At 42.3% G+C, this 115343-nt stretch carries 104 protein-coding genes (2 of these 104 running past the window's edge); 57 read left to right on the top strand and 47 right to left on the bottom strand.

Going from position 1 to position 115343, the window contains the following annotated elements; all coding sequences use genetic code 11:
- On the top strand, positions 1-988 hold the end of the coding sequence (locus tag P2G54_RS01550; RefSeq protein ID WP_275867514.1) for a M14 family metallopeptidase. The gene continues 1568 nt to the left of window position 1, outside the view; 988 of the gene's 2556 nt are visible here — the last part of the coding sequence; the start codon falls outside the window, past its left edge; it ends in the stop codon at positions 986-988.
- A gap of 101 nt (positions 989-1089) precedes the next feature.
- Positions 1090-2211, top strand: coding sequence for an amidohydrolase family protein (locus P2G54_RS01555; protein WP_275867516.1), 1122 nt, complete (start codon positions 1090-1092; stop codon positions 2209-2211).
- 36 nt (positions 2212-2247) lie between these two features.
- Here the strand turns inward: P2G54_RS01555 and P2G54_RS01560 are convergent, their stop codons facing one another.
- From P2G54_RS01560 to P2G54_RS01570, 3 genes are all read right to left on the bottom strand, one after another.
- Positions 2248-3819 carry an Rne/Rng family ribonuclease gene (locus P2G54_RS01560; RefSeq protein ID WP_275867518.1) on the bottom strand — a complete coding sequence of 524 codons (1572 nt, stop codon included), beginning with the start codon at positions 3817-3819 and terminating at the stop codon, positions 2248-2250.
- Between the two features lie 179 nt (positions 3820-3998).
- Complete coding sequence (locus P2G54_RS01565) at positions 3999-4814, bottom strand: tetratricopeptide repeat protein (protein WP_275867520.1); 816 nt, start codon at positions 4812-4814, stop codon at positions 3999-4001.
- Between the two features lie 19 nt (positions 4815-4833).
- A complete protein-coding gene (locus P2G54_RS01570) occupies positions 4834-5142 on the bottom strand; it encodes an HU family DNA-binding protein (protein WP_275867522.1) in 309 nt (102 codons plus the stop codon).
- 145 nt (positions 5143-5287) lie between these two features.
- Between P2G54_RS01570 and mutY the strand changes: the two genes are divergently transcribed.
- From mutY to P2G54_RS01595, 5 genes are all read left to right on the top strand, one after another.
- The gene (gene mutY, locus P2G54_RS01575) at positions 5288-6352 is read left to right on the top strand and encodes an A/G-specific adenine glycosylase (protein ID WP_275867524.1); all 1065 of its coding nucleotides are present in this window, start codon (positions 5288-5290) and stop codon (positions 6350-6352) included.
- 53 nt (positions 6353-6405) lie between these two features.
- Entirely contained in the window at positions 6406-6861 is a 456-nt protein-coding gene (ssb, locus tag P2G54_RS01580; protein ID WP_275867526.1) for a single-stranded DNA-binding protein, read from the top strand.
- A gap of 68 nt (positions 6862-6929) precedes the next feature.
- Positions 6930-8279, top strand: a complete 1350-nt coding sequence (gene gldE, locus P2G54_RS01585; protein WP_275867528.1) for a gliding motility-associated protein GldE — start codon at positions 6930-6932, stop codon at positions 8277-8279.
- Between the two features lie 384 nt (positions 8280-8663).
- Positions 8664-13154, top strand: a complete 4491-nt coding sequence (gltB, locus tag P2G54_RS01590) for a glutamate synthase large subunit (protein WP_275867530.1) — start codon at positions 8664-8666, stop codon at positions 13152-13154.
- A 1-nt stretch (position 13155) separates the two neighbouring features.
- On the top strand, positions 13156-14634 hold the full coding sequence (locus P2G54_RS01595; RefSeq protein WP_275867532.1) for a glutamate synthase subunit beta: 1479 nt from the start codon (positions 13156-13158) through the stop codon (positions 14632-14634).
- A 101-nt stretch (positions 14635-14735) separates the two neighbouring features.
- Here P2G54_RS01595 and P2G54_RS01600 read toward each other — a convergent pair whose 3' ends face one another.
- Positions 14736-15143, bottom strand: coding sequence for a DUF4890 domain-containing protein (locus P2G54_RS01600; RefSeq protein ID WP_275867534.1), 408 nt, complete (start codon positions 15141-15143; stop codon positions 14736-14738).
- A gap of 480 nt (positions 15144-15623) precedes the next feature.
- Here P2G54_RS01600 and P2G54_RS01605 point away from each other — a divergent pair, with 480 nt between their 5' ends.
- The gene (locus tag P2G54_RS01605; protein WP_275867537.1) at positions 15624-16331 is read left to right on the top strand and encodes a YebC/PmpR family DNA-binding transcriptional regulator; all 708 of its coding nucleotides are present in this window, start codon (positions 15624-15626) and stop codon (positions 16329-16331) included.
- Positions 16332-16354: 23 nt separating this feature from the next.
- Positions 16355-16921 carry an inosine/xanthosine triphosphatase gene (yjjX, locus tag P2G54_RS01610; protein WP_275867539.1) on the top strand — a complete coding sequence of 189 codons (567 nt, stop codon included), beginning with the start codon at positions 16355-16357 and terminating at the stop codon, positions 16919-16921.
- Positions 16922-17128: 207 nt separating this feature from the next.
- On the opposite strand, the gene P2G54_RS01615 is transcribed toward yjjX, so the two are convergent.
- Positions 17129-18118, bottom strand: coding sequence for an NTPase (locus tag P2G54_RS01615; protein ID WP_275867540.1), 990 nt, complete (start codon positions 18116-18118; stop codon positions 17129-17131).
- A 69-nt stretch (positions 18119-18187) separates the two neighbouring features.
- On the opposite strand from P2G54_RS01615, the gene P2G54_RS01620 reads away from it, so the two are divergent.
- The gene (locus P2G54_RS01620) at positions 18188-19114 is read left to right on the top strand and encodes a M28 family peptidase (RefSeq protein WP_275867542.1); all 927 of its coding nucleotides are present in this window, start codon (positions 18188-18190) and stop codon (positions 19112-19114) included.
- Positions 19115-19227: 113 nt separating this feature from the next.
- A complete protein-coding gene (locus P2G54_RS01625) occupies positions 19228-20955 on the top strand; it encodes a chloride channel protein (protein ID WP_275867544.1) in 1728 nt (575 codons plus the stop codon).
- A 443-nt stretch (positions 20956-21398) separates the two neighbouring features.
- Here P2G54_RS01625 and mtgA read toward each other — a convergent pair whose 3' ends face one another.
- From mtgA to P2G54_RS01650, 5 genes are read right to left on the bottom strand one after another with little or no spacing between them, the layout of a single operon-like run.
- Positions 21399-22097, bottom strand: a complete 699-nt coding sequence (mtgA, locus tag P2G54_RS01630) for a monofunctional biosynthetic peptidoglycan transglycosylase (RefSeq protein ID WP_275867546.1) — start codon at positions 22095-22097, stop codon at positions 21399-21401.
- Between the two features lie 7 nt (positions 22098-22104).
- The gene (locus P2G54_RS01635) at positions 22105-22902 is read right to left on the bottom strand and encodes a class I SAM-dependent methyltransferase (protein WP_275867548.1); all 798 of its coding nucleotides are present in this window, start codon (positions 22900-22902) and stop codon (positions 22105-22107) included.
- Between the two features lie 48 nt (positions 22903-22950).
- Positions 22951-24882 carry a DUF3857 domain-containing protein gene (locus tag P2G54_RS01640; RefSeq protein WP_275867550.1) on the bottom strand — a complete coding sequence of 644 codons (1932 nt, stop codon included), beginning with the start codon at positions 24880-24882 and terminating at the stop codon, positions 22951-22953.
- Between the two features lies 1 nt (position 24883).
- Positions 24884-26815: a DUF3857 domain-containing protein gene (locus P2G54_RS01645; protein ID WP_275867552.1), complete on the bottom strand. Its 1932-nt coding sequence runs from the start codon at positions 26813-26815 to the stop codon at positions 24884-24886.
- Entirely contained in the window at positions 26808-28649 is a 1842-nt protein-coding gene (locus P2G54_RS01650) for a DUF3857 domain-containing protein (protein ID WP_275867554.1), read from the bottom strand. Before P2G54_RS01650 ends, P2G54_RS01645 begins: the two co-directional genes overlap by 8 nt.
- A 185-nt stretch (positions 28650-28834) precedes the next feature.
- Here P2G54_RS01650 and P2G54_RS01655 point away from each other — a divergent pair, with 185 nt between their 5' ends.
- Positions 28835-29299 carry a MaoC family dehydratase gene (locus tag P2G54_RS01655; RefSeq protein ID WP_275867556.1) on the top strand — a complete coding sequence of 155 codons (465 nt, stop codon included), beginning with the start codon at positions 28835-28837 and terminating at the stop codon, positions 29297-29299.
- Here P2G54_RS01655 and P2G54_RS01660 read toward each other — a convergent pair whose 3' ends face one another.
- From P2G54_RS01660 to P2G54_RS01685, 6 genes are all read right to left on the bottom strand, one after another.
- A complete protein-coding gene (locus P2G54_RS01660) occupies positions 29300-30025 on the bottom strand; it encodes a tRNA threonylcarbamoyladenosine dehydratase (RefSeq protein ID WP_275867558.1) in 726 nt (241 codons plus the stop codon).
- On the bottom strand, positions 30018-30668 hold the full coding sequence (locus P2G54_RS01665) for a TatD family hydrolase (RefSeq protein ID WP_275867560.1): 651 nt from the start codon (positions 30666-30668) through the stop codon (positions 30018-30020). Before P2G54_RS01665 ends, P2G54_RS01660 begins: the two co-directional genes overlap by 8 nt.
- Positions 30669-30790: 122 nt before the next feature.
- Positions 30791-33223, bottom strand: a complete 2433-nt coding sequence (locus P2G54_RS01670; RefSeq protein ID WP_275867562.1) for a TonB-dependent receptor — start codon at positions 33221-33223, stop codon at positions 30791-30793.
- 204 nt (positions 33224-33427) lie between these two features.
- A complete protein-coding gene (locus P2G54_RS01675) occupies positions 33428-34030 on the bottom strand; it encodes a superoxide dismutase (protein WP_275867565.1) in 603 nt (200 codons plus the stop codon).
- A 102-nt stretch (positions 34031-34132) separates the two neighbouring features.
- Positions 34133-34576, bottom strand: coding sequence for a nucleoside deaminase (locus tag P2G54_RS01680; RefSeq protein ID WP_275867567.1), 444 nt, complete (start codon positions 34574-34576; stop codon positions 34133-34135).
- Positions 34577-35710 (bottom strand): hypothetical protein, encoded by a 1134-nt coding sequence (locus tag P2G54_RS01685; protein ID WP_275867570.1) that lies wholly within the window; start codon positions 35708-35710, stop codon positions 34577-34579. It lies immediately after the preceding gene.
- Positions 35711-35951: 241 nt separating this feature from the next.
- Between P2G54_RS01685 and P2G54_RS01690 the strand changes: the two genes are divergently transcribed.
- The gene (locus tag P2G54_RS01690; RefSeq protein WP_275867572.1) at positions 35952-37070 is read left to right on the top strand and encodes a Na/Pi symporter; all 1119 of its coding nucleotides are present in this window, start codon (positions 35952-35954) and stop codon (positions 37068-37070) included.
- Here the strand turns inward: P2G54_RS01690 and deoC are convergent.
- A complete protein-coding gene (gene deoC, locus P2G54_RS01695; protein ID WP_275867574.1) occupies positions 37067-37732 on the bottom strand; it encodes a deoxyribose-phosphate aldolase in 666 nt (221 codons plus the stop codon). The two genes, P2G54_RS01690 and deoC, sit on opposite strands and share 4 nt — an antisense overlap.
- A complete protein-coding gene (locus tag P2G54_RS01700; RefSeq protein WP_275867577.1) occupies positions 37725-38933 on the bottom strand; it encodes an NAD(P)-dependent oxidoreductase in 1209 nt (402 codons plus the stop codon). The genes deoC and P2G54_RS01700 overlap by 8 nt, the downstream gene beginning before the upstream one ends.
- A 33-nt stretch (positions 38934-38966) precedes the next feature.
- Between P2G54_RS01700 and P2G54_RS01705 the strand changes: the two genes are divergently transcribed.
- Entirely contained in the window at positions 38967-39566 is a 600-nt protein-coding gene (locus P2G54_RS01705; RefSeq protein ID WP_275867579.1) for an NnrU family protein, read from the top strand.
- Positions 39567-39575: 9 nt separating this feature from the next.
- Here the strand turns inward: P2G54_RS01705 and P2G54_RS01710 are convergent, their stop codons facing one another.
- From P2G54_RS01710 to P2G54_RS01725, 4 genes are read right to left on the bottom strand one after another with little or no spacing between them, the layout of a single operon-like run.
- A complete protein-coding gene (locus tag P2G54_RS01710) occupies positions 39576-40127 on the bottom strand; it encodes an FKBP-type peptidyl-prolyl cis-trans isomerase (RefSeq protein WP_275867582.1) in 552 nt (183 codons plus the stop codon).
- Positions 40128-40132: 5 nt separating this feature from the next.
- Positions 40133-40687, bottom strand: a complete 555-nt coding sequence (locus P2G54_RS01715; RefSeq protein ID WP_275867584.1) for an FKBP-type peptidyl-prolyl cis-trans isomerase — start codon at positions 40685-40687, stop codon at positions 40133-40135.
- Positions 40688-40731: 44 nt separating this feature from the next.
- Positions 40732-41658, bottom strand: a complete 927-nt coding sequence (locus tag P2G54_RS01720) for an FKBP-type peptidyl-prolyl cis-trans isomerase (protein WP_275867587.1) — start codon at positions 41656-41658, stop codon at positions 40732-40734.
- Between the two features lie 37 nt (positions 41659-41695).
- Positions 41696-42730: a bifunctional oligoribonuclease/PAP phosphatase NrnA gene (locus tag P2G54_RS01725; RefSeq protein ID WP_275867590.1), complete on the bottom strand. Its 1035-nt coding sequence runs from the start codon at positions 42728-42730 to the stop codon at positions 41696-41698.
- A gap of 186 nt (positions 42731-42916) precedes the next feature.
- On the opposite strand from P2G54_RS01725, the gene P2G54_RS01730 reads away from it, so the two are divergent.
- Positions 42917-43339 (top strand): nucleoside-diphosphate kinase, encoded by a 423-nt coding sequence (locus tag P2G54_RS01730; protein ID WP_275867592.1) that lies wholly within the window; start codon positions 42917-42919, stop codon positions 43337-43339.
- A gap of 99 nt (positions 43340-43438) precedes the next feature.
- Here the strand turns inward: P2G54_RS01730 and P2G54_RS01735 are convergent, their stop codons facing one another.
- The 4 genes from P2G54_RS01735 to P2G54_RS01750 form a co-directional block, all read right to left on the bottom strand.
- Positions 43439-44260, bottom strand: a complete 822-nt coding sequence (locus P2G54_RS01735) for a TPM domain-containing protein (RefSeq protein WP_275867594.1) — start codon at positions 44258-44260, stop codon at positions 43439-43441.
- Positions 44238-44675, bottom strand: coding sequence for a TPM domain-containing protein (locus P2G54_RS01740; protein WP_275867596.1), 438 nt, complete (start codon positions 44673-44675; stop codon positions 44238-44240). Before P2G54_RS01740 ends, P2G54_RS01735 begins: the two co-directional genes overlap by 23 nt.
- A gap of 10 nt (positions 44676-44685) precedes the next feature.
- On the bottom strand, positions 44686-45276 hold the full coding sequence (locus P2G54_RS01745) for a LemA family protein (RefSeq protein WP_275867598.1): 591 nt from the start codon (positions 45274-45276) through the stop codon (positions 44686-44688).
- A 116-nt stretch (positions 45277-45392) separates the two neighbouring features.
- Entirely contained in the window at positions 45393-46646 is a 1254-nt protein-coding gene (locus P2G54_RS01750) for an aspartyl protease family protein (RefSeq protein WP_275867600.1), read from the bottom strand.
- Positions 46647-46847: 201 nt separating this feature from the next.
- On the opposite strand from P2G54_RS01750, the gene P2G54_RS01755 reads away from it, so the two are divergent.
- Positions 46848-47321, top strand: coding sequence for a transcriptional repressor (locus P2G54_RS01755; protein ID WP_275867602.1), 474 nt, complete (start codon positions 46848-46850; stop codon positions 47319-47321).
- Here the strand turns inward: P2G54_RS01755 and P2G54_RS01760 are convergent.
- Complete coding sequence (locus P2G54_RS01760) at positions 47309-47758, bottom strand: hypothetical protein (protein ID WP_275867604.1); 450 nt, start codon at positions 47756-47758, stop codon at positions 47309-47311. The two genes, P2G54_RS01755 and P2G54_RS01760, sit on opposite strands and share 13 nt — an antisense overlap.
- Before the next feature lie 4 nt (positions 47759-47762).
- Positions 47763-48377: a cytochrome c oxidase subunit 3 gene (locus P2G54_RS01765; protein WP_275867606.1), complete on the bottom strand. Its 615-nt coding sequence runs from the start codon at positions 48375-48377 to the stop codon at positions 47763-47765.
- A 118-nt stretch (positions 48378-48495) separates the two neighbouring features.
- Here P2G54_RS01765 and mfd point away from each other — a divergent pair, with 118 nt between their 5' ends.
- The 3 genes from mfd to P2G54_RS01780 all read left to right on the top strand — a co-directional run bounded on the left by mfd (position 48496) and on the right by P2G54_RS01780 (position 55958).
- On the top strand, positions 48496-51849 hold the full coding sequence (gene mfd, locus P2G54_RS01770; protein ID WP_275867608.1) for a transcription-repair coupling factor: 3354 nt from the start codon (positions 48496-48498) through the stop codon (positions 51847-51849).
- A 179-nt stretch (positions 51850-52028) separates the two neighbouring features.
- Positions 52029-53252: a gliding motility lipoprotein GldJ gene (gene gldJ / locus P2G54_RS01775; RefSeq protein WP_275867609.1), complete on the top strand. Its 1224-nt coding sequence runs from the start codon at positions 52029-52031 to the stop codon at positions 53250-53252.
- Between the two features lie 270 nt (positions 53253-53522).
- Positions 53523-55958, top strand: coding sequence for a prolyl oligopeptidase family serine peptidase (locus P2G54_RS01780; protein ID WP_275867611.1), 2436 nt, complete (start codon positions 53523-53525; stop codon positions 55956-55958).
- A gap of 62 nt (positions 55959-56020) precedes the next feature.
- Here the strand turns inward: P2G54_RS01780 and P2G54_RS01785 are convergent, their stop codons facing one another.
- Positions 56021-56803, bottom strand: coding sequence for an undecaprenyl-diphosphate phosphatase (locus P2G54_RS01785; protein ID WP_275867612.1), 783 nt, complete (start codon positions 56801-56803; stop codon positions 56021-56023).
- A gap of 138 nt (positions 56804-56941) precedes the next feature.
- On the opposite strand from P2G54_RS01785, the gene P2G54_RS01790 reads away from it, so the two are divergent.
- The 5 genes from P2G54_RS01790 (at position 56942) to P2G54_RS01810 (ending at position 61200) form a co-directional block, all read left to right on the top strand.
- On the top strand, positions 56942-58831 hold the full coding sequence (locus tag P2G54_RS01790; protein ID WP_275867614.1) for a mucoidy inhibitor MuiA family protein: 1890 nt from the start codon (positions 56942-56944) through the stop codon (positions 58829-58831).
- 12 nt (positions 58832-58843) lie between these two features.
- Complete coding sequence (locus P2G54_RS01795) at positions 58844-59296, top strand: hypothetical protein (protein WP_275867616.1); 453 nt, start codon at positions 58844-58846, stop codon at positions 59294-59296.
- A 64-nt stretch (positions 59297-59360) separates the two neighbouring features.
- Positions 59361-60023 (top strand): hypothetical protein, encoded by a 663-nt coding sequence (locus P2G54_RS01800; RefSeq protein WP_275867618.1) that lies wholly within the window; start codon positions 59361-59363, stop codon positions 60021-60023.
- A gap of 93 nt (positions 60024-60116) precedes the next feature.
- The gene (locus P2G54_RS01805) at positions 60117-60719 is read left to right on the top strand and encodes an energy transducer TonB (protein WP_275867619.1); all 603 of its coding nucleotides are present in this window, start codon (positions 60117-60119) and stop codon (positions 60717-60719) included.
- Positions 60720-60729: 10 nt separating this feature from the next.
- On the top strand, positions 60730-61200 hold the full coding sequence (locus P2G54_RS01810; protein ID WP_275867621.1) for a copper resistance protein NlpE: 471 nt from the start codon (positions 60730-60732) through the stop codon (positions 61198-61200).
- A gap of 2 nt (positions 61201-61202) precedes the next feature.
- Here P2G54_RS01810 and P2G54_RS01815 read toward each other — a convergent pair whose 3' ends face one another.
- Complete coding sequence (locus P2G54_RS01815) at positions 61203-62135, bottom strand: hydrogen peroxide-inducible genes activator (protein WP_275867623.1); 933 nt, start codon at positions 62133-62135, stop codon at positions 61203-61205.
- Between the two features lie 209 nt (positions 62136-62344).
- Here P2G54_RS01815 and P2G54_RS01820 point away from each other — a divergent pair, with 209 nt between their 5' ends.
- The 4 genes from P2G54_RS01820 (at position 62345) to P2G54_RS01835 (ending at position 65847) form a co-directional block, all read left to right on the top strand.
- Positions 62345-63649, top strand: a complete 1305-nt coding sequence (locus P2G54_RS01820; RefSeq protein ID WP_275867626.1) for a Gfo/Idh/MocA family oxidoreductase — start codon at positions 62345-62347, stop codon at positions 63647-63649.
- 13 nt (positions 63650-63662) lie between these two features.
- Positions 63663-64868 carry a redoxin domain-containing protein gene (locus P2G54_RS01825; RefSeq protein ID WP_275867628.1) on the top strand — a complete coding sequence of 402 codons (1206 nt, stop codon included), beginning with the start codon at positions 63663-63665 and terminating at the stop codon, positions 64866-64868.
- Between the two features lie 111 nt (positions 64869-64979).
- Positions 64980-65420 (top strand): MarR family transcriptional regulator, encoded by a 441-nt coding sequence (locus P2G54_RS01830; protein WP_275867630.1) that lies wholly within the window; start codon positions 64980-64982, stop codon positions 65418-65420.
- Between the two features lie 4 nt (positions 65421-65424).
- Positions 65425-65847 carry an Ohr family peroxiredoxin gene (locus P2G54_RS01835; protein WP_275867632.1) on the top strand — a complete coding sequence of 141 codons (423 nt, stop codon included), beginning with the start codon at positions 65425-65427 and terminating at the stop codon, positions 65845-65847.
- 18 nt (positions 65848-65865) lie between these two features.
- On the opposite strand, the gene P2G54_RS01840 is transcribed toward P2G54_RS01835, so the two are convergent.
- Complete coding sequence (locus tag P2G54_RS01840) at positions 65866-66840, bottom strand: NADPH:quinone oxidoreductase family protein (RefSeq protein WP_275867633.1); 975 nt, start codon at positions 66838-66840, stop codon at positions 65866-65868.
- A gap of 98 nt (positions 66841-66938) precedes the next feature.
- Here P2G54_RS01840 and P2G54_RS01845 point away from each other — a divergent pair, with 98 nt between their 5' ends.
- Together P2G54_RS01845 and P2G54_RS01850 are read left to right on the top strand one after the other, a co-directional pair.
- Positions 66939-68327, top strand: coding sequence for a dipeptidase (locus P2G54_RS01845; protein ID WP_275867635.1), 1389 nt, complete (start codon positions 66939-66941; stop codon positions 68325-68327).
- A gap of 60 nt (positions 68328-68387) precedes the next feature.
- Positions 68388-70457, top strand: coding sequence for a cytochrome c biogenesis protein CcdA (locus tag P2G54_RS01850; RefSeq protein WP_275867637.1), 2070 nt, complete (start codon positions 68388-68390; stop codon positions 70455-70457).
- 37 nt (positions 70458-70494) lie between these two features.
- Here the strand turns inward: P2G54_RS01850 and P2G54_RS01855 are convergent, their stop codons facing one another.
- Positions 70495-71739, bottom strand: a complete 1245-nt coding sequence (locus P2G54_RS01855) for a M28 family peptidase (protein ID WP_275867638.1) — start codon at positions 71737-71739, stop codon at positions 70495-70497.
- Between the two features lie 71 nt (positions 71740-71810).
- On the opposite strand from P2G54_RS01855, the gene P2G54_RS01860 reads away from it, so the two are divergent.
- The 3 genes from P2G54_RS01860 to P2G54_RS01870 all read left to right on the top strand — a co-directional run bounded on the left by P2G54_RS01860 (position 71811) and on the right by P2G54_RS01870 (position 75021).
- Positions 71811-72923 (top strand): hypothetical protein, encoded by a 1113-nt coding sequence (locus P2G54_RS01860; RefSeq protein WP_275867640.1) that lies wholly within the window; start codon positions 71811-71813, stop codon positions 72921-72923.
- Positions 72924-73027: 104 nt separating this feature from the next.
- Complete coding sequence (locus P2G54_RS01865; RefSeq protein ID WP_275867641.1) at positions 73028-73951, top strand: mechanosensitive ion channel domain-containing protein; 924 nt, start codon at positions 73028-73030, stop codon at positions 73949-73951.
- Positions 73948-75021, top strand: a complete 1074-nt coding sequence (locus P2G54_RS01870; protein WP_275867643.1) for a porin — start codon at positions 73948-73950, stop codon at positions 75019-75021. The genes P2G54_RS01865 and P2G54_RS01870 overlap by 4 nt, the downstream gene beginning before the upstream one ends.
- Here the strand turns inward: P2G54_RS01870 and P2G54_RS01875 are convergent.
- From P2G54_RS01875 to lysA, 5 genes are all read right to left on the bottom strand, one after another.
- Complete coding sequence (locus P2G54_RS01875) at positions 75018-76547, bottom strand: cryptochrome/photolyase family protein (RefSeq protein WP_275867644.1); 1530 nt, start codon at positions 76545-76547, stop codon at positions 75018-75020. The genes P2G54_RS01870 and P2G54_RS01875 overlap by 4 nt on opposite strands.
- A gap of 55 nt (positions 76548-76602) precedes the next feature.
- Complete coding sequence (locus P2G54_RS01880; RefSeq protein ID WP_275867646.1) at positions 76603-77631, bottom strand: type IX secretion system membrane protein PorP/SprF; 1029 nt, start codon at positions 77629-77631, stop codon at positions 76603-76605.
- An 11-nt stretch (positions 77632-77642) separates the two neighbouring features.
- Complete coding sequence (locus P2G54_RS01885) at positions 77643-77870, bottom strand: hypothetical protein (RefSeq protein ID WP_275867647.1); 228 nt, start codon at positions 77868-77870, stop codon at positions 77643-77645.
- 728 nt (positions 77871-78598) lie between these two features.
- On the bottom strand, positions 78599-80662 hold the full coding sequence (locus tag P2G54_RS01890) for a gliding motility-associated C-terminal domain-containing protein (RefSeq protein ID WP_275867649.1): 2064 nt from the start codon (positions 80660-80662) through the stop codon (positions 78599-78601).
- A 627-nt stretch (positions 80663-81289) separates the two neighbouring features.
- Entirely contained in the window at positions 81290-82522 is a 1233-nt protein-coding gene (lysA, locus tag P2G54_RS01895; RefSeq protein WP_275867650.1) for a diaminopimelate decarboxylase, read from the bottom strand.
- A gap of 210 nt (positions 82523-82732) precedes the next feature.
- Here lysA and P2G54_RS01900 point away from each other — a divergent pair, with 210 nt between their 5' ends.
- A complete protein-coding gene (locus tag P2G54_RS01900; protein ID WP_275867651.1) occupies positions 82733-84448 on the top strand; it encodes a HAMP domain-containing sensor histidine kinase in 1716 nt (571 codons plus the stop codon).
- The gene (locus P2G54_RS01905; protein ID WP_275867652.1) at positions 84445-85140 is read left to right on the top strand and encodes a response regulator transcription factor; all 696 of its coding nucleotides are present in this window, start codon (positions 84445-84447) and stop codon (positions 85138-85140) included. The genes P2G54_RS01900 and P2G54_RS01905 overlap by 4 nt, the downstream gene beginning before the upstream one ends.
- A gap of 47 nt (positions 85141-85187) precedes the next feature.
- Here the strand turns inward: P2G54_RS01905 and P2G54_RS01910 are convergent, their stop codons facing one another.
- Positions 85188-86198, bottom strand: coding sequence for a dipeptide epimerase (locus P2G54_RS01910; protein ID WP_275867653.1), 1011 nt, complete (start codon positions 86196-86198; stop codon positions 85188-85190).
- Between the two features lie 94 nt (positions 86199-86292).
- Here P2G54_RS01910 and P2G54_RS01915 point away from each other — a divergent pair, with 94 nt between their 5' ends.
- The 3 genes from P2G54_RS01915 to rlmF all read left to right on the top strand — a co-directional run bounded on the left by P2G54_RS01915 (position 86293) and on the right by rlmF (position 89608).
- Positions 86293-87774, top strand: a complete 1482-nt coding sequence (locus tag P2G54_RS01915) for a M14 family zinc carboxypeptidase (RefSeq protein WP_275867654.1) — start codon at positions 86293-86295, stop codon at positions 87772-87774.
- Positions 87775-87896: 122 nt separating this feature from the next.
- Positions 87897-88628 carry an SIMPL domain-containing protein gene (locus tag P2G54_RS01920; RefSeq protein ID WP_275867655.1) on the top strand — a complete coding sequence of 244 codons (732 nt, stop codon included), beginning with the start codon at positions 87897-87899 and terminating at the stop codon, positions 88626-88628.
- 23 nt (positions 88629-88651) lie between these two features.
- Positions 88652-89608, top strand: coding sequence for a 23S rRNA (adenine(1618)-N(6))-methyltransferase RlmF (gene rlmF, locus P2G54_RS01925; protein ID WP_275867656.1), 957 nt, complete (start codon positions 88652-88654; stop codon positions 89606-89608).
- On the opposite strand, the gene P2G54_RS01930 is transcribed toward rlmF, so the two are convergent.
- From P2G54_RS01930 to pdhA (P2G54_RS01960), 7 genes are all read right to left on the bottom strand, one after another.
- A complete protein-coding gene (locus P2G54_RS01930) occupies positions 89605-89925 on the bottom strand; it encodes a hypothetical protein (RefSeq protein WP_275867657.1) in 321 nt (106 codons plus the stop codon). The genes rlmF and P2G54_RS01930 overlap by 4 nt on opposite strands.
- A gap of 107 nt (positions 89926-90032) precedes the next feature.
- Positions 90033-90443: an OsmC family protein gene (locus tag P2G54_RS01935; RefSeq protein ID WP_275867658.1), complete on the bottom strand. Its 411-nt coding sequence runs from the start codon at positions 90441-90443 to the stop codon at positions 90033-90035.
- A 72-nt stretch (positions 90444-90515) separates the two neighbouring features.
- Positions 90516-90854: a DUF6787 family protein gene (locus tag P2G54_RS01940; RefSeq protein WP_275867659.1), complete on the bottom strand. Its 339-nt coding sequence runs from the start codon at positions 90852-90854 to the stop codon at positions 90516-90518.
- Between the two features lie 60 nt (positions 90855-90914).
- A complete protein-coding gene (locus P2G54_RS01945; RefSeq protein ID WP_275867660.1) occupies positions 90915-92234 on the bottom strand; it encodes an aspartate kinase in 1320 nt (439 codons plus the stop codon).
- 29 nt (positions 92235-92263) lie between these two features.
- A complete protein-coding gene (ribH, locus tag P2G54_RS01950) occupies positions 92264-92740 on the bottom strand; it encodes a 6,7-dimethyl-8-ribityllumazine synthase (protein ID WP_275867661.1) in 477 nt (158 codons plus the stop codon).
- 93 nt (positions 92741-92833) lie between these two features.
- A complete protein-coding gene (locus tag P2G54_RS01955) occupies positions 92834-93547 on the bottom strand; it encodes a tetratricopeptide repeat protein (RefSeq protein WP_275867662.1) in 714 nt (237 codons plus the stop codon).
- Between the two features lie 114 nt (positions 93548-93661).
- A complete protein-coding gene (pdhA, locus tag P2G54_RS01960; protein ID WP_275867663.1) occupies positions 93662-94681 on the bottom strand; it encodes a pyruvate dehydrogenase (acetyl-transferring) E1 component subunit alpha in 1020 nt (339 codons plus the stop codon).
- A 91-nt stretch (positions 94682-94772) separates the two neighbouring features.
- Between pdhA (P2G54_RS01960) and P2G54_RS01965 the strand changes: the two genes are divergently transcribed.
- Entirely contained in the window at positions 94773-95879 is a 1107-nt protein-coding gene (locus P2G54_RS01965) for a DNA replication/repair protein RecF (RefSeq protein ID WP_275867664.1), read from the top strand.
- Between the two features lie 24 nt (positions 95880-95903).
- On the opposite strand, the gene P2G54_RS01970 is transcribed toward P2G54_RS01965, so the two are convergent.
- Positions 95904-96809 (bottom strand): nucleotidyltransferase, encoded by a 906-nt coding sequence (locus P2G54_RS01970; RefSeq protein WP_275867665.1) that lies wholly within the window; start codon positions 96807-96809, stop codon positions 95904-95906.
- 278 nt (positions 96810-97087) lie between these two features.
- On the opposite strand from P2G54_RS01970, the gene P2G54_RS01975 reads away from it, so the two are divergent.
- Together P2G54_RS01975 and amt are read left to right on the top strand one after the other, a co-directional pair.
- On the top strand, positions 97088-97426 hold the full coding sequence (locus tag P2G54_RS01975; protein ID WP_275867666.1) for a P-II family nitrogen regulator: 339 nt from the start codon (positions 97088-97090) through the stop codon (positions 97424-97426).
- A gap of 35 nt (positions 97427-97461) precedes the next feature.
- Positions 97462-98691, top strand: coding sequence for an ammonium transporter (gene amt, locus P2G54_RS01980; RefSeq protein WP_275867667.1), 1230 nt, complete (start codon positions 97462-97464; stop codon positions 98689-98691).
- Positions 98692-98755: 64 nt separating this feature from the next.
- Here the strand turns inward: amt and P2G54_RS01985 are convergent, their stop codons facing one another.
- Entirely contained in the window at positions 98756-98944 is a 189-nt protein-coding gene (locus tag P2G54_RS01985) for a hypothetical protein (protein ID WP_275867668.1), read from the bottom strand.
- Between the two features lie 115 nt (positions 98945-99059).
- Between P2G54_RS01985 and P2G54_RS01990 the strand changes: the two genes are divergently transcribed.
- The 16 genes from P2G54_RS01990 to P2G54_RS02065 all read left to right on the top strand — a co-directional run.
- Positions 99060-100505, top strand: a complete 1446-nt coding sequence (locus P2G54_RS01990) for a BatD family protein (protein ID WP_275867669.1) — start codon at positions 99060-99062, stop codon at positions 100503-100505.
- The gene (gene aroC / locus P2G54_RS01995) at positions 100505-101590 is read left to right on the top strand and encodes a chorismate synthase (protein ID WP_275867670.1); all 1086 of its coding nucleotides are present in this window, start codon (positions 100505-100507) and stop codon (positions 101588-101590) included. The genes P2G54_RS01990 and aroC overlap by 1 nt, the downstream gene beginning before the upstream one ends.
- 15 nt (positions 101591-101605) lie before the next feature.
- Positions 101606-102934, top strand: a complete 1329-nt coding sequence (locus P2G54_RS02000) for a dicarboxylate/amino acid:cation symporter (RefSeq protein ID WP_275867671.1) — start codon at positions 101606-101608, stop codon at positions 102932-102934.
- Positions 102935-103060: 126 nt separating this feature from the next.
- Positions 103061-103735, top strand: a complete 675-nt coding sequence (ccsA, locus tag P2G54_RS02005) for a cytochrome c biogenesis protein CcsA (RefSeq protein WP_275867673.1) — start codon at positions 103061-103063, stop codon at positions 103733-103735.
- A 3-nt stretch (positions 103736-103738) separates the two neighbouring features.
- Positions 103739-103981 (top strand): CcmD family protein, encoded by a 243-nt coding sequence (locus tag P2G54_RS02010; protein ID WP_275867675.1) that lies wholly within the window; start codon positions 103739-103741, stop codon positions 103979-103981.
- 12 nt (positions 103982-103993) lie between these two features.
- Positions 103994-104410 carry a cytochrome c maturation protein CcmE gene (locus tag P2G54_RS02015; RefSeq protein WP_275867676.1) on the top strand — a complete coding sequence of 139 codons (417 nt, stop codon included), beginning with the start codon at positions 103994-103996 and terminating at the stop codon, positions 104408-104410.
- Positions 104411-104435: 25 nt separating this feature from the next.
- Positions 104436-106955, top strand: a complete 2520-nt coding sequence (gene ccsA, locus P2G54_RS02020) for a cytochrome c biogenesis protein CcsA (protein ID WP_275867678.1) — start codon at positions 104436-104438, stop codon at positions 106953-106955.
- Positions 106956-107105: 150 nt separating this feature from the next.
- Positions 107106-107474, top strand: a complete 369-nt coding sequence (locus P2G54_RS02025) for a molecular chaperone DnaK (RefSeq protein ID WP_275867680.1) — start codon at positions 107106-107108, stop codon at positions 107472-107474.
- Between the two features lie 385 nt (positions 107475-107859).
- Positions 107860-108243, top strand: coding sequence for a hypothetical protein (locus P2G54_RS02030; RefSeq protein ID WP_275867682.1), 384 nt, complete (start codon positions 107860-107862; stop codon positions 108241-108243).
- Positions 108236-108991, top strand: a complete 756-nt coding sequence (locus P2G54_RS02035; RefSeq protein WP_275867683.1) for an ATP-binding protein — start codon at positions 108236-108238, stop codon at positions 108989-108991. The genes P2G54_RS02030 and P2G54_RS02035 overlap by 8 nt, the downstream gene beginning before the upstream one ends.
- Positions 108992-109027: 36 nt before the next feature.
- On the top strand, positions 109028-109654 hold the full coding sequence (locus P2G54_RS02040) for a response regulator transcription factor (RefSeq protein ID WP_275867685.1): 627 nt from the start codon (positions 109028-109030) through the stop codon (positions 109652-109654).
- Positions 109654-110706: an oxidoreductase gene (locus tag P2G54_RS02045; RefSeq protein WP_275867687.1), complete on the top strand. Its 1053-nt coding sequence runs from the start codon at positions 109654-109656 to the stop codon at positions 110704-110706. The genes P2G54_RS02040 and P2G54_RS02045 overlap by 1 nt, the downstream gene beginning before the upstream one ends.
- Before the next feature lie 228 nt (positions 110707-110934).
- Positions 110935-112650: an acetate--CoA ligase gene (gene acsA, locus P2G54_RS02050; RefSeq protein WP_275867689.1), complete on the top strand. Its 1716-nt coding sequence runs from the start codon at positions 110935-110937 to the stop codon at positions 112648-112650.
- A gap of 6 nt (positions 112651-112656) precedes the next feature.
- Positions 112657-113655 carry a pyruvate dehydrogenase (acetyl-transferring) E1 component subunit alpha gene (gene pdhA / locus P2G54_RS02055; protein WP_275867691.1) on the top strand — a complete coding sequence of 333 codons (999 nt, stop codon included), beginning with the start codon at positions 112657-112659 and terminating at the stop codon, positions 113653-113655.
- 5 nt (positions 113656-113660) lie between these two features.
- Positions 113661-114638 carry an alpha-ketoacid dehydrogenase subunit beta gene (locus P2G54_RS02060; RefSeq protein ID WP_275867693.1) on the top strand — a complete coding sequence of 326 codons (978 nt, stop codon included), beginning with the start codon at positions 113661-113663 and terminating at the stop codon, positions 114636-114638.
- Positions 114635-115343, top strand: partial view of a dihydrolipoamide acetyltransferase family protein gene (locus P2G54_RS02065; protein WP_275867695.1) — the 5' portion only. The gene runs 464 nt beyond the window's last position; only the first 709 of its 1173 coding nucleotides appear in the window; its start codon is at positions 114635-114637; the stop codon falls past the right edge of the window. Before P2G54_RS02060 ends, P2G54_RS02065 begins: the two co-directional genes overlap by 4 nt.

Here is a 115343-nt window from a genome sequence, read left to right on the forward strand (position 1 = left end):
TGCTCCAAAGGCCGCCTATCAGCTCCTAAAGGCTGGATTCCTTGTGAGGGTTGCCAATGAAGAGTTTAGCACTCCGGAAGGGAAGAAATTTACAAGAGGGACTATTTTGATAGATGAAGGAGAATCTGGTTTGGACCCTCAGGCATTTTATCAGAAACTTCAGGAAATCGCCCGTTTTGCCCATGTGGATATCCATGCCATCAGCACCGGATACACTTCCGGGATCAATATGGGATCTACTTTTATCTCTCCATTGAAAAAGCCAGAAATCGCCCTATTGGTAGATGGTGGAATGGACAGTTATGAAGCCGGTGAAATCTGGCATTTGCTGGATCAACGCTACCAGATGCCTGTGACCCTATTGCCTGTAGATCGGGTGAGCAGTTCGGTAATTGACCGGTACAATGTGATATTAATGCCTGATGGCTATTACAATTCCTTGGGGAAACCGGCTGCAGATGCTTTGAAGACCTGGATTTCCGAGGGGAATACTTTAGTGGCTAAAGGGGGTGCGCTGAGATGGTTGAGACAGAATGAGATAGGAAATATCCAGTTCAGAACTTTGGAAAACCAAGACAGCAAACTTCAGAGAAACTATGCGGATTATGAAAATGCAACAGGGGCAAAAGTGACCGGAGGAGCGATTTTCAATGCCCGTTTGGACATCACTCATCCAATTGGCTATGGGTATATGAATCCGGATATCCACACCTTCCGAAATGACAATCTCTTCTTGGAGCCTTCCAAAAATCCATATGCCAATCCTTTGGTGTATACGGAAAGTCCTCTTGCTTCCGGTTATCTCCACCCAAGCAACCTTCCGGGTATTCAAAACGGATCCGTTATTCAGGTTTCCGGGGTAGGAAGAGGAAGAATTGTTGGTTTTGCAGATAATATGAATTTTAGGGCATTCTGGTTTGGAACTAACAAGCTCTACATGAATGCGATTTTCTTTGGTCAGGTGATCAACAGCGGTACCAGCCGCTAAGTACTTTTCAAAATCCCGGGCAATAGTGTCCGGGATTTTGATTTATATGCCGTTCATAAAATTTTATAACCCTTTTTTCTCGCAAATCAGTTTAACTGAGCATGAAAACATTGACAAGAACCCTGTTTTGTTCTGCATTTGCAGTTTTTTTGATTTCTGGGCTTTCTGCCCAGGAGATGAGTTTTGAAAATTATAACCCGCCTTCTACTCTCAAGGTAGAAGAGAATCCTGTCACCCGGGCAAAATTCCCATTTGTTGACATCCACAGTCATCAGGGAGGAATCAATAAGGAAAAGATTGGTCAATTAGTTTCCGAAATGGACGAGCTCAATATGGGTGTTTTGGTCAATCTAAGTGGTAGAGGTTTTGGTAGGGGAGACAGCAATTCCCAGCAGGAGTATATCAAATCCATGATCTCTGAGTTTAATACTCATGCTCCGGGAAGGTTTATGGTTTTCACCAATTTGAATTTTGCAGGATTTGGTGATGAAAACTGGACAAGAATAGCTGTCAAGGAGTTAGAAGAAGATGTGGCAGCAGGTGCCAGTGGCTTGAAGATTTACAAGAGTCTGGGTCTGAATGTGAAAGATATCCATGGCAACCGGGTTCCGGTAGACCATCCTGATTTGGATCCGGTTTGGGCAAAGGCCGGGGAACTGGGAATCCCTGTAATTATCCATTCAGCCGATCCTGCCCAGTTTTGGCAGCCTATGGACGAGCACAATGAGCGTTGGTTGGAATTAAAAACACATCCTAGCCGACAGCGGTCTGCCACTGATCCGGCACCATTTGAGCAGATCATTGCAGAGCAGCACCATGTTTTTGAAAAACATCCCAACACTACCTTCATCAATGCCCATATGGGTTGGATGGCCAATGATTTGGACAAAGCTTCCGCTCATTTGGACAGGTACCCAAATGTCTATTTTGGAATTGGCGCGGTCATCGCGGAGTTTGGAAGACAGCCACGTCGGGCCCGGGAATTCTTTATGAAATATCAGGACCGGGTGCTGTTTGGAAAGGATGCCTACAATAAAGAGGAGTTTTACACTTATTTCCGCGTATTGGAAACCGAAGACGAGTATTTCCCTTATTACAAAAAATACCATGCTTTTTGGAGCATGTATGGATTGGGTTTACCGGATGAGGTATTGAAAAAGCTGTATTACAAAAATGCCTTGAGCATAGTGCCGGGTATGGACGCGTCAATTTTTCCGGAGTAGGCTTTTCTGAAAATCAGACCATAAAAAAAGCGAGACTTACTCAGTCTCGCTTTTTATTTTAAGTTCTATTTCCTCTCCAGATTCATCTAAGAATCTGTATTCCGTCACCGGCAGGGAAGAATCTTTGATCAGTTTAATCCACTTGTAATACTTGAAAAACCACTTTAACCTTCGGCTGATAAAGCCTGTGGTAAAGTAGGCATGCAGATAGGGATGCAGCCCGATTTGGATTTTGTTCACGTTTTGGATAGTGACAATGTGCTCCAGATCTTTTTCTAATTTGTCTGCTACCAGGATAGAAGCCTGGATTTTACCTGTACCGTTGCAGGCTGGGCAGGTCTCTTTGGTTACGATATTTACCTCCGGTCTTACCCTTTGTCTTGTGATTTGCATGAGTCCAAATTTACTCAGAGGCAAAACGGTGTGTTTCGATCTGTCAGACTTGAGTTCTTCTTTCATCGCTTCGTAAATGAACTTTTTGTTTTCGGCCCGTTTCATGTCGATAAAATCGACTACGATGATTCCTCCCATATCCCGGAGGCGAAGTTGTCTGGCGATTTCTTTGGCAGCGACCAGGTTGGTTTTTAATGCTGTAGATTCTTGGTCACTCTCCTGATTGGACTTGTTGCCGCTGTTCACGTCAATGACATGAAGGGCTTCGGTATGCTCGATGATCACATAGCCACCCTGAGGGAGGCTGACCGTCTGTCCAAACAGGCTTTTGATCTGTTTTTCTATTCCAAAACTTTCAAAGAGCTTGGCTTTACCGTTGTAAAGCTTTACAATTTTTTCTTTTTCAGGGGCTATTGACCTGATGTAGGATCTGATCTGATCGTAGGTGGATTCTTCTTCTACGGTGATTGCGTCGAAGGATTCATTGAGTAGGTCTCTTACCAGTGAAGAAGCCATACTCATCTCTCCAATAATTTTGTCGCGGCTTTTGGCCTTCAGCAATTTTTTCATGCCTTCTTCCCAGGTAGTGAGAAGATTTCTAAGGTCTTTGTCCAAATCACTTACGGACTGACCTTCGGCTACTGTTCGGATGATTACACCGAAGTTGGCTGGCTTGATAGAATTGATGAGTCTCAAAAGTCTTTTTCGCTCGTCACTGCTGCGGATTTTTTTGGATACGTTGACCGAATCCGAAAAAGGCACCAGTACGAGGTAGCGACCGGGAAGAGAGAGCTCACAGGATAATCGTGGGCCTTTGGTTGATATTGGCTCTTTGACAACCTGAACCAGCACTTGCTGGTTTTTCGACAGGATATTGGAGATTTTTCCAATTTTGTCGATTTCAGGTTCGTTGTCAAAGCCTTTCAGGTTGTAATTGCTGTAGTTGTTGTTGCGAACCAGTTTGGTAAACTTAGTAAGGCTGGTGAAATTTGGTCCTAGGTCTTGGTAATGCAAAAAGGCATCCTTTTCGTAGCCTACATCAATAAAGGCTGCATTCAGCCCATTGACTATTTTGCGTACCGTTCCCAGGTAAATATCCCCAACCTTAAACTGGTTATCCATTCCTTCGGAATGCAACTCCACCAAGCTTTTGTCCTGAAGCAGGGCTATACGACTCCCGTTTTGAGCAGAATCAATTAACAATTCCGTACTCAAAATCTCGTCTTAATATGTAAATGAACGTGTGGGTATAAAACGGGAATAAGAAGAAGTATATTACTTCTTCTTATGTCTGTTTTTTCTAAGTCTTTTCTTACGCTTGTGCGTAGAGATCTTATGTCTTTTTCTTTTCTTACCGCAAGGCATAGTCTTTTAATTTATAGTGATACAATTATTTATAGCCTGTCGAGATAGCTTTGCACACTTTCCAGAATCATGGGATCCTGGGTTAGTGTCTTGACAATCTCAAACTGAGCTTTCGCTTTGTTTTTTTCCTTGGCTTCAAAATAGCTTACCCCCAGATAAAACTGCCCTTGTAGATTTTCAGGATGATACTTGATCAACTCCTCAAATCTCTCGGAAGCCCTTTTATACTGGCCGGATTGCATAGATAGGATTCCCATGTTGAACAGCGCATCTTCGTTTTGGGGATCCTGCTCCAGAATTTCTCTGAGCATGGTGATACCCTGCATAGGATTTGCCGAGGACACATAGGTCATCGCTACTTTTGATTTCAAGTCCAGACGTGCCGGATCGTTTTCCAGCACTTGGGTTAAATAGGAACGGGTTTGTTCTGCCAAATAAGCCATTTTTTCCTGATCCAATGCGAAGGTGAATGCCTCGTAATATGCATTACCGGCTTTTTCCATCAGTTGCAAGTCTTGGCTTTGGTCAGCTGCTAGGCCCATATAATAGGCCGCGCTGTCAAATTTACCCTTTTCCTGGTAGAGAACAGCCAACTCATCGCTGAGTTCCGGTAATTCTTCCGGATTTTCACTGATTCTCTGTTTTAATTCTCCAAGAGTTTCCTCTTTTTCAGGAGAAAGCTCATTCTCATGCATGGCTACAGGATCAGAAGAGGTAGTTCCGGTTGTGGCTTGTGCCGCCGTTTCTGCCTGTCCTTCATTATCTACCACCACTTTTGGAAGAGCATACAGTCCCAGAATGGCAAGAACCCCTACAATGATGAGAATGAGCTGTGATTTTTTCATGTCAAAGAGCGCTCAAGACTTAGTCTTGGGGAGCCAATTCCTTGATTTTTTTACTGTTTTTAATTTTCTCGACAAACACTTTGGATGGTTTGAAGGCCGGGATGAAGTGCTCGTCGATTACAATTGCTGTATTTTTGGAAATATTTCTGGCAATTTTCTTAGCTCTCTTCTTGTTGATAAAGCTGCCAAAACCTCTCACGTAGATGTTTTCTCCTTCAGCCATGGAGTCTTTTACTACCTTGAAGAACGCTTCGATAGTTTGTGTAACATCATCCTTCTGGATTCCGGTTTTGTCCGAAATCTTGGTGATTACTTCTGCTTTTGTCACTGTGAATTTAATTTAGAAATTACGAAATAAGCTTAACAACCTATTAACCAAGTGTTTTTGGGACTGCAAATGTACGAGAAGCAACGCAATTACAAAACAATTACGAAAAATTTCCCCAGATTTAGCATAAAGAAATTTATCCCCAATGCATTTAAAAAATACTGATAATCAGACATTTTCACACTATATTTTAGGCTGGTATAAGGCAAATCCGAGAGAATTACCTTGGAGAGGAATCAGTGATCCCTATAAAATTTGGCTCTCGGAAATCATATTGCAGCAAACCAGAGTAGCCCAAGGTTTACCTTATTATTATGCCTTTTCGGAGGCCTACCCCAGCGTCAGGGATCTGGCTGAAGCCCCGGAAGAAGAAGTTCTCCGTCTTTGGCAAGGACTCGGCTACTACAGTCGGGCTCGAAATCTCCATTCCTGTGCCAAAACAATTTGGTTTGACTTGGGAGGAGAATTCCCGAAAACCTATGAAAAGCTGCTTACTTTAAAAGGGGTGGGATCCTATACGGCAGCGGCCATTGCCAGTTTTGCCTTTGGAGAAAAAAGGGCCGTTGTCGACGGAAATGTGTTTCGTGTTTTGGCCCGTTACTTTGGAATTGAAACCGATATCGGCAGCGGAAAGGGAAAGAGAGAATTTGAGGAATTAGCAAATACTTTGATTCCAGAGGAGGAACCCGGGGAATACAATCAGGCAATCATGGATTTTGGGGCTCGACTGTGTGTTCCCGTCAACCCGGACTGCAGTTCCTGTCCTCTTCAAGGTACCTGCTTTGCCTATAATAAAGACCTGGTCAAGGCCCTTCCCGTCAAAATCAACAAGGTAAAAGTAAAGGAGCGTAGCTTTCACTATTATGTCATCCGTTGTGGACAGAAGTGGGTGTGGAGAAAAAGAAGTGGAGGAGACATCTGGGAGGGCTTGTTTGATTTTCCGCACACCGAAACTTCGGGAGGAAATTCTGAGATGGAGCTGCCATTTGAAAAGACTGCTCTTAAAACTTTTCCCAAAAATTACCGACATCTGTTGTCGCATCAGCGATTGAATGCGGTTTTTTCGGAAATGGAAATTCCGGAGGAGAATCTTGGAAAACTTGAAAACTGGTGCGAAAACAAGGGATATATGTTACTAGAGGAGGAAAAAATTGAGTACCTGGCCAAGCCAAAGTTGATTGTTAATTTTTTGAACGATCAGGGCTTTTAACTACCTTCATCAAGTGAAAGCTTTTCACCTTATATTTAGTGAACCGATAAATTATGGCTGGAGTAAATAAAGTAATCTTACTTGGAAATCTGGGGGCAGACCCGGAAGTTAAATATCTCGAAGGAGACAATGTGGTGGCTAACCTCCGTTTGGCAACTACAGAATCCTACAAGGACAGAAATGGAAACCGGGTGGATCAAACCGAATGGCATGATTTGGAGCTTTGGGGTCCTCAGGCCAAAATAGCTGAGCAATACCTAAAAAAAGGGATGCAGATCTATGTGGAGGGGAAAATCAAGTCTGATACCTGGCAGGATGATCAGGGTCAAAACCGAAAAAGAACCAGGATTCGGGTGTTGAATTTTACGATGCTTGGTGGAAGACCGGAAGGAAGCGGCCAGCCTAGCCAAAGTATGGGGGCAAGCGCCCCAAGACCGGCTGCCAGCCCTGCAGCAATGAAGGAACCGGACTTCAGTCCAGATGATTCTGATGATGATTTACCATTCTGATTCAGTTCCCCTGAGTCTGATTTTCAGGGGAATTGTTTAATTTTGTATCAACCATCGCGTTTTAATACATGGACGACCCATACCCGAGTTTACACTTGCTCGTGCAGATAAGTGAGCCTTCATTTGGCTACCTGATTGTCAACGGTCTCTTTTTTATTGCCCTTCTGATCTGTTCGGCATTAGTTTCAGGTTCAGAGGTTGCTTTTTTTTCCCTTTCCAATGAGGACTTGGAGCTTCTCAAAGAGGAAAATGATCCCAAAGGAAATCTGGTTGTTAAACTTTTGGATTCGCCCAAGAAGCTACTGAGTACCATTTTGATTCTTAACAATCTGATCAACATTGCCATAGTAACCCTGACCACTTTTGTGTCCTGGAGTATTTTTGGTCATGATGCCACGGGCATTATCGTAATTTTGGTCCAGACTATTGGTGTTACTTTTGCGATTGTGTTTTTTGGTGAAATCGTCCCAAAGGTTTATGCCAATAAGGCCAAGAGTGAGTTTAGTTTGATTATGGCCCCTGTTATCAATTTTTTCTCTACCCTCTTAAGTCCGGTTTCAATTTTCTTAATGGCCATCAGTAATGTGATCGAAAGAAATATTGAGAAAAGGGGCTTTTCTCTCTCCGTAGGTGAGTTGAACCAAGCACTTGATATTACTACTGAAGACGCCCCAGAAGAGGAAAAAGATATTCTTCGAGGGATTGTAAACTTTGGAACACTTTCCGTAAAGCAGGTCATGAAAAGCCGGATGGAAATCACAGCTGTGGACACAGACATGGATTTTCATGAATTAATGGATAAAATCAATAAAAGTGGTTATTCCAGGATTCCGGTATTTAACGAAACCATTGACAATATTGAAGGTATTCTCTACATCAAGGATCTTCTTCCATTCCTTGACCGGGATGAGAACTTCAATTGGAAGGAATTGATCCGAAAGAGTTATTTCGTTCCGGAAAATAAAAAAGTGGATACCCTGCTAAAGGATTTTCAACAGAAGCGGGTCCACATGGCGATTGTCGTGGATGAGTATGGAGGGACTTCCGGCCTTGTCACTTTGGAGGACTTGATTGAGGAAATCATCGGTGAGATCAATGATGAATTCGACGATACCGAGGATGTGTTTTTTCAGGAAATTGATCCCAATACCTTCATTTTTGAAGGAAAGGTTTCTTTGAATGACTTTTGTAAGAAACTAGAGTTGGACTCTCAAATTTTTGACGAAGTAAAAGGAGAGAGTGAGTCCTTGGGAGGATTGTTATTGGAGCTTAATAGTAAGTTGCCTAAAAACGGCACCAAAATCAGATTTGAGGATTTTGAGTTTACCATCTTGGCTGTGGATACAAAAAAGATCAAAAAGGTAAAGGTTCATCTGATTTCGGGTGAAACGGAGGGGGCAATTGGCTATACGGATTGATTTAGTTTTTAGGTACATCTTTTTTATAAAATAATATTTTGTTTTTAAAATAATTTCAGATGTGCAAGTCTGAGAGCTGCTCTTAGACACTCGAAAAATTTTTTAAAATTGGTAAATTATTTTCTCAAAAACCGGTTTTTTGATTTTTGCTGTTTTTTATAAAAAAGTAGGGTATAAATGATGCCTTTTTTTCGATTTATAATGAAAATAATCTGAAAATCACATTTGTTTTAAACCTATTTTTATTTTGATAAAAAATCAAAAAACAGACTTTTCATAAAAAATAAAGCATCAAATATCCCATTTTGTTGCCTTAATTTTAATGAAAGAAATATTTTCTGTAATTTTTGCAAAATTTTCGAACCTATTAAATACTATAAAGATATGCAAGAAGGGTTATATCGCTCAGAGTTTGAGCATGACTCCTGCGGCATTGGGGCAGTGGTGGACCTTAGCGCTTCACCTTCGCATGAGACAATCAGCGACGCCTTATATATGCTTAGCAATATGGAGCACCGTGGGGGAAGGGGTTCAGATCCAAAGACAGGAGATGGAGCCGGCATTCTCATTCAGGTTCCGCATCAATTTTTAAAAGACATAACTGCCCGCACAGAGATCTGCTTGCCAGATGCCGGGCAGTATGGAGTAGGGATGACTTTTTTCCCTAAGAATAAACAGCTCTACAAAAAATCAAAGAAACTCCTCAACCAATTGATCGAGGAACTGGATTTTGAATTGATTGGGTACCGCCCCGTACCAGTGGATGAGACGGTTCCTGGATCCGGAGCTTTGGAAGTAATGCCCAATATTGAGCAGCTTTTTGTCAAGCACAAGAAAGGCCTAACCGGAATCGAGCTGGAGAGAAAGTTGTATGTGCTGAGAAATTATGCCACTTCAGAGATCAATTTCAAAATCCCAGGGGTTAATCATTCCTTCTATTTTGCTTCTCTGAGCAGCCTTACACTTATTTATAAGGGGCAGTTGCGTACCGATCAGGTTTTGTCCTTTTACAAGGATCTGCAGAACAGCAAAATTGAATCTGCCTTTGCAATTGTCCATTCCAGATTTTCTACGAATACCTTTCCAAACTGGAGATTGGCTCAGCCCTTTAGATTTCTTTCACACAACGGAGAGATCAATACCATCCGAGGTAACCTTAACAAGATGAAGTCAAAGGAAACTTTGATGAAATCCAAATATTTCTCGGATGATGAATTGGGAAAGTTGCTGCCTATTACCAACAAGCTGAACTCCGATTCCGCTAACCTGGATGCCATGGTCGAGTTGCTCACTTTGAGTGGAAGATCCTTGCCGCATGCTATGATGATGCTCGTTCCGGAAGCTTGGCAGGACAATGAGGTGATGGATAGAGAACGAAAAGCATTCTACAAATTCCACGCATCTCTTGTGGAGCCTTGGGACGGACCAGCGGCTCTGTTGTTTACGGATGGAAAATCTGTGGGTGCGACCTTGGATAGAAACGGACTACGTCCGCTTAGATACTTTATAACCAAAGACCAGAGGCTGGTTCTTTCTTCCGAAGCCGGGGCATTGCCCATCCGAGAGGCCACCATTGTAGAGAAAGGGCGGATCAGTCCCGGAAGAATGCTATGGGCTGACCTTGAAAAAGGAAGGGTTCTTTTTGACGAGGAAGTCAAAGGGGAAATATGCAAAAAGCAGCCTTATGAGCAGTGGGTGAATGATCAAAGGATCAAATTGAGAGTGGAGCCGGATCCGGAAAAACTTTCTCATCCCTATTCCACTGAAAATATCAAGAATGCCCAGACGGTGTTCGGCTATACTTCAGAAGAGCTGAAAGTAATATTGGCTCCTATGGGGGACACTGCCTATGAGGCGATTGGTTCGATGGGTGCTGACACTCCATTGGCTGTTTTGTCCAAGCAGAGCCAGCATATTTCCAATTATTTCAAGCAGCTCTTTGCACAGGTAAGTAACCCTCCTATCGATCCTATTCGGGAAAGATTGGTAATGTCCCTGTTTACCCGACTTGGAGAAGGTCACAATATTTTGGAGGAAAGTCCTCAGCATACAAGACAGATCCATATTTCCCAGCCAGTACTGCTCAATGAGGACTTGGATAAGATTCAGAATATGGAAGGGCAAGGCTATCGAAGCAAGAAACTCTTTGCCCATTTTGTAGCGGATCACAAGCCTGGAAGGTTACTGGAGGCTTTGGATAAGCTTTGTCAGGAGGCCGAAGATGCTATTGCCGAAAAGAAAAATATTTTGATCATATCCGATCGAAACAGCAATAATGAATTGGCTCCGATTCCTTCACTTCTGGCGATAGGAGCGGTTCATCACCACTTGGTAAAGAAAAAACTCCGTACCAAAGCCGGTTTGGTTTTGGAATCAGGAGATATCCGTGAGACGCATCATTTTGCTACAGCAATAGGGTATGGTGTGTCCGCAATAAACCCGTATTTGGCATTGGAATCTCTTTTGGATATGTTCCAAAAGGGGATGCTTTCCAAAGTGAAAGATCAGAAAGCCCTGTTTGCCAACTACCAGGCTGCTATTGGTAAAGGGCTATTGAAGGTTCTTTCCAAGATGGGTATTTCCACACTTCAGTCCTATCAGGGAGCACAGATTTTTGAAGCCTTGGGTCTAGGCCCTGAAGTAATTGACCGATGCTTCAAAGGAACCATTTCAAGAATTAGTGGGGTGTCTTTCGATGAACTTGCAGAAGAGGTATTGATTCGCCATAGAGCGGCATATGAAACCAACTCTGCAACCTTGGAGACTGGGGGAGTTTATCAATGGAAGCGAAGAGGAGAGAAACACATGTTCAATCCCGAGACCATCCATCTTCTTCAAAAGTCAACTAGTCTCAATGATTATGGTCTATACAAGAAGTTTGCAGCCAAAATCAACGAACAGACCAAGGATGCATTGACTTTGAGAGGCTTATTTGAGTTCAAAAAGCGGATCAGCGTTCCTATAGATGAAGTTGAGCCAGCTGAAAAGATCATCAAGAGATTTGCAACCGGCGCCATGTCATTTGGTTCCATTTCGCATGAGGCCCACACCACTCTGGCAATTGCGATGAACCGAATCGGGGCAAAGAGTAATTCCGGAGAAGGGGGAGAAGATGAGATCCGATTTGCCCGCAAGGAAAATGGAGACTGGGAAAGATCAGCAATCAAGCAGGTAGCTTCCGGACGTTTTGGTGTCACCAGTAATTACCTTACCAATGCGGACGAACTTCAAATCAAAATGGCTCAGGGTGCAAAACCCGGAGAAGGAGGCCAGCTTCCTGGACATAAAGTGGATGATTGGATCGGACGTGTAAGACATTCTACTCCGGGAGTAGGTTTGATATCCCCTCCTCCACACCACGATATTTATTCTATCGAGGATTTGGCTCAGTTGATTTATGACCTGAAGAATGCAAACAGAAAAGCCAGAATCAATGTGAAGCTGGTTTCTCAAGCCGGTGTTGGAACGGTCGCGGCGGGTGTAGCCAAAGCAATGTCCGATGTGATATTGATTTCCGGAGCCGATGGAGGTACAGGAGCTTCTCCTTTGAGCTCTATTCGACATGCTGGTTTGCCATGGGAGCTTGGTCTTTCTGAAGCCCATCAGACCTTGGTAAAAAACAACCTGAGAAGCAGAGTAGTCCTTCAGACAGATGGACAGTTGAGAACAGGCCGTGACTTGGCTATAGCCACCTTGTTGGGAGCAGAAGAGTGGGGAATTTCCACCGGTGCCTTAGTAGTGGAAGGCTGTATCATGATGAGAAAATGTCACCTGAACACCTGTCCAGTAGGAATTGCAACCCAGAATCCTGAATTGAGAAAACTCTTTACCGGAAATCCGGATCATGTTGTAAACTATTTCCAGTTTTTGGTTCAGGACTTGAGAGAAATCATGGCTTCCCTAGGTTTCAGAACCATTGATGAGATGGTAGGACAAAGCCATGTCCTTCAATCCACTGGTCATTTGAATCACTGGAAATGGGATAAAGTCGATCTTTCCCCAATTTTCCATAAAGTTGAAGTTCCTGACCATGTTGGGATTCACAAGCAGATCAACCAGGAATTTGAGTTGGAAGATGTCTTGGACCGCAAGTTGATCCATGCCGCCTTGCCTGCTTTGGAACAGGCGATATCCGTGACTGGTAATTTCCAGATCAAAAACATTGACCGCTCTGTGGGAGCGATGCTTTCCAACGAGGTTTCAAAAATCTACGGTAGCGTGGGTCTTCCAGAGGATACGGTACAGTTTAAGTTTACAGGATCAGCAGGCCAGACATTTGGGGGCTTCCTTACTAAAGGAATCAGTTTTGAATTGGAAGGTGAAGCAAATGACTACTTCGGAAAAGGTCTTTCCGGTGGTAAGTTGATCATCTACCCAAGTAGAAATGCCCGCTTTGTGCCTGAAGAGAATATCATTATTGGTAACGTTGCTTTCTATGGTGCCACTTCCGGGGAGGCTTATATCAACGGAAAAGGTGGGGAACGTTTCTGTGTGAGAAATTCCGGGGTCAAGACCGTAGTTGAGGGAATCGGTGATCACGGTTGTGAGTACATGACAGGTGGCATGGTGATCAATTTGGGAGAAATCGGGCGAAACTTTGCTGCCGGTATGAGCGGTGGAGTTGCCTATATCCTAAAGGATTATGTCACTGAAATAAACCCTGAACTAGTGGATATTGATTTGCTTGAAGAAGAAGATTTCAATACCATAAAGCTTTACCTGAAGCGACATGTGAAGCTTACCGAAAGTGCTTTGGCTCAGAGATTCCTGGATGATTGGGAAAAAACCAAGGAAAAATTCATCAAGGTAATGCCTAGGGATTACAAGGCCGTTTTGCAGAAAAGAGCGTTAGAACAATCAAAAACAATGGTGTAAGATGGGAGCGATAGAAGGATTTATTCAGTTTAAAAGAGAGACCCCTTTGAGCCGTGATCCAAAGGAACGGATTGGGGATTATAAAGAAATATATCAGCCGTTTTCTGACGAAAAACTCAATCATCAGGCAGCACGCTGCATGGATTGTGGAGTTCCTTTTTGCCACAATGGATGTCCATTGGGCAATGTGATTCCTGAATTCAACGATGCGGTTTATCGAAAGGAATGGGGTCAGGCGATAGACATATTGAGAAGCACCAACAATTTCCCTGAATTTACAGGGAGAATTTGCCCAGCTCCCTGTGAGGCCAGTTGTGTGTTGGGAATCAATAAGGATCCTGTTGCTATTGAATTGATCGAAAAAAACATAGCCGAAAAAGCCTATGAACTGGGCTTGATCAAGGCGAATCCTCCTCAAAAGAGAACCAATAAGCATGTGGCTATAATTGGCTCTGGGCCATCAGGACTAGCAGCGGCTGATCAGCTTAATCAGGCAGGTCATGAAGTGACCGTCTTTGAAAAAGATGCTAAGCCCGGAGGTTTGTTGCGTTATGGAATTCCCGACTTCAAGCTTGAAAAGTGGGTCATCGACCGCAGGGTTGATTTCATGAAACAAGAGGGGGTAATTTTCTCCACGGGAACTGAAGTGGGATTCAACATCAAAGCCGAGAATATTCTTAGAAACTTCGATGCGGTGGTTTTGGCCACAGGAGCCGGACAGCCAAGAGGTCTGAATATCAAGGGGGATCAGCTTAAAGGCGTGCATTTTGCCATGGAGTTTTTGGGCCAGCAAAACCAGGTTATTGGAGGTGAGATCGAAGAGAATCAAATCTCTGCCAAAGGCAAAAATATAATTGTAATTGGGGGAGGAGATACGGGTAGTGACTGTATTGGTACTTCCAATAGACATGGGGCGGCTTCCATTACCCAATTGGAGCTTTTGCCCAAGCCACCGAAACAAAGAACCGTCCTCAATCCATGGCCAGAGTGGCCAATGACTTTAAAAACTTCCAGTTCCCACGAAGAAGGAGCAGACCGGTTTTTCTCAGTCCTTACAAAGGAATTTACAGGAAATGAAGCCGGTGAGGTTACGGGACTGAAACTGGTAGATATTGAATGGTTTGAGAAGGATGGCCGAATGACCTTCAAGGAAGTGGAGGGTACAGAAAGGGTACTTCCATGTGACTTGGCTTTTATTGCTATCGGTTATACAGGGCCTGCCCAAAATGGCTTGTTGGAAGCATTTGGTGTGGACACGATGGAAAATACGCTTCCAAAGTCTAAAAATTATCAAAGCTCCAATCCAAAAGTTTTCTTGGCGGGAGATATGAGAAGAGGACAGTCTTTGGTTGTATGGGCAATTTCTGAAGGAAGAGAGGCTGCGGTGAAGGTGGATGAATATCTAATGGGTTCCTCTGCCCTTCCTAAAAAGGATGAATCATTCTACAAAGTAGAAGAAGAAATCGCGGGTGTTGATTGAGTAAAAAATCGGCAAATCCAATAGAATCCCTGTTTAGTTGAAAGCCTGCGGTAATAGAAAGCCACCCTAAAGGTGGCTTTCGCTTTTTTCTATGAAGGAGTTTAATTGCCTCCTCTTTTTCTCATCGGAAAATCGCCTCGCCGATGAACTTCCCCTCCTGGTCTTCTTCTGTCCATTCGGTGGTCCCTGATTTCCTGCCACTTTTGCCTTTGCTCTTCAGTTAGGACTGAGGAGATCTTGTTTTGATGGTCTTCGCCTTCTTTTTTTCGAGTTTCCATCTCTGCTTTTCGGGCCTCTCTTTCAGCTTCCTGCTTTTTGGCAAACTCCCTATTGATATCCAAAATCTTTGCTTTTTGCTCCTCCGTTAGCTGTAGCTGTTCGGCCATCCGATCTGTCATTTGTTTGGCCCTGGTTTCGGGATCAGGTTTTTCCTGCGCTCTATTTTGTTGAGCAAACGCGCCAAGATTGACCAAGACTAACAAGGCAGCAGCAATCATCCATTTTTTCATAGTTTATTGGTTTTGTTACGCCTTTTAGACCATGTCGGAATGAAAGCGTTTAAAGCGGACCTGTTAACAAAGCTTAAAAATCCTTATTCTTCAAGTAACTCTTTCCTTTCAGAATCTTTGACATATTTGGGATTGATTAACAGGCTCAGCTCAAAACTCAGGTAATTCCAAGACCAGTCCAAAAAGATGAACAGCTTGTTTTTATCCAACAAGATCACCTGAAATTTTTGTTTAGGCTACGGGCCAATCGGAGACCGGCAAAACCTTCGCCAAAGATGAGGATTCTTGGAAATTCGGAGCGAGGGAGCTTGGATAATGGAAGCTGAGAAAGATTGTCCATGAAAAAAGTGTTTTTCCACTGTACGGAAATTACCAAATAGAAGGTGGAGATTTTCCGAAAAAGTACTGGTTTAAGAAGTCCATATCCACCACTCAAAATGAAAAGATTTGCTATTTTTACCTCCCAAATCAAGCAAATCCATGGGAAGAGCATTTGAATTCAGAAAAGAGCGAAAGTTCAAGCGTTGGGACAAAATGTCCAAGGTGTTTACCCGATTGGGTAAGGAAATTGTAATGGCAGTGAAATCCGGCGGGCCGGACCCCTCTTCCAACCCTCGCCTGAGAACCATCATCCAAAATGCCAAGGGTGCCCAAATGCCCAAGGATAGGATTGAGGCGGCTATTAAAAGAGCTTCAAACAAGGATGAGAAGGATTATGAAGAAGTGGTATACGAAGGATATGGTCCATTTGGTATCGCTGTAATCGTAGAGACTTCCACTGATAACATCAACCGTACGGTTGCAAACGTTAGATCTTATTTTACCAAAGCAGGAGGTTCTTTGGGTACTTCTGGTTCGGTTAGTTTTATGTTTGACCGGAAGGCAGTTTTTCGTTTTGCCAAAGCGGATTATGATCTAGAAGAGCTTGAGCTCGAACTGATTGACTTTGGACTTACCGATATTGACGAGAATGAAGGGGAAATCTTTGTGTATACCGAATTTGAGGATTTCGGAACCATGCAAAAAGCCTTGGAGGAAAAAGGAATCGAGATTATTTCTGCTGATTTCCAGCGTTTCCCAACCACTTTGACTGAGCTCACGGAAGAGCAGGAAGAAGTGATCAACAAAATGATTGAGCGGATGGAAGAGGACGATGACGTAAACCAGATTTTCACCAATATGGCCTAAGCAACAGCTTAGGCTCTTTTTTTATGATATTTCCAAAACGAGAGAATTTTAAAGCATCCCAAACAGAGTTGATTATTGTTGGGAGTAAAAATCCAGTAAAAATAGGTAGTGTGGAAGATGCCTTTACCTTGGCTTTTTCACAGAGTTTTATTGCAAATGGAGTATCTGCCGCTTCCATGGTATCGGATCAGCCAATTGGAGATGAGGAAACCTTGCAAGGTGCCAAAAACCGAGCGCTAAATGCTAAAATTGCTTTTCCTGAGGCATCTTATTGGGTGGGTGTAGAAGGAGGGATTGCCGAGGATGCATTGGGAATGAGCGCTTTTGCCTGGGTTTATATCCTTGACAAAGAAGGCAAAAGTGGATATGCAAAAACCGGAAGCTTTTACCTTCCTGAAGCAATTCGAAAACTGATCAATTCAGGTATGGAACTCGGAGAGGCGGACGATCATTTTTTTGACAGGGAAAATTCAAAACAAAAGGGCGGTGCAGTTGGAATTTTGACTGATGGGAAGTTAGATCGAAGAGTTTATTATTCTCAGGCTGTTCTCCTAGCATTGATCCCATTTTTAAACAAAAATCTATTTTAAATAGAACTTTTTAAATAAAAATTTTAACGATGATTGGTTTGATTGAAAAAATCTTCGATTTTTTTGTATAAGTACTAAATTATTGTTTCATTTAAACACTATTAGTTTTGAACACAACAATCTGAAGTTTGTACTAGATATAAAGTAAAAGTTGCAACAATCACCCCTAAAGTTTATCAGCAACAAAACCTCCCTGAAAAGGGAGGTTTATTTTTTTAAGTTCCTCAGAAAATTTCTCAAGGCTATCCTCCAATCGGAATCTGCATCCCATTCCGGCCCGATGTAGAGTTCATCTCTTACCAATAGCTTGATGTAATATTTCACTACGGTCTGAGTTTCATTTGCTGGGTCAGTTTCCAGTCCCATACTTCTTTTCAGATCACTTTCCCTTCCTTCGACTTTGACTAATAAAAATTGCACCCGGTCTCTGATTAATTCTTGGTTGCTTTTGGCCTCAGTAAGCCAAGCCACTTCATTGGGATATTCGGTTTCAAGGATTCGCTGGATCTGGCTTTTTTGCGCCTCTTGTTCTGCCAGTATGGTTTCCTGTGACTTTCCATACATGTTGTACCGGAAGTAACTCAGTGCCCCAGTTTGGGCAGAGGTTCCTTCCAAAGGAATTCCTAGTTTGAAGACCTCAAGGTTCAGGGGATTCCGGGCAAAAAATCTCTGCGAGGCTTGGCTTGCTGTTGGATTTGCCTGTGTAGTCTGTGTCGGAAATTCGGGCACATCTATGACTAATAGATTTTTGGTTCGGACATTGGCGCCCAAATTGGAAAACTGTTCTGAGGCTTCTTTCCAGGTGCCTCCACTGACTCCAAAAAGGGCAGTAGTCGAAAGGATTTTGCCATCCCTACTGAATGAACCAACGTGAATGGAGGTTGCACTCTTCTGCCGGGTTACCAAAACAATGTTTTTGACTCCCCTTTGCTCAAAGGATGTTGCAAAATCAGCTTGCACTTCCTCGGAAAGACTGATTTGCTCCAGTTCGAAATAAGCAATTGGGTCCCCCCCGGCTTGGACTAGAGATTGGTGAACACTATCCGCTAGGACCTTCCAGTCCATAACAGGTCTAGCTCCGGGATCTGTAGAAATCATTACCACCGATTTTCCATCGAAAAATGACTCCGGTATAGTTCCTTGAGCTTGAGCAGAGATTCCGGTTGAGACTAGGAGGAGAAAAAAGATATATTTCATTGAAGGAAATCTGTGAAGACGCGTAGTTTAGTACTTTACGAATATAAATAACGAAAAATTTTACACCTGATGCATCCTTCAAAGAAAGTTCTATTGATTGGTTTGTTGATTATTTACTTCTTTTCCAGCCATGCCCAGTCCATAAGAACCTCAAATCTCATCAAACACTTGAATTACCTAGCATCTGATGAGCTGGGAGGGAGGAAAACCGGGACTGAGGGTAATGCCATGGCTAGGACTTATATTTTGGAGGAGTTTGAAAAGATAGGACTGGAGACGCATTACCTGGACATGCAGCAGGCTTTTACTTTTCAAAACAGGAGAGAGCAAAAAGAATATACAGGCATTAATGTGGTGGCTTTTGTTCCCGGAACTGAGACCAAAAAACTTATTGTATTAACTGCACACTACGATCATGTGGGCATTAGAGCAAAAAATACAGAAGGAGATTCAATCTACAATGGTGCGGATGACAATGCCTCAGGAACTGCGGCCTTGTTGGAACTTGCCAAGTATTTCAGCGAAAATCCTCCCCGGCATAGTATGATCTTTGCGGCCTTGGACGCAGAGGAAATGGGACTTCAGGGTGCCAGAGCTCTTTTACGCGATTTCCCTTTTGACTTGGAGCAGATCGAAGTTAATGTCAATATGGATATGATTTCGCGAAGTGATAAGGGAGAACTCTATGCATCCGGTACCTACCATCATCCGCAATTAAAATCTATCTTGGAGAATGCTTCTTCCGGTCAAAAGCCTACTTTATTATTTGGGCATGATCTCCCAGATACAGGAGCGGATGATTGGAGCTATTCATCCGACCATGGGGCCTTTTTGGAGAAGGGGATTCCATTTGTCTATTTTGGTGTGGAAGATCATGAAGATTATCATCAGCCAAGTGATGAATACCATGCTATTGACTCTGAATTTTTCGTTGATGCCATGAATTTGATCCTAAAGTGTGTGTTGGAATTGGATGAGCAATTGATAAATCCCTAAAAATCCTTTTTCATTGAGGTATAGCTTTTTTACTTTGTAAAGAATATCTAAAGGATGCTGATTTGGCAAAAAATGATCTGATTACCAAGATTCTGATCTGGAGACTCCGGCATATGAGCAACCAGAGTTTCATTCTGATTTTGAGTGGAATAATTGGAGTGCTTTCCGGGGTTGCAGCAGTGATCCTTAAGCATGGAGTTCATGCAATTCAGAATTTTCTCACCCAGGATTTTTATGTGGAGTACGCCAACTTCATGTATATAGTCTATCCCATAGTTGGGATTTCAGCTGCCTATTTATTGGGGAAGTACATTTTCAAGGATATTGGAGGCCATGGGATCCCTGATGTTCTTTTCAATATTTCCAAAAAGCAAAGCTTGATGCCCAGGGTGAAAACCTACAGCCGTGTTTTCACTTCTGCCTTGACTGTTGGTTTTGGTGGATCGGTTGGACTTGAGGCTCCTATGTTGGTGACCGGTTCTGCTATAGGTTCCAATATTGGCTTGCTGGTCCATTTGAATGCGAAAAAAAGAGCCTTGTTGATAGGTTGCGGTGCAGCAGGAGCGATTTCAGCAATATTCGGAGCCCCAATCGGCGCTGTTATTTTTGCGATCGAGGTTATCTTAATGGAGATCAGTACCGCGAGTTTCATTCCCTTGCTGATCGCTTCGGTGACAGGCTCCCTTACCTCCATGATTTTGGTCGGAGAGGAATCTGTTTTCAACTTTGATCTGCAGGATAAATTCCTTGCCGCCCATATGCCGTACTATTTGGTTTTGGGGATATTTTGTGGTGTAGTCTCCCTCTATTTCAGTTCAGCGGTGATGAAGACTGAAAAGCTCATGGAGGGCTTGGAAAATCAAGCCATGAAAATTCTTTATGGGGGTGCATTTCTGGGATTCATGCTCTTCTTTTTTCCCCCCATATATGGGGAAGGATATGATACGCTGAACCTGTTGATTGAAGGTGATTCCGGCCAATTGCTTGACAAGAGTCCGTTTTTTTCAGCGATAGAAAACCCCTATTTGATTCTGATATTTCTTTCTCTGATCATTTTGCTCAAGCCAATTGGTTCTGCCTTGACCTTGGCGAGTGGCGGCTCAGGAGGGATTTTCGCTCCCTCTCTTTATGTTGGAGGGATTGTCGGCTTTGTATTTGCCTATGCAAAAAACCTCATGGGTTTTCATATTCCTCTGCCTTTGGCTCATTTTACCTTGGTTGCAATGTGTGGAGTGATGGCTGGTGTTCAGCATTCCCCGCTTTCTGCGATATTCCTGATTGCAGAGATCACGGGAGGATATGAACTTTTTGTGCCCTTGATGTTTGTGTCCGCAATTTCTTATATCACGACTACTTACTTTCAAAAAGACAGTCTTTATATTCTTCAGTTGAAGGAAAAGGGGAATCAGCTTCCGGAATCCAAGGATCAGGAATTGCTGGAGATGATCAATATTTCCCATGTAATCGAACGGGATCTTTTACCCATTCATCCCGATTCAAAATTGAAGGACCTGATTGACCTGGTGAAAATCTCCAAGCGCAATATTTTTCCTGTTGTGGATGAAGCCAAAACTCTGAGAGGAATCATCACGCTGGATGATATTCGGGACATCATGTTTGATGCAGAAAAGCAGGATACTGTATTAATCCGGGATTTGATGCACAGTCCTCCTGAAATCCTATTTGCGGATGAAAATATGCAAAAGGCAATGGAAAAATTTGAGAAATCTGGAGCTTGGAATCTCCCGGTAATAGAAAATGGGAAGTATTTGGGCTTTGTATCCAAGTCCAGAATTTTTAATTCCTATCGAAAGAGGCTAATTCGTCAAAGACAAGACTAAACTATTCTTAAAAGAAAATTTGGATTTGGAATTTATCCACTTTTTTGAGGTGATTTTTGGTAGAGTTTATTCAAGTTAGCTGTGATTATCCACAAAATTGAGCTTTTTGAATTACACTTAAGAATCAGATAATCAAATAGATATAGATGATTTGTTGAAAAGTGTGGATAAATTATTGAAAATGTGGATAAAAATTTCTTGCTTTTTTTGATGCTTGAAAAATGAGCAAATAAGAGGGATTTTTAACTTTGACTTAATCTTGAGGATTACGTTTTTAACATTGATTTAATGATAAAAATCAGTTTAAAAAGAGAATAAAATTTTGTTATCCAAAATTTGTGCAGCTATTTCAAGCTGTTGAGATAGAAAGCTTCTTTCAATTTTAAAATCAACTCCCGACTTTCTGGAAAAATGAAAATTCATCTTGGTAAAATTTAATTTTTTTATTCCTTCTCAAATTCAATTTTACCCAAGTTGTTCATCTGTTTCAGTATCCAGGCCTGTCTTCCAATGATGTATGGAGTAGGCCGTGTTGGATTCCATCTTTTTGGATTGGGGAGCACTGCTGCTATCATTGCCGCCTCTCTTTGATTCAGTTTGCTGGCCGGTTTTTTATAGAATTCCTGTGCAGCAGCCTCTATTCCGTAGATTCCATCCCCCATTTCTATGACATTGAGATATACCTCCAGGATTCGTTCTTTTGACCAAATCAATTCAACCAAAACTGTGAAATAGGCTTCTAGGCCTTTTCTCAAATAACTTCTTTCTGGCCAAAGAAAGACATTTTTGACAGTCTGTTGGGTAATGGTACTGGCTCCTTTGATTCTTTTGCCTTTTTTGTTTCCCTCCCAGGCTTTTTCCATTGCCTCAAAATCAAATCCATGATGGTCTAAAAATTTCTGATCTTCTGCTGCAACAACAGCCAATGGAGCCGATTTGGATATTTCCTCCATTGAGACCCAGTCTTTTTTTAATCTGACTTCTTTGCTTTCATCACGCAATTGTTCGAAAAACCGGATTCCCATCAAAGGAGTAAAGGGGACCGGAAGGAAGCGGTAGAGTATTACCGAGCCTACAGAAATTAGGAAAAACCAAAGCAGAAACTTCTTGATTAGTCTCCAAATCCAATGGATTACTTTCATATTATGGTTAAATCGTTGCGGATGCCTGAATAAACTGGTAAGAGAAAACTGCATCCCGATGCAGGGTGAGTTCGTCTAGATCCCTTTCCATGGCCAGGACATCCTCCTCAAATATACTTCCTGAATTTTTCATTTCCGCTGTGGCACTTTTCATTAGCGTCTTCCAATACTGTGTGAGCTTTAAAAGTTGTTCAGGATTTCTTTGGTCCACATGAAATCCGCCTGGATGCAATTGGATTTTGCTAAATCCTGCTTCCAGAAGGAGGTTTCCAAGTTTGGCTCCAATATCTGGATCTCCTCCGAGATTTATCTGAAATTCATTGTACGCTTTGTAGTATTTGGTTAGCCCTGCCATCTCCGGATAGGCATAAAAACTGCTGTTAAATACCTCTGTAATCCAAACCTTGGCGCCCGGGACAAGATGCTTTTTCATGGATTCCAGTACCTTCTTGGGCTCAGCGATATGCTCTAAGGCCCAACAGATAAATGCAGAATCAAAATTTCGTTCTAGTTTAAGATTTCGTGCATCTTGAAGGATAAAATCAATCTGACGATCTGAAAATGCCTCCAAATTTTTACGGGCAGTTTCCAGTTGGTTTTCAGAATAATCCACGCAGGTGATGTCGATATCCGGGTACAGCTGAAGGAGTACGGCTGTCTGAGCACCTACACCGCTTCCAATTTCAAGTAGGTGTTTGCATCCTGCGAAATCAATCTTTGGGTAGATCAAAGGGGAAAGAACTCCCGCTTGGGCAAGAAGGCGTTGCTGTTCATCCGGTAGATATCCGTGGATATATGTTCCCATCTCCGATAATTTTTTGGCAAATTATCAATAAAAAACGCGCCTTTGTATCTAGGGATTACTTGTTTTAGTAAATATCAGAGGTGTGCTCAATAGGGCAGCGACATTTTCCATCAAATATTTCATGTCGGGATATTCCTTTACAGAGTAATAATCTTCCAGGAATTCAATTTTGCAATTGAGCTTTATCTCATTTTCACGAATATCAGTCAGATAAGAAAACCTAACCTTTTTGGAAGGAATGGTAAGGGATTGACTTTCGGGATAATCATCCAATTGGTAGCCTTCCGGAAAAGGGATGCTTACATTCATGTTTTCGTAAAAGGGAAAGTCAAATTCAATGGGTAATATTCTGCTTTCCTGGGTGAAAGGGTTTTGTCTGAAGCTGGAAAATTCGAAGGGATTCAGCACCAATTGTTCCGGATTTTCAGTATTTACCTCAGAATTGAATGAAATAGTCAAAGTCCGGTTTGAGCTAAGTTGATCATTGACAGAAACGTTGGAAATACTTTCCTTTTCAATATTTTTTTCCGTTACCAAGTATTCTTCCACTTCTTTCAATGCCCTCAATAAAGTTGCTGCCTGAAGTGCATTATAATCAGTTAGCCTTACTTGATGTTTGAAAAAGGGCTTATTCAAGGAATCTTTCTCCAGAGATGTAAAAAATATCGATCCTGAGCGGTGCTTATGGTTTAGGTCTTCAAGTCTTCCATTATCTTTTTCAATAAAAAATGCACGTTTGACGAGTTTGGAAACAGGAAGTAAACCAAAGGGAGTAATGGAATCAGTGGCGTCTAGGTAAATTTCTTTACCGTCTATGGTAGCAGAAAGTATGGAGCTGTGAAACTGGTTGATAAAAGGGACCTCGATTAATTTCGTCCTCCCAATCTTTCGCTCATTGACCATTACAATTTTTGAGTCTATTCCTTGCTCTTTGAGTAGGTTTAGCATCAATAGGTTTTTGTCGAAGCTATTTCCTTTTTTTTCTTCCAAGAATTCATCTAAAGGGTAAATAGGTTCCAAATATCTGGAACTGTAGGATGCTCGGTAATTTTTTGCGACGTAATCATAGATTTTCTTCGCCTTTGCCAGTTGGGTGTTTTCCTCAAACTCAAGTTTGGGATAGTTTCTGACTTCTGGTGAAGGGCCCAAGTAATAGGGTTTTACATCGTCAAATTTCATCCAGGAATTAGCGACGTGATTCCAAGAGGCATAAAAGGCTTCTGACTCTTCTATTTTTTCCGGGTTTATATATTCATTGGTAAAAAGGTATCCGTCAACCCGGTCTTGGTAATCCAATAAATTCCCAACGAAGGGTTCATTCGGTAAGGAAGGGACATCTTTTAAGGTCCAGGAATAAAGTCTTTTCTTTTCATGAATGTCTGATACCTCCGGTAAGCGATCACCCTGCATGATCATTTGGTAAATAAAATAACTGGGGGACTTAAAAGTATACTTGCTATAAAGTGCAGGGATTTCCTTTTGGAAGGCCCAGCCTTCCAGTATTCCATATTGATGATCTATTTTTTTATAGCTGTATTCCAGGATAGATCCTTTTTTCACATGGGGAAAAATCAATCGGTACTCAAATTCTCCTCCTCCAAGATTAATTTCTTTGATGTTGTTTTTGGAAAGCTTTTCCACTTTTCTCTCTCCATTTTCGAGATAGGAGACTTGTGCGTTTATTTTTACGATATCCTCTACCAGAGTTTTTCCTCTATAAAAATTGATCACGATATCCCCAAATTCCAATAGATTGTCATCCAAGATTTTCAATCTATGGTGAAAGTCCGTATGGAGTCCGGTCACCATGAAATAGCTGTTGCCTTCCTCCCAAAGAGTTACCACTTTGGCATCAGGTTCAAATGGGACTACTTCCAAGGCCAATTCCTCTTCAGAGTATTTACCAAACTCCACCTGAGCCTGAACATACATGGGAAAGCCCAGCAGTAATAGGCTGATTAAAATTCTGGGAAAGAGCATATTAAGGCTTTGCGGTTTTTTTCAAAACTACAGGGGCATTAAGCTTGGCTGCTACGGATTCCATGAACAGCTTGAGATCTTGGTATCGGTTTACAGGGATCATAGGGTTTTTTACATCCAGTCTAGCCGTGATATTCAAAGCTCCGTCAATTATGGAAGGGTTGAAGGAAAAACTTAAATAGCCGCCTTTTACAGTAATTGCTTCCTGAAGTGGATAATCGTCGATTTCATAGCCTTCTGGGATTACTATTCTGGCGTTATAGGTCTCGGTAAATACGTAGCCAAAATCAACCGGAAAAATTCGGTATTCAGCCGTAAATGGGTTTTTGGCAAAGTAGGAATACTTCAATGGATTGAACATCAGCATGTCATAGTTTCCCGATTCGGGAAAGCTCATTTCATAGTTTATAGTCAGGGAATTGTTTTCCTCCAATTGATCTTGCACTTGTATGTTTTGGATATTTGCGATGTCACCTGTGGATAATAATTCCTCCAGAAACCCTTCTTTGGATTTACCGTTCTCAATTGTACGTGCCATTCCTAGGCCTCGGTATTGATAATTGCGAAGGGAGTTTTTCATCAAAAAATTGTTTTTTTCATCCAGTTCTATTTGGGAGAAAAACACAGTATTTGATTTATGCTGAATATCAATCGGGACGAGCATGCTTTGTTCTTTTCGCAGCAATAATCCGGCTTTGACATGCTTATCCAAGTCTACATATCCGAAAGGTGCTAAGGGATCATTCAAGTCAATGAACTGAAGTTGACCATCAAGTTTTGCAAGAAGCAAGATTTCGTCAAACTGGTTAAGGAATGGAAAATCAACCAATTCACTCCTGCCGTATCCTTTGCTACCTACTAAAACAGGGTCACATTCGACTCCGGATGATTTGAGGATTCCCATCAGGGCTAGAATCAATTCTACCGAGGTTCCTGATTTACTTTTAAGCAATTGGCTCAATGTCTGTTCAGGCTGGATATAATCAGGACCTTGGTTGATGAATTTGTCCCGAATATAATAATAGGCCTTGCTGGCAATTTCTTTCTGGGTAGTTCCACCTAGGTCTATTCCCAATAGTTCCTTTTCAATTGGATTGGAGCGGTAGTAGCCCATTTCTTCATAAGCATTGATTATGCCGTCTCCCAATTTTTCCCAGGTGTCTAGGAAATCAACGGTCTGAACTCCGCCAATTGGATCATATTTCTTGTATTTGGAAAGCTGGAACTCTATTCGCTCGGTGTAGTCCCTGTAGTTTTTCATAAAAGGTTCCTCTTTGAGGGAATATAAATTGCGAAGAACCCAGGAATAGGTGCCGTTTGAGGAAGCAGATTCAGCCTTATTGAAAAAGTTGTACCCTTGACCTATCATTTTATATTCCAATTCGGCAATCATTCTGATTTGATATTTTGAATAGAGTGTAGGAATGGGGTTTTGAAAGGCCCAGCCATCTAAAAAGCCCAAGCTTTTGTCTGTTTTTTTATAGGAATACTCTAAGATGGATCCTACCTGTACATTGGGAAAAGTGATTCGGTATTCCTTGTACCCACCGTCCAAATCCACCAGAAAGATGTTGTTCTTTTCCACTTTAATGGTTTCTGGTTTTCCGTTGGAAAAGTTGGTGGTTTGTGCCTTGATCCCGCTGATTTCTTCCGTTGCGTCATCTCCTACATAAAAGCGAATGCTAATATCTCCATATCCCTTTCCTGTCTCAGAAAGGATTTTTAGGCGAACAAAATAAGTGGTTTCGAATATATCACCGAAAAACTTGGAGTCTCCAAGTTCAGCAAGAATCACTGCCCCAGCTTCAGGTTCGTAGCTTACTTCTTTGTAATCAATTTCATTTTGATTGAATTGACCCATTTTTAGGGTCTGTGCATTTGCGCTCAAGTTTGTAAGCAAACAAAACGCAATCAGCTGAAGGGTTTTATTCATGGTTGGCAGTAAGGTTAGGTCTTGTAAAATTGACAGGGTGGTTTCCTTTGTTATTGATCAGCTTGAATAAGTCGGCCTTTTCCTGTTCCTCTAATTCCTCAGGGATTTTTAGCCTTATTTCCCGGGTAACTGTAAAATTTTTCCCCTCTAGCTTGCTGTCAAATTTCACAGAGACTCCTTTATCCTCCAATTCCAGATTTTCGAATCGGGTTTCAAGAACCAAATTTTCAGGCAATACTATTTCATATTGGTCTTTTTGAAAGATAATTCCATTGGCCAGATTTTTCTCTTGGATTTCGCCCATGAAGGGCCTGAGAATAAATCTTTTGGCGGTTTTCTGAACATATCTCTGGATTTGGCCATCGTATTCCAATTTGGCCATTGGTAGAGAGTCTTGTTTACTGATGTCCAGATTGAAATTTTCAATGATCAGCCCCGGAATCGGAGAGTGCTTGTTGAAAAAATCTTTTTTGGCTCTAAGGTCCAATACCTGATCCATTCCTAGGATACTTTCTGCATAATTCCCGGTATATACTGTTTCTTTCTGAATTGTAGCATTCCCGAGACCATCTATTTCGAGTATGTTCTTGGATTCTATTTGGTTCCAGATTTCATCTTGATAGTTGGGGGTTTTGGTAAGATATCCCCCTTCTGAAGTGGTGACCAATACATGCCTGTTTTTGGTAAAATCCCCCAAAAAACCAGCAGGATTTATGTTGGAAGTACACTCAAGCCAAATGGGACTAGACTCAGTAGGAACTTGCAGGATGACATGGTTGAATTGGTTGGAAGGGAGATCGGTTTCTATATCCTCCTCATCCGCACCAGCCCTTACCAGGGTATAATTCGATGGAATCCCCGCGACATTCAACATGGCTTTCATCAGGTTGGTTAGGGCCTTGCAGTCTCCATAGGCATATTTGACTGCATCTTCTGCGGTCATGGTTTGCCAACCGCCGATCCCCAGTTGAATACTGACATAGCGGAAATTCTTTTGTAGGTAATCATAGAGGATGGAAATTTTTTCGTAAACATCCTCCTTGCCTTCAATGAGCTTCAATGTCTGTAATCGAAAGGCTTCCGGCAATTGGTCTCGATCTTTATTCAATTCATATTGCCAAGAGGCAAGTCCGGACCAATCATCCATTTTCCCTATATAATCCTCCAGAGCAAAGTGGATTGGAGCCAGGAGTAAATATTTTAAATCTTCTTTTTTGTAGTCTGGGCCCAGAGTGGGCAAGGATTTCTCTGTCCAAGTCAATTTTATTAACCCCTCTTCCAAGGTTTCTTCCTGCCGATTAGTTGAAAGGTTTAATTCCTTATACCGGATACCTAGTTTCTCCGGATAAATTACCTCTAAGGTTGATTCATCAACTTTCTGAAAAAAGCGCCTAGTAGGAAGCCAGGTGGGCAGGAAAAAATTGGTTTTTGACTTAGTTTCCGTTACTATCTTGACTTTGAGGGGAAATTTTCCGGTGCGGATTCCATAATATTTTCTCCTGTTGTCATCATATACCGAAGTGTTGGAGTAGAGTGCGGCATCCACCATATCCCGGATTTTTGCCTTTTCAATGGTTTTTCCGGTAAGAAGATCAATTGCCTCAAGCTGAAAATCCGTGATTTGAGTCAATTTGTCATAGGACAGGGAGGTATAGGCATGAGCCAGTCCATCCGCGGTCAGAATGGTCAACTCCAACTCTTGTCTATGTGTATATTCATAGGAGTCATCAATTATGATCTGCTGCTTTTCGGAAAGTTTAGAATGTACGGGTAAAGAATCTTTTGCTGAAAGGAGAATGGTCGAAAAAAGAAGTGCTAAACTAGAAAGGAACATAAATAAAGAATGAGTTCAACGAAAAGTATGAAATTAGTTAAACAAATTCCAAAAATTATCCTGAAAAATTTCTGGTAAAGATAATGTGTTTGGAAATCAGTTTGATGTCCCTTCAGAAGGGTTCAAAATATTGGATTTCACAAATAAACTTGCCTATTTGGCTTTTCAAATCAATCTGAATTTCCATGAACCCAATCACAATAGGCAGCTTTGAGGAGTTTGAAAAATTCAATGGTCAGGAGCTTGGTGCTTCGAGCTATTTTAGAATTACACAGCAACAAATCAATCTTTTTGCAGATGCCACTCATGACCATCAATGGATTCATACCGATCCCGAAAGGGCAAAAGTGGAGGGTGCATTTGGCAATACCATTGCCCATGGATACTTGACGCTGAGTATTGTTCCCCATTTGTGGGATCAGATTGTTCAGGTTAAAAACCTGAAAATGATGATCAATTATGGAATTGAATCGTTGAGATTTGCCAATCCGGTTTTGGTGGACAGCGAAGTAAGGCTGGTGGCAAAGTTGAAAAATGTGGCCAACCTCCGTGGTACTGTAAAGGCTGAAGTGGAGGTTAAGTTGGAAATCAAGGATCAAAAAAAGCCGGCATTCACCGGCGTTCTGGTATTTTTATATCATTTCAACTGATTAGGAAGCCAATAGGTCATTTACTACTGTCGCAGCACAAGAGCACCCAAAGGCTGCTGGCAAAAAGGACATGGTTCCATAAGCTGACTTCTTGAAATTGCTTCCATCGGTCATCATCAGACTTTCTTTGATTACGCGCTCTGTGGAAAAAACCGCCTTGAATCCACTGTGAATATTTCGCTTTTTGAGGCGTTTTCTGACAAATCTCGCCAGTTTGCATTCGTAGGTCTCGGCAATGTCCACTACCCTGATTTGGGTTGGGTCTACTTTTCCTCCAGCGCCCATTGAACTTACCAGCGGAAAACCTTTTTTGTAGGCCCCTTCGATCAGATGGAGTTTTGGAGTGAAGCTGTCGATGCAGTCAACCACGTAGTCGAACTCATTTTCCTCCAGCAATTGGGTCATTTTCTCTGGATTTAGAAACTCCCGAATAGCCCGCACCTTTAATTTGGGATTGATGGAAATCAAGCGCTCTTCCATCCAATCGGCTTTGTGCTGTCCCACGTTTTTTTGGGTGGCAGGTAGCTGTCTGTTGACGTTAGAAATATCCACAATGTCTCCGTCAATAATGGTCATTTGACCAACACCGGATCGGGCGATAAATTCCGCGGCAAATGACCCTACTCCCCCCAGGCCTACAACCAAGACATGCTTTTGAGCCAATTTTTCCAATCCGGATCTTCCGGTAATCAATTCTGTCCGGCTCAACCAGGCAAAGTCACTCATGAATTTTACGGTTTGAAATTTTATTCCAGTTGTAAACCACCTGATGCTGAAGCTGGTTCACAGAAAGCCCCAAAATTAATGAGGCGGCATTAAAAATCGAATGGATATTCAGTGAAGAATCATCGGTTTCAAAAAAAATCCGGTGCAAGGGGCAGGCTTTCAGCCATTGGGAGGCATTGGATTCGGGCTGTAACAAGGCCTTTCCAAAAGAGAAGTAAACTGGAAATTCCAGGAGCTGTTCTGCCAAATGGATTTTTTGATTGAAGCCATGCCAGATGATATTCGGGATTTTAGAGGAGCTTTTAAGAAATTCTAAGAGCAAATCATGTCCTTTGACACAGTGTAAAATCAGGGGAATTCCCAACCTGTAGGAAAGCTCAGCTTGGGCGGCAAAAGCTTCTTTTTGGAGGACAATTTCAGGCCCACGGAGTCTGTCAAAGCCTGCTTCACCTATAGCCAAAAACCTTTGATCGTCAGCTAGTTTAATGATTTCCTCCAGCTTGTTTTTCCAGTTAGCATCCAAAAACCAAGGGTGCAAACCTGCAGAATAATTGCCTGAATCTGGAGGAATGAGATTTGGTTTCAGGTTGTATATGGTATTTGTGAGGTTTCCCTGATGCGTATGAACGTCAAATAATTCCATACTTAAATATGAAAAAAAGCCGGGACTAGGCCGGCTTTTTTCTTCTTAAGAAAGGGTATCGGGAATGTTTAGTCCCCGATTCCTTCACTGGGTTTTAATTTTAAAGCTTTAAGCTCGTCCAATTAATCCAAACGGTTTCTTTCCTCGGAGCTACCTGAACTACTCTTTACGCGGAAGCTTTCACCTTTGGCAAATCGGTAGCGAAGCGTAAATCGAACACCTTGGTTGCTTCTGTATTGACGGAAGTTGGTGTCAATATTGGCGAAATCAATGTCTGCTTTTACAATCTGGCTTCGGAGTATGTCGGTACCATTTACGGAAATGCTGAGTTTGTCTTTCATGATACTTTTGGTCACCCCACCATCAACCCAAGCCAGTTTTTCGATTTTGCCCTGTCCCCAAATCTGTGGGCCTAGGTACATTCCAACCAACTCTATTTTAAAACCTTTTGGAAGGCTGATATTATGCTGGGAGCGGAACATATAGGATACTTGCTTATTGTCAAGGTAGTCATCCCCAATCATGGATTTGAACTGATTGTAGTTCACCTGTACCATATTGGATGCATTCCACCACTTGGTGATATCTACTGGGACAATTCCTCTGAAATTCACATTACGGGTTTTATCGACGTTATCAGTGAAAGTCGTAGTGGTTTTAGCCTCCTCATCCTGGACAAAGATCTGCATAAAAGCATCCTCAGTTTCGCTATAACCCAATGAGAACTGATAAGCCCCTTTGATTACATGGTTCATTTCGAAATTGTTGGAATACTGAGGAGTCAGACCTGGGTTTCCAGTTTCAGAAGTTAATGGGTCAATGTAGTAAATGAATGGGTTGAGCAATCGGTAGTTTGGACGATTGATTCTTCGATTCACATTGTAAACGATCTGGTAATTGTCACTGACCTTGTGCTGTACAAACAAGCTCGGAAATAGGTTGAAATATTCCTGTGTGTTTTTTTCTCCCAAGGTGACGGAATTGCCTGTGATATCCGAGTATTCCCCGCGAAGACCCAACTGATAGCTGATGTTTTTCTTGATGGAGCCTTTCAATGTGGTATAGGCTGCCAAAACATTTTCGTTGTAGATGAATCTGTTAGAATTCGGATCAGCAGTATAGGCACCCTCACCAATGGCGCGGCTCAAGTCTAGATTATTATCAGATTCAACCCAGCTTCCTTTTAGACCGGTTTCAATTGTTTTTCCACCTTTCAACGGCTTGACAAAGTCCACTTTGGCAGTCAAAATGGTGTAGTACATGTCATTGAGGGTACGGATTCTGTCCTGGGTTCCGTTTTCAGGATTGCTTCCTGTCCAGTAATCATTGGTAAGGACAGACTGACTTCCGGCATCCATGATGGTATAGTCAATGTCCGAACTGATCTTAGTTCCCAATGTATCCAATTTGCCGTCGTAGTGTAGGTTTCCAAAGAAACGATCCCTAGTTCCACTTGCTGCATTGGCAGACTCAATGTAGCTGCCTTCTGTAGTCCCACCGGAAGTGATTTCCGTGTACGAGGAACTATTATTGACATCATCTGATCTGGATGCCTGCACATTGAGACCAATATTGTGATTTTTGTTCACCTCATAATTGGCTGACCCCGTGAAATTGGGTGTTTTATAGCGCTGCTTGATTCTGGAGGTTTGATTGAAATTAGAAAGAGCCTCTTCTGTTGTGAAGTTTCTATAAATGTCCAAGTCGTTGTAAAACGCGAACTCATTGTAATTAAGGTTGGCATTGGTTGTCCATTTCCCTTTTTTTACATTCAGACTAACTCCTCCAATTGGAGCGAAAAGTCCGTTGTACTGGCCTCCCAACTGAACATTACCAAATACTCCGTCTACGGTGTTTTTCTTCAAGATGATATTGATGACACCAGCCGAACCTTCCGCATCGAATCTTGCGGAGGGGTTGTTGATCACTTCAATACTTTTGATGTTTTCTGCAGGCATGGATCGTAGGAAATTAGCCAAATCAGTGGCGCTCATATAGGTTTGGCGATCATTGATCATGACAGTCACCCCGCTTCTCCCATTTAGGTTGATATTGCCGTCTTGGTCAACATAGACCCCAGGAGATCTACCAATGACGTCCAGCGTATTTGAGCCTTCTGCCATTACTGTGCCTTCAACATTGACTACTGTTTTGTCCGGCTCGATGATGATTTCAGGTCGGGAGGATTTAACGGTCACCTCATCGAGTCCGGTCATTTCGTCCTCGATGGTGATGGTTCCCATATCCTTTGCCATTCCAGGACTAAGGTCGAATGACTCAGTCGTGAATGTTTTAAACCCAATGGATGACACCACTAGTGTTACTTTGGAAGATTTGACTGACTCAATCAAAAATCCTCCGTCTTCATCAGATACGGCTCCGTCAATTAACCCTCCGCCATCAACTGCAATCAGAGCGATGTTGGCAAAAGGAACTGCCTGACCGTTTTGGTCCTGAACTTTTCCGGAAATTTTGCTGATTTCTTTTGCAGCAAGGCTACTTATCCCAAACAGATAAAGGAAAAGTGTTAAAAAAAGAAAGTTGGTCGTTTTCATTTTTATAGATACTGTGTGTTTGAGTTCTTCTATGAAAATGAAATGCCAATGGAGCAAAATGGCTTAAATTCACTAAAAATGGCCTTTTTAGGATTTTGCCAATACTTGAGCGTTGCAAAATCGGACACTATTCTTGCCTCAATCGGACAAAAAAATCCCCATGCGGGTTGCATGGGGATTAAAATTTTTTTGAGATAAAATGGATTACTTGGCTGCAGCGTATCGCTTGCTTACCTCGTCCCAATTAATCACATTCCAGAAGGCAGAGATGTAATCCGGTCTTCTGTTTTGGTAGTTTAGGTAATAGGCATGTTCCCACACGTCAATACCCAAGATAGGAGTACCTTTGATTTCGGCTACATCCATCAGCGGATTGTCCTGATTTGGAGTAGAGGATACTGCCAGACCATTTTCGGTCACGACCAACCAAGCCCATCCTGACCCAAATCGGGTTGCAGCAGCTTTGTTGAAAGTATCTTGAAATTCTTCAAAGGTGCCAAATTTAGCATTGATGGCATCTGCCAATTCTCCGCTTGGCTTACCTCCTCCAGTTGGGCTAAGTATGGTCCAAAATAGAGTATGGTTGAAGTGCCCGCCCCCATTGTTTCGAACAGCAGTATGCGCACCTGCTACTTTCATCAATTCTTCAAGGGACATATTTTCCAAGTCAGTTCCTGCAACGGCATTGTTCAGGTTGGTAACATAGGCATTGTGGTGCTTTCCGTGGTGAATCTCCATGGTCCTCGCATCAATATGCGGTTCCAAGGCACCAAAAGCATAAGGCAAAGCAGGTAGTTCAAAAGCCATTTGTTTAAAATTTATAGTTTAACATTGATTTAAAATACTAGAAAGAATCTTTGTAGAAAACCGAATGATCTGGGAAAAGGTTCTCTAATTTTAAATTTCCTCCTATTTTCTGAGTTTTTTAAAAAATTCCAACAAAAGTTGCTCCGATTCGGAAGCCAGTGTCCCGGAAAAAAGTTTGGTTTTGGGATGTAAAATATCAGCATGGGTATGGCGAAAGCCTCTTTTAGGATCACTTGCCCCAAAATGTACTTCTCCTATTTGTGACCAAAAAAGGGCCCCTGCACACATGGTGCAAGGTTCCAGTGTCACGTATAATTTGCAATCAGGCAGGTATTTGGCACCCAGATAATTTGCCGCAGAGGTAATAGCCACCATTTCGGCATGGGCTGTTACATCCTGAAGACGCTCTGTTTGATTGTAAGCCCTTGCAATAATTCTGTTGTTGCTCACGATGACTGCCCCTACTGGGATTTCGCCCTCCTCAAAAGCTATTTTTGCTTGTTTGAGGGCTTCACTCATGAAGTATTCGTGAGAAAACAATTCCATTTACCGGAAGAAATCCAGGATTTCGTTTCTAACGCCCTCATTGATGATGACTGCTAGAATCAAGGATACAACCAAACCTATAAAGGCCTTGGTAATGTCTTTTCCAGCAAGTGAAAAAGCGCGGTATCTCCAGGCGTTTTTCTTTTTGGCTTTTCCATGCTTACCCAGAGCAATGGCCAATTCTCTACCTCCCAACAAGCCGATGAATACCCAAGTTGTACTCATTGGTACTTTGCTGTAGATTTTGAAATAGAAAAGGATAAGAGCATAGACAAAATCAACGATAGTTGCGGCCCGAACATCCGTAACGTTGGTTTTTTCCGTGACAATACCTTGGATTTTGTCTCCTTTGAGATAAAAAAGAAAGCCCAGTCCAATGAATACAAATCCAGCGTAAACTATAAATTCAATGGTATCGAGCTGTCTGGGAAGGAATACTGCAATATTGGCAGCATCCTGCATGATCCATACAGACCAAAGTGTACCAGAAGTGACCCACTGCAGGACCAACCAATAAGGTTTTGCCTCACCTTTTAGGTAGTTCTTTACAAATCGCTCCAATGCAAACCACACTACAATTGCTATTGAGAAAGCAAGAAGGTAGCCAATGAAACTTTTAACCATCACATCTCCTATAGTCCCTGCTTTGTAAGTGAAGACATTGAGCAAAAGGAAAGTGGTAGATACAGGCATTCTTAGCCTGGTCATAATCAATAAAACAATCGGAGCTGCAAGTTGTAGGAAGACAAAGCTTTCCGGTGCTTTTTCTAAGCCTTTGGTGGTAAGTCGCTCATAGCTGACATCACCGCCTAAAGTAAACCAGCTGTATGAAATGGTTCCTACCCATATTAGACCCATGAAAAGCCATAAGTAGTACCATTTTCTATTTTGGTTGGAGGCAATGAAAGTTCCAATGGTTTGAATACTGTCATTTGCGATTGCTGAATATGCTGCCAATGCAAAACCAAACCACATTGCCGGATAGGTGTATGGTGTGATGATTGCAGCTATAGAAATCAGAATAGAAATGATAATCAGGAATGGCTTTTCCTTCTTAGTAAAGTCGAAGAGGGAATAAGCGGTCTTTGATAGCTTTTCCTGGTTGATATTCTGGTCTATGTTTTTTTTGGCCATGGTAAGGGCTTATGGATCAGAGGGCAAAATTAAGGAAGTTATTTTGCTTACTTATGTTAACAAATTGTTAAGTAAAGATAAATCCTACTTATCCACACTCAAAACGACTTGGAAATCGCAAAAAAATTTCAACTTTTGTTGATAATTTTGAGAATAATTTGGAATCTCAGCCCATCACGTTCAAGTCAATAGGATAAATAGTTGGAGTTGATCCAAGGCTAAAACTTTGTAAAATCGACGAATGGAAAGCTGGGAAAATCAGGAGCCAGAACTGAAGCAAGGAAATAAAGGGAAAAGCTATCTCTACATGTTGGTCGCTTTTCTGCTTTTTATTTTTGCAATTGACTTGCTGACCGTTTCGATGAGCCAGCTCAACAATTCTGTTGCAAAAGATCTGTTTCTTGCGACAAAAAACCCCTTTGTCAGTCTCTTCATTGGATTACTGATGACTGCTTTGATACAAAGCAGCTCTACTGTAACAGCCAGTGTGGTGGCAGTTGTGGCCTCAGGAAGCATGACTCTTGAGCAGGCGGTTCCGTTGGTCATGGGAGCCAATGTGGGTACTACCCTGACCTCCACCTTGGTTTCCTTCTCCTATATTATGAAGAAGAAGGCCTTTAAGAGGGCGCTTTCTGCAGGGATTTTGCATGATATTTTCAATATCCTGACCGTGCTTATACTACTTCCACTGGAGCTGTATTTCAGGATACTATCCAAGTTGGCTGTGTTTTTTGCACATATTTTTGCTCCAAATGCTGATTTTGAAGGAGAGGTGGTATTCCATAAGGTATTTACCAGACCTCTCACAGAATGGATCAATGAGGTGATAGATATCCCGTTCCTGACCACTATCATGGCAGTGTTTTTGGTGTTTGGCGCCATCAAATTATTAGCATCCTCTGTCTACAAGGCATTTGTGCTTGACAGCTTCAAGGATATTAGCAACCTGATTTTCAAGAAAACAGTCATGGCTTTAATTTATGGTTTGTTTTTTACAGCGGCAGTTCAATCCAGCACGGTAACCACTTCCCTGATTGTTCCTTTGGTAGCTAATAAAAAAGTATCCCTTAAAAAAGTATTCCCTTTTATTGTGGGAGCGAATATCGGAACAACGATTACAGCGGCGATTGCAGCCATATATAAAAGTGAAGCTGCTATCGCCCTCGCTATTGTGCATTTCCTGTTTAATACCTTCGGAGCATTGATAATCCTTTCAATTCCATCGGTAAGAAACCTTCCGGTCAAACTAGCCCTCTACATGGGGACAAAATCTGCCGAATCCCGTTTGATTGGGTTTGCCTATATCTTATTAGCTTTTTTCATTATCCCATTCTTGCTGATTTATTTCAGCAATGACTAGGGATTTTGGTTTCTCCAGGCTTCCATGAGTGCTTTGGCAGAACTGGTTCCTATTCGATCAGCACCTGCTTCTATGAGTTGAATTGCAAGTTCCAAAGTTTTGATCCCCCCGCTAGCCTTGATTCCGGTATGGGAGGAGAGAGTTTTACGCATCAGTGCAATATCCTCGACTTTAGCTCCCGAACTTGCATAGCCGGTGGAAGTTTTTACGAAATCTGCCCCTGCATCCTGGCAAATAAGGCAGGCTTCCTGGATTTGGGATTCATTGAGATAGGCTGTTTCAATGATTACTTTGAGAACCCTTTCTTCTTCATGACAGATTTTGGCGATTTGCGCTATTTCGATTTTTGGCCAGTTCATGCCAGAATGATAGGCTGTCTGTGACCAAACCAAGTCCAACTCATCCGCACCATGACTGATGGCTTCCTTGGTTTCAAATACCTTGGTCGCTGTATCCTGATAGCCAAAAGGGAACCCGATGACAGTCACAAGCTGTATGTCAAAGTCTTTGATTTCCCGATGGACTTTTTTGAGCCAAAATGGTGGTACACATATACCTATAAATGCTTCTTCTATGGCTTCCCGAACCAATAAGTCCACTTCCGTGGAAGTCATGGTTGGTTTCAGCAAGGTTGATTCCAGATATCTGTTTAGTTTATTCATTTGGAAATACGTAATCTCTTAAATACATGAATTCAAGGGTTAAGTCCCCATCTCTGGCAATAGTCCCCCCTTCCAGTATTGGTGAAGGTTCATCTAGCAAAGCTGGAATGACCCATTTGATCAACTGGTTGCCAAAGTCCTGGCTTGCTTCTCTGGGAAGTTCGCAGGGAAGGTTGTCAATTGCCATCACTGAAATACTGGATTGACTTCCAAAAGCCGGTAGTTCCATTCTAGTATTTCGGTCAATATCATAAACAGGGGAGTGAATAGTCGATGCCCGAATTGTCGTCGGAATGGATCCATTAATATCGCAGGTGATATCCCCAATGACCGAAATACCAAACTCTTCGGAGGAGATATCCTCCAATTCGAAAAGACGGGGAGCTTTGGGGTTCCAATAAGCGGCCCCAATGAGGATTTCCCCCGCTTCGGCAAATTTTAGAAAATGGCTTTCGTAGCGGTCCGGATGTCGGTAAAACTCCTCACGGTCAAATCCCCCATCCGTTTTCCTTCTGTTGAAATCTTCAGAATGGAGGACAACATACACCGGCTCTTCAAAGTACTGATGGAGGAAGCTTTCATGGGAAACCTCTCGGATTGGAATTGAATTGAGGATTTCCTTGGCTCCATTTCCTACTCTGCCTGATCCTGTCATGATGATTTTGACCGGTGGAAGCTGGACCTTTTTCAGCTCCCTTTTCATTTCCTCCAAATCAAAACACTCATGAGCTCTCTTTAGGTCAAACAAGCCAGTTTTTTGACCATAGGCCCAGAGGGTATTGTAAGCTCCCACAACTCCAGCCCAATGTCCGAAAGCCACGACCCGGTTTCCAAAATTATCTTTTAGCACCTCGTAGTCGATGAGACGGATGTTTTTATCCAACACCGCTTGGAGAAGTCCGCGGTTGTAGGGCTGCTTTTTGATAGTATGAGAAAAGAAAAAATAGGTCTTGTCAGGGATCAGTTGCGCAACTGGCACCTCCTTAACGCCAAAGAGGATGTCGCAGCCTGACATATCCTCTATTACGGGTATGCCAGCTTCTTCAAATTCCTCATCTTTAAAACTTCGGACTGGGCTGGACTGAACACAGAAGCTGGCTTTTCCAGCCAAATGCTCTGTTAAATATTCCAATTGTTCCGGGGTAAACGGCGTACGTTTGTCTGGAGGGTTTTTTCCTTCGCGGATAATTCCGATTTTCATAAAAATACTTCCATTAACAGATAATAAATTTCAATGGAATACTTACTGCTAACTCTAAGTTGGGTTATATTCTATGGATTCCACAGCTTTCTAGCTGCCTCCAAGTTAAAAAGAATTCTGAAGGAGAAATTGGGTCGGGGCTATAAATGGTACAGGCTTTTCTATTCCTTGTTTTCTTTTCTCCTTTTTTTGGGGATTATAGTCCAATCGGCAATCATTCCGGTAGAATTGATTCTACCTCCATCCCCATGGATTGCCTATTTTGGATATATGTTTGCTGCAATTGGGACTATTATTGGAGTGAAGAGCAGCAAGGCGTATTCTTGGAAAAAATTTCTGGGCTTAATTCCGGAAGCAGAGAATGAAGCAGTGCAGGCTCTAAACACCTCCGGCTGGTATGCACGTACAAGACATCCTCTTTATTTTTCTCTTTTGTTGCTATTTGGGGGTTATTTTTTGGTGGCAGGTACCATTAGTGCTTTTGTACATTTGGCTTGCTTGATCCTTTACCTTCCTGTTGGGATTTATTTTGAAGAGCAAAACCTGATTGAGGTGTTTGGGGAGACTTATCGAACATATCAAAAAACAGTACCTTCTTTTTTTCCAAGGCTATCAAAGAAAAATGGGGCCTAAGCCCCATTTTTAATCGATTCCTTTGAAGTCCACGTCAAACCGTAAGACTGAGTTGGCGGGAATATCTTCATTGCTGGTTTGATCTCTATACCCATACGGAGACGGGACAATGATCACAGCTTTAGATCCGGGTCTTAGTCTTCTGAACCCAATTTCCCAACCCTGAATGACCGAGCCTGACCCAATCACAAAGCTAAATGTGATGTAGTCCCTGTTCTCTTGGAAAATGTCGTTGTCTCTGGCTATGGATTCGATGCTCGTATCGAATACGGAACCATCACTGATTAAGGATCCTGTATAATCGGCATAGACTACTGTTCCGTTGGAGGGACGAGTTCCCACTCCTTCCTCTTGTACGATAACTACCACGCCACTTGGGTCGTGGATTCTGTAAAGACTGTCAATTTCTGCTGTCTCCAGATAATCATCGATTTTCACCCGATCAATTGCCAGATTCCCTTCTACATCATAGACCGGTCCTACATTAAATGGGTTGTTAGGTTCGCAGGAGGCAAACACTAATAGAGAAAGAAGAACTATTCCAGAATAAAGCTTTTTCATTGGTGTCATTGCGTAGGTCCGTCGATGACCTGAATCAAGTCTAATTCAAAGATGAGAGGGGAGTTCGCAGGGATATCTCCCGCTGCAGAACTTCCGTAGCCATACAAGGAAGGCATTATGATGGTAATCTTATCCCCTTGTTCCATTTGGGCTACCCCGTATTCAAAACCTGGGATCAGGCTTCTGTTTCCGAGACGGAACTTTAAAGGGATATAATTTCTGTTTTCGGAAAAGATGTTGTTGGCTTTTGCTACCGATTCTATGGAGGTATCAAAAACTCGATTGGTCAGCAACTTTCCTGTGTAATTCACTCTGGCTGTATCTCCATCCACAATTTTGATCCCACTATTGGAAACCTCCTGCCAGAAAATCCGGATTCCGGTATATTCATCATTGATTGCCTTTACACTTGTGATTGGGTTGGCATCCAAATATTCCTGAATGGCCTCCAAGTCCTTTTGAAATAAAATCTCCTCTGTGGCCTGATTATCAATACAGGAAGTGAAGAAGATCGCAAATCCCATTAGGAGTGTCATGAGTGGAAAGAATCTGAATTTCATAGCATTTGGTTTAGTATGTTACTGTAGATGAATTCCAGTCCGGTTTATTTTTGAACGTCCGTCACTTCAACGTCAAAAATCAAAATGGAGTTTGGTCCGATCAATCCTCCAGCACCGTTTTCTCCGTATGCCAATGGAGAAGGGATCAAAAACTTAGCCTTTGAGCCTTTTTTCAACAGCATCAATCCCTCGTCCCAGCCTGGAATAACCTGACCCATTCCTACATTTACAGGAAGTGGTTCGTAAGGGCGCTGAGGATTATAGATGTTGTTTTCTTTGGCAATTTCTTCATAAGAAGTATCGAAAAGTGTTCCGTCAAGAAGGTAACCTGCATAGTTAACATACATAGTGGTTCCTGGGCTGATTGCATCTCCAGTTCCTTCTGCTTCGATCACATAGTATAGACCATTTTCTGTTTTCTGAACATCCAGTCCTTTTTCAGCCGCATATTCTTCAATTTTTTGGCCTTCTTCCACTACCAATACCTTGGCTCTTTCTGCCCTTTTTACATTTTCAGCTTCCAGGGTTTTGGTGTAAAAGTCCTGCATGGCCATCTCATCCATGATTTCGAATGCACCGAGGTTGACCTTTACCACATCGTCTTCGTTGAGAAATGCAGGGAAATTAGGACCAAAAATGATTTTGGCCGTTGATTCAAATGCAATGCTGTCTCCTTTTTTCAAACCCAAGAAGATTTCGTCCATGCCATTATTTGCAGGGAGGGAATCGTTGGCCATTAAATAACCTGGGAATGGTTGATCCACGGTGGAGTAGATAACAGAGTCATTTGCAGTTTTAATTTCAAGATGGTATAGTAAATAGTCTCCGTTAGGAGCTTTTTCGCTTCCTTCTTTGATATAAGTGTACTCAATCCCGTCTTTGGCAGTCACCTTGGTTTTCTGACAAGAGGAAATTACGCTGGTTCCAAGCATAATAGCGAGGATAGCCAAAAGGCTCTTAGGGTTTTTCATAAAGGTTAGATGAATTTTCAAGTGTTTTTTGTTTCGGTCAATCTGCTGACAGGGCCTCATGATGAAATAATTCCTCTTGGTTTTTTTCGACCAAGGATTCAAATTTTTCAAGGGTTTCCTTTAGACTGCTTTCCGATTTTCCACCTGCTGCATTTTTATGTCCACCTCCGTTGAAGTAAGACGCAGCAAATTTGTTAACCGCTACTTCTGGGGAGGAACGGAAGGAAATTTTGATCCCGTCCTCTCGCTCAGAGAATAAGGCAGCCAGCTTGATGCCATCCAAAGATAATGCATAATTGACCAATCCTTCAGTGTCTCCAGTACGGCTTTGATATTTTTTAAGATCTTTTTTGCTGATCGCAAAATAGGCTGTATGGATGTCTTCACGGACAATCAATCTTCGGCTGATGGCAAATCCAATGAACTTGAGTCTGTTGACAGAGTTGGAGTCGTAGATCCAGTTGGCGATTTGGGAGGCGTTTGCTCCGAGTTCTAGGAGTTCGGCTACCACCAAATGGACGTTTTTGGTGGTATTGGGGTGTCTGAAACCTCCGGTATCGGTCATGATCCCCGCATACAGGCATTCGGCTGTTGCTTTGTCGATCAGGTTTTTGTCTCCGAGTTCCACAATCAGCTCATAGACCAACTCACAGGTGGCGGCTGCTTCAGTACTCCAATAGCGGAAGTCTGCGAAATCTTCCGGGTCCTGGTGGTGGTCTATATTGACGATATAGGCTTCCGACTGACGGATCAATTCCCCAAGTTCATCCACCCTACCGAGTACTGAAAAATCAAGACAAAAAATCATCTCGGCATTTTTCAGTGCTTTTTTGGCAAGTTCATGATCCTCTTGTTTGGTGAAATCCAATACCGAGTCGTTTCCTTCCATCCAGTACAGAAAGGAAGGATAATCGGATGGGGTCACCACGGTCACTTCATGCCCTTTTTTGATCAGGTAGTTAGCGAGACCCAAAGAAGAACCCAGCGCGTCAGCGTCAGGTTTAACATGGGTGGTGATGAATATTTTTTTGGGGGATGATAGTTCTTTTTTAAATGAGGCTAATGCTTCCATTTTATATAATCAACGGCACTTAGGCACTAGTAGTCCGCAAAGGTCAGGATTTTTTTGACAATTCCCAATTCAGGCATTTCATTGAAAATGAATTAAATAGAATATAATTCGGGGAGATTTTTCGGATAATGCAGGCAAAATCTCTATTTTTGCGCCCGAATTAAACCAATGTAAACTCAAAAACTAATGGCAGGAAACAGAACATTCACCATGATCAAGCCTGATGCATTCGAGGCTGGAAATTCAGGAGCAATCCTGAAAATGATTGAAGAGGCAGGCTTTAAGATTGTGGCTATGAAAGCAACTCGACTTACTCCGGAATTGGCAGGTAAATTTTACGAAGTTCACAAAGAAAGACCTTTCTATGCGGATCTTTGTGCATATATGTCCTCTGGACCGATCATTGCCGCTATTCTTGAAAAAGATAATGCTGTGGAAGATTTCAGAACGTTGATCGGAGCTACAAATCCTGCAAATGCTGCTGAAGGTACCATCCGTAAGATTTTTGCGAAGTCAATCGAAGCAAATGCTGTTCACGGATCTGACTCTGACGAAAACGCTGCGATTGAAGGAAATTTTTATTTCTCTCAAACTGAGCGTGTAATCTAATTTCAGGATTACTGGTCAAAATAAAAGAAAAGCGCCCAAATGGGCGCTTTTTTTGTGTTTAGCCAAGGGATGGAGTTTTTGATGCAAGGAGTGTTGAGCTTACCAGCTTCCACCGGCACCTCCTCCGCCAAAGCTTCCTCCTCCGAATCCACCGAATCCGCCGCCACCGCCGCCGAATCCGCCAAAGCTTCCACCACCTGAAGAAAAGTCTCCGTATTTTCCACGGTTACCCCCCTTGAGCATGTTTGCTAGCATGATGGTAGTCCAGAGATCAATTCCTCCTCCTTTGCCTCCCATATGATTGTCATTGTCTTTTCGGTTTTTGATCAGAGGCAATATGACAAATAGGATGAGGAAGATGAGCAATATCAGAAATCCTCCACCCTGGTTTCCATCCGAAACGACTTCCTCAGCTTGGTATTCTCCAGAGGCCAATTTGATGATCATATCCGTGGCTTGGTCCAGACCTTCGAAGTAGGATTCCATTTTAAAATTAGGAATGATCAGATTACTGACAATTCGTTTTGCCAGAGCATCAGGTACGACTCCCTCCATTCCATAACCGGTAGCTATAAAAACTTTACGGTCTTCCATAGCACCTAGAATCAGGATACCGTTGTCATTTTTTCCTCCTATGCCCCATAGGTCTCCCAATTGGAATGCATAGTCTGATATATCGTATTGACCTACAGACCGCATTAGTACAATGGCAATCTGGGTAGAGGTACTGTCACTGTAGGCCACCAGTTTTTGCTCTAATCTATTGGCTTCTTGTGCCGATAGGGTTCCCGTGTAATCATTTACCAGACGTGGGGGGTTGGGGACCGGGGGAAAATCCTGCGCAAAGAGAGCGGAGCTTCCCCAAATGAACAGAAGGCTTAGAAGTAGGGTATGGATTTTATTTTCCAAATGAAATCTCATCAGAAAGTTCGTTTTGGTCGGTGTCTTTTTGATAGGGGAAATGATCAGCAAGCTGTTCACCAGCCATTTTGATCCCTTCCATCAGACCCTGGGTGAATAAGCCTTGTTTAAATAGGCCTGCCATATGGTTTTTGATGTTTTCCCAAAAATTTTCGGGTACCACCTGATTTATTCCTGCGTCTCCAAGGATGGCAAAGCGGTGATCCAGGACTGCCAAATAAAACAAGACCCCGTTTCTGTCCTTAGTCTGGTACATTTTTAGGGTTTCGAAGACCTCCGCAGCCCTGTCAAGAACCTCACCTTTACAGTGTGATTCGATGTGGACTTGGATTTCACCTGAAGTGGAAGTTTCTGCAGAGCGGATGGCATCCACAATTCGCTCCCGCTCTGCAGAGGAGAATAATTTCTCAGCCATAGCTTAAGAATTAAAATTGTACGGTTGGGGCATTTTCAGCTCCAGCAGCAGCAGTGAAGGTTCCTTTGGTCTCAAAGCCATACCAGCCCGCGAAAATATTGTTTGGGAAGGTTCTTAAGTTGGTGTTATAGGAGACCACCGATTCATTGAAATTTCTACGGGCTACCGCAATTCTATTTTCTGTTCCTTCCAGTTGAGCCTGAAGCTCCAGGAAGTTTTGGTTTGCCTTGAGATCAGGATAGCGCTCTACAGTGACCAACAATCTGCTTAAGGCTCCAGAAAGCTGATCTTGGGCCTGCTGAAACTGCTGGATATTTTCAGGTGTCAAGTTGGTAGGATCCAAAGTCATGGAAGTAGCCTTAGCTCTAGCTTCTACAACTCCAGTTAGGGTCTCCTGCTCAAAGTCCGCATAACCCTTCACCGTGTTGACCAAGTTGGGAATTAGGTCAGCTCTTCGCTGATATTGGGTCTCAACTTCAGCCCATTGTCCATTTACCTGTTCTTCGGTCTGTACAAATTGATTGTAAGTACCCACCGCTTTAGTGTAGATAAAGATTCCGACCACGGCCAGGATTAAAATCGGGATTAATAATTTTTTCATTTTTATTCGTTGGTTTTCTAATTCTGAATACTGACGGATTATGTAAGGAGAAGTTGTTTTTTCTCATTTGCTTAGTCCAAAAGTAGGCAATTTTATCAGTTTGGAGCCCTTTCGTTCTAAATTTGACGTTTCAGTTCGATCATGATTTTTAGATCTTCATAGGTAGTGAGCGTTTCATCGAAGTACCTTCTGAGTTCAAACTGTATTTCTTTTCCTTCCTCGGATTTGAGCAACTTGATCATGTCAGAAAGATCCCAAAGTTCGGCAGGGATTTTATTGACCTTGAGGATTTCGTCAAATTGCTTAATTCCTGCTTTGTATGCCGGAGATCCGGGCCGTACCATTCCAATATAAAATCTGGTTTCGTCCGTTGGGATTTTTTTGATCACTACTCCGCTCATGTCAAATTGGAATGGAGCATAAAAACCTTCCCCCCTTTTCATCAAAGCTCTGCCCCTAGGGTAGTCCAAAATCATTCTGGTTCGTCCGAGAATCTCTGAACCCAAACTACCCAATCTGCCGGTTTCCAAAATGATGTGGCTGAAGGCGGTTTCTTCCGGGTAGGAAGTAAGGACTTGCTGTAGCTTAAGTCCCCCGATTTTCAGCGCATCCACCCGTCCTATCAATCCATATAAGACTCCTCCTAGACTTTGTCCCAATTCAGTTTCCAAAAAAAGAGGGGGGAGTTTAATATCTGTGCTGGTTTCTCGATTGAGCAACAATCCATGATTTGCACCTGTATCTATCAGGAGTTTGGAATTTAAGCTTGCCCCTTCTTTTTGCTTGATTTTCGCAAGAATGTAAGGTTTTCCGTTTTCCACAGTCATGGGAAGCTTTTTGTAAAAAGGAGGAGCCCATTTTATTGCCTCAGGACTGTAAAAATCCATTTTCCCTTCATCATAGTTGATTTTGACTGGGTTGAATTTGAAAAATTCATAACCGATGATCCCATAGATAGGAACCCCTATCACCGATTCAAGCTCCAGAAAATCCTCTTCCAATACCAATAAACTTTGAAGCCTTCCCTCGACAGGTCCCAGATCCAGATGGTTAATCGGGGAAATGGAAGCCATAAGTTCTTCGCTTCCATCCGCGCCAAGAAGGTTGATGCGTCTGCTGTATTCAAGTCCCATGGCATCTCCTAGGTTTTTGCTAAAGAGAATATTGGACCGCACACCTGTGTCCACTAAGAAGTTGATAGGATAATTGCCGTTTATTGATACAGGAAGAATGATTAGGCTGTTGGATGCTAAAAATGGGATGGTGACCCTCCGTTTGTCTTCTTTCATAAAAAATCCCGGTACCTGAGCCAGTGCCCAGGTTAGATTTATTATCAAAAGAAGTATTACTAGTGCTGTTTTATTGAGCATTTATTTAGGTGAAGGGTGCATTGAATAAGTTACCTAATTTTTAGACTTTATTCTATACTTATAACTTGACAGACAGGCCTCAAGGTTTCAATCCGGGTATAAAATTTTAATTAGACTGATATCAAATAACCCAGCTTTGCTCTATGTGTTTGGCGGAAATTGAAGAATAACTCATCTTTAATCTAAGAATAATCCCAAAAAATGGCAGATAAGGCACTTATAGAAAAGGCTAAGAAAATCTTCGAAAACTTTCTTCAAAAACAAGGAAGCAGAAAAACCCCTGAGCGGTTTTCAGTGATTGATGAACTATACTCACTCCCCGAAGATGAGCATATGGATGTGGAGGGACTGTTCCTTAGCATGCGTAACAAGGGCTATTCTATCAGCCGAGCTACCATTTACAATACCCTTGATCTCCTGGTGGAAAGTGGACTTGCCGTCAAACATCAATTCAAGGATAAAGTCGCGCTTTACGAGCAGGCCTTGACCTACAAGCATCATGACCACCATGTCTGCAATCAATGTCGAAAAATCAGGGAGTTTTCAGATCCCAAAATAAATGAGATCAAAGAGGCTATAGGGAAGGAATTTCAATCTGCTATCCAATCCCATTCTTTGGTACTTTATGGAGATTGCCAGATTGAAAACTGTGAAAACCTGAATCAGTTGTCCTGACCTTCTTTAAAGATTTTTCGGTAAATAGGCTTCCGGTAAAGAAACTGCAATAAGAGAGCTGGATAAAGCAAAAGGGTCATCAGGGAAAAGGGAGCCTCAAAATCTATTTCATCCCGGATCAAGGTTCCCGTTTCAGATTGGATAATTCTGTGTTTGTGTCTCCATTTTTTGAGAAAGAAGGGTAATTCAATGCCTTCGTCAATAAAATAAAACTCCGACTCCTTGCTTTCATCTTCTGTGATTTTACTGGTCCATATCTGCTTAAAAAGAAGAAAATTCAATTCCAAGGAGACCAAGTCACCAGTTCTGGATCCATCAAACCTGAGTATTTTAACTGGGGGAAAAGGTGGACTGAGCCGTTTGAAAAGGGACTCATTAAAGCCTTCCTTTACCTTAGGGAGTGATTTTTCGACATGGGTTTGAAGAGCGATTCTCATTGTATCAAAAGCTTAGTACAAAAAGCAAAAACAGGATAAGCCAGATTCCATCCATGAATTGCCAATAAATGGTAAAGAGCCGGATTCTCATTTTTTCGAATGGATTGGTAAATACGATCAGACGCTGGATTCCATCCTTTTTAGTTTTCCTTAGTTGAATCCAAAGAATAAAGGCAAAGATCATTGCACCCAACAGGTGAAAAATGTGGATTCCTGACAATAGATATAGAAAGCTTCCACTTGGAATTCCCCTGAAATCAATATTCATAGATTGAAGTTCCACCCAACCCAAAAATTGCAAAAGGGTGAAGAGTGTCCCCAAAATCAGCGTATTTCTTAAGGATTGGATGATTTTTTGGGTTTTTTCCTCATTATAATACAGGCGCATTTTGGTGGCCGAATAACCGCTAACCATCAATAAAAAGGTAGAAATTAAAAATGAAATAGGGATTCTTCCTCCAAGACCTTCCAGTTGATTTAGAATGGAAAAAAGGAAAGCAACGGTCAAAAACAAAAAAATCAGCCCACTTCCGAGCATACCCAAATACAGCATGGTTTCATAAGGGTGCAGGCTCTCCAGTTTGTTAAGCCAAGTTTTGGATTCTTTTTCACTTTCCATCAAGGGCAAAACAATTTATAGTCCAGTAGGTTCACAAATTCACTTTGAAGATTTAAATCCCAGAGATAAAATCTGAATGCGCTAAATTGCGCAGGCAAATTATAACCTTGAGTAAACTTTGGATCGCCAGGCATTCCTTTCCATTTATCAATCTGACCCTTTCTTTCAGACGCTTGCTACAGAAATTTCTGCTGAAGGGAAAAAAATATACCAAATCAAAGGGCTTTCTGGGAGTTTGGATATGGTAATTTTCAGTGCCTTTTACCAAACCCACGGAGGCTTTCACCTGATCATAGCCCAAGATAAGGAGGAAGCAGCCTATCTCAATACCGACCTTCAGAGTCTGTTGGGGACTGAGGAGTTTATGGTATTCCCGTCCAGTTACAAGCGACCTTACCATTATGAGGAGGTGGACAATGCAAATGTCCTGATGCGGGCCGAAATCCTAAATGAGGTTTTGGAATCAAGGGATGGAAAAGGAATAGTGATTACTTACCCTGAAGCATTATATGAAAAAGTAATCAACAAGCGTGCCCTGAAAGAAAATACCATTTCCGCCAAAGTCGGAGAGTCTGTGGATATGGAGTTTCTGTCTGAGGTATTGACCAGTTATGATTTTGAGCGGACGGATTTTGTCTACGAGCCTGGACAGTTTGCCATCAGAGGGGGGATTTTGGACGTGTTTTCGTTTTCAAATGACAAGCCTTACCGGCTGGAGCTTTTTGGAAAGGAAATTGAAAGCATTCGGAGCTTTGATCCGGAAACTCAGCTTTCCATTGAAGAAATGGATCATATTTCCCTCATCCCGAACGTCCAAACCGAACTCTTCCAAGAAGTTCGCCAATCATTTCTAGGCTTTCTACCTACCTCAACTACCATTTGGATCAAGGACTTCCAGCTCACTCTTGACGTAATGACTGAGTGTTTTCACAAAGCGCAAAAAGAGTTTGACCTGATCATGGCCAAGACCAATGACACAAAATTGGTTTTGAAGCCCGAAGATTTGTTTGAGCAGGGCTCAGATTTCTCAGCTGCTGTTAAGGAATTTTCTTTGGTTGAATTCGGCAGGCAATTTTATCTCCACCCAAATGGACAGCTCATTTGGGACAGCCAGCCTCAGCCCTCTTTTAACAAGAATTTTGAGCTGTTGGTGTCGAGTTTAGCCGAAAATGAAAAGAAGGGCTTCACCAATATTCTGGTTGCAGAGAATGACAAACAGATTGATCGATTACTTGGGATTTTTCAGGAATTAGATCCTACGCTTCATGTTCAAAGCATGTTGCTTGGTCTTCGGGAGGGCTTTGAGGATAGAAAAACCAAATTGGTATGCTATACTGATCATCAGCTTTTTGAACGTTTCCACCGCTACAAATCCCGAAAAAAGGCTTCCAAATCCAAAGCTTTAACGCTTAAAGAGCTCAAGGCGCTTCATCCCGGCGACTATGTGGTGCACATAGATTACGGTGTAGGCCGTTTTGCCGGTTTGGAAAAAGTAGAGATCGGAGGCAAGAAGCAGGAAGCGGTGAGATTGATCTTTAGGGACGATGATCTGTTGTATGTCAACATTCACTCCCTGCATAAAATTTCCAAGTATTCTGGGCAAGAAGGTCAGGCTCCAGCCATGTCCAAATTGGGTTCACCGGACTGGGACAATAAAAAGAAACGAGCGAAGAAACAGGTCAAGGATATAGCCAAGGATCTGATTGCACTTTATGCCAAGAGGAGGACTGCTCCCGGCTATGCATTTTCTAAAGATTCGGTTTTACAGGTAGAACTTGAGAGCTCCTTTATCTATGAGGATACTCCAGATCAGGCAGCGGCCACATCGGATGTCAAAGCGGATATGGAAAAATCCTACCCAATGGACCGATTGGTTTGCGGAGATGTAGGATTTGGGAAAACGGAAGTTGCCATTCGTGCTGCATTTAAGGCGCTAAATGACAGAAAGCAGGTAGCTGTATTGGTACCAACGACCATTTTGGCTATGCAACATTACCAAACCTTCAAGGAAAGACTTGCAAATTTCCCTGTTCGGGTAGATTATATCAACCGTTTCAGAACAGCCAAAGAAATCAAGGAAATCATTCGGGATGTCAAGTCGGGGGAAATTGACATTCTGGTTGGAACCCATAAAATCGTCGGGAAAGACATAGAGTTTAAAGATTTGGGCTTACTGATTATTGACGAGGAGCAGAAGTTTGGAGTGAAGGTTAAAGACCAGCTGAAAAATCTCCGTGTCAATGTGGATGTACTGACCCTTACAGCGACCCCTATACCAAGGACCCTTCATTTTTCTCTGATGGGTGCTAGGGATCTTTCGGTGATAGCCACTCCACCGCCCAATCGACAGCCTGTGACTACGGAAGTTCAAACTTTTCAGGAAGAGGTGATCCGGGATGCTGTTTCCTATGAGTTGAGACGGGGAGGTCAGGTGTTTTTTGTACACAACCGCGTCGGAGAGATCGATAGTATTGCAAACCTAATTATGAAGCTTGTTCCCGATGCTAGAGTAGTCGGTGCACATGGTCAAATGGATGGCAAAAAGTTGGAGAAGATCATGGTGGATTTTATCAACCATGAATACGATGTGCTGGTTTCCACCAATATCATCGAATCCGGTCTCGATATACCGAATGCCAATACCATTATTATCAATAGAGCCCATATGTTTGGGCTGAGCGATTTGCATCAAATGAGAGGTCGGGTAGGGAGAAGCAACAAGAAGGCATTTTGCTATTTGTTGACCAGTCCGATGTCAGGGTTGACTCCGGAAGCCAGAAAGCGTCTTCAAACATTGGAGGAGTTCTCTGATTTAGGCGACGGGTTTAAAGTGGCAATGAAAGATTTGGATATCCGGGGTGCGGGGAATCTTTTGGGTGCTGAGCAAAGCGGATTTATTACAGACTTGGGTTTTGAAATGTATCATAAAATCCTGGATGAGGCTGTTCAGGAGTTGAAAGAAAATGAGTTTGCTGCCCTATTTGAGACTGATCTGAAGGAAAAGGTCAAGGTCTTGGTACAGGACTGTACAATTGAGACAGATTTGGAGTTATTGATTCCTGAGGATTATGTGAATAACATCAGCGAAAGATTGGGCTTGTATTCCAAGTTGGACTCCCTCAAAAATGAGGAGGAACTTGAGAAGTTTTCCTCCATGCTGGATGACCGATTTGGTCCTTTGCCTGAAGAAGTCAAAGACTTGATGGAGACGGTCAGATTGAGATGGAAAGCTGAGAAGCTGGGTATAGAAAAACTCGTGTTGAAAAACGGGCAGATGAAGTGCTATTTATTGCCTTCTACGAGAGATGATTTTTATTCCTCTCCGGTATTCCAGCAAATCATGCGAAGTGCCCAATTCCATTCCAAATACTTCAAAATAAAAGAACATAAAAATCGTTTAATTCTAACAGTTTCAGAAGTTTCTACCATTTCCAAGGCTCAGAATTGGCTAAAAATTATGCTTGAAAGTTAAATTTTTGAAAATTTTAACTGGCATAAATATTGCAGTTTTGACATATAAAATTGTATCATTTTCCCAATTTGCTTCATCTTCTGAGGATTTAAGGGTTTTGGCTTTGGTACTTCTGATTGGAAAGTACCAATCAATGGTTTTATATTAGTATTTTGAATTTGATCTAAACTCCATTTTATATGCGTTTGAGTAACAAATCCTGGGGCATGTGGGCAACCACTTTGGTAATAGTAGGAGGAGCTATATTGTCCTCATGTAATAAAACTCCGGGCTATGGCCGTAGAACAGCAAACAAGCCTGGAAAAGAGAGTGCCACCACGGGAGCACAGTTTTCTTTTGATGACAATGATTCCACCAATTTTTATGTGGCCAGAAATGCAGAGCAGATTCCAGGTCCAAACTTGAAATTCATTCAGGGAGGTCGTGCAGTATTGGGCTCTCAAGAAGAGGATATAATGGCCTTTAGAGACAATCTGGAAAGAACCGTGACTGTAGCCAATTTCTACATGGATGAAACCGAAATCACCAATAACGATTATCGGGAATTCTTATTTGATATGAAAAAGAAGGTAAGTGCAGACTCACTTGCCAAATTGGAGCCTTCAGAAAAAGTCTGGAGTGGGGCTATGTCCTTCAACGACATGTATCAGTCTTATTATTTCAGATTCCCGGGCTTTAATTTCTATCCAGTTGCGGGTGTTTCCTGGAGTCAGGCCAATACCTATGCCAAGTGGAGAACCGACTATGTGCAGGAATTGGTCCGTGAAGATAGAGGAATTGATTCCAGCTTTACCAAAAGTCAGTTGATCGAACGCGGAGTGGCGTTGGCAGATTATAGACTTCCAAGTGAGGCTGAGTGGGAATATGCAGCAAAAGCAATGATCGGCACTCAATATTTGGATGAAAATCAGGAATATGGACGTATCTATCCTTGGGACGGTCGTGGTGTAAGAAATCCATATAATGTGAAGAGAAAAGGAAAGCAGGGAGATTTCCTTGCTAACTTCAAGAGAGGCAGGGGTGACTATGCAGGTATTGCAGGTAACCAAACCAATGACGGGGAAATCCTCCCTACCAATGTGTATGATATGGCTCCAAATGATTTTGGCTTGTATCACATGGCTGGAAATATGAATGAATGGGTATATGACATCTATCGTCCATTGACCTACCAAGATTCAGATGATTTGAATCCATTGAGAAGGGATGGAGTTTATGATGAAGAAGAAAATTACGGAACCTCTCTTATTACAGATGAGATGCGTGTTTATAAAGGAGGAAGCTGGAGAGATGTGACCTATTGGCTGGCTCCAGGGACTAGACGCTTTATGCATCAGGATTCTTCCACCAACCATATTGGTTTCCGCTGTGCGATGATTTCAATTGGTGAAGTTGGAAAATAAGATTGCCAAAAATATTTCATAGCCCCGAGGATTTCGGGGCTTTTTTTTGCTCTTTCAGGAAGTGATTTTCTATGTATAATAGAAGTTGGGATTCAATGTTTTTACAAATTGGACAGAATCTTCATAAGAACGTCCACTTTTTTTGGTCTGCACTGGTTCCAACTAACGCTTAGTTTTTGAGTTTAATAACCAAGTATTACCATTAATTGAGATTTTGATAACTACCTGAATTTCCCTGTGTAACTTTAATTAAAATCAAGAAAATTGAATATGAACCTCAAACGAAAACTTCAAAATCACCTTTGGTTGGTATGTTTTGGATTTATTTTTCAGGCATTTTCCCAAACCACCTACCAAACTCCTCCCCAGGCCATTGCGGACTTGGTCAATGCTCCGAGTACTCCAACGGTGCGATTTTCCGAAAACGGAGACTGGATGTTGCTTCTGGAAAGTGCAGATAATCCGTCGATAGAAGAATTGTCCCAGCCTGAACTAAGGATTGCCGGACTTCGGATCAATCCTGCAATCTCAGGTCCTAGCAGAAGCCGAGGAGTTGAAAATGTCAAGATCAAAATGACCCATAGTGGACAAGAAATCCTGATTAAGGGCTTGCCTGAAAAACCTTCTATGGGAGGTTTTTCCCTTTCTAAAGATGAAAAATACTTGGCCTTTACCAATAAGGAATCAGATGGAATCAGCCTTTGGGTAGTGGATTTGGGCACTTTTGAGGCCAGAAAGCTTACAGATGGAATTGTGAATGAGGTGTATGGAAATGCTTTGGTTTGGACTCCGGAAAATCAACTTTTGGTGAAAGCCGTGAATCCTTCCCGAGGGGAAATTCCCAAAAGACCAACTGCTCCTTCAGGCCCAATTGTTCAGGAAACTAGCGGAGATGCTGCCCCAAGCAGAACCTATCAGGATTTGCTTGAAAACCCATATGATGAGGCTTTATTCGCCTACTTCATGGACTCTCAGTTGATGTTGGTTAGTCTGGACGGAAACAAAAAGTCTATAGGGCCTAATGGAATGATCAAGTCTTTCGACCTCTCTCCAGACGGATCCTATATCCTAGTTGACCTTATCAAAAAGCCTTTTTCTTATCTGGTTCCCGCGTCTAGGTTCCCTTATGACGTAGAGATTTGGTCAAAGGACGGGAACAAAGTAAAAACCTTGGCTCAGATTCCATTGGATGAAAACCGTCCTACAGGTTTCGATGCGACTGTGACAGGGCCCAGAAATATCAATTGGAGAGCCGATAAGCCTTCCATGTTGTATTGGGTAGAGGCTCAGGATGGTGGAGATGCCAGAGTGGAGATCGAGGAAAGAGAAATTGTCTACACCTTGGATGCACCATTTACTTCCCAAAAGAAGAAACTGGCTAGTACAGCTTACCGTTTTGCTGGGATCGCTTGGTCGGATGATCAATTTGCCATCTTAAATGAACGTTGGTCTGGATCCAGAAAAGAGGTCCGTTCGATTATCAATCCTTCCAATCCTGCTCAGCCCAAGCAAGTGATCATTGATCGTTCCTCCGATGACTTGTACAATGATCCGGGAGATCCGCTTTATAAGGAAAATGAGTATGGAAGAAATGTGTTGATGCGAAAAGGGGATTTGATTTTCATGACCAGCCCGGGAGGCTCTCCAGAGGGAAACATGCCTTTCCTTTCTACTTTCAATACAAAAACCAAAGAGCAAGAAATCCTTTGGAGATCGCAGGCTCCGTATTACGAGCGAGTGGTGAAGGTATTGGACGAAAATGGAAATGAGTTCATTACGCTTAAGGAAAGCACAGATATTCAACCAAATTACTGGTTAGTTAATACGAAAAAGAGAATTGCCCCGCAGCAAATTACGGAATTTGCCCATCCTTATGAGGGGCTAAAGGGTATCCAAAAACAGCTGGTTACCTACAAAAGAAAAGACGGCCTGAATCTTTCTGCTGTGATCTATACGCCTGCGGGTTATGATCCTGCTAAAGACGGTCCATTACCCGTATTGATGTGGGCTTATCCTAGAGAATACAAGTCAGCAGCAGTGGCAGCCCAAGTTAGAGGCTCCAAGTATGCATTTACCAGATTGAGTTGGGGTTCTCCGATCTATTGGGTAACCCAGGGCTATGCGATTATGGATCAAACGGAAATGCCAATTGTAGGTGAAGGAGACAAAGAGCCCAACGACTATTTCATAGAACAGCTGGTAGCCAATGCAGAAGCTGCCATCGACAAAATAGTGGAAATGGGAATCGGAGACAGAATGCGGATTGGTGTTGGCGGACATTCCTATGGAGCTTTCATGACTGCAAACCTTCTTTCGCATACGAATCTTTTTGCTGCAGGAATTGCAAGGAGTGGGGCTTACAACCGAACCTTGACTCCATTTGGATTCCAGTATGAGCAACGCACCTATTGGGAAGCTCCGGAAGTTTACTTCAATATGTCCCCATTCTCATTTGCACATAAAGTGGAGACTCCTATTCTCCTGATCCACGGACAGGCAGATAATAATTCAGGGACTTTTCCTATTCAGTCAGAGCGTTATTACAATGCCTTGAAAGGCCATGGGGCAACTGCCAGATTGGTCTTTCTTCCTCATGAAAGCCATGGCTATGCGGCCAAGGAATCCATCTTGCATACCCTTTATGAAATGGATACTTGGTTGGAGAAATTCGTGAAGAATAGGAATAAAATTGATACCTCGAAATAATTAAAATGAGGAGAAAACACCCCGTCCAATAATTAGATTTGGACGGGGTTTCTTTTTGGATTTTATCCCAAATCTGTTCCCCACATCAAGATCAAAAACAAAACTCCGAGGACAATTCTGTAGTAGCCAAATGCCTTAAAGCCATGGCTAGAGACAAATTTTAGAAAAAGTTTGACGGCGAACCAGGCTGAAATAAAAGCCACCCCAGAGCCTATTGCCAATAAAACCAATTGATCCTGGGTAAAGGCCAAATCGGATTTGATCAAGTCGTAGCCTCCTGCTGCCATCATAGTAGGGACTGCCAAAAGAAAGGAGAATTCTGTAGCCTGTTTTTTGTCCAGCCCATTGAATACCCCACCGATAATAGTTGCAGCCGCTCTGGAAGTTCCTGGAACCATGGAAAGGCATTGGCAGAGCCCTATGAAGAAAGCGTTTTTGTAGGAAAGGTCTTCTACCTCAGATAAGTTAGACTCCCTGCTGACCACCTTTTTGTCTATTAGAATAAGGATCACTCCACCTACTATCAGGGACACTGAAACTACAATGGGATTAAATAGATACCCTTTGATAAAATCATAGGCCAACAATCCCACGATGGCAGTAGGAATAAAAGCTGCCAACAATTTGAAATAGATTTTCAAGCCCCTGAAAAACCGCTTAATGTACATCAGGGCTATCGCCAATATGGCCCCGAGCTGGATGAATACTTCAAAGGTTTTGACGAATTCATCGTCATGAATTCCCATGGCGGCAGATGCCAAAATCATGTGGCCTGTCGAGGAAATGGGTAAAAACTCGGTGAGTCCTTCAATAATGGCAATGATGATGGATTGAAAAAGAGTCATTCTGTATTTTTTAACTAGGTAGCAAAACTAATAATCCTATCCGGATGCCCGTTGTGGGAATTGGAATTATACCAGATTTTTCAGGATTTAGCGTGCCGTTTGGATTTTTTTCTTTTCTTTAAACTAAACTTCACGACAATGAAAAAATTGATTTTTCCAATTCTTTTAATTTTCTGGTCTGTTGGAGCTTTTTCACAGGAGTTGAAAGAAGTGCCAATAAACAGTCAGATTCAAGATGTTACACTTTTCCTTTCGGGTGCTCAGGTTTTTGAAATAGCCTCCGGGCAAGTTCCTGCTGGAGAATCCATAGTCTTGGTAAAGGGCCTGTCTCCGTATTTGGATGAAAAGAGCATTCAGGTGAAAGGACAGGGTGACTTTACCATTCAGGCAGTAAATAAACGCTTGGATTTTTTAAGCGAGAAGGAGGTTGGGGAGAAAGTGATAGCCTTGGAAGCCCAGATAGAGGAAATCAGAAAGAGTCAGATTTTGGCAAAAAACAGAATTGAAGTCTTAGCAAATAAGGCGAGTTTGCTCAGTGCCAACAAAGATTTGGGAGGCAACCAAACAGGTCCCACCATGGCAGAACTTAGGGCAGCTTTGGATTTTTTTGATACGGAACTCACTAAAATCTCTAATGAAGAACTTGAGGTAAAATCCAAGATCGCCGAAGGTGATAAGGAACTGGAACGCCTTCGTAATCAGATTTTGGCAATGCAGGAAAGTGAAAACAAATCAACCTCTGAAATCCGCATCCGGGTCAAAGCATCAAGTATAGGAAATGCCAGTTTTCAGATCAATTACTTAGTAGCCAATGCCGGCTGGTATCCCAAATACGATATTCGAGTAAAAAACATCAATCGAGCCCTTCAACTCAACTACAAAGCTGAAGTTTATCAAAATACTGGTGTAGATTGGAAAAACGTCAAACTCCGCTTTTCAAATGCTAACCCTAATCAAAGTGGTCAGGCACCAGTTTTGGAAAAATGGGAACTGAATTATGCCCGATATACCACGGTAAATAAATTATCCGTCCCTCAAATGCCCGGGATGGTAAGCGGAGTTGTTTTGGACGAATTTGGAGGGCCAGTTCCGGGAGCAAGTGTTTTGGTGAAAGGAACCACGATTGGAACTTCCACTGATTTAAATGGGAAATATTCCTTGACATTGCCAAACGATGCCAAAAGCCTTGTTTTTTCTTTTATTGGATATGTGAGCCAAGAAGTGGGGGTCCAAGGTAAATCAACTATAAGCGTTAGTCTGGTTCCTGATGAACAAGCACTTCAGGAAGTGGTTGTGACTGGTTATGGTGTAAGTAATAAAAAAAGCCTCGAAAGAAGAGTGGCTGGGGTAAATATTCGTGGTTCTAGTAGTTTGAGGGAAAGGGATTCAGCCCCCCTCCTGACTTCCTTCGTCGAAAACCAAACTACTGTAGAAATTGAAGTTGCCGAACCCTATTCGATCAAAACAAATGGGGAAAGAACACTGGTTGATTTAAAAGCCTATGAAATCCCTGCGACCTATCAATACACTGCCATTCCAAAACTGGACAAGGATGCTTTTCTGATCGCAGAAATCCCCGATTGGAGCCAATACAGCTTGCTTGAGGGAGAAAGCAACCTCTACTTTGAGGACGGATTCGTGGGGAGATCAATCCTGAATGCTGCTTCGCTTCAGGATACTCTTCAGATTTCAATGGGTAGGGATAGATCCATTGTGATGCAGCGGGAAAAAGTGGATCAGTTTTCCAAAAAACGCACTATTGGTTCCAATATTACCGAGAATAGGGGCTTCGAAATCATCCTTAAAAACAACAAATCCCAGGCGGTGACTCTAGTCGTTAAAGACCAGATTCCTGTTTCGGTTAATTCCAACATTACTGTAACTCCCGGGGAACTCAGTGGTGGAAAATTGGATGATCAGACTGGAATAGTTATCTGGGAACTAAATTTGCCTCCTGGAGGACAACAAAAGTTATCTCTTCAGTACGAGGTCAAATACCCTAAATCAGAACGAATTATTTTGGATTAAAATAACCCTGTTATGAAAGATATTTATGATCCCAAGGTTACTGACGAACTAATCGAGCGGATCAATCAACTCAAACCTGATACCCCGGCCCTTTGGGGAAAAATGTCCGTGGATCAGATGCTTGCCCACTGTAGTGTGGCCTATGAAATGGCATTCACCAACATTCACCCCAAACCCAATCCTTTGATGCGTTTTTTGCTAAAAGCATTTGTGAAAAAAGGAGTGGTAAATGAAGTTCCTTACAAAAAGAATCTTCGGACTGCTCCAGTATTCATCATTTCTGATCACAAAAACTTCGAAGAGGAAAAAGCGAGGCTGATCAAATACCTTGACCATACTGTTGTTTTGGGCAGGGATCATTTTGAGGGAAAAGAATCCCTTTCCTTTGGAAAAATGACCTCATTGGAATGGAATAATCTATTTTATAAGCATCTCGATCATCATTTAAATCAGTTTGGGGTATAAGGAAATTGATTGTTTCAAAAGGTTCCTTTAAAGCTTTTTCATATCGTTAAAAAATCTATTACAAATGAGTTATTTCAAAAAATCAGTTTTGCATTCATGCTTCGTCCTATTCTGTTTCAGTTTTTCACATTCCCTGTTCGCCCAATCTACTAATTTCAGTTATGGTCAATGGGAGGCAATAATCAGCAGACAAGTTAAATATCCTATTGAGGCCCTTCGGGCAAGAAAAGAAGGCATTGTGGCGGTTGCCCTTAGTACGGATGCTTCCGGAAATTTACAGGACATCAAGCTAGAGGGTGAACCTTTACCCATTTTTGGGGAACTAGTCTTGAATGCTGTAGAATCTTCCCGTGATTTATGGAGCGCTGAAATGTTGGGAGAGCGAGAGAAGGGAAACACCTACTTTATGGTTTTCAATTTTATGATTGTAATGGAAGGAAATTCCGAGGAGACCCGGATTAAATCTGCCATAAATTATATCCAAAAGGGAAAGCCGGATAAAGCTTTAAAAATTGCGGATAAATTGGTTGAGGAAAACCCCTACAGTGTCAAAAGATTAGAACTCAGATCCCAAATCCATCGCCAGCTTGGGAATGAACAAGAGGCTACGGATGATCTGTTAGCTTATCAAAAAATTCAAAAACAGACCCTTTCACAAATTGATATAAAAGCTTTTAGACAAGTGTCAACCAGACCGGTATCTGGGACCCTCCTTAATAATCCTTAGAATTTTGTTTGACTAAATTGCTCCCAAATAGGCGCGAAGAGTTTTAAAATCAAATAATAATATTTAAATTTTAGTGAATAAACTTATTTTATTATGAAAAGGATACTATTGATTTTTAGCACATTAGCTATTACTGTGTCAACTCTTCAAGCACAGGATTATAGTTTGTCCAAATTATTTGCAAAAAATGTCAAATACCCTACGGAGGCAAGAATGGAAAATGTTCAGGGCCCGGTCTCCGTGGCCATTTGGATTGATGAAAATGGATATCCTTCTGGCTCTTCAAAAGTATTGGCAGGAGATGAGATTCTTGCCCAAGAAATCTTGTCGACTTTGCAGGAGATTGAGAGCAATTGGACTCCAGATCTATTAGAGGGAAAGGAATTCGGAAAGGAATATATATTGCACTTCCGTTTTAAAATTTCGGGTCCTACCTCTTCCCATTCAGCCTATTACCCCGATCAGGTTTCCGATGGGCATGATATTGACTTGGATCAAATCAATTTCTGGATCAATAAAAATCCCTATAGACCTGATTTTTATGAAATCAGAGCGAAATATTATGAGCAAAACGGGGATGGAATTTTGGCAGAAATTGACCGAAGGGCTGCTGAGGTTTTGAAAGAAAAACAACTTTCGGATATGTTGGTTGTAGGCTATCCGCCTGTCTATAAAAAGAGTTTGTCCGCAGAATAAGAGTAATCTCATGTCCAAAATAGCTGCTCCCCTAATAACAGCTTGTATTCTTATTTTAAATGCATGTTCTCCACCTACCAGTTCGGAAAAACAAAAAAGCTCTATCGGCTCCGAACAATTTCCCGAAGTATTGGAAATTCCTCTTGGAGACAATTCACAAAACTCATTGGACTGGGCAGGAACCTATTTTGCCGTATTACCTTGTGCACACTGTGAGGGCATTGAAACTTGGGTGACTTTGAACCAAGACGGAACATTTGAATTGAAGACCAATTACTTGGGATTGAATGATGCCCTGGAAGAAATCTATACGGGGAAATTCAAATGGGATGAAACTGGATCCGTGGTACAGTTTGAGGGGTTGATCGGTAATGCTCCAGGAAAATATAGGGTTGGCGAAAACCAAATCTGGCACCTAGACAAAGAAGGAAACCGCATCGAAGGAGAGCTTGCGGAGCGCTACATTCTCAAAAAGCGCTAGACTTATTTAAACCGAACGATCTTTCCATGGGCTTTGGAAGTCATCTCCTGAGGTATTGAAGCAGTTATTTCCTTATAAAGCAATTCCACCAATTTTTGCTTAAGGTAACTTCTATTTAGGATGATACTTACTTCCCGGGTAGGAGGTACTCCGGTAAATGGGCGAAGTCTGCTTTTTTCCTCCTCAGACAATTCAAAGGTGGCCAACTCCGGAAGAAGCGTGATTCCTTCATAGCGGTTGACCATATTTTTCAAACCTTCCAATGATCCGCTTTCATAATGGAAGTTTTCATGGCCTCCACTTGTTTGATCACAGAAATTGATCACCTGATCCCTGAAGCAATGTCCCTGCTGCATGATCCAAAGCTCATTGGACTTGATTTTATCCACACTGATTTCCTTTTGTTCCAAAAGAGGATGGTTTTTGGATAGGTAGGCATAGAATTTCTCATAAAACATAGGTTTCTCCAAAACCCCTGGCTCGTCAAGTGGGGTGACCACAATCCCCAAGTCCAATTCGTCATTTTTGAGTTTTTTGACGATTTCCTCTGTGACCATTTCCTGGACTTCCAGCTTGACATGTGGGTAGTTCTCCAGGAATTTTCGGATAAACAGATGAAGGAGATAGGGTGCCAAAGTTGGAATGATTCCCAACTTGATCGTGCCGGAAATATCCCCTTTCAATTGGGCCACCAACTCAAAAATCCCTTTGCTTTCGGATACCACCCGTTTGGCCTGGGAGATTACCTGAACCCCGATTTCAGTAGGGATCACTGGCATCTTGCTTCTGTCAAAGAGAATCACTCCCAATTCCTTCTCCAGTTTGCTCAGTTGTGCACTAAGTGTAGGTTGAGTAACAAAACAGGATTCAGCGGCATGGCCAAAATGTCGGTACTTGTCTACTGCAATCAGGTATTCGAGTTGTTGGATAGTCATAGATAAAAACTATTTCATTGCTAAGTTAGAAAAAGGCGAAAGAGTTCACCATTCAAAACCTGTATTTGATCTTTCAACTTCTTAATTGCCTTTCCATCCTAATTCTTTTAATTAAGTATCACTTTGTTTTTCATGGCCAAAGAAAAAAAGTAATTTATATTCTAAATATTCTTGAAAATCAATTAAATAACCCGAAAACCTATTGAAAAATGTCTAAATCTAAATTTTCCAGAAGAAAATTTCTTGGAGCTTCCTTGCTGACTGGGGCTGGCTTGAGTGTCATGCCGCAGACTTCTTTTGCTTTCTCTTCCCCCTTTTCTGAGTCAAGCCTTACTGTCCGTTTGGGCTTTATTGGAGTGGGCAGGCAGGCAATGGGACTTTTGAACCGCTTTATGGCAATCCCAGGAGTGGAGGTAGTTGCCGGTTCTGATGTTTATGCCATCAAGAGGGAAAGATTTGTGCAGCGGGTAAAAAAGAATTATGCAGAAAGGGGCCAATCAGCTCCAGATGTCAAAGTTTATGAAGACTATAAGGAGTTGCTGTCCAATCCAGAAGTGGATGCTGTAGTCATTGCTACCCCGGATCATTGGCACGCTAAAATTGCCATTGATTCTTGTAGGGCAAAAAAGGACATCTATCTGGAAAAACCTTTGACTTTTACCATTCTGGAAGGTCAGGAACTGGTTAAGGCTGTTCGGGCAAATGGAATAGTTCTGGCAGTTGGCAGTATGCAGCGTGCTGCAGTCAATTTCCAGACTGCTGCAGGTCATGTGCAAAAAGGCAAATTGGGGAAAATCTCCCAGGTTTTGGTCCACGTGGGAGATGACCCGCATCCAAAGACCTACGATTTAGATGCCCAGCCGGTTCCAGCTGGCTTGAACTGGGAAAAGTGGTTAGGCCCTCTCCCGAATTTGTCTTACAATGAAGAACTGAATCCCTCAATCAGTTTGGATCCTGAAGAAAATGAAAAGAAATGGGGAGGATGGAGATGGTATAAAGAGACCGGTGGAGGTTTAATGACTGATTGGGGAGCCCATATGATTGATATCGCCCAATGGGGCCTTGGGATGGATAGAAATGGCCCGGTGGAAGTAATCCCTGCAAAAGGGGATCAGCCTCTAACCTACAAGTATGCCAATGGAGTGGAAATGTTGATAACTAAGTTTGATGAGGGAAGGCAGGGTGTGAAATTTATTGGTGAAAAAGGTTGGATCAAGGTTTCACGAGGGAATTATGACACCTCCATTCCCGAGCTTTCATTAGATAAAAATCCGGATAATTTTAATTTCAATTTACACCACGTGGATTTTATCCAATCCATTTTGAGGAGAAAAGACCCCATCGTACCCGTGGAGGTTGGTCACAGTACTTGTTCGGTTTGTACAATTGGGAATATTGCCAAGGAATTGGGTAGACCCCTAAAATGGGACCCAATTGCCCAGAATTTCGGAGATGATTATGAAGCAAATGTTCGTCTTCATTACACCTATCAGAATGGGATTTCCCTTTCATAAACCTAAAATTATCATGAAATTATTCAAGCAGCAGCTATTGTGGATAAGTGCATTTGTTTTGATTCTAGCCTCCTGTGGTAAAGAATCCACTACAGAGGTTTCTGGAGACTCAATCGCAGACTTATCCACATTTGTAGCGGACCCTCAATTTATGGAGGAGCAAGCCATTGGTAAACTCGAAATCGGTGATCAGGCTCCTCCGTTTAATCTGCCCGGAACCGATGGTAAGTTTTACAACCTGGAGGATTTTGCCGGTTCTGATGTCTTGGTGGTTAATTTTACCTGCAATCATTGTCCTACTGCTCAAGCCTATGAAGATCGCTTTATACAGGCTGTGGATAAGTATGGAAAAGAATCTGTGGCTTTTGTGGCGATTTCTGCCAATAGCCCAATTGGGATTTTGCCGGAAGAATTGGGGTATACAGAGCTAAGCGATACCTATGAGGAAATGAAAATCAGGGCTGTGGATAAGTCCTTTAATTTCCCATACCTCTATGACGGGGATACCCATGAATTCTCCCTTGCCTATGGACCTACAGCTACCCCACATGTCTTTGTTTTCGATAAGGACCGAAAATTGGTTTATTCAGGAAGAATTGATGCATCTGAAAAACCCGGAACCGGACAAGCAGAAGATCTTTATAAAGCCATTGAATATGCACTGAGAGGAGAGGAATTATCTGCAGATGAAGCTCAAACCCCAGCTTTCGGTTGTTCTATGAAATGGGCCTGGAAAAACGAATACACTATCAAAACCAATAAGGCATGGAAGGAAAAAGAAGTGACTTTAGAAAAGTTATCCACATCCGGATTGGCGGACCTACTGAAGAACAATTCGGATGAATTACTTCTTGTAAACTTTTGGGCAACTTGGTGTGGACCATGCATCATCGAGTACCCTGAGTTTGTTTATATCCAAAGAATGTATGGGGAAAGGGATTTTCAGTTTGTGTCAGTTTCCATGGATAATCCCGATCAGGCTGACAAAGCCTTAAAGTACCTCAAAGGCAAGGCATCTGCATTACCAAATTACATCATGGATACGGATGATAAATATGAGGTCATCAAGGTGGTTGGTGAAGATTGGGACGGGAGTCTTCCTATTACGCTTTTGATTGAGCCAGGAGGCAGGATTGCCTACAAAGTCCCCGGTACAATTGATGCTTTGGAACTCAAAAGACAAATTGTTGACCACCCTATGATTGGGAGGTATTATTGACCCTGTCTAGATCCGTTTGATATTGATTTTCAAACGGATCATTTTTTGCCAGATTTTAGACTGAAATCACATTTTTAAAATTAAATTGTATCAAATCATAATTTCAGAGCTATGTCCGTTTCATCAGAGGATCTTCAGGGACTTTCCTTGGATTTATATTCCGCCTCCAGATTGCTTATTCAATCATTTCAGAATCTCTTGAATGAAATTCCCCTGACTTATCCACAATTTTTGGTGATGCGGGTTTTGTGGGAAAGGGATGGGCTTTATGTGAATCAAATAGGGGAAAAACTCCATTTGGATTCAGGCACATTGACTCCTCTTTTGAAAAAATTGGAGGCTCATAATTTTGTAAAGAGAATTCGAAGCGAAAAGGATGAACGAAAGGTCAAAATTGAGTTGACTTTTCCTGGAAAGTCACTTCAGAAGAAAACCCAGGACGTGTTGAGTCAATTGGAACCCATCTTTGAAACCTTGGATGAAAAATCTATTTCCTCATTAAACACTTCCCTCAAAGACTTGTTAGATCACTTGAATCCCAAGAGCAAGTGAACCTATGAAAAAACTTAATATTGATTATACTGCTACGGTAATAAATACCGGAGGAAGAAATGGCCATGTCCGTTCCGAAGATGGACTCATAGATTTTAAGGTAGCCATGCCTAAGGAAATCGGAGGAAAGGGAGGTGAAATAAATGCTGAGCAATTGTTTGCTGCGGCCTATGCCAGTTGTTTTGGATCTACCCTGGCAGCTGTATCAAAGAAAACCAGCTTAAAAGATTCCTCGATCACTGCAAATGTGCATTTGGGAAATTTTGGCCCCGGGGATTATGGAATCGCAGTTGATTTATTGGTGAGAATTCCTCAGGCATCTTCCCTAGATGAAGCTCAGGAACTTGTCGATTTGGCACATGAGCACTGTATTTATTCCAAGGCAATTTGGGGAAATGTAGAAGTGAATGTAAAAGCAATAGAGTAGGCAAAAGGATTAGGGTTTTCACAATACTACTACCCCTTTTCCCAGCATTTTTCTTTCCAGCAATGCCTGAAGGGCTTCGGGAACTTCCTCGAGCCTGTATTCTTTTCCGATATGCTGCTTGATTTTTCCTTCCTTTATCCAACCTGCCAGTTGGTCTATATTTTCCCTGTTCGCTTTTGGCTCTAGTCTTGAAAATTGTCCCCAAAAAACACCTATGATTGAACAGCCTTTCAAAAGAGGGAGGTTCATTGGGATTTTTGGGATGTCTCCACCCGCAAAACCAACAATTAGATATCTGCCTTGCCAGGCAATTCCTCTTAGGGCTGGTTCAGTATATTTTCCCCCAACTGGATCGAAGATTACATCCACCCCTTTGCCATGGGAGAGTTCTTTGATCCTTGTCTTTAGGTCCTCCGATTCGTAATTGATCATTAAATCAGCACCTTTTTGACGGCAGAGCGCGAGTTTCTCTTCAGAGGAAGCTGCAGCAATCACCTTTGCATCCATTAGCTTTCCCAGTTCTACCGCTGCCAACCCAACCCCTCCTGCTGCTCCCAATACCAAAAGCCTTTCTCCAGCTTTTAAAAGTGCCCTGTCCTTCAGAGCATGGTAGGCAGTTGCATAAGTATATAGGGTGCTTGCGGCTTCTTCGGCTTTCAGTCCTTTTGGCAAAAGAAAGACTCTGTCCTGATCCACGGCGACTTTTTCGGCAAATCCCCCCCATCCGCATAGGGCCAATACAGGATCGCCGATTTGGAACTTATCCACATTCTCGCCTAGAGCTATGATTTTTCCTGCAACTTCCCCTCCGGGGGAAAAGGGCAATTCGGGGCGAAACTGATATTTGTTTTGAATGATCAACACATCAGGGAAATTGACTCCACAGGCTTCGACCTGAATTAAAACTTGATCGGGACCTAGAACCGGGTCGGGTAGTTCTCCAAATTTCAAAGTCTCTGGAAGTCCGTATTGCTCGCAAATAATCGCTTTCATGAAATGCTTCTTTTGTCACCGAGAAAAGTGGGTTTAAAGTAGGCATTTCCTGCCGAAAGCGATAATTTTGAGGCCTTTAAACAATCAGATATAATCCCATGGCAGTAAACGATTTCATACAGGCAAACAAAGACAGATTTCTCAATGAATTACTGGACTTGCTCCGGATTCCTTCCGTAAGTGCCGACCCTAAATTCAAAAACGATGTCTTTGCGGCAGCACAGTTTGTCAAGGAAAGCCTTGTAAAGGCTGGTGCTGATGTAGCGGAAATCTGTGAGACTGCGGGATATCCTATCGTTTACGGAGAAAAAATCATCGACCCTTCACTTCCTACGGTATTGGTCTATGGACACTATGATGTACAGCCGGCCGATCCCTATGAACTCTGGGATTCCCCTCCTTTTGAACCGGTGATCAAAAAGACAAAAACCCATCCGGAGGGAGCCATTTTTGCTAGAGGTTCTGCAGATGACAAGGGGCAGTTTTACATGCATGTCAAAGCATTCGAGGCAATGATGGCTTCCGGTGATCTTCCCTGCAATGTGAAATTCATGATTGAAGGTGAAGAGGAAGTTGGCTCCGACAACCTTGACAAATTTGTGATCGAGAATAAGGAAAAGCTGAAAGCTGACGTGATTTTGATTTCAGATACCCATATGATTTCAATGCAGGATCCTTCCATCACAGTGGGACTACGTGGCATGGCTTATATGGAAGTAGAGGTTACCGGTGCCAATCGGGATTTGCATTCAGGAACCTATGGAGGTGCAGTTGCCAACCCTATCAATGTACTTTGCTCTATGATCGCCTCCATGAAAGATGAAAATGAGCATATCACCATTCCGGGATTTTATGACAAAGTGCAGGAGCTTACTACCGAACAAAGAAATCGATTGAATGAAGCTCCTTTTAATCTCAATGAATACAAGGAAAAGCTAGAAATCGATGAAGTCCATGGAGAAAAAGGATTTACCACTATCGAACGAGTGGGAATTAGACCAACTTTGGATGTAAACGGCATTTGGGGAGGTTACACCGGGGAGGGAGCGAAAACAGTCCTTCCTTCAAAGGCATTTGCCAAGATATCCATGCGATTGGTTCCTGATCAGGATTGGCATGAAATTGCCCAACTTTTCGAGGACTATTTCAGATCAATTGCTCCTGCTTCAGTCAAGGTTAAGGTGAAAAGTCATCATGGAGGTTCTCCAGCTGTGGTTTCTGATACCTCTGTCGGATACAAAGCAGCAGAAGCCGCTATGGAAGAAACTTTTGGAAAAAGACCGATTCCTACAAGGGAAGGCGGTTCCATTCCTATAGTGGCTCTGTTCCAGAAAGAATTGGGTTCTGATCCAATTTTGTTTGGTTTTGGTTTGGATACGGATGCGCTTCATTCACCCAATGAGCATTATGGTGTTCAAAACTATTTCATTGGAATCGAAACCATTGCGGCTTTCTTTAGGCATTTTCGGAAATTGAGTGCAGAATGAGTGGAAGCCCGGAACCATCCGGCTTGCTGAATCATTGAATAAAAAAGTACAAAGGAACCTATGAATATCCCCCAAAATAAGGTTGGAAAGTTTTTCACCCTGATTTTCCTGTTTCTTAGTCTAGTTGCTCAAGCACAGATTATCTCCCCTCCCAAATGGACGGTAAGCCTTGAACCAGCCCAACCCGACCTTGGAAAAGAGGCGACCCTGATTTTTGAGGCGGAAATCCCAACGGCTTGGTATATCTATTCAAACGACTTTGATCCGGATTTGGGGCCAATACTTACCACTTTGACCTTGGACAAGCCAGAAGGGTATGAACTGGTTGGCAGCTTGAAGGCCATCAATCCCAAGGAAAAGTATGATGAGGTATGGGAAGGGGATATCACCTACTTCATGGGGAAAGGTAGATTCGAACAAACCCTATCCATTCTTTCTGCATCCGGCAAGATTTCCGGAGTATTGGAGTACCAGATGTGTTCGGACCTGACCGGGCAGTGCATTAATTATGAAGAGGACATTTCCCTAGAATTTTCCGCAGTAGGAGAACCAGATGCAACACAGATAGCTCCCTCTAATCCTGAGGAATCTGGGGAGGTTTTTTCTTTGATGGATGAAAAGCCCGCTTCAAATGAGGCAATTCAGAAAGAGGACGAAGCAATCGAACCTTTTCTGGAAGGGGAATCCCTTGCTGATGAATCGGTATGGAGCTTTATGGTCTTGGCCTTTTTGGCAGGGCTTGCAGCTTTGATCACTCCTTGCGTATTTCCAATGATTCCAATGACGGTGAGTTTTTTCACCGGTAGAACAAAGAAAAGATCCACAGGAATCAGAAATGCCTTTATCTATGGGATATCCATCATTGGAATTTATACAGTTGCGGGAACAGCTGTAGCGGCCATCCAGGGTCCTGAATTTGCCAATTGGCTGGCAACCCACTGGCTACCCAACCTCTTTTTCTTTGGGATTTTCATCTTCTTTGCCCTCGCATTCCTGGGCATGTTTGAGATTACTTTGCCTTCTGGATTTGTGAACAAGATCGACCGCAAAGCAGAAAAAGGGGGAATGGCAGGGATATTCTTTATGGCCTTCACCTTGGTGCTGGTGTCTTTCTCTTGTACCGGTCCTATCGTGGGATCCATTTTGATTTCTTCTGCTGGAGGCGAATTGTTAAAACCAATTCTGGGAATGTTTTCATTTTCTCTAGCCTTCGCGATTCCTTTTACCCTGTTTGCCATTTTCCCCGAATGGATGAACCGTCTTCCCAAATCCGGTGGTTGGTTGAACTCCGTGAAAGTCGTTCTTGGTTTTCTGGAGTTGGCCTTGGCTTTCAAATTCCTTTCCATTGCCGATTTGGTTTATCATTGGGGAATTTTGGACAGGGATGTATTCCTTGTGATCTGGATTGTCATTTTCGGAGCCTTGGCTTTTTACCTTTTGGGGAAAATCCGCCTGCCTCACGATTCCAAACTGGACTCCATAGGTGTGCCGAGATTGTTGCTTTCCCTTGTGACCTTCATGTTTGTGATTTACATGATCCCGGGTCTTTGGGGAGCGCCTTTGAAATATCTTAGCGGATATTTACCACCTATGACTACCCAACAATTCAAGTTTGAAGGGGGAATGATAGACAAGGAAGCTTCCGAAAATATTCTTGGTGAAAAGGTGAAGTATTCGGATCTCTTGGAGATTCCACATGGAATTCATGGTTACTTTGATTACGAACAGGCATTAAAAGCAGCCAAAAAGGCGGGGAAACCTCTATTGATTGACTTTACCGGGCACGGCTGTGTCAACTGTAGGAAGATGGAGGAGAATGTATGGGTAGATCCCGAGGTGTTGAGAAGGTTGAAACAGGATTTTGTCATGGTAGCTCTTTATATCGATGAGCGCTTGGAGTTGCCAGAAAGTGAGTGGTACACTTCCGAATATGACGGTAAAGTGAAAAAGACCTTAGGCAAGCAAAATGCGGATTTTCAGATTACCCGGTTTCAGAACAATGCCCAGCCTTATTATGTGATTTTGGACCATGAGGAAAAGCTTTTGGCCAGGCCCCGTGCTTATGACACCAGTATTCCTGGTTTTATTGAGTTCTTGGATGGAGCCAAAAGGGAATTTGAGAAAAAATAACAAAAGGGGCTTTTCATTTAGGAAAAGCCCCTTTGTTTTAAAATTTCACTTTAGTTGAGACTTTTTGGCCTTGGCGCTCATATTCAAGGTCTGTTTCATCTCCTTTTTGAAAAGCACTTAAAGCTCTCATATAACTCATCATATCCACTATACTGGAATCCCCGAGCTGAAGGATTACGTCACCCTTTTCCAGTCCTGCAGCTTGGGCAGGTTTATCCTCAGAAACCCCGTCGATGCGCATGCCCACCCCATCATATAGGTAATCGGGAACCACTCCCAGAGAAACTGTAAATCGGGGAGAGTCCCCGTTGGAATCTTTTGTTTTGGTAAAGGCAAGTTTGGGTTCGGTATCAAGTTGCCCGACCAGCCGCTCGATGTAGCGGACAATTTTTAGAAGACCTTCATAATTGATTTTGTCCGCGTCATCTGATGGGCGGTGATAATCCCCGTGTTGTCCTGTGAAAAAGTGTAATACAGGCAAATCCTGCAAATAAAAAGAAGTATGATCAGAGGGACCTACTCCTGATTCTGAAGTCACCAGATGTAAACTGTCAGAATTTACCAAGTCTAAAACAGGAACAAAAGAAGGACTGGTCCCCACGCCGTTGATGGCAAGATTCTTCTCTTCATTAAGTCTTCCCACCATATCCATATTGATCATGTAATTGATATTTTCGAGAGGGATCGTTGGGTTTTTGACAAAATAATTGGATCCCCAAAGCCCGTTTTCTTCTCCTGAAAAAGCTATAAACAGGAAATTGGAATTTGCTTTTTGATTGGATAGAATTTCAGCAAGGGCAACCAAGGCTGCCGTCCCGGAGGCATTGTCGTCGGCACCGTTGTGGATAGCTGAATCCCCTCTGTGGAGAGAACTGTTTCCTCCCATTCCCAAGTGGTCAAAATGTGCTCCGATCACGAGAGTATGCTGGGATTGGTTATCAATATATCCGATCACATTTTGACCTGTGATTCCTTCTCCATCAGTTCCGATAATGGCTTCCTCATGAGGATTGGAGGGTTTTGACACCGTAAAACTCTGGAAATAACCATCGGTACCTTTGGGTTCCAAGCCGATTTTCTTAAACCTTTCAGCAAGGTATTTGGCGGCCATTTCTTCCCCGGCTGTTCCAATGGCTCTTCCTCCCAAATCATCAGCTGCCAGATAATATACGTCTGTTTGAAGCTGCTCCAGAATTGATTCATCCGAGGTGTTGGATTGGCAGGCAACGGAAAAAGTCACCAGGGAAATAATACCGAGGGAAAATCTTAGAGATTTATTCATGTTTTTCATAGGTTTAGTCCAAAGATAATAATTGCTATTTTCGGGCAACTATCCATACGATCAAATTTAAAATGAGACTATCACTTATCGCTTTTCTTTTTGCCGCTGCGATTGCTTGCAGTCCAAAATCCACCACTGAATCAGAGTCCATGGCATCGGTCCATTCTTCCAGTGATTCCCTATTGCTCTCTCCTGAGGAAATGAAATACCTAAAAAACATCAAGCAGCTGACTTTTGGGGGAAATAATGCGGAAGCCTATTGGTCCTTCAATGATAGTCTCTTGGTTTTCCAGTCTGATTATTCAGAATGGGGAGCGGCCTGTGACCAAATCTTTTACCTCAACTGGAGAGAGGACGACCTTAAAAATAATTCCCCTCAGCTTCTTTCTACCGGATTGGGACGTACTACCTGTTCCTATTTCCTTCCGGACAATCAAACCATAGTCTATGCCTCAACCCATTTGGGTGGTGAAGAATGCCCGCCTGTGCCCGAAAGAAGAACTGACGGAAAATACGTATGGCCTATCTATGATTCCTTCGATATTTTCACAGCGGATCTAAATGGAAATATTCTTTCGCAGTTGACCAGTGAGCCGGGGTATGATGCTGAGGCAACTGTATCTCCCAAGGGAGATAAAATCGTGTTCACTTCCCTGAGAACAGGGGATTTGGAGCTGTATACCATGAACCTGGATGGGACGGATGTCAGACAGATTACTTCAGATTTGGGCTATGATGGTGGAGCCTTCTTTTCTCCGGATGGCAGCAAATTGATCTGGAGAGCATCACGGCCGCAGACTGAAGAGGATATTCAGGAGTACAAGGAGCTTTTGGCAGAGGGTCTGGTCATGCCTACGGATATGGAACTATATATATCCAATGTGGATGGTTCGGATATGAGAAAACTGACTGATTTGGGAAAGGCCAATTGGGCACCGTTCTTTCATCCCTCAGGTGAAAAAATCATTTTTGCTTCCAATCATCAGACAGAGCGTGGTTTTCCTTTCAATTTATTCATGATTAATCTGGATGGCACCGGATTAACCAAAATCACCTCAGATGATACCTTTGATGCATTTCCGGTATTTTCAAATGATGGCAAATACTTGGTTTTCTCCTCTAATCGGAACAATGGAGGAACCCGGGATACCAACCTATTTGTAGCGGAATGGATTGGGGATTGAGAAACTTCTAAAGGAATTAAAACCGCTTTTTGAGCGGTTTTTTTTGTATCCCTTCCAATCCTTTTTTAATTTTTCAGTTACTCCAACCTATTTTTCTCTTGCCTATGAGTAGTTATTCGAGATTGATTTTGCCGCTTTTGGTGACCATGGCCTTGGCTGTGGCCAAGTTTTATTTCAAAGATTCGGCCCAAGAATGGGAGGGTATGCTAGGCTATCTTCCTCATCTGAATACCGTGTTGATTATTTTTGGCATTACTTGGTGCCTTTTGGTTTTGATGAAGGTGTTGAAGGAAATCCTGCTGCGGCAATTTGATATTTCAAAGGAGGATAATCTCAGGGCCCGCAAGATGTACACCCAAATCAATATCCTCCAGAAGATTGCCAATTTTGTCATATTAATTATAGGAATAGGGCTGATCCTGCTGTCCTTTGAATCCATACGGCAGATTGGAGTAGGCTTATTTGCCTCTGCCGGAGTAGCGGGGATAATCATCGGTTTTTCTGCACAGAAAGCCATTGGAACCTTGATTGCAGGGATTCAGATTGCATTTGCCCAACCTTTTCGTCTGGATGATGCAGTGGTAGTGGAAGGAGAGTGGGGCTGGATCGAAGAGATCAATTTGACCTATGTAGTCGTGAAAATCTGGGATCAAAGGAGACTGGTTTTGCCCACGACGTATTTTTTAGAAAAACCCTTTCAAAACTGGACCCGAACCTCTGCTGATATTATCGGATCCGTGTTTCTCTATACCGATTACTCCGTTTCCTTTGATGCGCTCAGGAAGGAACTGGACAGGATTTTGGAAGGCAATCCGCTTTGGGACAAAAAAGTAAAGGTTCTTCAGGTCACAGATGCCAAGGAATATACTGTGGAAAGCAGGATTTTGGTTTCTGCCAAAAACTCTCCAACTGCTTGGGATTTGAGAGTGTATGTCCGGGAAAAAATGATTGAGTTTTTACAAAAAAACCACCCCGAATCCCTGTCCAAAACCAGGGTACTTCTGGAAAAACAAAGCCCGGAGAAATGAAAGGAATTCTGGTTTTATGTCTGTCTTGCATTCTTTTTTCAACCTTTGCACAGGAGAATTCGGAGCAAAAGAGGACACTTGAGTTTTCAGGCTTTTTGGATTTTTATTATGGTTTTGACTTCAACCGGCCTGCGGAAAGTAAAAGATTTCCTTTTTTGTATAATCATACCCGACATGACCAGTTTGCTTTAAACCTTGGATTGCTGAGTGCAACCTACAGGTCAATTGGTTTTCGGGCAAATTTGGCTTTGCAAAGGGGAACCTATGTGGCTGACAATTACAGTTTGGAGCCAAAAGCACTTCGATGGATCCATCAAGCAAATATTGGGTTGGCATTGAACCCGAAGCAAAACCTATGGTTGGATGTGGGTATAATGCCTTCCCATATTGGGTTTGAAAGTGCAGTCTCTACCGAAAATTTGACCTTGTCCAGATCTTTGGTTGCAGAAAACAGTCCCTATTTTGAAACAGGGGCAAAGTTGGGGTGGTCAGCTTCAGAAAAATGGGATTTAGCACTTTTTTACTTGATTGGCTGGCAAAGGATCAAAGGAATCGAAGGGAAGAATAAGCCCTCTTTTGGAACCCAAGCTATATTTCGTCCATCCGAAAAGGCCAGTATCAACTGGAGTACATTTTTGGGCACCAACGATGGGATCGAACTTAATAGAATGCTTTACTTCAGCAATTTCTATGGGAATTTCAAACTGGGTTCCCGCTGGAAATTGATTTCTGGATTTGATTTGGGATGGAGAACTCAAGAGGCCTCCCCGACGGCTCAATGGTGGGGCTTTTCTGCCATTGCAAGTTATTCTTGGTCTGAAAATCTTTCCTCTGCGTTTCGATGGGAACATTATGCAGACCAAGAAGGCGTGATTGCTCAGGCATTTTTTGGGACTGGACTCCAAACCTCTGGATATTCGATCAATGTAGATCGGAAAATGGGTAAATGGGGAATGATTAGGCTGGAATCCCGTTGGCTGATTTCTCCCAAAGAGTCCTTTCTTCGATCAGGAGATTCAGTTTCCGATAATTTCTTTTTGCTGGGCTCCTTTGCCGTCCAGATAGATTAAAGCGTATCTAAGTTTTTAATGTAGAATTCTGCCTGATCCAGGATTTCGGGTTTGTTTTTCATTTTGTCCCAGGTTTTGTAGACCATGCCAATTCTTGGGTTTTTCTCCAGTTTTTCACGGTTTCGTTCATAGAAATGCCAGTAAAGACTATTGAAAGGGCATGCCCCATTGCCTGTTTTTTCAGTGGGTTTATAAGCACAGTGTGAGCAATAATTACTCATTTTTTTAATGTAATTGGCTGAGGACACATAGGGTTTTGTCCCCACTATTCCTCCGTCTGCAAATTGGCTCATTCCTCTGGTATTGGTGATTTCCACCCACTCTATTGCATCGATGTAAATTCCCAAATACCATTTGTCCACTTCATCAGGGGCTATTCCTGCCAACAATGCAAAATTCCCAGTTACCATAAGTCGCTGTATATGGTGTGCGTAGGCCATTTCCAGAGATTGTCCAATGGAATGGGAAAGACATTTCATTTTTGTGTTGCCTGTCCAATACCAAACGGGTAATTTCCTTTTGTGCCCGAAAAAATTCAACTCTGCAAATTCGGGCATTTTGGCCCAGTAAATACCTCGCATGTATTCTCTCCATCCAATAATTTGACGGATAAAACCCTCTACCTGGGATAGTGAAATTTGGTTTTGATTTGCAATCCAATATTGCTCTACCTTTTCCACAACTTCAAGAGGTGTGATCAGTTTTGTATTGAGTGAAAAACTCAGGCGGGAATGAAATAAATAGGGATCCCAAGTACTCATTGCATCCTGAAAATCACCGAAATGTACCAGTAGATTTTTACAGAAATAATCCAAAAGCTCTAGGCTTTCTTTTCGGGAAATGGGCCAAGGAAAGGAGTCTGGATCAAGGGTTCCAATGGTTTTGACTCCAGCTTTTTGGATCATTTCATAGATTTCATGTGCCTTTTTTGGATAGGTTTTAGCTTTAGGCAATAAGTGTTTATCCTTAAATGCGGATCTGTTTTCTTGATCAAAATTCCACCTGCCCCCTATTGGATCTTTGCCATCCATCAGAATGTGGAATTTTTTCCGCATCTCCCGATAAAATGATTCCATCAGGAAGTTCTTTTTACCTCTGAAAAATTCCTTTAAAAACCCGCGATCCGTTAAAAAATGTTCGGTATCAAATGCTTTTACTGGAATGCCTAGGGATTCGGAGAGCAATCCCAATTGTTTGTCCAGTCGGTATTCATCTGGAAGTTGATATTCCAGTTTCTCAAAGCCTTGTTCTTGAATGAGTGTTACAAGTATTTTTTCTAATTCCTGCTCGTTTTCAGGATTGTCAAGTTTGTAATAGATGAGTTGATGTCCATTTTTCTTTATTTTTTCTCCAAAGTGGCGCATGGCCAGAAAGAAGGCAATGATTTTTTGAATATGGTGTTGGACATAATCTGTTTCCTGACGCATTTCAACCATCAGGTAGGTGATTTCAGGATTGATTTCCGAAAACCAGGAATGGTTGCTATTGAGTTGATCCCCGAGGATCAGCCGTAAGGTTTTGGGCATAAAAAAAGGACTTTATTAGATAAAGCCCATTTTACAACCTTTGTTTATGAGAAAATTAATATTTGAAGCACGGCATGGAGGATTTTCTCCCGGCGCCTTTGGAGCTACCCGCCAGGAAGCTATAGCGAAGGCTGATTTCGTGAGCTCCTCCTGTGGTGGCATTGCCTAGGGAAGACATTGTGAAATCATGGCTGTATCCTATATCCAATCCAGATCCCAAGGAAATTCCTACCAAAGCAATTACTGATTCGTGATTGGCAGGAGTGGTCTTGGACACAGGAATTCCTCTGTACCAAACACCGAGCACGATTGGCTGAATATTGATTTGGGTCCCTAGATCCAACTGGCTGAATGGACCTTGATTTTTATAATTGAAGGCGAATGTGATATCTCTTGTTCCAGATTTCTGGTTGTAGAAGGCAGTTGAAGTTCCTCCCGAAAGATCAAGTCTGACACCACCGTGAGCAGATACCTTCAAAGGAAGCTGGCTGAGTTCTCCATCTATGAAGGAAATGTTTGGCTGGGTCACATGGTGTGCAGATGCGCCAAACCATACATTTTCATTATGAATTAACATGCCAAAGCTATAGTCTACAAATTGATGCCTGATGTCCTGGCCTAAGTTTTCGCCTGAATAGCCACCTATTGCTCCTGTTTGATCATCAATTTGGCTTCCGAAAATCATATCCCCGAAATAAGCATCTCTGTCCATGTAACTTACCTGGCCACCGATTCTCAAGAAAGACTTGAAGCCCAAACGTGCACGGTAGGAATAAGAAGCCCCGATTTCGGATACACTCAAGTTGGCCATACTCTGCTCTGAGCGGTTGAAAATAATTCCCACTCCACTGTTCGCATTGAAAAAGTAATGATCCAAATAAGCCGAGTAGGAAGTGAATGACTGATCCAGTCCAGGCCACTGGTTTCTGTAGTTTACTCCAATTCGAGTCATTTCAGAAGCTCCAGCCATGGCCGGGTTTAGGTATAGAGGAGCCGCATAAAATTGAGAATACTGAGTATCCTGAGCTTTCAATCCAGAAAGGCTGCCCAAAACCATGAATATGAGTATGAAAATCTTTTTCATTTCTTACCTGATTAGAGTAATACTCTGGTAACGTCCAAAATAATGTTGCCTCTTTTTGAATTAGGGAAGAGGGCAGGCTTGCTGCTCAATTCTACCTGAAGGCTTTTGTCGATGAGGGTTCTTCCGTTCTTGTAGGAAGAAAGTACCATTCCTAATTGGGCAAATGCAGAATAAATCATCACTGAGCAGACAATCAGCGAAATGATCATGAATCCATATGTAAAGCCCTTATTATTCACCTCTTTTATTTTGTTTCGTTTTTAGAGTTTAAAATCTGCCTTATAAATCTGATTTTGTGTATTTCATATTTTAGAATATTATTTTTTGTAAATCATATACAACAAAATGATATTCTATAAATATCCCTTTATTATGAAATTATGTTATAAAAATTCTATTATGCAAGCTTTTTAAGCGGAGCCAAACTATTTGAGCAGTACTGGAAAAAATATTATTTTTCTTAAAATTGTACCATTTTCAAAAAAACGGAGAAGTGAAGCTTTTTTATGATGATGAAATGCTAAAACCTTGAAAAACAGGGTGTGAAAAAAAATCAAAATTTTTTTTATTTTTTTTTCTGTCCGACCGTTTTAAGATGGGAAAAATTGGATTTTAATGATCTACGCTCGTGTTTGGCTTGGTTTACGAAGCGCTTTTTTGGCTTGATTCAAAGGGCATATGGGGACTTTTGATCTCGCTTCTAGTTGAAATCGGTGGGAAAATCAATTCTTCCTAATTAAAAAAGCCAAAACAATCTGTATGTCTTTGTCCTTAACACCTATATCTAAGGAAAGATATAATATATATAAAGAGAGATCAGGGTATCAAAATACAAAGGCACTTCGAAAAGTGCCTTTGTATTGATAGTAGGATGAAAGGATTTGATCGAGGAACCCTAGCATATCTCAGTGGTAAGCTTAAACCTGGACCAATTTTCAACTATTGCTGAAGAATTTGAATGCGTTTCTTATCTAATTAGTGTCATTCCTCCCGTGCGGCTAAATTCCTGTCCATCAAAGGTGGAATAAGTTATTTTGAAAATGTAATTTCCTGCAGGAGATGCTTGTCCTTTATAAGTCCCATCCCATCCTGAACTTTCAATATTAGCTTCACTGTAAAGTTTTTCTCCCCAAGTATTGAATACTTCCATCGAGAAAGAGGAAACTGCTCTAATTTTAGGGAAGAAGGTATCATTTAGTCCATCTCCGTTAGGAGTGAAGGCATTAGGAACTACTACCATTTCAGCAGGGCTTGTTACTTGTACGGTGTTTTTTTCAACACTCGAACATCCAAACATATCGTAGCCAGTCAATCGAACCTCATAAGTTCCAGACTTTTTGAAAATGTGGACAGGGTCTTTTTCTGTGGATTTTTTACCATCTCCGAATTCCCATTCCCAAGCGATAAATTCAGGAGAAATCTCACTTTCAAACAAGATCTCGTCATTGATCATTACTTCTGGTTCTGATGTAATCTCCAGTTTTCTGAACTGAAAGTCCAATCTGCCATTTTTATTGATTAAGGATGGATAGTCAACTTTCACCTCTGATTCAGCTGTACATCCCAAAGCATCTTTTATGGTAACTTTAAGTGAACCAGACTGGAAATAGTTGATTTCGCGAAGGTTTTCATCGCCAGTGTTCCAATTGATAGTATAAGGTTCTTTTCCTCCCTGAATAGATACCCAAGCAACTCCAGTCACAGAGCCTGACTCGCAATTGACATCAAGCGTTGTTTCGATTCTTGCCTGAATTGCTTGAGGCTTTTCCAATACCACAGATTTAGATACTTCGCAACCGCTTTGGTCCTTAACTCTTACTTCGTAGGTTCCGGATGCTAGCTTTTCTCTAAGCAAGGCTCCTGTAATACCATCGGACCAAATTACATCATAATTACCGAGTGCACCTGTTACCTCGATTTGAATTAATCCGTCTTCCTCACCGCTACAACTCAAATCCTGAGAGGTTACCAAGCGTAGATCCAAAGAAGACTGGTTTGAAAGGGAGAAGCTTTTGTCAATGAAGCAACCTGAGCCATCAGTGATTCTTACAGAATATGTACCAGCATTCAGGTTTTTTGCAGTGGCTCCAGACTGTCCGTTGCTCCAGGAATAAGTGTATGGAGCAGTACCGCCAATTACATTCAATTTGATTTCTCCATTGCTGTTCCCCTCACAGGATGGAAGGATTTCCTCTGTGGTCACCGTCATGGTTTCAGGTTGTCCCACTTTGTATGATGCTTGAAAGCTACAACCTGTTTGGTCTGTGATCACAACGTCATAAGTGCCAGAAGTAAGATTAGAAAGGTCTTTGCTTGTGGACCCATTGCTCCACTTAAATGTATATGGAGCTTTTCCACCGGTTACATTCAATGAGATAGCCCCATCATTCTTCCCTGAGCAAGAAGCGTCCTTTATGGATTCGGTAACATTTACTCCTTCGGCGGCAGACTTGATTTCAAAGCTTACAGAAACATCGCAGTTATATTCATCTGCTACAATAACGGTGTAAGTACCCGGTAGAAGATTGCTTGCTTCCCAAACATCGCGAAGCCCGTTGCTCCAATAAACTTTGTAAGGTTCCCCTCTTCCAACTTTAACAGAGATTTTGGCATAGCCATCATTTCCAGACCCACATGTTGCATCTCTTTTTTCAAGAGGGTTTAGAATTAATGGATAAGGAGGTTGAACTACGATGTTCTCGGTATGCTTTAGGCCTTTTGAATCAGTGATTACTACTGTATAGGTACCCGCATAAAGATTTTCTCTGTTTTGAGTGGTTGTCAAGTTGTTCCAGAGAAAAGTATAAGGAGGTGTTCCTCCCGTCACGTCCAAAATAATACTGCCTTTTTCAGTGTGGGAACAAAGGGCAAGTTTCCCGCTTACTGCCACTTGAATAGAGTTGTCGAGGATTCTTCCATTTGCGCTAGAAGGAAGTTCAAAGGCAAACTGGGCAAAAACAGAATAATTCATCATTGTGCCTAGCATCAGCACAATAACCATTATTCCATATTTAAAACCCTTGTTTTTCACCTGTTGTATTTTGTTTAGCTTTTAAACTTTAAAATCTGCCTTATAAATCTGCTTTTGTGTATTTTGTGTTTTAAAATATTATTTTTTGTAAATCATATACAGCAAAATGATATTCTAAAAATCACCGTATTTCATGAAATTATGGGATAAAAATTCTTTTATGCAAGAGTTTGGGGCTTAGGCCAATAAGTGAAATGCTACTGGAAAAAATATTATTTTTCTTAAAATTGTACCATTATCAAAAAAGCATAGAAGTGAAGCTTTTTTATGATTATGAAATGCTAAAAGTTAGAAATGGCGGATCAAAAAAAAATTTTACAAAATTTTAAAATTTTTTGATTAGGCCCTTTTGAATGTCCAAAAAATTGGATTTCTAGGGCATTCAATCCCTTTTTAGAGCTCAGTTTTTAGATATTACTGGATTTAATAAAGAGGGTTTTTTCCCCTTTTCACTCCTTTTTGAATGAAAAAGTCTGGGTTTTGATATGAAATTCTAAAGAAAAATCAGGCTTTTAAGCAGGTTTTAGTCCTTGGTTAAAGGACTTTTACTGGATACATTATTATATATATCTGTATAAAAGGAGAAGAAGTACAAAAAAAAAGGCACTTCGAAAAGTGCCTTGGCTCTTATAAGTCAATGATGACTTGGTTGGAAATTATATCCTCAAAGGTTTCCCGCTTTCGGATTAATTGGGCTTTTCCTTCCCAAACCAAAACTTCTGCGGGTCTGAGTCTGGAATTGTAATTGGATGCCATACTGAAACCATATGCCCCGGCATTTTTGATGACCAGGATATCTCCTGCCCGGACTTCGTTTAATTCCCGATTGGAAGCAATGGTGTCGGTCTCACAGATATAGCCCACCACATGATAGGTTTCTAGTGGTCCAGAGGGATTACTGAGATTGTATACACCGTGATAGGCATCATAAAGCATTGGGCGAATGAGATGGTTTAGACCAGAATCTACCCCCGCAAAGGTAATTGTTGGAGTTTTCTTGACTACGTTGACTTTTACCAAGAGGAGGCCACATTCACTTACCAAGAACTTGCCCGGCTCCAACCAAAGCTCCAGCTGTCGTCCATATTCTTTACAAAAAGCCTGAAAAGCGGCTGATACTTTTTTGCCCACTTCCATGATATCGGTGCTGATATCCTCTGGTTTGTAGGCTACTTTGAATCCTCCTCCGCAATCTATAAATCTTAGGTCCGGGAAATTGAATGCCGCTTCGAATAGGACATTCGCTCCTTTTAGAAACACCTCAGCATCCAGTATATCTGACCCGGTGTGAAGGTGAAGTCCTTCTATTTTTAAATCATATTCTTTTACTACTTCCAAGATTTCGGAAAGCTGTTCAATAGATATACCGAATTTACTTGCCTTGTGCCCAACAGAAATTTTGATGTTTCCGCCTGCCATTATGTGGGGATTGATTCGGATACAGGCTGGTACACTTGATCCATATTCCTTTCCGAATTGCCGCATCAAAGGGATGCTATCCAAATTGATCATTACTCCCAAATTCACCGCATCTTGAATCTCTTCAAAACTCACACCACTTGGAGTGTACATGATTTCCGAAGCTTCGAAACCTGCCAAAAGTCCAAGTTGAACTTCCTCAATGGATACTGCGTCAACTCCTGCTCCTGCCTTTTTCATCAATTTTAGCACACTGACATTTGAAAGTGCCTTGGTGGCATATTTGATTTTCAGGGGCACCTCCGAAAAAGCCTCCTGTAGGATTTTTACTTGGGAAACTATTTTTTTTCCATCGTAAACATAAACAGGGGTGCCAAATTCTTCAGCAATGGATTCCAAGCTTACACCTTGGATTTGAATAGGGTTTTGAGCAGTTGACATGGTCTGAAATTTGCCTGCAAAGATAGATAAATAGAAAAGAAAGACCGGATCCTATCGATCTTTTAGCCAAAGGTTTAGGGTAGAATTTCATTCATTCAGGAGGTTTTGTAAAAGTGAGGGATGGCTTACAGGGCTCAATATCCTTGAATTCAGCCCGTTAAATAATGTTAAGCCTTCAAGCCTACCTGATAAAGCCTCTAAATTTGTAGCATGTCCAAGAATAAAATCACCCTGATTATAGTTTTGATGTCCATCGCAAGTTTAGGCTTGATGGGTTTTCAGTACTATTGGGTGAGGAATGCCATCCGGATCAATCAGGAGCGGTTTGATCAAGAAGTCTACCAGGCACTTTCAGGGACAGTGGATCAACTGGAAAAAGGAGAAACAAGCGATGTGTTGCTTAGCCAACTGATTCGGGATCCGGCCTTGAAGGAATCCTTATTTGAAAAAATCGACCCAATTGAGGTACAGATTCGGCCAAGAACTCGATACCGAAATGGCCCTTCGATCATTGATACGCTTAAAATTGAAACCGTGCCTCAAGTGAGCCAGACTTTTAAGAGGATCCTTGAGTCCAGAGGCTTGGACATGAGTATTATGGCCGAGCTTGAAACCTTTTTCACTTACATGACTCCAGAGGTGGCTTCCTCTATTTTCACCCCGGATGAAATGGCAATTTTACTGGAGGAAAAGGAACGTCAGTTACAATATTTAAGTAGGGTTGATGTATCTCCTTTTCAAAGACAGGCTAGGCCGAGAATGGATGAAGAACAGGTAAATGAGATCAATATTTCAGAAGATGCCCTGGAAAAAATCAAAAAAACCAATCTCAAAATCGATCTGATGAACAAAGCCTGGGAGGAGATGGCTGAAGGGCAACGGGCGATTTTGGACAGATTGGATACGTCTCAGGTACGCAAGTTGGTAAAAAACCATCTGTTGGAAAGAGGGATTACAGAGGATTTTGAGCTAGGGCTTTTAAATGATGATGGACTTTTGATATCCATTGGGAAAGTTTTTGAGCCATTTCGACTCGTGCAATATGGGGTTCAGGCTAAACTTTTCCCCAATGACATCCTAGGTAAGGACAATTACCTATACATCTTTTTCCCGGAGAAGGACAACCATGTCTTAAGACAAGTTTGGCTGCCTATATCCAGTTCCTTGGTATTTATCGGAGTGATCATTTTCTGTTTTGTCTATTTGATACAAGTCATTCTCAGGCAAAAAGCGCTTTCGGATATTAAGAATGACTTCATCAATAACATGACTCATGAATTTAAAACACCATTGGCCACAGTGAGTCTTGCAGTTGAGGCGCTTCAAGATCCGGATTTATCTACACAGGATAAGTTTCGGACCCGGTATTTGGGAATCATCAAGGATGAAAATAAGCGTCTTGTTTCTCAGGTGGAAAACGTATTGCAGGCCGCAGCCTTGGATAAAAAGGACTTCAAATTGAAAATTGAGGAAATTGATTTGTCCGAGCTACTAGAAAATACCGTTGAACATATAAGCCTGCAGATTGAAAAGAGAAACGGGAGCATCACTCTTGAAAATAATATGCTAGACGGAAAGATAGAAGGGGATAATTTCCACCTCAATCATATTTTGAACAATTTGTTGGACAATGCAAACAAGTATTCCCCTGAAAATCCTGAAATTGAAATAAAAGCATGGGACGATCAGGCCCAAGTCTTCATCAGTATTCAGGATCATGGAATTGGAATGAACAAGGATGCCCAGCGGAAGATATTCGATAAATTTTATCGTGTTCCAACAGGGAATCTCCATGATGTAAAAGGATTCGGGCTGGGACTTTCCTATGTCAAAACTATGCTGGAAGCCCACAAAGGAGATATATCAGTTCAAAGTGAGCCTGGAAAAGGAAGTATATTTACTATAAAGCTACCCAAAAGACAATGAGCAAAGCCAAACTATTACTTGTAGAAGATGATCCCAATCTGGGTGATATTTTGAAGGAATATCTTGAAATGAAAGGATACGAACCTACTCTTTGCCGTGATGGGGAAGAAGGTTGGAATAAATTCAAAAAAGACAAATACGACCTTTGTCTGTTGGATATCATGATGCCCAAGAAAGACGGGTTTACCTTGGCAAAGGAAATCAAAAAGGTTCAGGAAGATCTGCCGATTTTGTTTCTGACGGCAAAAAACCAAAAGGATGATATCATAGAAGGTTTAAAAATCGGTGCGGATGATTATCTGACAAAGCCCTTTAGTATGGAGGAACTCCTACTAAGGGTAAATGCCATTTTGAGAAGAACCCAAAAATCCCAGGAAGTTACACCATTGAAAGTGTATAATTTTGGGGATTTTACGCTTCATTATGACGAGCAAATCCTGGAAGGTCCACAGGGAAAACATAAGCTTACTTCCAAGGAAAATGAACTGTTACGTCTGTTGGCTTCAGAAATCAACAAATTGGTCAACCGGAGTCATGCCTTAAAACAAATCTGGGGCGATGATAGCTATTTCAACGCGAGGAGCATGGATGTGTATCTGAGCAAAATCCGGAAATTGCTAAAAGACGATCCCAAAGTCCAGATCATCACGGTTCACGGGGAGGGCTTCAAACTTATTGTAGGCGAAGCCTAATCCCGAATTAAGAAACAAACAAGGCGATGGAGTTCCATCGCCTTGTTTTATACCAGTTCAGCACCGATTCCCGGGCCTTCTGGAAATATTACTTTCTCAGGAGTAATGACCACTCCCTTTGCCGGGTCCTTGGCAAGCAACATGGCCCCATCCATATCCACATAGTCCAATAATGGAGCGATGTGGGCTATGGCTGTGATTCCAATAGAAGATTCGGTCATGCATCCAACCATGGTTTTCATTCCAAGAGATTTGGCTTCCCGAATCATTCTCAGACCAGGGGTAATCCCTCCGGCCTTAACTAGTTTTACATTGATTGCATGGAATAAGCCATGGCATTTTTTCACATCTGACTCTACAATACAACTCTCATCTGCCATCACCGGAAGCTTGCTATGCAGATAAACCTCTCGCATTCCTTCCAAATCATCTTTTCCAAGAGGCTGTTCCATGAATTCAACCCCAAGTTTTGCCAGTTCCTCGGAATTTCTAATTGCCTCCTCAGCAGTCCAGGCACAGTTGGCATCGATTCGGAATACGGCATCGGTATGCTTCCTCAGTTCCCGAACAATTTCAAGATCTTGTGGAGTGCCTAATTTGATTTTATAGATAGGCCAATCCACTTCTTTCATTTTCGAGACCATTTTTTCAACAGTATCAATCCCGATGGTAAAATTGGTGACAGGTATATCTTTTGGATCAAGCCCAAGGTATTCGTATAGCTTTAGTCCTTTCTTCTTTGTGAAAAGGTCCCATGCTGCCATGTCAAGCGCACATTGAGCAAAAGGATTATCCTTAAAAACCTCCCTTCCTAGTTCCCAAAGCTCCTCAGGACTTTCCCATTCACCTTCCTCCACGATTGGTCTGAATTTCTCCAAACTTTCGCTCATGTTGGCGATGGTCATCCCGTAAAATGGATTGGTGGTCGATTCTCCCAAACCGTAAAAACCTGCATCCTCCAGCTTGACGATGAGTGTGTCCTGAATATCCCGACTTTGATGGGCAATGGTGAAGGTGTGCTTGAGCGGAAGATCCTCGACGAAATAGGAGAGTTTCATGGGGTGAAAATTTGTGATTTTTGACAAAAATAAGCCGATTTTTCATTCCAAGATGGCTAGATTTACTATTTGTCGATCGAAAAAAACCATTGTTATGAAAAATAGAATCCACTCTTTCTTAAGCCTGTTTTTGCTGTTTTCTTTAGGGGTATTTGGGTGTAAAACTGCAACAGAACCCACTGTAGAAACAACAGACTTAGGGACTTTGGAAAAGGCCTTTGAGCAATTTAAGGAACCGGGAATTACCCACAGAAGATTCAGGCATGCGGATTTGCAGCCTTTGATTCAAAAACATTCCGGAGCATTTTCTACCGAGGAGCTGGGCCATTCCATTGAGGGAAGAAGCATCACTTCTTTGGATTGGGGAAGCGGTGCAACCAAAGTCATGCTTTGGTCTCAGATGCATGGCAATGAAAGTACGGCGACCATGTCTCTTTTTGATCTTTTTAATTTTCTGGAAGCTTCAGGAGATGAGTTTGAAGATCTGAGAGCTGCTTTGAAGGATAATCTTACTATCAAATTTATCCCAATGATCAACCCGGATGGTGCGGAGGCTTTCAAGAGAAGAAATTCTTTGGATATTGACCTCAATAGGGATGCAATTTCCCAGATTTCACCGGAAGCTGTTATTCTGAAAGGAGCGAGGGATAGATTTGAGCCTGAGTTTGGTTTCAACTTACATGATCAGCAGATTTATTACAATGTGGTCAACACTCCAAAACAGGCCACGATTTCTGTTTTGGCTCCGGCCTATAATTATGAAACTGATATCAATGAAGTTCGGGGACGCGCTATGAAAACAATAGCCGGCATGAACGAGGTTCTGCAGCAGTTGATCCCTGGACAAGTTGGAAAATATGACGATGCCTTTGAGCCCAGGGCTTTTGGGGACAATATTCAAAAATGGGGAACCAGTACCATTCTGATTGAATCGGGAGGCTATGTAGGAGACCCTGAAAAGCAGTACATCCGTAAATTGAACTTTATGGTGATCCTGAATGCCCTGCATCAAATTGCCACTAAAGGGTATGAGGGATATACCATAGACCAATACTTTGCTATCCCGGACAATGACTTGCAGTTGGTGGACCTAAAGGTCAATGAAATGCTAGTAGAAGTAGAGGGGAATCAGTATCCAATCGACATTGCAATCCGGCGCCGTGAAAGCAACGCCGATGATACCTACTTTGTCAACGGATCTATAGAGGACGTTGGGGATATGCAGGTTTATTTTGGTTTTGAGGAATTGGATGCAACTGGTCATACCTATAAGGAAGGCAAAGTTTATGAGCCGGCTTTTGAAAGAGTGGAGGAGATCAGTGAAGAAAAGGCCCTCGAACTTTTAAGAGAGGGTTACCTAGCCGTAAAAGTCAAGAGTGGAGAATCCAAGGACTTACACAACCTTCCCATTCTTGTTTTGAAAGACAAGGATGCCTTCTCTTCGGGTTGGAAAACAGGAGAAGCACCTAACTTTTTCCTCTCCAAAGAGGGGGAATTAAATTATGCAGTGGTAAATGGCTATCTGATTGATTTGAAAAATCCGAAAAGCCAGCTTTATAAAAACAAGATTGATTAAGGAAGCCTAAAATTCCTTAAATCCCCTAAACTTAATCCAATAACCCGCTTTTCGGCGGGTTATTTGCTTTTTGGATTGAGAAACCTGAATTTAGATACTATTCATTTTTATCCTGATCCTTTATGAAAAATAACATCTCAGCTATTCTTTTTGCCATAGCCATCATCGTGGCAGCATTTATACTTGGAAATGCGGTAATCAATAGAAACAAAGCCCAGGGAACCATCCATGTGACTGGCTTGGGGGAAACTAATTTCACTTCGGATCTGATCGTATGGGAAGGGAATTTCAGCAGGGAAAGCCGTGATATAAAGTCGGCCTATTCGGATTTGGAAAAAGACAGAAAAGCAGTTACAGAATATCTAAAGTCCAAAGGGATTCCGGCCGATCAATTGGTCTTCAATGCTGTAATTACCAACCCCATGTACCAGCAGAATTATTCCAATGATGGAAGATATATGGGGCAGACTTTTACCGGCTACCAACTCAATCAATCTCTCAAAATTGAATCCAAAGAGGTGGAAAAAGTAGAAAAGACCAGCCGTGAGATTACAGAATTATTGAATCAGGGGATCGCTTTTTATTCTCAGCCCCCACGATACTATTATACCGGTTTAGAATCTCTCAAACTGGAAATGGTGGCCAAGGCTACAGAAGATGCCAGGGTTAGAGCAGAAAGAATTGCTGAAAATTCTCAGGCAAAACTGGGAGATCTGATCAATGCCAATATGGGGATTTTTCAGATTACCGGTCAAAACTCTGGAGAGGACTATTCTTGGGGAGGCACTTTCAATACTTCTTCCAAAAACAAGACAGCTTCCATTACGATGAAGTTGACTTTTGAGGTGGATTGATGTGAACTGTGTAATTTTGTTCCATGTCCAAAGCATCACCTAAACCCGGACTGCACCCTCGAAATCTGCACCAAGGTCGATATGACCTCGAGCTTTTGGCAAATTCGGATCCGGAACTTCGACCTTGGGTTTTCACCAATGAATACGGAAACTTGACACTGGATTTTTCCAACCCTGATGCTGTAAAAGCCTTAAACCGGGCTTTGCTGAAGCAATATTATCAAGTTGATTATTGGGATATTCCTGAAGGTTACCTATGTCCCCCTATTCCCGGAAGGGCGGATTACATCCACTATGCTGCAGATTTGCTTGCCCGGAGTAATGGGGGTAAAATCCCCCAAGGGAAGAAAGTGCACGTTTTTGATGTGGGTACCGGTGCCAATCTTATTTACCCAATTCTTGGGAACTCGATCTATGGATGGTCTTTTTTTGGCTCTGAGCAAGATCCGGGATCCATAGAGGTTGCGAAAGAGATTCTTAATAGGAACCCTGGTTTACAGCCTAACATCCAGATCCGAAGACAGACTGATTTTCATAAGATTTTTGATGGAGTCATGCAACAGGAGGAATTTTTTGATTTGATCGTATGCAACCCTCCATTTCACCAGTCCGAAAAGGAGGCCAGAGAGGGGAGTCTTCGCAAAGTGAAGAACCTTACTGGAAAGAAAGTCGAAAATGCGATTTTGAACTTTGGAGGAAAAGCCGGAGAACTCTGGTGTGAGGGAGGAGAGGCTGAATTTATCCGAAAAATGATTCGAGAAAGCCTTCAGTTTAGGCATAGTTGCTTTTGGTTTACGACCTTGGTAGCCAAAGAGGAAAATCTCAAGTCAATCTATCAGATGTTGAAAAAAACAGGAGTGGCTCAATACCAAACCATTGCCATGTACCAAGGGTCTAAAAAAAGTCGGATTGTGGCTTGGACTTTTTTAAACCAAAGGCAAATGGAAAACTGGAAAAAATTCAGGTGGGAAGGAAATTAATTGGGGCCATTTAATCCCAGTAAGAGCCCCAAAGGGATCATTACCAAATAGGCTGTCAAACCTATGGTCCAGCCCAATGCTTTTTTGCTTCCTTTTGAACCCCTGAGATCTTCTGTATTTCTAAAAATGATCCCCGCAATCCCCGCTGCGAGAGGAGTAAACAAAAATGACCAAGCAAACCATCGGGATGTTTCCGGACTAAATTTCCCTCCAAAGGCAAAAAAGATTGAAAGGAAAAGGATAGCGATACTGGCATTTTTGAAAAAGACCAGCCGGTTTGTACCTGATTGGATCAGGACTTCTTCAGTGGTATTCATGGTGTTAATAAATAGTGGTTTAGTAAAAGTATTCTCAGGCTTATACGCATCTTTTCACAAAGCGTTTAAAAAAAACAGGCCCTAGAGGCCTATTTGGATTAAGCAATTTAATTCAAGGTATACTCCACGCTGATTTCGGTGTTCAAAACCCTTGAAATGGGGCAATTTTGTTTAGCATCATCGACTAATTCAGCAAATTTTTCTTCACTGATGCCCTCCACTTGAGCTTTGAGGACTAGGTGGGATTTTTTTAAAGTACCTTCTTCAAAGGTGATGTTGCAGGTTACTTCCAATTCCTTTGGGGGGAAATTTTCACCACTTAGGTTGAAACTCAACTTCATGGCAAAACAGCCGGCGTGAGCTGCTGCAATCAATTCCTCAGGGTTGGTTCCTACTCCATTCTCAAATCTAGAGCTGAAGGAATATTGGTTTTTTTCCAATGCGGAACTGGCTGTAGTTAGATGGCCTTTGCCTTCTTTTCCACTACCCTGCCATACTGCGGTTGCTTTTCTGATCATTTGGATTAAAGTATTTAAGGTTAAAAATCAGTTATAATGTTTAAATCAATTAGGAGTCTATTTAGTTTAATATTATTTCTTTTTTGATTGAAAAAGCCTTCCCATTCTATGGAATATTTGCTTCTCTTTTTCCCAAAAAAAACTGAACTGGCCGAAAATGAATCCATAAATAAGTAAAAATATCTGGTACAGAGGCAATACCAGCAAGAGATAAAGCACTGTGTTTAGCATGTCGCTTTCCTCTCCTCGTTCTACCCCAAAGAAATCCAGAATGGGGTTCTTTATGAATAGAATAGTAAAGCCTGTACATGCAAAGACCACAAGGACCATCACTACCTGAAATAGACTATTTAGTTTCCATTTGGCTTGGAGTCTTTTCAGAAATCCGGGACGGTCTTTGGGGTTGTTCATGCTATAAAAATAATCAGATGGAAATGAAAAAAAATGGCCGGACTAGGCCGGCCATTAGTTTTACCAGTTAAAGACTCCTTCATTGAGACTTTGCAATGCGTCTTTTTTGAATTTGGAGTCGATAAGGATAGAGACATTGTGTCTGCTTCCTCCATAGGATACCATTCGGATAGGAATATTATTGATGCTGTCCATTACCGATTTGATAGCACCTCTGGTTTCAGAAACCATATTGCCCACAATACAGATAATTGTTTGATTTTGGTCCACTTCCACAGAGCCCAATGCTTCCAATTCCTTCTGTATTTGAGCTAGATGGCTCAGATCATCAATTGTTACGGATACTGCAACCTCTGATGTGGTGATCATATCGATCGGAGTCTTGTACTTTTCAAAAATTTCAAAGACTCTTCTCAGGAAACCATAAGCCAACAACATACGGCTGGATTTGATTTTAATGGCCGTGATTCCGTCTTTGGCAGCAATGGCCTTCACGCCGGTCGTTTCCACATCTTCTTTGATCAGGGTACCATGTGCTTCGGGATCCATGGTGTTGAGAAGCCTGACAGGTACATTGTATTGTTGGGCAGGCCAGATAGAGGCAGGGTGGAGAATTTTGGCCCCGAAGTAAGCTAACTCAGCAGCCTCGTCAAAGGATAGCTCTGCAATAGGCCGGGTCTTGTCCACTATTCTGGGATCGTTGTTGTGCATCCCGTCAATATCTGTCCAGATTTCACAAACCGAGGCATTGATTGCTGCAGCGATCAGTGATGCAGTATAATCACTGCCCCCACGCTTCAGGTTGTCCACTTCATTTCTGTGGTTTTTACAGATATATCCCTGAGTGACAAATAGTTTTTCACCGGGATGCTGAGCCAAAATTGCTTTAAGTTTTTCTGAAATTTTGGAAAGCTCGGGTTCTGAGTTTTCATCTATACTCATGAAATCCAGAGCCCCTAGGAAAACTGCTGGGATGTTGAGTTCTTCCAATAAGGTATAGAAAAGCTTTGTGGACAACAATTCTCCCTGAGCCAGAATATCCCTGTTGATCGCTTCATTGAAGGAGATTTTCAGGATGATATTCAAAAACTCAAAATGTTCTTTGATGATGTCTTCAGCTTTGGCTCTTCCCTTTTCAGTTTTGAGCAAGGCAGGGTAAAATTCAAGATAGTGGGCATGAAGGGCGTCAATTCGCTCTTTAGCCAGGATTCGGTTCGCTTCTGCCAGGGCTTCCCCGATTCCAACCAAAGCATTGGTGGTTCCGGAAAGCGCAGAAAGTACAACGATGGTGGGTTCATCCCCTCGGGTTACCAAGTCTTTGACCTGGTGCATGCGCTCGGGTTTTCCTACGGAGGTCCCCCCGAATTTCATTACTTTCATGTAGGTGTTTATTATAGGTTTGAGTTCGTTTAGAATCCGAGCATTTTGATGGCGGTGATTGCTGCTTCATCACCTTTGTTGCCATGCTTTCCCCCAGCTCTGTCAAGAGCTTGTTGCTGGTTGTTCGGAGTAAGGACACCGAATATCACGGGCTTATTGTACTTCAAACTTACATTGGTGATTCCTTGTGCGACTGCATCACAGATAAAATCAAAGTGGCGTGTTTCTCCCTGGATCACACAGCCTAGACAGATGACTGCGTCGATTTCCTCCTGCTGAGCCATCCACTGTCCACCCAATGAAAGCTCAAACGAGCCGGGTACATTTTTTCGGATGATGTTTTCTTTTTTTGCTCCATGCTGGATCAGGGTCTGATAAGCTCCTGAAAAAAGAGCTTCAGTAACTTCCTCATTCCATTCAGAAACAACGATGGCAAATTTTCTGGAACTGATGTCCTGTATATTTTTTGAGCTGTGTTCGCTCAGGCTTTTGAGTGCAGTAGCCATGATAGTTAGATTTTAATCAGGTTTTTCAATAACAAAAAAAGAGTAAGATCACGTTGGACCTTACTCTTCTAATTGGTGCTTATAGCAGAAGCATTACTTAGCGGCAAGGCCTTCTAAGCGAGCTTTATGTTTTCGAGCAGCAGAGTACTCATAGGATTCAAAGTAATTCTCCTCAATTTCTCCGTATGCATCGATTGCTTTCTGAATCTGTCCAGCTTCTTCATAAGCAACAGCAAGCTTCGCCAAATATTTAGGCGTAAAGTACTTGTTGTCCTCATAGGAAGCAGCTTTTTCATAGTTTGAAATAGCTTTATCAAGGTTACCGCTTTCCAAGTAAGCATCACCTAACAAAGAATAAGCTTTAGCCTGAACGAGGTAATCGTCTGCAGAGAATTTTTCCAAATAGGTAATTGCATCTGCAAAATTTCTCTCGGAAAGATAGATGGAGCCAATGTAGAAGTTAGCTAGGTTAGCGGCTTCTGTATTTGGATATTCATCCACAATAGAAAGGAATCCAGGGTTGATGCCGTCTCCATTGAGCGCAAAGTCAATACTGTCCTGCTCATAGAAATAAACAGCCTGGAACATATCTTCCTGGGCAGTTTCGTTCTGGTTTTGATTACTGATCTGGAAAAACAGAATTCCTCCGATCAAAATAATTGCAGCGGCTAAAACACCGCCCAGAACTTTACTATTCTTCTTCAAAAAAGCCTCACCACGACCGAGGGATTCGGCAAGAATTTCCGGGTTTTCCAGAATTTCGTTTTGATGGTGTTCTCCTGCTTTTTTAGATTGTTTCGTTGCCATGTTACTCAAAATTTCAGGCGCAAATATACGGTTTTTATGAATTAAGCAAAGCCCAGTAAAAAAGCCATGAATCCAGCTCGTTTTCATGGCTTTTGGACTTTTCAGTGGATGGGATTATTCCATCACAAATGGATAGTCTTCCTGAACGTACACGTCTTTGAACGCGTCCTGTCCGTCAGGCCAAGGAGATTCCTCTGCAAATTTCACTGCTTCAGTTACCTGCTGCTTCACTTTTGCATTGATGGCGTTGATTTCATCTTCAGTTAGGATGTTGTTTTCCTGAATGGTTTTCAATACCTGCTCGATAGGATCTTTTTTCTTGTATTCTTCAACTTCCTCTTTGGTTCTGTATTTCTGAGGATCGGACATGGAGTGTCCCTTGTATCTATAAGTTCTGAACTCCAACAAGGTAGGGCCGTCTCCTCTTCTGGCTCTTTCTGCAGCTTCAACCACTGCTTCATGAACCGCTTCTACGTTCATGCCATCCACTGGGAATGCAGGCATGTCGTAGGATTCTCCGATTTGATAAAGTTCGGTCACATTGGAGGTACGGGCCACGGAAGTACCCATGGCATATCCGTTGTTTTCAATTACAAAGATCACTGGGGTCTTGTAAAGCATGGCCAGGTTGAAAGCTTCGTGCACAGCACCCTGTCGTACGGCGCCGTCACCCATGTGACAGATGCAAAGATTTTTTGTGCCTTTGTATTTTTCAGCGAAGCCGATTCCTAGTCCCATAGGTACCTGTGCACCTACGATACCGTGACCTCCCATGAAGTTTCTTTCCTTATCGAAAATGTGCATGGACCCACCTTTACCCTTAGTAGTACCGGTAGCTTTTCCATACAATTCAGCCATCACAGCTCCCGGGTCAGTTCCCAGTCCTAGTGGATGTGCGTGATCTCTGTATGCGGTGATCCATTTGTCGTCTTTTTCCAAAGCGGTGATTGCGCCAGCAGCACAGGCCTCTTGACCTATGTAAAGGTGACAGAATCCGCGTATTTTTTGCTGACCATAAAGTTGTCCGGCTTTTTCTTCAAACCTTCTCATTAGGAGCATGCTTTCATACCAGAAAGCATAGGTTTCCTTCGAATAATTCACCTTTGACTTGGTCGCTGCAGTTTTCTTTGCCATATCGTAATGATCAAAATATGCTATTTTAGGCCCCAAATATAAACAACCTCTCCTAATAATCAGGCTGCCACCAAAATAATTAGCCCAAGACATGTATCTGAAGTCCCTGGAACTCCTTCAATTTAAAAACCACGAGAAAACCCGGCTGGACTTCAGTCCTCAGATCAATTGCTTCATGGGCCTGAATGGGAGTGGTAAAACCAATATTTTGGACGGAATCCATTATTTGTCCCTGACAAAAAGTGCGGTGCAGTCCAGTGATTCCCTAAATGTCCAGCACGACCGGGATTTCTTTGCCATCAAAGGGCAATTTGAAATTGATCAAAAACCCCTGGAGGTACGCTGTACCTTTGAACTGGGGAAAAAGAAACAAATCTGGCAAAACGGAAAAGCACTGGACAAAACAGCAGATCATGTGGGGTTGATTCCTTTGGTGCTGATCGCTCCGGATGATACCGAGTTGATTAAAGGAGGAAGCGAAGGCCGTCGCAAGTTTTTTGATGGATTGCTTTCCCAGCTTGACCGTACTTATCTAAACCAACTCATCCGGTACCACCATTTTCTCAAACAGCGCAATGCCCTTCTCAAGCAATTTGCGGAGACAGGAAGAAGGGACTTTACGCTTTTGGAGGGCTATGACGAAGAATTGATTCAGTTGAGCCAAATCTTGGCTCAAAGGAGAGCTGAATTGATGCAGCAAGTAGCTCCTTTGCTTCAATCCCATTATGAGGAAATATCCCAAGGGCAAGAAAAAGTGTCCATCATTTATGAAACAGAAGCTTTGAGAGACGATTTCAGAGAATACTTTTTCAGCCTTAAAAAGAAGGATTTGATTACCAAAAACTCAAATGCCGGGATTCACAAGGACGATTACAGCTTCCTGATCGGTGAGCATCCCATCCGAAAAATCGGGAGCCAAGGCCAGCAAAAGTCCTTTATTATCGCTTTGAAATTGGCTCAGTTCCAGATTTTCGAACAGGCAAAAGGAGAGAAGCCACTATTATTATTAGACGACATTTTTGACAAGCTGGATGATACCCGGATTGCCCAAATGATGCAATTGATCTCCAGACATACTTTTGGACAGATCTTTTTGACGGATGCCCGCCCTGAGCGGTCCCATGCTATTTTGACCGAATTGGACTCAGAGGTTTTTTTCTTTGGAGTGGAGAAAGGAAAGGTAAATCCAGAGCAATAAAAAAGAGGCCGAAGCCTCTTTCATTTATTTCCATAAATCTTCCGGATATTCTCCGGTTTCATGTAATTTTTTCAATGCATCAATTACCACTGGCTTGTCCCCGGTATAGGTTACTCCAAACCAAGTCTTTCCTCCGGGCAGAATTTCAAAAGCTGCTTTCCCTGCCTTGATCAGGTTATTGGCTACGGTTGGGATGTAAAATTCGGACTTCAGGTTCTCAAGATTGGCAGGAAGAAACTCCTTCCACATCTGCTCGATATCGGCAAATACGGCCGGATGGAATCCCCAAAAATTCATGCTTACAGGCGTGTTTTCTGCAATTTCCAACACTTCTCCTTCACCTCTGCTGACAATTTTATCTCCTTCCCGGGCAATGGAAGTTCGTTCGGTCATTCCGATGAGCTGTCCTTTTTCATTAGTCTCACAAACACCCCGGCTGACGGTTCCATTTTCAGACAAAACATTCTGGATGGCATATCCCACCATAGCATGGAGATCTGGTCGAACTTCGGAGGAAAGAAATTTGCCCAATACATCAAATGCTTCCTTTCCGTAGAAATCATCCGCATTGATCACCGCAAAGGGTTCTTGAATCGCATCTTTTGCACAGAGGACAGCATGAGCGGTACCAAAGGGCTTTTTACGATCTGCTTGTTTTAGTTCAGCGGGCACAAAGCTGTCCAAGGACTGGATCACCCAATCCACTTCAATTTTTCCTTCGAGTTTGGGTAGAAATTTTTCCTTGGCGATTTCCAGGATTTCCTCTCGGACGATAAAAACGACCTTGCCAAATCCTCCCCGGATGGCATCAAAAATTGAATATTCAAGAATGGTTTCTCCATGGGGTCCAAAGCCGTCAATTTGTTTGTTTCCCCCATATCTGCTTCCCATTCCCGCTGCAAGTACTAATAAAGTTGGTTTCTGATTCATAGTGTTTTAAACATAGAACGCGCAAAATTAAAGTTTTCTCCTTGGGTCGCAAGGCAACACAACACATCATTATTGATTGATAAGTTTAAAAAAGAACCATAAAAATTAAAAATAATGATTAAAAATAAGTTATGTGGGTATTTTAAAGCCCTAAAATTCTTTTTGAAACATAAAAAATTAAAAAATGAGATAAAAAAATATCCATTAAATGATTTTGGTACAATTTTTCAATTAATTTCATGCCGAAATCTCAACAAACCATTAAACTCATTGAAAAAATGAAAAAGATAGAGGCGATCATTCGAACCTCACGATTTGATCAGATTCATAACTGCGTGGCAGGAATGGGTGTGAAATTCCTTTCCTTTTATGAAATCAAGGGGATGGGATTTGAGCATGCCCGACAGGAAATGTATCGAGGGGTCGCCTACGAGCCGGCCTACATACCAAGAACCAAGTTGGAAATCGTAGTTCCTGATGAGCTAGTGGAAGCAGTGGTCAGCTGCATTCTTAAAGAAGGGAAAACCGGGGAGATTGGAGACGGCAAAATCTTCGTCTTTGATGTCTTGGAAGCCTACCGAATCAGAAATAATGACACCGGTGAAAATGCCCTTTGATTTAAATCTAGTTTCAATTCAACCTATTCAAACCGATGCAAGACCTGTTTACAGTTAATAATCTATGGATGATGATAGCTACCATTTTGGTATTTATCATGCATTTGGGCTTTGCCAGTCTGGAAGCCGGACTGACCCGAGCCAAAAACACCGTTAATATTCTATTTAAAAATACTATTATTCCCGCCATTGGTCTTTTGACCTATGCCTTGGTGGGTTTTAACCTCATGTATCCAGGAGCCGATTTTGCAGGATCGTTTTTCGGCTTTTCGGGATTGGGCCTGAGTTTGCCTGAGGGTTGGGATACTTCCAACTACAATGAGGGGTATACCTATTTTACTGATTTTATCTTCCAGGCCATGTTTGCCGCGACCGCAGCAACCATTGTTTCAGGTGCTGTGGCTGAGCGGATCAAGCTGGGCCCATTTATCTTCTTTTCTGTTTTATATGTGGCGATATGCTATCCTATCGTAGGCATGTGGAAATGGGGCGGAGGATTCCTGAACACCTTGGATGTTCCTTTCTATGATTTTGCAGGATCTACCATTGTTCATTCCGTAGGGGGATGGGGAGCTTTAATTGGTGCGTATTTATTGGGTCCAAGAATTGGAAAATACACGGAAAGAGGAATGAGTGCGATTCCGGGGCACAATCTTCCATTGGCTACATTCGGGGTCTTTTTGCTTTGGTTTGGCTGGTTTGGATTCAACGGAGGCTCCGTGTTAAGCGCCGCCCCGGGAGCTGTTTCCAGGGTATTTGTGACTACTTCAATTGCAGCGGCGGCAGGAGCATTTGGTGCCCTGATTATTTCCTACTTGAAGTTTAAATCCTATGATATTACCATGGTCCTCAATGGAATTCTCGCGGGATTGGTGGGGATTACGGCTGGTGCTGACCAAATGGGTATTTGGGATTCTGCAATTATCGGATTTATTGGCGGGGCTGTGGTTGTTTTTGGGGTGGTTCTGTTTGACAAACTCAAAATCGATGATCCCGTAGGTGCTATTTCCGTGCACTTGTTGGGAGGAATCTGGGGTACCTTGGCAGTAGGCCTTTTTGGAGAATTGGCTGGAATGGATCAGTTTATCTCTCAATTGATCGGAGTCGCAGCTGTTGGCGTTTTCTGTTTCTTATTTGCAGGAATCATATTCTTCACATTGAAGAAAACAATTGGAATTCGGGTAGATGAAAAAGAAGAAGTTGAAGGCCTGGACATCAATGAGCATGGCATGAGGGCGTATCCGGATTTTGCCAGTAAAGACTAAACCAACTATATAATCAACCATAAAAAATGAGCCCCATCCAATTTTGGATGGGGCTTTTTTGCACTTAAGTTGCCGGAGCGAAATGTCTGTTGAGAATCGAGAGGTGGAGTTTCCCAAACATCTCATAACACCAGTGCCTAAATTCCTCCAATTCGCTTGGTAAAATCAGTTTTAGTCCTTTTTTGAGCTCTCGTTCAAACAGATACTTTGAGAAGCTTACCTTTTCCAAGATGGTCTTCACGTAATTTATCATAGCTTAAAGAGTTTAGGTTATATTAACTGAATTTAAGTTTTTCTACGGTAGCAAATCCTTTATTGTTGCGTAAAATTGGGTTAATGAAAAAGGAAATATCCTTAATTTCGCAACCATGTCAAAAACGCTAATCACTTCCCTTTTGGTATTTTACCTGTCGCTTTTTGCCGGTAATTTGTTGGGGCAAGAAGTGGAAGTTGAATTGGGTCCGGACAAAATCGGACTAAACGAAACGTTCACTATTAAAATAAACGTTTCCAACGAAAAAATAAAATCCTACGACCAGTTTCCAGAAATCCCGGGTTTTCAGAAACAAGGGATTTCACAATCCTCTTCCATGAATGTCATCAACGGACAGGTAACGAGCTCCAATAGTATCATACAATACTACAAGCCCTTGCGGAAAGGAGATTATACACTACCCTCCTTTAAGATTACCATCAATGGAAACACCTTTGACTTTGAAGGAAAGAAAATAAGCGTAGGCGATCCTGTAAGTTCACAGGGCTCCCTTGGACCTGGGTATGATCCTTTTGCGGATTTTTTCGGTAGAACTCAAGAGGAACCCGAATATATTGAATTGGATGATGAGGCTTTCTTTTCCGTATCTGTAGATAAGGAGGAGATATTTGCAGGAGAAGGTTTTTCGATCAATTTGGCATTTTACATGTCTGAGTCAAATCAGGCGCCATTCAATTTCCATAAAGCTGGAGAACAATTGGATGAGGTTTTGAAGAAAATCAAACCCAGTAAAGCCTGGGAGGAAAATTACAATATCACCAATATTGAACCTGAGCAGGTCATGATCAATGGAAAGCGTTGGGTGAGGTATAAAGTTTATGAAGCCACTTTTTTCCCATTTTCCGAAGGAGAAATCAATATCCCCAGTATACCCTGGGAAATGATCAAGTACAGGGTGGCAAAGAATCCAACCTTTTTTGGATCCAACAGACAAGAGGATTTCAAAACCTTTTATTCAGCTCCAAAGACTGTAAAAGTAAAACCTCTTCCTCCTCATCCATTGAGAAATGAAGTTTCCGTTGGACAGTTTCAGTTACGCGAGAATATTACCGAATTGGAGGTTGAAACAGGAGAAGGGTTCAACTATAACTTCGGAATAAGTGGGGTAGGGAATATAAATTCCATTTCAGCTCCTCGCAGGCTTCCTGCACCCAATTTTACGACTTATGACCCCAACGTGCGCCAGCAAATCAATAGAGGCTATGGTAGGGTTTCCGGTATTAAAGAGTTTAACTATTACATCACCATCAATGAGGCAGCAGAAGTGGAATTGGAGAAGTATTTTGAGTGGATTTATTTTGATCCGGTCAGGGCTGTGTACGATACCTTGAAGCCAGCTGCTAAAATCCGGGTGGTAGGTGAGAGCAAAGTCAATCAGGCGATTTCCAGTCAAAGACTGGGAGGAATCTATGATCGGATCAGCGGCGAGGACAACAAGTTTTTAAACGAGCAATATAAATACTATTTTACGACCGCAATTAACCTCCTTCTATTGGCCTCAGTGGTCTTTTTGGCGGTGTTTATCATAAGAAAGAAATAATGGGCAATTCATTTGGTAAGCTATTCAAGATCACCACATTTGGTGAGTCCCACGGTATAGCTTTAGGGGTAATTATTGAGGGTTGCCCGGCGGGTTTGGAGTTGGATATTGAGCAGATCAGAATGGAGATGCAAAGACGGAAACCCGGTCAATCCAAGATTACCACCCAAAGAAAAGAGGAGGACGAAATAGAAATTCTTTCAGGAGTTTTCGAGGGAAAAACCACCGGTACTTCCATCGGTATAGTCATTCGAAATGCGGATCAGAAAAGCAAGGATTACTCTCACATTGCCGATAAATTTCGCCCCTCTCATGCTGATTATACCTATTTTGAAAAATACGGGATTCGGGATTACAGAGGCGGAGGCAGGAGCAGTGCCCGGGAGACTGCGGCACGGGTAGCAGCAGGAGCGGTAGCCAAGCAGCTTTTGGCTCATAAAGGAATTCAGATTGATGCATTTGTTTCTCAGGTGGGAGACTTGACTTTGGAAAAACCATATACCGAATTGGATCTTTCCAAAGCTGAGGAAAATATCGTCAGATGTCCTGATCCAGAAATGGCAGAAAAAATGATAAGCCTTATCGATTCAGTCCGATTGGACAGGGACACCATTGGTGGGGTAGTAAGCTGTGTAATCAAAAACACACCTCCTGGATTGGGAGAGCCTGTTTTTGACAGACTACATGCCGAATTGGGAAAAGCTATGCTCAGCATCAACGCTGTTAAGGGATTTGAATATGGCAGTGGTTTCGAAGGAGTAAAAATGCGTGGTTCCCAGCACAATGATGCCTTTGTGATGGAAGGAGATCGGGTAAAAACCACCACCAATTATTCAGGAGGGATTCAGGGTGGAATTTCCAATGGAGAAGATATTTATTTCAAGGTTGCATTCAAGCCTGTCGCAACCATCATGCAGGATCAGGAGTCTGTCAATGAGTCCGGAGACACCGTAACTGTCAGTGGGAAAGGCCGACATGACCCATGTGTTGTTCCTCGTGCAGTACCAATCGTAGAAGCAATGGCCGCATTGGTCATAGCCGATTATTTATTATTGGCAAAAAGCAATAAACTTAGGGACTTATAAACCCACAATATAAATATGCTAAAAAAGATACCTCTTCATACACAGATTATTATAGGCTTGATCCTCGGTTTGGCCTTTGGATTGATTTCAATCAAGACCTCGATCCCAAGTTCATTCACCCTGGATTTCATCAAGCCAATCGGCACCATTTTCATCAATGGTTTGAAAATGATCGCTATGCCTTTGGTGTTGGCTTCTTTGATTATCGGTGTTTCTAACTTAGGAGATATTTCCAAGTTGAGTAGAATCGGAGGCAAAACCATTGTCACCTTTGTGATTACAACGATCATTGCAATTTCGGTTGGACTTTCTCTTGTGAATGTTTTTAAACCTGGAAAGAGTTTGCCTGTAGAAACAAGGGAAAACTTGATGAGCCTCTATGAAGGCGATGTTGATACCCGTGCAGATGCCGCAGCCAAATTTCAGGAGCAAAGTCCACTCCAGCCCATAGTCGACATGGTTCCTCAAAACCTGTTTCTGGCTACTACGGATAACGGAGCCATGCTTCAGGTAGTGTTCTTTGCCATTCTTGCGGGTATTGCCTTGTTGCAGATCCCCAAGAGTAAAGCTTCTCCGGTAATTGCGTTTTTTGATGGGTTTAATGATCTGATTATACAGATTGTCAATTACATCATGCTCATCGCTCCCTATGGAGTGTTTGCCCTGATGGCATCCCTTATTGTGGAGATTGCGGGAGACAATCCTGACTCGGCATTTGACTTGCTTTATGCTTTGCTCAAATACAGTTTGATCGTATTGGGAGGCTTGTTCTTTATGATGTTGGTAGTTTATCCTATCCTACTGAAAAGTTTTACCAGAGTACCATATCTGGATTTCTTCAAGGCGATCCGACCAGCTCAGTTACTTGCTTTCTCAACCAGTTCAAGCTCAGCCACCCTTCCTGTTACCATGAAAATTGCAGAGGAGGAACTGGGAGTATCTGAAAACATATCAAGCTTTGTACTTCCTCTTGGTGCGACCATCAATATGAACGGTACCAGTTTGTACCAAAGTGTGGCAGCAGTTTTCATTGCTCAGGCATTGGGAATGGAACTGAGTTTTTCACAACAACTAATGATTGTCCTTACTTCCACTCTGGCGGCGATCGGTTCCGCAGGTGTGCCCGGTGCAGGTTTGATTATGTTGATTGTGGTTTTGGAATCCATTGGGGTTCCAGCAGCGGGAATTGCCCTGATCATGGCACCTGACCGAATCCTGGATATGTTCAGAACCGTAGTAAACGTAACAGGCGATGTGGTGGTCACTACTGTAGTGGCCAGTACCGAAGGTGAGTTGCCGGAAGGATTGATCAGAAAAAGTAATCCACTCACTCCAAACGAGTAAATCATAGAAATTCTCAATAGAAAGGTCAGGGTCTGAGGGCTCTGACCTTTTGTCTTTTCTGAGAAAAAGCAGCGTTTTCAGGAACTTATGACTTATTTTTGCACTTGAAAAAGCAAAATTTACCCTATGCGCCAATCCTGGTGGAAAATTCTGGCAATTGCCCTATTGTTTTATACCATCATTGCAGGACTTCTGATGGATGTACCCCGTCTTCCTATTTTGAATGAAACCATTCGGGCTCTTCATTTTCATGTGACGATGTGGTTTGGCATGATCCTTATGCTGATTGTTTCGGTGATTTTCAGTATCCGGTATTTGAGGACCAATGACTTGAAATTCGATGATCTAGCCATAGAGTTTACAAATGCAGCAATTCTCTTTGGGGTTTTGGGAATCACCACGGGTATGCTATGGGCCAAGTTTACCTGGGGGGATTACTGGAGCGGCGATCCTAAGCAGAATGCTTCAGCGATCGGTTTGTTGATGTATTTTGCCTATTTGATTTTGAGAAATTCCCTGACCGACTCCCAGCAGAGAGCCAGGATCGGGGCTATATATAATATCTTCGCGTTTGCGGCTTTTATTCCCTTGATCTTTGTACTACCTCGTTTGACAGACAGTCTTCATCCGGGAAATGGCGGCAATCCTGGCTTCAATGCTTATGATTTGGATTCCAAACTAAGGATGGTTTTCTATCCGGCCATTATAGGATGGACATTATTGGGCTCTTGGATCGCAACTGTTCGTGTCAGAATGCGTAGGGTAGAGAGGACTTTGGAAGATAGAATGATCAATTCCTAAACGATGAAAAAATTACTCACAATAGCTTTGTTGGTTTTTAGCCTGAGTGCTTTGGCTCAGGAAAAAATTCCTGTAACTGAATCAGATTATTCCAATAACGCCGTGGAAATGGCTGACCGGATGAGAGCTGATGGAAAAATCTACGTATTAGTAGGGATCATTGGAATTATCTTCGCTGGGATCACCGTTTACTTGGTAAGTACTGAGCGGAAGATCAGCAAACTGGAAAAAAATCTTCCATCTTAAATTGCCAAAATTATGAAAAAAGGACATTTGGTAGGTATAGGAATCATTGCCATAGCCATCATTATAATTATGACGTCCATCGGGGATGCCAGCAGTTATGAGACTTTTAATACCGCAATGGAAATGAAAAAAAATGGGAACGATAAGGCAATCCATGTGGTCGGACAGTTGAAAAAAAATACCCAGGGTGAAGTGGAGGGGATCAATGTCCGTGAAGACAAAACCTCATTTACTTTTATCCTAGTAGATAATGATGGAACCGAGCAGGAGGTGTTTTATAATGAACCTGTTCCGGCAGACTTCATCCGCTCCGAATCTGTAGTGGTCATCGGATCCTATGAAAATGAAGAAATCTTTATCGCTGACAAAATCCTGATGAAGTGCCCATCCAAATATCAGGAAACCGACGTGCAGGCGGCGGGAATGTAAATTTGAGCAGCAAGACCCTATCAACATGATCAATACCTTTATCGGTAACCTGGGCCACTTGATGAGCATAGTGGCATTTGTAAGTGCGTTGGTTACTGCCTATGCTTATAGCCAATATTTTAAAGCAAACGAATTAGAGAAAGCCAGCTGGAGAAAATTCAGCAGAACCAGCTTCTATATCCATGCTGTTTCCAGTACGGTGATTGCCCTGGCACTTTTTGAAATCATCTACAATCACAGGTTCGAATATTTCTACGCCTATTCCCATTCGAGTAAGGCATTGCCTGTGCATTATATGATTTCCAGTTTCTGGGAAGGACAGGAAGGAGCCTTTATTCTTTGGATTTTTTGGAATGTGGTTTTGGGGGTGATCCTTATTCATACAAACAAGCGCTGGGAAGCGCCGGTCATGATAGTGTTCGCCCTGGTTCAAGCCTTCCTGGTTTCCATGATTCTAGGTGTGGTGATCGGTGATTTGAAAATCGGAAGTTCTCCGTTCATTCTTTTGAGGGATGCTACGCAGGCTCCGATATTCCAGATGAATCCGGATTTTGTACCGGAAGACGGTACAGGTCTAAATCCTTTGCTTCAAAACATCTGGATGGTGATCCACCCGCCAACCTTGTTTCTCGGCTATGCTTCAACCCTTGTGCCTTTTGCGTTTTTGATCGCAGGATTGGTGACTAAGCGTTATTCGGAGTGGATTCGACCTGCATTGCCTTGGGCTATTTTCTCTGCCATGGTTCTCGGAATGGGAATTATCATGGGTGCATATTGGGCCTATGTTACTTTGAATTTCGGGGGATATTGGAACTGGGATCCGGTAGAGAATGCAGTTTATGTCCCCTGGTTGATTTTGGTGGCCTCGATTCATACCATGATCACTTTTAAGAAGAGCAGCACAGCGCTGAAAACTTCCATCGTATTGGTGATCTTGACTTTTATTCTGGTCCTCTATGCGACTTTTTTGGTTCGATCCGGAGTCTTGGGAGATGCATCCGTGCATTCCTTTACAGATTTGGGACTATCGGGACAGTTGTTGATCTACATGCTATTTTTCTTGGTCGTTTCTGTGGTGCTATCTGCCCGGGCTTGGAAACATATTCCAACTTCAGAGAAAGAGGCCTCTGTTTATTCCCGTGAGTTTTGGGTTTTCATTGGAGCAACCACCTTGGGCTTGATGTCATTTCAGGTGATCCTTCCTACTTCCATACCAGCATTTAATGCCTTGGTGGAAAGTTTTGGAGGAATTTCCAATATGGCCCCTCCTGCTGATCAGATTGCCTTTTACACCAAGTTTCAGCTTTGGTTCGGGATAGCAATTGCATTGCTGACTGCCGTGGGGCAGTTTTTCTGGTGGCAAAAAATGGATAAAAAGGCACTCAAAGAAGCCTTGCTTACCCCCTATATTATTTCTGTTCTTTTGTCTGCAGTGATCATCGTACTTGCAAAGGTTTACGATTGGAAATACATGGTGATCGTATTGGCAGGGACATTTACGGTTGTGGCCAATTCGGTGATTCTTGCCCGCATCCTGAAAAAATCCACCTTCAAACTAGCTGGGGGATCGCTGGCCCATATAGGTCTGGGAATGACCCTTATTGGGGTGATGTTCAGCTCCGGGTATTCAGATGTGATATCCATCAATATGTCCGGGCTTACTTATAGTAACAGCTGGGAAGATGAGCTAAACAAGGAGCACGTGCTCCTCTGGATCAATAAGCCTACCCAGATGAAGGATTATACAGTGGTCTATAGAGGTAGACAGAAAAAAGTGGTAGGAGTTCCAGAATACGTTCCTTCAAAACTTCTCGAATCCACAGGTAATGTGAACGAAGCGCTTGCTTTGGAAGATTACAAGGACTATTTCAAAAAAGGAGATAAAGTCAGCTTGGTTTTAGAAGAGAACGATTATTTCAAGATTGATTATTACCAAAACGAGACCTATAAATTCTCCCTCAGTCCAATGTCCCAATTCAACGAAGGGATGGGGGGCTTGATTTCTTCTCCGGATTCCAAAATCTATCTCGACAAGGATCTCTATACCTACGTGGCTGCCATGAATGACTACGAGGATCCCGAATGGAAAGAAGACGAGATCTACGAAGTAAGTCCTGGAGAGCAGTTTCATATTGCTGACTTTGTGACCTATTTTGACGGGGCGGAAGTTCTGAGTGAAATTGAGGGATACACTCTTCAGGAAGGAGATGTCGCGGTGAAGGCTATTATTAGGATCTTGGATTACGATGTTGAGAAAAGGCTTGAACCTACTTTTATCATTCGCAACAATCAGGTAGGGAAGCTACCTGTGATCGATAATGAATTGGGAATCAAAGTGACCTTGGAAAACATCCTGCCTGAGCAGAATAAATTTGTCTTTAAGGTCAATCAGTACCAAAAGGATTATGTGGTTATGAAAGCAATTGTGAAGCCATACATCAATGTGCTTTGGATTGGATGCATCATCATGTTGATTGGGTTTACGGTTGCGATTTTCAGACGCTTTGATGAATTTAAAAAGATGAGAGATAAAGGGATGGAATAATTTACCCCATTTTATAGGAAAAGGAAGTCTAGATAACGGGCTTCCTTTTTTTATGAGCTTTTCCGATTATCAAATTTGGCTAACTTTAGTGTCATGAAAAGACTATCTTTTCAGAGGTGAAATTTCAACTAATTTTTAAACCCTCATTTTATGAAAATTGACAAAAATGACTTTATACAGATGCAGGATAAGTATAAAAAGGAAGTCAAAAAGGGAAAGCCTGCAAAAAACAAAAAAGGGGATGTGACCAATCAGACAGATTGGATTTTTTTTGATAGGGAAACTCTGGAGCGGGTCCTATCTAAGGCAGATTCCGACCCCAAAAAAGGAGGCATTAAATTCTATATTGGAGAATACACGGAGGAAGTCGCAAAAAAATACCACCCGCAAGATCCAGAAGCATACGAGGGAACGTTGACCATTATCATGGAGCCTATTTCTACATTATCCTCATCCGAGGATCTAGGGGGAGATTTTGAAAATGCAGGGCAACAATGTCCTCCAAAGTGTATTTTATAAGAATTGTATGGAGTTCCTGATAAAGTTTTATGGCATAAACCCCTATTATTTGCTTTCGGTAGAAATACTGGCTTTTTTGGGATTCTATTTTTTTTTGTCCCTCCCCCAAAATAAAAGGAAGCAAACCTTTTATTTACTCCCATTCACTATAGTTTCATTGATATTTGTTTACGAGCATTTGGGGACGGTTACAATAATTTTTAAAGAATTAAACGGGGTGGTTTATGACAATTTATATCCTAACCACAGCCGGGATCTTTATAATGTTTGGGTATATAATATTTTCAGTAACCAAATAGGGTGTGTTCTTTATTTGCTTTTGCTGAGATATCATATCAAATCCCCCAAAAAGAAAAAGATAATCACTATCCTAATTGGCTTCATAGTGAGCATTGCATTGGTTTTGGAAGTTTCCGGCATGTTGCCGATTGTGGATAGCCAACCTACCATCTTTTTCCTTTTCTTTGGTAGCAACATCATTGCCTCTGGGATCTATTTTATAGATTTGTTAACTAGTCCTGACTACCTCGATATTAATCCTCTGGAGCAATTTTCATTTTGGCAGGCAACATTCATTTTGTTTTATTTTTCAATGATCTTCTTGATTCAGGTGGCATTTAATTACCTCTGGGCCAATTACCCGGATCTTTTGACTTCCTTGTATCACTTTCCACGGATTCTTTCAATTCTGTCTTCCGTAACTTTGGTGGCTACTTTAGCGAGCTATAAGTTGAAATGGAAATCGGATAAACAGTTGATTTATGTCTGAGCAGGAGAGCCAAATACTCTTGATTGTTTTCGGGGGGATTTTTTTAGGGGGGGTAATGACCTCTTTCATTGTGGCGATGGTGGTTTTACACCGTCAGCGTCAGGTCCAAAACAAACAGAAAATGGACCAGGTACAGGCAGAATTTGAAAAGACGCTGCTCAATATCGAAAATGAAATCCAACAGGAAACCCTGACCTATATTGGCAGGGAACTGCATGACAATATCGGCCAGCTCCTTTCTTTAACAAAACTTTATCTGGGATCATCCAAACCCCAAAAGCAGGCTGAAGGAAAAGAGCTCATCAACCAAATCATACAGGAAGTCCGGGGACTTTCCAAGCGACTCAATTTGGACTGGGTGGTCAATATCAGTTTGGAGGAGTTTATCTCCCAACAGTTGGAAAAAATTCAATCCACTGGATTCTGCAAAACGTCAATTTCCATGGATGGGGAGCCACTTGAACTTCCCCATGATCATAAACTGGTGCTAATCCGGGTCATTCAGGAAGTTCTTAACAATGCGATCAAACATGCCTCCCCATCGGAAGTGAATGTGGTTATAGATTTCCGTTCTGACAGAAAAAGCATCATAATCCGTGATAATGGGAAAGGATTTGATACTTCTCAAACTTCCAATGGAAGTGGGATGTACAATCTTCAAAAAAGGATGGAAGCCATTGGAGGGAAATTTTTTGTAGCATCAAGAGAAGGAGAAGGAACAGAAGTAAAACTCTCATTGCCAAATTAAAAATTTAAGGCTAATTTCGATTTCACCCCAATTATTATGATTCGGATAGCAATTGCTGACGACCACACCTTGTTTGCACGAGGATTAGAAGGACTCTTGGAAGAATATGAGGAGTTTGAAATCCTAGGCCTATTTCCAAATGGAAAATTGCTGGTAGACTTCGTGGCACAAAACCAAGTCGATGTGGTTCTTACAGATCTAAACATGCCCATCATGGATGGCTTTGGGGTTTTGAATCACTTGAAGTCCAATAATCCCGAAGTGAAGGTAATTGTTCTTTCCATGTACGATGAGGAAAAAATCTTCAAGGAATCCATCAAAAATGGTGCTGATGGCTTTATACTCAAAGATGCAGATCCTGATGAATTGGTCTTTACCATCAATGAAGTATTCGAAGGAAGGCACGTGCTGAATTTTGAAAGGATCATCGAACAAGCCCGCCCCAATGCATTTTATGATTCATTCCGTGATAAGTACAAACTTTCAAGAAGGGAAGTACAGATCATCAAACTGATCAAAGACGGAATGAACAATAAAGATATTGCTTCCCATTTGGGACTTAGTGTGAAAACGGTCGAAACCCATCGAAAAAATATTCATAACAAACTCCAGGTCAGTAGCCGGGTAGAACTGGTAAATAGGGCCTATGAAATGAATTTATAATGAACCTTGTCACACCTGTTCGCACTGCTATTGTGGGATTTGGCTCCGTAGCGGAAAAGATGCATGCTCCCCTTATCCAAGTTTGTCCTGATCTTGAACTTACCGCTGTGGTGGAAAGATCCACGAATAAATGCGAGAGTTTATATCCGGGTGTTAGGACATTCCGTAGTTTAGAAGAACTGCTGAAGGAAGATGCTGCAGATCTGATCGTCATCACCACTCCCAATGAATTTCATTTTCCAATGGCTAAGATGGTCATGGAGGCTGGCAAACATGTGGTTGTTGATAAGCCTGTGACCATATTTTCGCATGAAGCAGAGGAGTTAAAGCAGATTGCAGAAAACCATAATAGGGTATGTTCTGTTTTTCACAATCGTCGCTTCGATGGGGATTTCAAAACTGTACAAAAAATCATCTCTGAAAGCATCCTTGGGAGGCTGGTGTATTTGGAATCACATTTTGACCGATTCAGGCCCAATGTATCTGAAAATTGGAGAGAAAAAGATGTACTGGGCAATGGAATTACGTATGACTTGGGTTCTCATCTTATTGACCAGGTAGTCCTCCTCTTTGGTTTGCCGGAATCGGTTCAGGCCGATATCCTGAAGCAAAGAACGAAGGCTGTGGCAGATGATCATTTTGATGTTGTACTGGACTATGGTGATAAGAAAGCCAGAGTGACCGCAGGAGTTTTGGTAAATGCGCCGACCCCGAAGTTTTTGATTTTGGGTGAGAAAGGATCCTATCAGAAGTTTGGGTTGGATGTACAGGAGGCTGCCTTTAAAGCCGGTGAAAAGCCAGAAGGCATTAATTGGGGAGTTGAGCCAGAAGAAAAATGGGGGAAACTCTATCTTGGGGAAGAAGTTCATCCTTATCCTAGTTTACCAGGAGATTACAGGGTTTTTTACCAAAATGTAGCGGATGCTATCCTCAAAAACACGGAACTAAAAGTCACCTTGGAGCAGACTATTTCAGTGTTGAAGCTTATAGAAGCGGCTTTCCTAAGTTCAAAGGAAGGCAGGAAAGTCCACAGATCGGAAGGTAGCTGGTAGTTTAAAAATGATTTAACCATAAGTTAGCCCCGGTTTGAGGGCTATTTTTTTGTCCGATCAATTAATTTTTAAATAGGAGCGTAGAACAGACAATGCTTTGGGTTTTTTGACATGCTTTTGTTAATGCTTTTAGTTTGAGTCCAATTCATGACAAAAAGCAGGTTTTTGGCGGAGTAAAAAATGTAAATTAATAGCTGAAAGAAATGTGCAGTTTCAATCCCGAATCTCATGAAAGGGCCCAATTTTTCAGATTATGAAGCGTTGTATAAAGGCTATGATTGGCAAAAAGAAAAGTCCAACCTTAGTGGATTGCCGGGTGGAAAAGGATTAAATATAGCCTATGAGGCAGTGGACAGGCATGCCGATGGGGATTTGAAAAACACAACAGCTCTAAGATTTATTCGGAAGTCCGGCGAACATGTGGATTACACCTATGCTGGTTTGAAAGCCGAAACCGGCAAATTTGCCAATGTCTTAAAGAAACTCAAGGTGAAAGAGGGGGACCGGGTTTTTTCATTGTTAGGCAGAGTCCCGCCCCTTTATATTGCTTCCTTAGGCTCGTTGAAATACAAGGCGGTGTTTTGTCCACTTTTTTCCGTATTTGGACCGGAGCCGGTATTCCAGCGCCTCTCCAAGGGGGATGTTCGTATTTTGATTACGACCACTGATGCTTATGAAAAAAAAGTCAAGGGTTTGCTCGGACGACTCCCTTCCCTTCAATATGTGCTTTTAACGGATACTGATCGAGACTTGGATGAGTTTGCTTTGTCCTATCCTAAGTTGATGGAGGAGGCTTCGGAGGAGTTTAGCATTCCTACTACAGACCCGGAGGATCCGGCATTGTTGCATTTTACCAGCGGAACTACAGGAATGCCCAAAGGAGCTTTGCACGTGCATCAGGCAGTAGTGATTCATTATTCCACCGGGAAATATGTACTTGACTTTAAAAAAGGAGATATCTTTTGGTGTACTGCTGACCCGGGTTGGGTTACCGGTACTTCCTATGGCATCATCTCACCTCTAGTCAATGGGGTGACAAGTATAGTAGATGAGGAAGAGTTTGATGGTATGAGGTGGTATTCCATTCTTGAAAAGGAGAAAGTGAATATTTGGTACACCGCCCCCACTGCAATCAGAAGATTGATGAGGATGACCATTGTACCCAAAGAGTCATTTGACTTGAGTCATTTACGATTGGTTTTGAGTGTCGGGGAGCCTCTTCATGCTGGAGCGGTAATATGGGGAGAAAAAGCATTCGGAGTTCCTGTATTGGACAATTGGTGGCAAACTGAAACTGGGGGGATTATGATTTCCAATTACCGTTCCATGAAAGTCAAGCCGGGTTCCATGGGCAGACCTCTTCCCGGTGTGCATGCTGCGATTGCCGATATAGGAGAAAATCACTTTAAGGTCTTGGATCAACCAGGAAAGGAAGGGCATCTGGTATTAAAAAAAGGCATTCCTTCCCTTTTTAGGGAATATATCCATCAGGAGGAAAGATATCAGAAATCCTTTCATGGGGACTGGTATATCACAGGGGATCTGGCAAGAATAGATTCTGATGGATATTTCTGGTTTGTGGGGCGAGCAGATGACATCATCAAGACCTCGGGTCATATGGTGGGACCTTTTGAAGTTGAAAGCACGCTCATGAAGCATCCGGCAGTGGCAGAAGCAGCAGTGATCGGTAAACCCGAACCCTCCATCGGGGAATTGGTGAAAGCTTTTGTTGTGCTTAAAGAAGGGTATCAGGCAGAAAAAGACTTAGAGAGGGAACTGATTGGTTTTGCAAGAAAGACCATGGGTCCAGCCGTGGCTCCCAAAGAACTTTCCTTTATTGACAGTCTTCCCAAGACCAAGAGTGGTAAAATTCTAAGAAGATTGCTGAAAGCCAGAGAACTGGGTTTGCCAGAAGGAGACCTCTCCACCTTGGAAAAAAATTAGGAAACCATGCAAAAAAAGACAGTAGGAAAAAGTAAGGTCAGTTCGAAGCAAGGGAATAAACTCCTGCATCAAATGATGCTGATCCGGAGATTTGAGGAAAAATCCGCTGAAGCTTATACCGAAACCAAAATCAGGGGCTTCCTTCACCTCTACAGTGGGGAAGAAGCCGTGGCTGTTGGAGTCACACAGGCTCTTGGGGAAAACGATAATGTTCTCAGTACCTATAGAGAACATGGACATGCTATCGCCAAGGGTTTGGACCCAAAAACCATCATGGCAGAGATGTATGGAAAACAGGAAGGTTGCAGCAAAGGACGTGGAGGTTCCATGCACCTTTTTGATGCTTCAAAGAAATTTTTCGGAGGCAGCGCTATCGTCGGAGGACACCTTCCTTTGGCAGTGGGAATGGCCTTGGCCTCCAAAAAACAAAACCTTGATAATATCACCTGTTGCTTCTTTGGAGAAGGAGCGGGTGCTGAAGGGGAGTTTCACGAATCCATGAATCTGGCCTCTCTTTGGAAGGTTCCTGTCTTGTTTGTCTGTGAAAATAACCTTTATGCGATGGGTACGGCCATCCGATTTACACATTCTATCCAGGAACTTGAAAAAAGAGGGGATTCCTATGGGATACCGTCAGCTTCGGTGGATGGGATGGATTTATTGGCAGTAATGGATGCGGTAAAAAAGGCAGTGTCAACTATCAAAAAAACAGGCGGTCCCTATTTTCTGGTATGTAATACCTATAGATTTCGTGCCCATTCCATGTTTGATGCAGAATTGTACCGCGAAAAATCCGAAGTTGAGGAATGGAAGAAGAAGGATCCAATTCCCAAGTTTCGGGATTACTTGTTGAACGCTAACCTGCTCAGTGAAAAGGAGGTGGATGCAATCGAAAAATCTGTGGAGAAGGAGGTGGATGAGGCAATTGATTTTGCGGAAAACGGAACCTGGGAGGATATCCGGGACCTGACCAAGTTTGTCTATTCAGAAAAGGAGGCAGAATGAGCAAAATGATAAAAATAACCTATCGAGAAGCTTTGAAACAGGCTTTAAGGGAGGCGCTTCAAACGGATGAAAAGGTCTTCTTAATGGGAGAAGATGTGGGGAGGTATGGAGGTGCTTTTGCGGTAAGTAAGGGGTTTTTGGAGGAGTTCGGTCCAGATCGAATTATGGACGTGCCGCTTTCCGAATCGGGATTTACAGGTGCTGGGATAGGGGCTGCCCTGGGAGGCATGAAGCCCATAGTAGAAGTGATGACGGTCAATTTCAGCCTTCTCGCCATGGATCAGATAATCAACAATGCTTCCACTCTTTTGCATATGTCCGGCGGACAGGTAAATGTGTCGGTAGTGATTCGCATGGGTTGTGGGATTGGGAGTCAGTTGGCTGCTCAGCATTCTCACAGCTGGGAACCTTTTTATGCGCATGTTCCAGGATTGATAGTCCTTTCGGTAGGAGTGCATGAAGATGCCAGAGGAATGGTACTGACAGCTTTGAAAAGTCCGGATCCTGTTATTTTGTTCGAATACACCTCCATGCTCAATATGGAAGGAGAAATTCCTGAGAATTCTGGAGAAGTGGATATTTCCAAAGCGAAAGTAAGAAGATCCGGGAATGACATTTCTCTGATCACCTATGGCACAGGAGTCTATAAATGCCTGGAGGCAGCAGCACTTTTGGCTGAAGATGGGATAGATGCAGAAGTGCTTGATTTAAGGGTGTTGCGGCCAATGGATGAAGAGAGCATATTGGAATCCATTTCAAAAACCCACAGAGCATTAGTGGTGGAGGACGCATGGAGGTCTGTATCCATATCTTCCGAAGTAAGCGCCAGAATCATGGAAAAGGGGTTTTTCGAATTGGATTTGCCTGTTGAAAGGCTTTGTGGAGTGGAGGTTCCCATGCCTTATCCAAAGCACCTGGAAACTGCAGCTTTGCCGCAGCCCATGGATATAGCCGATAAAGTCAAAAAAATGCTCCGATCATGATTCGCTTTAAAATGCCAAGTTTGGGTGCCGATATGAAGGACGGCACACTTGCCGAATGGAGAAAGCAACCCGGAGACTTTCTTCAAAGAGGAGATATCATTGCAGATGTGGATACCCAAAAGGGCCTGATAGAAATAGAGGTTTTTTCTGAAGGGACCTTGGAAAAGCTGTTGGTTCAGGAAGGAGAAAAAGTGCCTGTAGGGACTGTTTTGGCATTGATCCGACCAGTTAAAGGACATGAAAAAGAAGAGGAGGAGCTTCCTGTGACTTCAGTTGATCTCCATCCAATTGAGGAAGCAAAGCCTTCCGAATTACCAAAATCCACTAAGGAGCGGATTAAAATTTCTCCTCTTGCCAGAAAAATCGCAGAGGAAAATCATGTGGATATTACCCAATTGAAAGGGACTGGTCCAGAAGGAGCGATTGTAAAAGCAGATATAGAAAAGGCTGTTTCCAAAAAGGGCAAGGAAGAGGCGGAGCCAATAGATTTAAAACCTGTTCCTCCTTCCGTTGAATCGATACGAATGGCTGTGGCGGCAGCAATGAGTCGGTCAAACCGTGAAATCCCCCACTATTACCTTGAAAAAAGAGTGGATATGTCCAATACATTGGAATGGCTGAGGGAAGCCAATAAAAACAGACCTGTACAAAAGCGCCTTTTACCCCTTGCTGTCTATATTAAAGCAGTTGCCAAAGCTTTGGATG

The sequence above is a fragment of the Algoriphagus sp. CAU 1675 genome (assembly GCF_029222925.1).
In the GTDB taxonomy this organism is placed as follows: Bacteria; Bacteroidota; Bacteroidia; order Cytophagales; family Cyclobacteriaceae; genus Algoriphagus.

Bases quoted from the DNA above. Each gene is read 5' to 3' on its own strand.
- P2G54_RS01555 (WP_275867516.1), top strand. From the start codon at position 1,090: ATGAAAACATTGACAAGAACCCTGTTTTGTTCTGCATTTGCAGTTTTT.
- P2G54_RS01565 (WP_275867520.1), bottom strand. From the start codon at position 4,814: ATGAAAAAATCACAGCTCATTCTCATCATTGTAGGGGTTCTTGCCATT.
- mutY (WP_275867524.1), top strand. From the start codon at position 5,288: ATGCATTTAAAAAATACTGATAATCAGACATTTTCACACTATATTTTA.
- ssb (WP_275867526.1), top strand. From the start codon at position 6,406: ATGGCTGGAGTAAATAAAGTAATCTTACTTGGAAATCTGGGGGCAGAC.
- gldE (WP_275867528.1), top strand. From the start codon at position 6,930: ATGGACGACCCATACCCGAGTTTACACTTGCTCGTGCAGATAAGTGAG.
- gltB (WP_275867530.1), top strand. From the start codon at position 8,664: ATGCAAGAAGGGTTATATCGCTCAGAGTTTGAGCATGACTCCTGCGGC.
- P2G54_RS01595 (WP_275867532.1), top strand. From the start codon at position 13,156: ATGGGAGCGATAGAAGGATTTATTCAGTTTAAAAGAGAGACCCCTTTG.
- P2G54_RS01600 (WP_275867534.1), bottom strand. From the start codon at position 15,143: ATGAAAAAATGGATGATTGCTGCTGCCTTGTTAGTCTTGGTCAATCTT.
- P2G54_RS01605 (WP_275867537.1), top strand. From the start codon at position 15,624: ATGGGAAGAGCATTTGAATTCAGAAAAGAGCGAAAGTTCAAGCGTTGG.
- yjjX (WP_275867539.1), top strand. From the start codon at position 16,355: ATGATATTTCCAAAACGAGAGAATTTTAAAGCATCCCAAACAGAGTTG.
- P2G54_RS01615 (WP_275867540.1), bottom strand. From the start codon at position 18,118: ATGAAATATATCTTTTTTCTCCTCCTAGTCTCAACCGGAATCTCTGCT.
- P2G54_RS01620 (WP_275867542.1), top strand. From the start codon at position 18,188: ATGCATCCTTCAAAGAAAGTTCTATTGATTGGTTTGTTGATTATTTAC.
- P2G54_RS01625 (WP_275867544.1), top strand. From the start codon at position 19,228: ATGAGCAACCAGAGTTTCATTCTGATTTTGAGTGGAATAATTGGAGTG.
- mtgA (WP_275867546.1), bottom strand. From the start codon at position 22,097: ATGAAAGTAATCCATTGGATTTGGAGACTAATCAAGAAGTTTCTGCTT.
- P2G54_RS01635 (WP_275867548.1), bottom strand. From the start codon at position 22,902: ATGGGAACATATATCCACGGATATCTACCGGATGAACAGCAACGCCTT.
- P2G54_RS01640 (WP_275867550.1), bottom strand. From the start codon at position 24,882: ATGCTCTTTCCCAGAATTTTAATCAGCCTATTACTGCTGGGCTTTCCC.
- P2G54_RS01645 (WP_275867552.1), bottom strand. From the start codon at position 26,815: ATGAATAAAACCCTTCAGCTGATTGCGTTTTGTTTGCTTACAAACTTG.
- P2G54_RS01650 (WP_275867554.1), bottom strand. From the start codon at position 28,649: ATGTTCCTTTCTAGTTTAGCACTTCTTTTTTCGACCATTCTCCTTTCA.
- P2G54_RS01655 (WP_275867556.1), top strand. From the start codon at position 28,835: ATGAACCCAATCACAATAGGCAGCTTTGAGGAGTTTGAAAAATTCAAT.
- P2G54_RS01660 (WP_275867558.1), bottom strand. From the start codon at position 30,025: ATGAGTGACTTTGCCTGGTTGAGCCGGACAGAATTGATTACCGGAAGA.
- P2G54_RS01665 (WP_275867560.1), bottom strand. From the start codon at position 30,668: ATGGAATTATTTGACGTTCATACGCATCAGGGAAACCTCACAAATACC.
- P2G54_RS01670 (WP_275867562.1), bottom strand. From the start codon at position 33,223: ATGAAAACGACCAACTTTCTTTTTTTAACACTTTTCCTTTATCTGTTT.
- P2G54_RS01675 (WP_275867565.1), bottom strand. From the start codon at position 34,030: ATGGCTTTTGAACTACCTGCTTTGCCTTATGCTTTTGGTGCCTTGGAA.
- P2G54_RS01680 (WP_275867567.1), bottom strand. From the start codon at position 34,576: ATGGAATTGTTTTCTCACGAATACTTCATGAGTGAAGCCCTCAAACAA.
- P2G54_RS01685 (WP_275867570.1), bottom strand. From the start codon at position 35,710: ATGGCCAAAAAAAACATAGACCAGAATATCAACCAGGAAAAGCTATCA.
- P2G54_RS01690 (WP_275867572.1), top strand. From the start codon at position 35,952: ATGGAAAGCTGGGAAAATCAGGAGCCAGAACTGAAGCAAGGAAATAAA.
- deoC (WP_275867574.1), bottom strand. From the start codon at position 37,732: ATGAATAAACTAAACAGATATCTGGAATCAACCTTGCTGAAACCAACC.
- P2G54_RS01700 (WP_275867577.1), bottom strand. From the start codon at position 38,933: ATGAAAATCGGAATTATCCGCGAAGGAAAAAACCCTCCAGACAAACGT.
- P2G54_RS01705 (WP_275867579.1), top strand. From the start codon at position 38,967: ATGGAATACTTACTGCTAACTCTAAGTTGGGTTATATTCTATGGATTC.
- P2G54_RS01710 (WP_275867582.1), bottom strand. From the start codon at position 40,127: ATGAAAAAGCTTTATTCTGGAATAGTTCTTCTTTCTCTATTAGTGTTT.
- P2G54_RS01715 (WP_275867584.1), bottom strand. From the start codon at position 40,687: ATGAAATTCAGATTCTTTCCACTCATGACACTCCTAATGGGATTTGCG.
- P2G54_RS01720 (WP_275867587.1), bottom strand. From the start codon at position 41,658: ATGAAAAACCCTAAGAGCCTTTTGGCTATCCTCGCTATTATGCTTGGA.
- P2G54_RS01725 (WP_275867590.1), bottom strand. From the start codon at position 42,730: ATGGAAGCATTAGCCTCATTTAAAAAAGAACTATCATCCCCCAAAAAA.
- P2G54_RS01730 (WP_275867592.1), top strand. From the start codon at position 42,917: ATGGCAGGAAACAGAACATTCACCATGATCAAGCCTGATGCATTCGAG.
- P2G54_RS01735 (WP_275867594.1), bottom strand. From the start codon at position 44,260: ATGAGATTTCATTTGGAAAATAAAATCCATACCCTACTTCTAAGCCTT.
- P2G54_RS01740 (WP_275867596.1), bottom strand. From the start codon at position 44,675: ATGGCTGAGAAATTATTCTCCTCTGCAGAGCGGGAGCGAATTGTGGAT.
- P2G54_RS01745 (WP_275867598.1), bottom strand. From the start codon at position 45,276: ATGAAAAAATTATTAATCCCGATTTTAATCCTGGCCGTGGTCGGAATC.
- P2G54_RS01750 (WP_275867600.1), bottom strand. From the start codon at position 46,646: ATGCTCAATAAAACAGCACTAGTAATACTTCTTTTGATAATAAATCTA.
- P2G54_RS01755 (WP_275867602.1), top strand. From the start codon at position 46,848: ATGGCAGATAAGGCACTTATAGAAAAGGCTAAGAAAATCTTCGAAAAC.
- P2G54_RS01760 (WP_275867604.1), bottom strand. From the start codon at position 47,758: ATGAGAATCGCTCTTCAAACCCATGTCGAAAAATCACTCCCTAAGGTA.
- P2G54_RS01765 (WP_275867606.1), bottom strand. From the start codon at position 48,377: ATGGAAAGTGAAAAAGAATCCAAAACTTGGCTTAACAAACTGGAGAGC.
- gldJ (WP_275867609.1), top strand. From the start codon at position 52,029: ATGCGTTTGAGTAACAAATCCTGGGGCATGTGGGCAACCACTTTGGTA.
- P2G54_RS01780 (WP_275867611.1), top strand. From the start codon at position 53,523: ATGAACCTCAAACGAAAACTTCAAAATCACCTTTGGTTGGTATGTTTT.
- P2G54_RS01785 (WP_275867612.1), bottom strand. From the start codon at position 56,803: ATGACTCTTTTTCAATCCATCATCATTGCCATTATTGAAGGACTCACC.
- P2G54_RS01790 (WP_275867614.1), top strand. From the start codon at position 56,942: ATGAAAAAATTGATTTTTCCAATTCTTTTAATTTTCTGGTCTGTTGGA.
- P2G54_RS01795 (WP_275867616.1), top strand. From the start codon at position 58,844: ATGAAAGATATTTATGATCCCAAGGTTACTGACGAACTAATCGAGCGG.
- P2G54_RS01800 (WP_275867618.1), top strand. From the start codon at position 59,361: ATGAGTTATTTCAAAAAATCAGTTTTGCATTCATGCTTCGTCCTATTC.
- P2G54_RS01805 (WP_275867619.1), top strand. From the start codon at position 60,117: ATGAAAAGGATACTATTGATTTTTAGCACATTAGCTATTACTGTGTCA.
- P2G54_RS01810 (WP_275867621.1), top strand. From the start codon at position 60,730: ATGTCCAAAATAGCTGCTCCCCTAATAACAGCTTGTATTCTTATTTTA.
- P2G54_RS01815 (WP_275867623.1), bottom strand. From the start codon at position 62,135: ATGACTATCCAACAACTCGAATACCTGATTGCAGTAGACAAGTACCGA.
- P2G54_RS01820 (WP_275867626.1), top strand. From the start codon at position 62,345: ATGTCTAAATCTAAATTTTCCAGAAGAAAATTTCTTGGAGCTTCCTTG.
- P2G54_RS01825 (WP_275867628.1), top strand. From the start codon at position 63,663: ATGAAATTATTCAAGCAGCAGCTATTGTGGATAAGTGCATTTGTTTTG.
- P2G54_RS01830 (WP_275867630.1), top strand. From the start codon at position 64,980: ATGTCCGTTTCATCAGAGGATCTTCAGGGACTTTCCTTGGATTTATAT.
- P2G54_RS01835 (WP_275867632.1), top strand. From the start codon at position 65,425: ATGAAAAAACTTAATATTGATTATACTGCTACGGTAATAAATACCGGA.
- P2G54_RS01840 (WP_275867633.1), bottom strand. From the start codon at position 66,840: ATGAAAGCGATTATTTGCGAGCAATACGGACTTCCAGAGACTTTGAAA.
- P2G54_RS01845 (WP_275867635.1), top strand. From the start codon at position 66,939: ATGGCAGTAAACGATTTCATACAGGCAAACAAAGACAGATTTCTCAAT.
- P2G54_RS01850 (WP_275867637.1), top strand. From the start codon at position 68,388: ATGAATATCCCCCAAAATAAGGTTGGAAAGTTTTTCACCCTGATTTTC.
- P2G54_RS01855 (WP_275867638.1), bottom strand. From the start codon at position 71,739: ATGAATAAATCTCTAAGATTTTCCCTCGGTATTATTTCCCTGGTGACT.
- P2G54_RS01860 (WP_275867640.1), top strand. From the start codon at position 71,811: ATGAGACTATCACTTATCGCTTTTCTTTTTGCCGCTGCGATTGCTTGC.
- P2G54_RS01865 (WP_275867641.1), top strand. From the start codon at position 73,028: ATGAGTAGTTATTCGAGATTGATTTTGCCGCTTTTGGTGACCATGGCC.
- P2G54_RS01870 (WP_275867643.1), top strand. From the start codon at position 73,948: ATGAAAGGAATTCTGGTTTTATGTCTGTCTTGCATTCTTTTTTCAACC.
- P2G54_RS01875 (WP_275867644.1), bottom strand. From the start codon at position 76,547: ATGCCCAAAACCTTACGGCTGATCCTCGGGGATCAACTCAATAGCAAC.
- P2G54_RS01880 (WP_275867646.1), bottom strand. From the start codon at position 77,631: ATGAAAAAGATTTTCATACTCATATTCATGGTTTTGGGCAGCCTTTCT.
- lysA (WP_275867650.1), bottom strand. From the start codon at position 82,522: ATGTCAACTGCTCAAAACCCTATTCAAATCCAAGGTGTAAGCTTGGAA.
- P2G54_RS01900 (WP_275867651.1), top strand. From the start codon at position 82,733: ATGTCCAAGAATAAAATCACCCTGATTATAGTTTTGATGTCCATCGCA.
- P2G54_RS01905 (WP_275867652.1), top strand. From the start codon at position 84,445: ATGAGCAAAGCCAAACTATTACTTGTAGAAGATGATCCCAATCTGGGT.
- P2G54_RS01910 (WP_275867653.1), bottom strand. From the start codon at position 86,198: ATGAAACTCTCCTATTTCGTCGAGGATCTTCCGCTCAAGCACACCTTC.
- P2G54_RS01915 (WP_275867654.1), top strand. From the start codon at position 86,293: ATGAAAAATAGAATCCACTCTTTCTTAAGCCTGTTTTTGCTGTTTTCT.
- P2G54_RS01920 (WP_275867655.1), top strand. From the start codon at position 87,897: ATGAAAAATAACATCTCAGCTATTCTTTTTGCCATAGCCATCATCGTG.
- rlmF (WP_275867656.1), top strand. From the start codon at position 88,652: ATGTCCAAAGCATCACCTAAACCCGGACTGCACCCTCGAAATCTGCAC.
- P2G54_RS01930 (WP_275867657.1), bottom strand. From the start codon at position 89,925: ATGAATACCACTGAAGAAGTCCTGATCCAATCAGGTACAAACCGGCTG.
- P2G54_RS01935 (WP_275867658.1), bottom strand. From the start codon at position 90,443: ATGATCAGAAAAGCAACCGCAGTATGGCAGGGTAGTGGAAAAGAAGGC.
- P2G54_RS01940 (WP_275867659.1), bottom strand. From the start codon at position 90,854: ATGAACAACCCCAAAGACCGTCCCGGATTTCTGAAAAGACTCCAAGCC.
- P2G54_RS01945 (WP_275867660.1), bottom strand. From the start codon at position 92,234: ATGAAAGTAATGAAATTCGGGGGGACCTCCGTAGGAAAACCCGAGCGC.
- ribH (WP_275867661.1), bottom strand. From the start codon at position 92,740: ATGGCTACTGCACTCAAAAGCCTGAGCGAACACAGCTCAAAAAATATA.
- P2G54_RS01955 (WP_275867662.1), bottom strand. From the start codon at position 93,547: ATGGCAACGAAACAATCTAAAAAAGCAGGAGAACACCATCAAAACGAA.
- pdhA (WP_275867663.1), bottom strand. From the start codon at position 94,681: ATGGCAAAGAAAACTGCAGCGACCAAGTCAAAGGTGAATTATTCGAAG.
- P2G54_RS01965 (WP_275867664.1), top strand. From the start codon at position 94,773: ATGTATCTGAAGTCCCTGGAACTCCTTCAATTTAAAAACCACGAGAAA.
- P2G54_RS01970 (WP_275867665.1), bottom strand. From the start codon at position 96,809: ATGAATCAGAAACCAACTTTATTAGTACTTGCAGCGGGAATGGGAAGC.
- P2G54_RS01975 (WP_275867666.1), top strand. From the start codon at position 97,088: ATGAAAAAGATAGAGGCGATCATTCGAACCTCACGATTTGATCAGATT.
- amt (WP_275867667.1), top strand. From the start codon at position 97,462: ATGCAAGACCTGTTTACAGTTAATAATCTATGGATGATGATAGCTACC.
- P2G54_RS01985 (WP_275867668.1), bottom strand. From the start codon at position 98,944: ATGATAAATTACGTGAAGACCATCTTGGAAAAGGTAAGCTTCTCAAAG.
- P2G54_RS01990 (WP_275867669.1), top strand. From the start codon at position 99,060: ATGTCAAAAACGCTAATCACTTCCCTTTTGGTATTTTACCTGTCGCTT.
- aroC (WP_275867670.1), top strand. From the start codon at position 100,505: ATGGGCAATTCATTTGGTAAGCTATTCAAGATCACCACATTTGGTGAG.
- P2G54_RS02000 (WP_275867671.1), top strand. From the start codon at position 101,606: ATGCTAAAAAAGATACCTCTTCATACACAGATTATTATAGGCTTGATC.
- ccsA (WP_275867673.1), top strand. From the start codon at position 103,061: ATGCGCCAATCCTGGTGGAAAATTCTGGCAATTGCCCTATTGTTTTAT.
- P2G54_RS02010 (WP_275867675.1), top strand. From the start codon at position 103,739: ATGAAAAAATTACTCACAATAGCTTTGTTGGTTTTTAGCCTGAGTGCT.
- P2G54_RS02015 (WP_275867676.1), top strand. From the start codon at position 103,994: ATGAAAAAAGGACATTTGGTAGGTATAGGAATCATTGCCATAGCCATC.
- ccsA (WP_275867678.1), top strand. From the start codon at position 104,436: ATGATCAATACCTTTATCGGTAACCTGGGCCACTTGATGAGCATAGTG.
- P2G54_RS02025 (WP_275867680.1), top strand. From the start codon at position 107,106: ATGAAAATTGACAAAAATGACTTTATACAGATGCAGGATAAGTATAAA.
- P2G54_RS02035 (WP_275867683.1), top strand. From the start codon at position 108,236: ATGTCTGAGCAGGAGAGCCAAATACTCTTGATTGTTTTCGGGGGGATT.
- P2G54_RS02040 (WP_275867685.1), top strand. From the start codon at position 109,028: ATGATTCGGATAGCAATTGCTGACGACCACACCTTGTTTGCACGAGGA.
- P2G54_RS02045 (WP_275867687.1), top strand. From the start codon at position 109,654: ATGAACCTTGTCACACCTGTTCGCACTGCTATTGTGGGATTTGGCTCC.
- acsA (WP_275867689.1), top strand. From the start codon at position 110,935: ATGAAAGGGCCCAATTTTTCAGATTATGAAGCGTTGTATAAAGGCTAT.
- pdhA (WP_275867691.1), top strand. From the start codon at position 112,657: ATGCAAAAAAAGACAGTAGGAAAAAGTAAGGTCAGTTCGAAGCAAGGG.
- P2G54_RS02060 (WP_275867693.1), top strand. From the start codon at position 113,661: ATGATAAAAATAACCTATCGAGAAGCTTTGAAACAGGCTTTAAGGGAG.